Consider the following 105,693-nt stretch of genomic DNA (forward strand, 5'->3'; position numbering starts at 1 on the left):
ACCTTTATGGGTTTTTCTGTCCACTAATATGTTCAACTTAAATTTTACAATCTACCTTTTACAAAACAAAATTTTCAACATCAAAAAATAGCCTTAGACATACATTCTGATGTTTAAGACATAATAAAAAGCAACCAATGGCCGCTTTCGACCATTAATTGCTTTAAAGCTATTCATCATCATTAAATGATGAGCTTATTTCTTTTTCATTGCCGCTAACCGTTGATAGTTTTCAGAACGTTTGCGCATGTCTTCTCTTGTTTTATCTAACATTTCCTCAACTTGTTCATCATTTTGTTTAATGTTATGCAACGCAGAGAAACGTGTCTGTTTTTGTACGAATTCTGGAATCTTATCAAAGTCAGCTTTCTTGTAATCCAAGCGCATTGGATCCTTGCCTTTAGCCGCACGGCGTGGATCGTAACGGTACAATTGCCAGTAACCAGCTTCAACCGCTTCTTTGGATTCTTGTAAGGTTAAGCGCATGCCGCCTCTTAAGCCGTGGTTAATACATGGCGCATATCCAATTACAATTGATGGGCCTGGGTAGCTTTCAGCTTCTACAATTGCTTTTAATGCTTGATTTGGATCAGCTTCAGAAGCAATTTGTGCAACGTAGACGTTACCATAAGTTGCTGCAATCATGCCTAAGTCTTTCTTGGCTGTCTTCTTACCACCAGCAGCAAACTGTGCGATCGCTGAAGTTGGTGTTGCTTTAGACATTTGACCACCAGTATTGGCATAAAGTTCGTTATCCATAACTAGAATGTTAATATCTTCACCGCTAGCTAGAACATGATCAATGCCACCGAAGCCGATATCGTAAGCCCAGCCGTCACCACCGATAATCCATTGACTAATCTTAACAAAATAATTCTTTTGTTTAAGAATGTCTTGTAATAACGGTTCTTTTTCATTTAACAAGACAGAAGTTAATTTATCCGCACGCTTACGGGTATCCTTACCGTCATCCATGTGGTCTAACCAATCTGTCATTGCTGCTTGTGTTTCTTCAGAACCCAATTTTTCTGACAAAGCTTGCCGAACTAATTTAGCGACATGCTGGCGCTTAGTTTGATTAGCAATGTGCATCCCATAACCAAATTCAGCGTTGTCTTCAAACAATGAGTTACTCCAAGCTGGCCCTTGACCCTGACTATTAACAGTGTAAGGCGTTGCTGGTGAAGAAGCACCGTAAATTGAAGAGCACCCAGTGGTGTTAGCTAACATTAACCGATCACCATATAATTGCGTCACTAATTTAATGTATGGTGTTTCACCACAGCCTGCACAAGCACCAGAGAATTCCATTAATGGTTGCTCAAATTGAGAGCCTTTAACCGATTCCTTCTTAACTGGGTTGGCTTTTTGCCGTAATGTCATCGCAAATGCCCAATTGACAGCTTGATCTTTTTGTTCTTCATAAGGCTTCATAACTAAAGCCTTACCTTTAGCTGGACAAGCTTCAACACACAAGCCGCAACCTGTACAATCTTCTAATGAAACTTGAATCCGATACTTCTGGCCATCTGGTCCTTTCATATCACGAGTGATGTAGCCTTCAGGCGCATCTTCCATTTCATCTTCATCTGCTAAGAACGGTCGGATGGCAGCATGTGGACAAACAAATGCACATTGATTACACATAATACAACGATCTGAAATCCACTCTGGTACTTGTAACGCAATCCCACGCTTTTCGTAAGCAGTTGTCCCCATTGGGATGGAACCGCCTAACATGCCATTATCAACTAAGTCTTTAACTGATAGATCGTCGCCTTCTTGCCGGTTCATCGGTTCTAAGATGTTGCTGACAAATGCTGGTACTTTTTTGTTTGTTTTTGGCTTTTCTTCTTCTAAATCAGCCCATTCAGCAGGAACTTCAACTTTATGCAATTCGTCAAAAGTAGCATCGATTGCTTCCCAGTTCTTTTCAACAATTGCATGTGATTTCTTACCGTAAGTCTTGTCAACTTCTTCTTTCAGTAACGGTACGAATTGCTCACGGTCCATAATGTCCGTCACTTCAAAGAAGGCTGTGGACATTGCAGTGTTGATCCGCCGACCTAAACCGCAACGTTGGGCAATTGCAACGGCATTAATTACATAGAAGTTAATGTGGTGTTTGCCTAAATAACGTTTTAATTTAAGTGGTAGAACTTCTTTAACCTTTTCTGGTCCCCAAATCGCATTGAGTAAGAAAGTACCGCCATCCCTTAAACCTTTAACTAAATCATACTTATGCAGATACGCCGCATTATGGCAGCCAACAAAGTCTGGTTGCTCAACATAATACGTTGAATCAATTGGTTCATGGCCAAAACGCAAATGCGAAACGGTTAAACCACCAGATTTTCTCGAATCATATGCGAAGTAGCCTTGTGCATATTGACCAGTGTTATCACCAATGATCTTAATCGCTTGTTTGTTAGCACCAACTGTCCCATCTGAGCCAAAACCCCAGAATTTAGCTTGGAAAGTTGATGCTGGAGTTAAGTCTAAGATTTCACGTTTAGGTAAAGACAAATGTGTAACATCGTCCACAATTCCGATTGTGAAGCGTTGTTTCATTTGATCTACAGGTAATTGCAGTTCATCATAAACAGATACAATCTGGTCTGGTGTAACGTCCTTAGAACCAATACCATAACGACCACCAATAACAATTGGTTGATTTTTATGCCGGTACAAGACACTTTGAACATCTAATAATAATGGTTCACCATCAGAACCTGGTTCTTTAGTCCGGTCCAAAACAGCAACACGTTTAACTGTGTCTGGTAATTTAGCTAAAACATCTTCTGCAGGGAATGGCCGGTACAAATGAATGTTCAAGTGACCCACTTTACGGCCTTGCTTGTTTAAGTAATTAACCGTTTGCCGAATTGTTGGGGAGACTGATCCCATTGAAATGATGACTTCAGTGGCTTCTGGATCACCATAATAATTAGTTAAATCATAATTTGTTCCACGAATCGCATTGATTTGCTTCATGTATTTACGAACGATTTCTGGCATCTTGTCGTAATACTGGTTAACTGTTTCACGAGATTGGAAATAGATGTCTGGGTTTTGAGCCGTCCCAGAAACATATGGATCATTTGGATTCATTGCCCGTTTCCGGAAGTTTGCCAAAGCTTTCCAGTCCATCATCTTTTTCAGATCATCATAGTCAATCATTTCAATCCGTTGTAATTCATGACTAGTCCGGAAGCCATCAAAGAAATTGATAAATGGCAAGCTGCCTTCAATACTTGCTAAATGTGCAACTGCCGATAAATCCATAACTTCTTGGACACCGCTTTCAGCCAACATGCAAAAACCTGTTTGCCGTGCAGCCATAACATCACTATGATCACCGAAAATGCTTAAAGCATTAGTTGCAACTGCCCGTGCTGCAACGTGAAAGACGGTTGGTAATAGTTCACCAGCAATCTTATACATGTTCGGTATCATCAAAAGCAACCCTTGAGATGCTGTATAGGTCGAAGTTAACGCACCTGTTTTTAGCGACCCATGAACTGTACCAGAAGCACCAGCTTCTGATTGCAATTCAATGACGTTAACTTTTTCGCCAAAAATATTCTTCTTACCTTGTTCAGCCCATTGATCAACAACTTCTGCCATCGGTGAACTTGGTGTGATGGGATAAATTGCTGCTATTTCAGTAAATGCATAGGAAATATACGCTGCTGCTGTATTCCCATCCATTGTTTTCATGTGTTTCATGTTTTTCGCATCCTTTTCGGAAAATACAAACTTATATCATGTCAAACCCTAACTGTTTTCGTGTTAACCGCTTAAACGGTTGCCATCGAATGGTGGCTTTTAACGTACTGATCGATTTCTTTAGCCGCTATTTTGCCTGCACCCATTGCTAAAATAACGGTAGCTGCCCCAGTCACAATATCGCCACCGGCAAACACACCGGGAACGGATGTTGCACAAGTTTGCTCATCAGCATCAATATAGCCCCATTTATTTTTATTCAATTCTGGGAAAGTATCTAATAAGACTTTATTAGGTCCTTGACCAATTGCCTCAATGGCCGTATCTGCTTTAATTGTGAATTCACTACCAGGGATTGGTTCAGGACGACGTCTGCCAGAGTCATCTGGTTCCCCTAATTTCATTTTGATGCATTTAACGCCCTTTAAATTGCCATCCTCGTCAGATAAATATTCAACTGGATTAGTCAACCAACTATATTGAATACCCTCTTGAACCGAATGCTGGTACTCCTCAACCCGCGCTGGCAATTCTTCACTTGAACGCCGGTAAATCACCGTTACCGTATCTGCACCTAAACGCCGCGCTGAACGGGCCGAATCCATCGCAACATTGCCACCACCAATTACAACAACGTGTTTAGATTGTTGTACTGGGGTATCATATTTAGGAAATTCATAGCCGTGCATTAAATTAATTCGTGTTAAGTACTCACTCGAAGAATAAACCCCATTTAAATTTGTTCCTGGAATGCCTAAGAAATTAGGTGTTCCGGCACCAACACCAATATAACAAGCATCAAAATCATGCATAATTTCGTCCATGGTGATGGTTTTGCCAACAACGGCATCTGTTTCTATTTTGACGCCTTGCTCAGTAATTTGTTCAATTTCTTTACGAACAATCCGTTTAGGTAATCTAAATTCTGGAATGCCATAAGTTAAAACACCGCCTGGTGCTTGTAATGCTTCATAAATCGTCACATCGTAACCAATTTTAGCAAGATCACCAGCAACCGTTAGTCCTGAAGGTCCAGCACCGATAACAGCAACTTTACCCTTATCTTTAGGAACATCAGTCACATCGGTTGGCTGATCTAATTCCCAATCAGCAACTAATCTCTCCAATTTACCAATTGCAACTGGTTCGAATTTTTTCGAACGGCCTAAACGACACACCATTTCACACTGTTTTTCTTGCGGACAAACCCGACCACAAATCGCAGGCAAATTAGTGTAACGGCTCAATATTTTACTAGCTTCTGCCATATTGCCCAATTTTATTTGTCTGATAAAACCGGGGATATCAATCATGACTGGGCAATGTGTAATGCAAGGTGCGTCTTTACATTGTAAACAACGCGCGGCCTCTAATTGCCCTTCTTCCATGTTGTATCCTAATGCGACTTCTTTAAAATTATGCTGCCGGACTTCTGGTGCTTGCTCACGCATCGGCGTTTTATTAAAACTACGTTTACCCATTTAACTGCACCTGCTTTTCTTGATAAGCTTGATAGGCTTCTTCTTCTTCAGGATGATATTGATGCATTCGCTGAATAAAGCCATCCCAATCAACTTGGTCACCTAAAAATTCCGGTCCATCGACACAAGCAAATTTAATCTGATCATTTACCAAGACTCGACAGCAACCGCACATTCCCGTTCCATCAATCATAATCGGATTTAGTGAAACATAAATCGGCACTTCGGCTTTGGTAGCGACATCTGTACAGTAACGCATCATAATCCCCGGACCAATTGCCCAGGCTTGATTAATCTCTTCACGAGCAAAAACCGCTTTCATCGCATCGGTAACTAAACCTTTCTGACCCAATGACCCATCATCCGTCACTAAAATGAGTTCGTCAGAATACATAGCACATTCTTCACGCAAGATAACTAGGTCCTTTGTCTTAGCACCAAGAATTGTGATGACATGATTTCCAGCTTGTTTAAGACCTCTAATTACTGGATATAATACCGCAATGCCAACGCCACCACCGACAACTAAAACGGTACCATAATTTTTGATCTCAGTTGGCTTACCTAATGGACCCACCACATCTTGCAGTTCATCACCAGCATTTAAATGCTTTAATTCTGCTGTTGATTTTCCGATAACCTGAAAAATGACACGTATTTGACCGCTGGCTTCATCTGTTTCACAAACAGTTAAAGGAATACGTTCACCGAATTGATCTACTTGCAGGATAACAAATTGCCCGGGTTGTGCTTTGGCCGCAACTCTAGGTGCTATAATCCAAAATTCGATTTCCCTTTCCGAAAGCACGGTGCGTTCTGTGATTTTATACATATCGCTACCTCCCTATGCCATTGCAACACAGAATTAAACGCTCATTTCTGAGCGTTTAATTTTGTTTTAGCCCTGTGCTGCTGCGACTAATTCCTTGGCAAACCTCTGCAATTTCTTAGCATCATCATCGTCTGCTTCATTTTCAATTTTAACTGTATCACTGCCTTTTTTAGCACCGGTCTCTTTGAAAGCTGCTTCAAATTTATCCGCAGCAAAGCAGAAATAGTCTGGGTACAATTCACTATCACCAGTCCCCGCAACACCAAAGACTTTGCCAGATAAGTCTTCATCTTCTAAATCATCATGAAAGTCTTCAAAATCAAATGGCAATTCACCATCATCGTAAGTGTAAGTTGCAACAACACAAATATCAGCATCTTCAAAGAAATCACTATCAACGTCGTCCGCTTCTTCGCGATCAACTTCCAAACCTTGATCTTCAAATGCTTTTTCGAGAATTTCAGAAATTCCCTCAGTATTTCCTGTCATTGTTGCATAAACGATTTTTGCTAAAGCCATATAAATCATCCTTTCCAAATTAATCTAAATATTGACATCAAAACCTAATGATTAGAACAAAAAACTAAAAACTCAACCGAATATGAAATTCGGAATATGGACAACGCTTACAATTACAATATAGCACATCCTGACGAAAACACAATGTTTTTTAGAAAGCATTAATTTTTTTGTTGAATAATAAAAGACTGAATCAAATTTGATCCAGCCTCTAGACAGCAACGACAGTGCGGCTAAAATAAATGATATCGGTGCCCTAGCATCAGAGCAGCCTCTAAGACACCTCCGCCAATTGCACGTGCTTTATCTGAAATACAATAACAATTAATGTTCGCACGCGGATCAACGTCAGCTATTTTTAATCCTTTTTTAACCATCGCACCTTCAGCAATTAAGCCACGCAAAGTTCCCGTCAGAGGTGACAAAACTCGTGTTTGATCAATTGTGAATAAAGCTTCCCCTTTAAGAACCTGGTCACCGATTTGATGAATGTATTGGACTTTACCGCTTGCAGGTGCATGAATGACACGTTCAAAACTTTTACCAGCAATAACTCCGGGTATCCCTGTGTTGGCTAATGGTTCGCCGTCAAAGATTAACCGAGCTAAATTGTGGCCCCGCATTGTTTCCACAATAGCATTAACATCTTGCGGTGCACGAAAACCTGGTCCCAAAGCGATCGTAATCGGTGCCATGCTCCGTTTTGTCCCAATATTTTTCTTTGCTAAAATTGCATCGACCAAAATTTGAGGATTAAATTTGCTAATTAATTCACAATCTGGATCAATTATAACAGGAATTTGATTATTTTCCCATACTTTTTCCAAATTTTTTTCAGTTGTTAAAACCGCTGTCATATCCTCAACTGTCGCTTGTCCATCCAATACAGCGCTACCCAATGAAACCGTTCGCCTAATCATTAGCGGTACGCTTGTTTCAATAATCACAACCCTAAATCCGGCGTGCACCAATTTTTGTACTGTACCAGTTGCTAAATCACCACCACCGCGTACTGCAACCACTGTATCTTCAATTGCTCGTTTTGCCATATTTTTTCCACTCCTGCTGTTCCTTAAAATTTCCACCGACAATTAATGACAAATCGGCGCGGCATTGGGCTGGCAAAGCAGCAACAACTTGCTGCGCCCAAGCTTTAGTTTGTGGTGAAGCCACTCGATTTAAAAGTAGTATTTTACGGCCCCGTGCGCCTTTAAATAGCCCTTGTGGGTGACTGATAACTCTAGCTAAAACTGTTGGGTTAATGACTTGGCCCAAATAAAAATCGCCTAGTGCTAGAAAAATGTCTAAACGGTGAACTAAGCTGGCATTAATTTTCTGTCCACAAATATTAAGCGGCAGTATACCAATTGTTATCGTTGTGTCCGAAATAACAACGGGTTCAAAATCCGCCCATGCTTTTAATGGTTTTCTCTTCGCACCATCTGCTTCAATTAAAATCTTATCATAATTAATTAACTGTTTTTTTAATAAAGCAAGGTTAGGTGCAGATAATTTACCATTGACATTTGGAATTCCCCATAACGTCACACCATTAGCGGCCGATGTTGATGCTGTGTTTGTTAAAATTGCTGATTGATACAGATCCTGTGTTGGTGGGAAAATTTTAGTTGTCGTTGTCATTAAAATTTTTTGTTTGTGGTAGATTTGGGCTAGTGCATTGAGTAAAGTTGTTTTACCGCCGCTACCCACGATTGAAACGACTTCATGTTGTTTAAGTGCTAATAAATCTACTAATGCCATGCCCAACCCCCCTCACTTAATTATTTTAAAGCAAATTGACAATAGGCTGCCCAATTATCAATATCTTGTAACTGATTATAATCGACAACTTCAATTGGTCGCCAAGCTTCAGGGTGTCTTTGTTTAACCAGTCGGCCGCCCTGTTTGCCCGTCACTTGCATTAATTCAGAAAAGAATTGACTGCCAAAACATACCGGTGCGCGTGCTTGGCCTTGAAAACTAGGAAAAACGATTCTATCCGGTGCAGCAAGCTGCTGCATTTGCTTTAATAGCTTGACACTAAGTTTAGGTTGATCAATTGGTAAATAAAGACAGCTATCACTAGTTACAGACTGAGTACCTAAACGCACACTGACGCTTTGGCCCAAATAACTGGTTGAGTTTAAAATGACTTCGACAGAAGAAGGCAGATCACAATTTTGGTAATCTTCTGGCTTAATCACCAAAATAATCTGATTAAACGCAGCTTGATGCACTAAATCCAATGTGTGCATTAAAAAGGTGCGCCCATGATATTGCAAAAAAAGTTTATTATGACCCATGCGCCGAGAGTAACCGCTGGCCATAATGACAACACTTGTCTTTGCAAACATAAGCCCACCTCGATATTACCTAATTAAATGCTTATTTTCTTTTCTTTTTTTCATAGGGTGTATTGACTAACGGTAAATCTGGCCGTAATTCGCCATCCCAAGCATAGTACGCACCGGCAATTGCTGGTGCAGGCAAGATGGTAGCTAATTCACCAACCCCCTTAACACCATAGGCAACGTTGTCATGAATATGTTTAGCATGGACAAACGTTTCTTCAATTTCAGGTACTTTAGTGGCATCTAACAGCCCTAAGTTTGGATAGCGTGCCTTAACATAGCCATGATCCATCTTGAATTTCTCAGTTAACGCATAGCCCATTCCCATGACAATGCCGCCTTCAATTTGACCTTCAGCAGCGCGCGGATTAATCACTTGGCCAATATCGTAAGCTGCAACAATTTTGCCTAATTTACCTTTATCATCTAGCGTCGCTACTTCAGCACCGTAACTATAGCCAACGTGACTAACAGGATGTTCCTTATCAGAATTCAACGGATCAGTTACTGGTGCAAATTCCCCATGGAATTCTTCGCCTTCTAAATCAGCTAAAGTTCGACCCATATCAAGTTCAACCCGTAATTTTTGTGCGGCACGTTTAGTGGCTTCACCAGTGATTAATGATTGCCGTGAAGCCGTCGTCGTCCCTGAATCAGGTGTCCGCCGCGTATCCGGTGCTTCAGCAATAACTAGGTCTGGCGAAATATTTAAGGCTTCACAAGTTATTTGTGTTGTAATGGTCGCAATTCCTTGCCCAATACCAGCTGCACTGGTCCGAACATGAACTTTGCCATTTTCAACTGAAATAATGCACCGGCCTGGATCAGGTACACCAACTCCCAAGCCACTGTTCTTAAAGAAGCAAGTAACGCCAGCAGTCTTTGCTTCATCATAAACTGACTTCACCGCTAGCAAACTTTCCTTTAAGGCAGTATTTTGCGTAACCAGTTGTCCATTAGATAAAATGTCACCTGGTGCAACGGCATTTTTATAACGAATTTCCCAAGGGGTGATGCCAACCTTTTTAGCTAGCATATTCAGATTACTTTCAATTGCAAAAGCAGTTTGACTGACACCAAAGCCACGATAAGCCCCACACGGTGGATTATTGGTATAAACAGCAAAACCTTCAATATCAATATTCTGATATTTATAAGGACCAGCAGCATGCGTACAAGCACGTTGCAAGACAGGCCCGCCTAAAGACGCATACGCGCCACTATCTGCATAAACAGTCGCTTTCATGGCTGTCAAATTACCCGCGTCATCACAGCCAGTTGTAAAGTCCATCTGCATACCATGCCGTTTGGGGTGAACTAATAAGCTTTCTTGACGGCTAAACAACACTTTAACAGGTTGTTTGAGGCACCAAGCAGCTAAGGCCGCATGATGCTGAACACTCATATCTTCTTTACCACCAAAGCCGCCACCAACTAATTGTGACTGAACATGAACTTTTTCCTTTGGCAAGCCCAGCATCCGGCTAACTTCACGCTGTTCATCATAAATTCCCTGACCACCTGTATACATTAAGACGCCATCTTCTTCAGGCATTGCAATCGCACATTCTGGTTCCATAAAGGCATGTTCTAAAATCGGAACAGAATAATGCTGCTTAACCACATACTTAGATTGGGCTAATGCTTCATCGGCATGACCACGCACAACATGTTCATGGGACAATAAATTGCCTTTTTCATGAATCTTAGGAGCATCATCAGCCAAAGCCGCTTTGCAGCTGAGTAGCGGCGTTAATTCTTCATACGCAACCTCAACTAAATCCTTTAATTCCTGTAAACGTGTTTTTTTCTTTGAAACTACCAGGGCAACTGCATCACCCACATAACGAGTGATTTCCCCAACTGGAATCATAACATCCCAGTCTGAGATAAACTCTAGATGGCCAATTTTATTATTGCCCGGCACATCTTTAGCAGTCAAGACGGCAACACAATCCGGATCGGCCAGAGCCTTAGTTGCATCAATTTTTAATAAACGTGCACGTGGGTAGGCGCTTCTAATCGCTGAAGCATAAAGCATCCCAGGTACGGTAATATCATCAACATACTTACCCGTACCTAAAGTCTTCTCCTTAGCATCAACGCGCTGTAGATCATGGCCAAGTTTACCATCTGAATGTGCTTCTGGAACTGGCGTTTCTTCGCGTAACATTTTAGCAGCTAATTTAATTGCTTCAATAATTTTAACATAACCTGTACAGCGGCAAATATTGCCCCGAATGCCTTTACGGACATCCTTATCGGTTGGTTCCGGTTTCTTTTTTAACATGCCGACGGCAGACATTAACATCCCAGGAATGCAATAACCACACTGAACTGCCCCAGTTTGAGCAAAAGCATACGCAAAAACATCTTTTTGCCGTTGTGATAGGCCTTCAATGGTCGTTATTTCTTTGCCATCTACTTTTGATAACGTAAATAGACAACTCTTGGAAGCCCTTCCATTTATCAGTACAGTACAAGCACCACAAGCACCAGAATCGCAACCATTCTTTGTTCCTGTCAAGTGTAAATCATCACGTAAGAAATACATCAACTTTTTATTCTCTTCGCTGGAAACAGATTGACCGTTTACGGTAAATGAATACATTAGTGCACCTCTTTCAATTTTGGCATTTATTCCATTAATTATCATATTGTGAATACTTCACGTATATTATAACACTAAAAAATATTATTTTGTGCTAATTTTTTAAATGATGCTCATTATTTTTGTGCCCGCCGTTGAACCAGTTGCCCTGCAATACTAATCGCAATTTCTGCTGGTGTTTCTGCGCCAATTTTCAAACCAATCGGCATGTTCAATCGGTCAATATCACTAGTAGAAAAGCCGGCTACCTTAAGATCACGCCGGTGCACTGCTGTTTTATGATGACTGCCAATAACACCGATATAAAAAGCTGGCGTTTTGAGCAACTGCCGTTCAACATCAAAATCTGATTGGTGCCCACGTGTCATCACGATCGCATAATCTGCTGCTGTCACCGTTATTTTTTGTGCTAATTGTGTTAAATCACCAACAATTAAGTCATCTGCTGTTGGAAAATAATCCGCTGTTAAAAATTTAGCACGATCGTCATAAACAACGGTATAAAAATTTAATGGTTTTAAAACTGGGACCAACGCCTGAGAAACATGACCGCCACCGAAAAGATAAACTTTACTATTTTGACTGACTGGTTCGCTATAAAATAATTGTTGCTCAATTTGCCAAGTTTGGGGTTTAGCCGTTAGCTTCTCTTTAGCAACTTCAAACCCGACAAAACCAGAAGCTTGACTGTAAAAACCAAGTACCATCGTCGCAGCTGTTAATTTAAATAAGAGCCAGCCACTTTGATGAGCCGTCATTGTCTGAAGTAACTGCTGTAAGACAGTTTGATTCATTTTTACTTCAGGAGAAAAATAAGTAAAAATTACTTTAATCCGGCCACCGCAAATCATACCTAGATCCTCAATATCATTGGGGGCTAAATTGAAGTCTTTAATCCCACTAGTGTGCTGTTTCAAATGCGTCTTAGCTAATTTTTCACTTTCATACTCTGCACGACCACCCCCAACGGTTCCACAAATTGTGCCTGTGGTGCCAACTAGCATGTGTGCACCAGCGCCCCGAGGTGCAGAACCTGAACTTGACAATACCGTAACTAAAACAGCAGGCTGCTGCTTTTTTAAGTTTGCTAATAATTTTTCGAAAATCTCTTTCACTTTTTTACACCTCCAGTGATTGCTGTTTCTTTAAAAATCGTTTGGAAATAGTGATCTGCTGCTGCAGTCACCAAATTTTGCAGCTGTAAATACTTGTCCATTAAAATTTGTCCTTCTAACGTCAGATTTGAACCGCCACCACTTGCACCACCACTATTTGAAACAATCAGTGGTTTACTTAATGCAGCTTCGGCTTGGTGAAGTAAACGCCAAGCTTTATTGTAAGAAAATCCCATTTTGCGTGCTGCAATGGTAATCGACCCTTCGGTTTGAACCAACTGCATTAACGCCACAATTTCTGGACTTAAAATAACAGCTTCGCGCGACAGTTTTAAGGACAATTGATAGTTGAGCTTATTTATAGGAATCCCTCCTTTAACCACGTTATATTAAAAATAGATAGCGCAAGGCCAAAAATAGGAAAGCTATAATGGCTCGTTAATAACTTTCCTATTTTTTATTTAATGTTTGACTGTATTATTGGTATTTATGCTCCAACTGTGCTTTTTCAACGGTTGTCTTCACCTTAACCGCCTTTTTGGCTTTAATTTCTTGTGGTTTTTTAACATGATTCAGCAACAAGTTTAAAACAATGGCTAAAATTGTTGTCAAAATCACTTCAGAACTGCCAAAAATGGTGTTCACCCATTCTGGAAAACCCGCCAGACTATTTTGTGAAAGTGCAACACCAATACCAAACGCTAAAGAAATACCAACTACTGCGCTATTTTCCTTAGTCATTTTTACTGAAGTGATAGTTTTAATCCCTGTCATTGCAATGGTAGCAAAAACCGAAATGGTCGCACCACCAATGACTGCATACGGAATGGTTGTCAATATGGAAGCAAATTTAGGAACAAAACCAGCAACCAGTAAAATACCACACGAGAAAGTGAGAATAAATTTGTTAATGGCACGGGTTGCAATCACTAAGCCAACATTCTGGCCAAACGTTCCAACTGGTAAGCCGCCAAACAAACTGCCAATAATGTTGATCAAGCCTTTCCCCATAATCGCTCCTGAAAGTTCATGATCGCTTGGCTGCCGATCCATTGAACCAACTGTTGTGGCGGTGAACTGACCAATTGTCTGAACTGTATCAACCAAAAAGACAATGGTTAAAGTGATAATGGGAACAATCTTAAAACTTAAACCGAAGTGGAATGGTTTGATAACTTGGAAGAAAGCCGCTGAATGAACTGGTGAAAAATCAACCATGCCCAACATTAACGCCACTAAATAACCAATTACCATGCCATTCAGAATAGAAGACAAACTGAGAAATCCTTTAGAAAAATAATTAAAGTAAAAGACAACTGCAAAAGTGATCAATGCCACTGCCCAATTTTTAGCAGAACCAAAATTAGAGTTACCAGCACCACCAGCAATGTAATTGACCGCGGTGGGGAATAACGACAGACCAATACTTAAAATAACCGTGCCTGTCACAATTGGCGGGAATAAGATGCGTATCTTTTTTAAAATCAGTCCTAGAAAAGTAATGATGATACTCCCCACTAATTGGGCACCAAAAATATCTGCTATTCCAAAGTCGCCACCAATCATCAACAGAATCGGGACGCAAGCAAAACTTGCACCCATCATCATTGGCAAGCGAGCACCAAATCTGCGAAAGATTGGAAACAACTGGATTAACGTCGCTAGACCAGCGAAAATCAATGAAGTTTGAATAATAATCGTTGTGTTAGCGGCATTTAAATTGCAGATTTTAGCAACCATGATTCCTGGTGTTACAATTCCAGCAACTGCAGCAACAACATGTTGCAAGCCTAATGGGGCGACTTCATCGACTGAGATGTGGCCATCATAAGCAAATAAGCCACTTAGTTTATTTTCACTCATAACTATGTTCCTTCCCGTCCAAACAGTGGCAATGCATCGAATTTACTTCACTGCAACAGCTTCAATTTCAAAACGTCCCTTTAATGGAAGTTCTGCAACTGCAATGCAAGAACGTGATGGTAAGAAATCTGTGAAATACTGGCCGTAAACTTTGTTAATTGCTGCAAAATCAGCCATATCAGTGATAAAAATGGTTGTTTTAACCACATCGGTATAAGTCATCCCAGCATTTTTCAAAATTGCACCCAAGTTTTTAAGTGCTTGGTCTGCTTGGTCCGTTACACTAGTTTTTAGTTTATTTGTCGTTGGATCTAATCCTAATTGCCCAGACATATATAAGGTATTGCCTGTCAAAACAGAGTGAGAATAAGGGCCTACAGCTTTAGGGGCATTGTCTGCATTAAGTGCTTTATTCATGATAAATTCCTCCTCTTAGTTATCCTTGAATAATGGTTCCCGTTTTTCCGGCTAAACTATCTTTTGCTTTATCTAATAAGGTAATCAACGTTCTTCGGCCTGGTTTTGATGCAGCAAATTGAATTGCTGCTTCTACTTTTGGTAACATTGAGCCCGGTGCAAAGTGACCTGCGTCAGCATATTTTTGCATTTCTGCAACACTAACTTCGCCTAATTCAGTTTGGTTAGGTTTGCCAAAGTTCAATGCAACCTTTTCAACAGCAGTTAAGATGACCAATAAATCCGCGTCAATGTCAGCTGCCAGTAAGGCACTGCAATAATCTTTGTCAATGACTGCCGCTGCACCTTTAAGATGGTGCTGACCTTCTTTAATGACCGGAATGCCACCACCGCCGCAAGCAATAACCGTTTGCTTAGCATCAATTAATTTCTCAATCGATGGTACTTCAATAATTTCTTTAGGTTTAGGCGATGCCACCACTTGGCGATAGCCACGCCCAGCATCTTCTGCTACTTGAACACCTTTATCAGCCGCCATTTGTTCTGCTTCGCTTTGGCTCATAAAACGTCCAATTGGCTTTGTCGGGTGTTGAAAAGCTGGATCATCCGGATCAACAACAACCTGTGTCGCAACGGTTGCAACTGGCTTAATGATATTGCGATTCAATAATTCTTCGCGCAATGCATTTTGCAAATCATAGCCAATGTAACTTTGACTCATCGCAACACAAACTGAAAGTGGTACAACCGGGTAGCTTTTAGGGTCCTTTTGATTCAACTCATCCATAGCCAGCCGAATCATCCCAGCTTGAGGACCATTACCGTGCGTTAAGATGACTTCATAGCCAGTCTCAATTAAATCGGCAATGGCTTTAGCAGTTGATTTAACAGCCACCATTTGTTCTTTTAAATTATTTCCTAAAGCATTGCCACCTAGGGCAACAACAATACGCTTCATTGCACTATTCCTTCCTATTCAATCGACACTATGCTATTCTTCACTTAATTTACGTTCTTGTCCGCGTGCTTCTAATTGCTTCAAAACAGTTGCTGGATTCTTGAACTTGCTCAAGAAAATCATTGCTGCAATGACATAAGGTTTGTAACTTGCTTGTTTGTACAATTCATCCCGGTAACGATCAAAGACAGAAGCATCAACTTCACCCTTTTCAGCAGAAACACCAGTAATATCAGCTGGTAGTGGATGCATGTAAAGCGCCTTACCGTTTTTAGTTAATTTCATCATATCTTCTGTGCAAGACCAGTCTTGGTGTTGTGAATTTTCTTGTAATAATTCTTGCTCAAGTTTGTCAATGCCATCAAAATCGCCTTTACCATAAAGGTCAGTCCGTTTTTGCATTGCTTTAAACGGTGCCCAGCTCTTGCAATAAATAACATCAGCATCATTAAAGGCTTCTTTCATATCATTGGTCTTAGTGAATTTACCACCAGACTTTTCAGCATTTTTCTTGGCAATGTCTTCAATTTCTGGCATCACTTCATAGCCTTCTGGATGTGCCAAAACAACATCCATGCCAAAGCGTGTCATCAAAGCAATAATTGATTGTGCTACTGACAATGGCTTGCCATATGATGGTGAATAAGCCCATGACATAACAATCTTTTTGCCTTTAAGATTTTCAACGCCACCATATTTGTGAATAATGTGATCTAAGTCAGCTAACGCTTGCGTTGGATGATCTTCATCATCTTGTAAGTCAACTAAATTAGGGCGTTGCTCCAAGATACCATCTTCATTGCTGCCTTTCACCGCATCAATAACTTGGTGCATATAATCGGTACCTTTACCAATATACATATCATCACGAATACCAATTGCATCGGCCATAAATGAAATCATTGTGGCAGTTTCCCGAACTGTTTCACCATGAGCAATTTGTGATTTGGATTCATCTAAGTCTTGGATTTCTAAACCTAGCATGTTGCAAGCACTACTGAAGGAAAAACGTGTCCGCGTTGAATTATCACGAAAAATGGAGATTCCTAAACCGGAATCAAAGACTTTAGTTGAAATATTACGTTCTCGTAAGTCACGTAGTGCATCTGCTGTCTTTAAAGTTGCCGAAATTTCAGCATCATTCTTCTTCCAAGTTTGTAAGAAATCATTGTTATACATTTTATTTGTATCTAGATTTTTAATGTTTGCAACTAAGTCGTTAAATTTAGCCATTTAAAAATTCCCCTTTTTTATAATATTGTCGGGCACTATGTGATCATTTGATCAATGATGCCGAGAGCTTAGCTATGTATGCAAACCACTAAGTTACCAGCAGTAACTTAGTCATTTGCTATACGTTTATTTATTTTCAGTATAAATTGTTGGCAATGCCGCGTAGACAGTGGCACAACGAACCAAGTCAGTCTTCCAAGTCTTTTCATTTGGTGCATGTGCTTGGTCTTCAGCGCCAGGACCATAACCAATGCAAGGAACACCGTTACGTCCCATGATCGTCACTCCATTGGTTGAGAAGGTCCACTTGTCTAATAATGGACGCGGTTTACGCATTTTCATTTGATCAGCTGGGCCTTGACGAACATCGCCAAACATCTTAGCATGAACATCTAATAAGGCCTTAGTGACTGGATGATCTTCTGGAATAACCCAAGTTGGGAAGTAGCATTCGATCGGGTATGATAAGCCGGTGTAACTTGGCCGGTCATAATCATACATTGATACTTTGACGTCATCACCATATTTCTTAACCGCTGGTAATTGCCGGATTTCTTCTAAGCAGCTTTCCCAAGTTTCACCTGCTGTCATCCGCCGGTCTAAGGAGACTGCACAACCATCAGCTACGGCACAACGACTTGGTGATGAGAAGAAAATTTGTGAAGCTGTAATACTACCCCTGCCTAAGAAACGGGCTTCTTTCCAATCAGGATTGAATTTCTCATCCAGCATTTTAGCTAAGCCGCGAATCGTGGTACTTTCAGTTGCACCATTATTATTTAACGCGCGAACATCTTGTAAAATATCAGCCATCTTGTAGATTGCATTGTCACCACGTTCTGGTGCTGAACCATGGCAAGAAGTTCCTTTAACGTCGACCCGGATTTCCATCCGACCACGTTGACCACGGTAAATACCGCCGTCAGTTGGTTCAGTTGAGACAACAAAATCTGGGCGAATTTTATCTTCATTAATGATGTATTGCCAATTTAAACCATCACAGTCTTCTTCTTGAATTGTGACAGCAACTAGCACGGTATACTTATCATTTAACAGGTTTAAATCTTTCATGATCTTAGCACCATAAACTGCTGAAACAATGCCACCTTCTTGATCAGAAGTCCCACGGCCACCAATTTCAGTATCTGTCTCATAGCCATCATAAGGATCAAATTGCCAGTTTTTCTTTTCACCGATACCAACAGTATCGATGTGGCCGTCAAAGGCAACCAATGTTTTGCCGTTACCCATGTAACCTAATAAATTCCCCATTTTGTCAATTTCAATCTTATCGAAACCGACTGCTTCCATTTCCTGCTTAGCACGTTCGATTTTTCCTTTTTCTTCAGCACTTTCGCCAGGAATGGCAACCATGTCCCGTAAGAACTTGGTCATATTGGCTTCATATTTTTTACCTTGTTGTTTGATTGCATCTAAATCCATTATTATTCCTCCCACATAATTTTTTTATAGTTTTCAGGATCAGTGTCGCCTTCTGTTGAGAAGATCAGCACTTTCGAGTCGCTATCTAATTTCAATGCTTGCCGCATTTCTGCATAAGCTGGATCATGCATTGCAGTCGCGACAAAGCCCATGCCAACAGCACCAGATTCTCCTGATGTCACTTGTGGATCACCTTTAATTGGTGCACCTAACATCCGCATGCCTTTTGCAGAAACCCAATCTGGGCAAGAAGCAAAGTAAGTGACGTTATTCTTCAAAATATCAAATGAAATTGTGTTAGGTTCCCCACAAGCTAACCCGGCCATCATGGTTTGTAAATCACCTTGAGCAAACCGAATCTTTCCGTCTTTAGCTACTGCTGATTTGTATAAGCAGTCTGCGGCTTCCGCTTCTAATACCGTCATAATCGGTGGGTTTTCTGGGAACAAATTAGCAAAGAAACCGATGACAGCACCGGCCAAGCTACCAACGCCGGCTTGAATAAAGACATGTGTTGGTCGTTCAACACCCGCTTCTTTCATTTGTTTAGCGGCTTCTAATGCCATAGTGCCGTAACCTTGCATAATCCAAGTTGGGATTTCCTCATAACCATCCCAAGCAGTGTCTTGCACCATAACGCCATTTTCTGTCTTTTCAGCTAATGCATTAGCTTTACGGACACATTCATCATAGTTAACATCTTCGATTGTGACGTCTGCGCCTTCTTTTTTAATATTATCGAAGCGCGCTTTAGTCGACCCTTTGGGCATCAAAACAACTGCCTTTTGACCTAATTTATTGGCTGCCCAAGCAACACCACGTCCGTGGTTGCCATCAGTTGCGGTATAGAAAGTCGCTTGGCCCAATTCTTTCTTCAATTGTGGTGAAATCATATAATCATAAGTGATTTCAGAAATGTCTTTACCCAATTTTTTTGCAATGTAATTGCCCATCGCATAAGAGCCGCCTAAAACTTTAAACGCATTTAAGCCAAAACGATAGGATTCATCTTTGACAAAGAAATTCTTCAAACCTAAATAATGTGCCATTTGTTTTAAGTTAGCCAAAGGTGTTTGACTATATTGGGGAAAACTACGGTGAAATGTTTGTGCCTTTTCAACCGCCGCATGATTCATTAATGGCAAATGTTTATCATCTGTTTTAGGCATTGCATTTTTGATCCATTTAATCTTGTCTGTCAATCTAAGTCCCTCTCTTTACTCTAAATTTTAAACTAATTCATAATCACTGCCGTGACGAGCAACGAATTGCCCTTTGCCAGTTGTTACAACTCGCCCATTATCAACGATTTTTTGACCGCGTAGATAAACTGTTCGTGCAGCACCTTTTGTTTTAAAACCTTCAAATGGTGAATAATCCACATGTTGTAACTGTGTTTTAGCGGCAATCACGCCACTTTTTTCTGGATCCCAAATCACTAAGTCAGCATCACTGCCCACTTGAATAACACCTTTTTGCGGATACATTCCAAATTGGCGGGCAATATTTTCTGACAATAAGCCTACAAATTGAGTTAAGCTAAGCTTGCCAGTTGTCACACCAGCTGTGTAAATCAATTGTGGCCGTGTCTCAATTCCTGGCATGCCACCAGGAATTTTTGTGAAATCATCCTTACCAATCCGTTTTTTATCTTTGAAATTAAAGTCACAATGATCCGTTGAAATGGTATTAATTTCGTTACCAGCTAGTGCTTGCCACAAAGCAAGTTCATCTCTTTGACTACGTAAAGGTGGTGAACAAACATACTTAGCACCTGCAAAATTTGGCAGGTCATAACAATGCTCATCCAGCAATAAATACTGCGGACAGGTTTCAACAAAAACTTTTTGCCCTTTTGCTCTTGCAGCCCGGACAACAGCTAATGCTTCGCGCGTACTTAAATGAACGATATTAACAGGTAGATCAACCAAACGCGCAATCGTTAAATAACGATTGACCGCTTCGGCTTCTAATTGATTAGGCCGTGTGAGCGCATGATATTTAGGTGCGGTTAAACCTGCAGCTAAATATTCTGCTTGTAATGCGTTAATCAACGCACCACTTTCACAATGAATTCCCAACATGCCATGTACTGATTTAATCGCTTTCATGGCTGCGTAAATTTCAGCATCGCTGGTACGCAAGTTGTCATATGCCATGTACATCTTAAAGGATGTGATCCCATGTGCTGCCATTTTAGGGATTTCAGCAGCTAACTGCTGATTCCATTCAATCAGTGACATGTGATAACTGTAGTCACAAGAACTATTCCCAGCAGCCGCTTCGTTCCAAGTTTTTAAGCAAGCTTCCAAACTGTGTCCACGGTGGGGCGTTGCCATATCAATGACAGAAGTCGTCCCGTTAGCAATCGCTGCGATACTACCAGTTTTAAAGTTGTCTGCTGTATCAGGTGTTCCTGGTCCGTTATCCAATTTCAAATGCGTATGCGCATCAATAAACCCTGGAAAGAGATAACAACCGGTTGCATCGACGACTTCGTCAGCGCTGGTCGCTACATCAACGCCTAATTCCGCAATTTTTCCATCTGCTATTTTGACATCTAGTTGGCGTTGGCCATGTGTTGAAACCACCGTCGCACCTTTTATTACACTTGACACCTTTACCCCTCCATTAATCGGCTAAGCAGTAACTATAGTCATCAATTACTGTATCCATCATATCTAATAAGCCGTTTGGAATATCCATAGTTGTTTCATCCAAATTAATGGTTTCTACAACATCGCCTACGCGAACTAAGCATTCTTTGTTCGCAGCATCCTTAACGAAGAAGCCAGCGTTTGTACTGTCGTAAAAATCTGCTTCACTATTAAATAGTGTAAATTTATCTTTGTACGGCGCGCTGGAATAAGGACAGAATGTTTCACAGTTGCCACATTCGTTACACATCCGGTCAATGTGCATAATTTGTGGATCACCATTAACATTAACTACGATATTTGCTCTGTTTGGACAAACATCAACACAAGATTCACAAATTGTCGAGCATTCTAAGCACCGTCCAGCTTGTGTCATCGGTGTTTCTGGTGTCACCATAATGCCACGTTTGCTTCTTGGTTCAGCCCGATCAATGTTTAAATTGGTTTGCTCATAATGTTCATTATGAATTGCGCAAATATTTTTTGCTGCACGTGTTGCATCCGCAATTGCTTCCACAATTGTCGCTGGTCCACGATTACCATCACCAATAACATATACATGGTCTAAGTTTGTTTCCAACGTTTGTGGATTGCTAGCTACTAAGCCGCGGTCATCTAACTGAATCCCAACATGTTGGTAATAACGTGTATCGATACTTTCCCCGACAGCTGAAACCACTGTGTCTGCAGGCACTTTGGTATACTTTCCTGTTGACATTGGTTTACGCCGACCAGAAGCATCACGTTCGCCTAATTCCATAATTTCACAAGTTAGTTGACCATTTTCTAAGGAAACTGGCGATAACAATTCTAAGAAATCAACACCGTCATCAAGTGCTGCGTACAATTCATCTTCATCAGCTGGCATATTACGCTTATTACGACGGTAAACTAAGGAAGCTTTTTTAACCCCTGGTAGACGTTTTGCAACTCGAACACAATCCATTGCCGTATTACCACCACCGACAACGACAATATGTTCACCATAAGGGTTATGTTGCATGTCATCATTACGTGTTGCTTTCAAAAATTCTAATGAGTTTATTGCTGTGCCGTGGGTTAATTTCAAATTGCGGTGGTGCCAAGCACCAATTGCATAAATAACGTTAGTATAACCCTGAGCATGTAATTGATTAAGATCAGGTGCACTTTGACCATTTTTGAATTCTGCACCCATAAAACTTGCTAGATCGATATCCTTTTGGACACTTTCCATGGAGATCCGGAATTCAGGAACAACTTGGCTGCAGACACCGCCCATTTTATCGGCTTTTTCAAAGACAGTGACTGGCATACCTTCACGTGCCAAAAGATAAGCAGCAGATAAGCCGGCTGGTCCACCACCGACAACAGCAGTTTTTGGTGCATCCGCTTTGCGTTCCGGTTTTTCCATTGTGGCAATCAGTTCGTCATAAGCATGTTCAGCAGCTTCTAACTTAACGCCACGAATGTCAATGGCACCTTCATAAAATTGCCGTGTACATTTAGTTTGGCAAGGATGGGCACAGATCGTACCGGTAATGAAAGGTAACGGGTTCCGATCGACAATAACCTTTAACGCATCCAAATACTTGCCTTCACTGACATAACGTAGGTAAGCAGGTACATCCTGATCAATTGGACAACCACCAGTCCCACGACAAGGTGCTGTATAGCAATCTAATAATGGTAATTTTTCTTCAATCTTAGGTGTGATCGGTAATTTAATTGGCTTTTGGTAATGTGCTTGTTGACCAGCTTTGGCCACTAACCGACTGAGTTTTTCAAGATCAACTTGTACATGTGTTGGATAAGGTAAACTCGATAATAGATTTGCAATCTGGGTAATACGTTGATAACTACCTGGTTTCAGTAAAACAGTAGCAACCGTGATTGGCCAGATGCCTGCTTCAAACAAATCTTTAATGTTAAAGATATCCGCGCCACCACAATACGAGATTTGCAATTTACCATGGAACGCGTCAGACAATTTCTTTGCCACGGCAATACTTAGTGGGAACAACGAACGGCCCGACATATACATTTCTTCGCCAGGTAATTCGTTTTGTTTAATGCCTAGTGGGAAAGTATTCGTGATTTTAACGCCAAAGTTCAAATGCTGGTGATCAGCTTGACCTTGCAAACGTTTCAACATTGGAACTGCATCTTCGTACTGTAAATCAGCTAAGAAATGTTCTTCATCGAAGTCCATATAATCATAGCCTAAAGCATCCATTGTTTTACGTGCATAATCATAACCTAATAATGTTGGATTACATTTAATGAAGGTGTTCAGATACTTTTCTGTCAATAAGTGCATGGCAATCCGTTCAATTTCTTTTGGTGGGCAACCGTGCATGGTTGATAAAGTAATTGACCGTGAGACATGCGGACTAATTTGTTCTAAATAATCCTCATCAATCCGGGTAAAACGCGGTAACATTTCCCGAGCTGCCGCTAAACATTCTGCCCAAATTGGTGTGTTGGTGGCATCTTGCATCTGATCAATGTAGTTTTGAATTTTAGGTGTCTTAATACCTTCCAGATTATAACCAACACTCATGTTAAAGATGAAACCATCGGGACTGCCTAAATCAAACTCGCGACTTAAAAGTTTTAGAATGAACCAAGCTTTAACATATTCTTCATATGCTTTTGGTACCGTCAATTCTGTGGACCATTCAACGTTATAACCTTCATCGCGTGCGTTGATACAAGGTTTTGAAACATTCAAATTTTCACCATCAATGGTCTGAACCGTTTTCAACTCAAAGAATCGCGCACCAGTTAAATAGGCAGCCACAATGTTTTGTGCTAATTGTGTATGCGGACCTGCTGCTGGTCCAACCGGTACTTCCATCTGTTCACCAAATAGCGACATTGTTTTATTTGGATCAGCTTTAAAGAAACGACGAACGCCAAAAACTGTCCCTTCACGTTTGAATTCTTCTAAAATCCAATTCAATAAAGCTTTAACCGAAATGGGATGCATCACATCACTCATGGGATTTTCCTCCTATCCATTAATCCGTTGCCACAATAATTGTGACTGCTCATGCGCGTCGGCCCAAATTTTAGCTTCATCAACACCGACAACTTCACGGTTACGCATCCGCACTTGTCCATTAATGATGGTATCATTTACCATTCGCCCATTGACACCAAATAAAATGTGACCATTATAGTTATCAGCGGTAACTGGTGTCGGTGATTGATAATCAACAACAATCACATCAGCGGCTGCACCTGGTTCTAACACCCCTAATTTTGTGTTAAATAACCGGTTAGCCATTTGCGGGTTGTTCGCAAAGATCATTTCTGGCACTTCTGCCGCACCAGCATTTGGATCGGCTAATTGATGTTTATGAATTAAGTTAGCAAATTTGAAGGATTCCATCATATCGTTAGTGAAGCCATCAGTACCCAAACCGACTAACAAATGATAATCATTGAGCATCCTCAAAACAGATGGGCAGCCAACTGCATTCCCCATATTGGATTCTGGATTTGTGACTACCATTGTATCGGTATCGCGCAGTAACGCCATTTCATGCGGTCCAATGTGAATACAATGACCAGCCATGGTTTGCTTACCTAAAATCCCCCAGTCGAATAACCGATTAACAATCGGCTTATTATATTTAGCTAAGGAATCATAAACATCGGCCATCCCTTCTGCAACGTGAATGTGAAAGCCAACATCTTCTGGCGTTTGTTCTCTGACATATTCTAAAGTTGGATCAGATAGTGTAAACGCTGCATGTAAGCCCATCATGGCATGTTGCATATCATCATGGCGCTGTTTTGCGGCCTCAATAAATTCAAGGTTTTCTGCAACAGCTTCCTTCATTGCTCCTTCACCATGACGGTCAGAAACTTCATAACAAAGACAGGTTCTAACGCCTAATTCATCCGCTGCTTTTGACAATTCACCTAAACTGCCGCGTGTTTGTCCATAACTTGCATGGTGATCAAACATAGTTGTGACACCATTTTTAATACTATCCAAATACGCCACTTTACCGCTAGCATAAGTTGTCTTGTTATTTAATTCACTATCAAGTCGAAACCATTGTCCTTTTAAAATGTCAAGAAAGTCTTTGGGGTGGTACCCATTAATACTAAGTCCACGTGCAAACGTACTGTAGATATGATTATGCATATTAACAAAACCAGGCATAATCATACCACCCTTGGCGTCAATAAATTCTTCTTCAGGATATTTTGCTTTTAAAGCTGTCGTTGTGCCAACTTCTTTTATTGTTTGTCCGTCAATGACAACACAACCATTTTTAATGAAACCATTTTCGGGTTGGCGTGTAATGACATTTCCATTGCCGATCAATAACATGGCGAACCTCCTAATAATTAGTAAGCGGTTACAATCAGCTTAAACAAAAAGACATTTATGTTTAGTTTGACTGCTACTCACTTGAAATCTAGCTCACTTTCGGTACAATTAGAGTATAGCACGAATGCTAAAAAAATATAGCCTAGCTAAAAAATATTTTATTGATTATTATCGAAAATGAGCTAACTACTGCTATAATAGTGCTTATAATTACAAAAAATTATTTTAAAAAATAAAAATTGTCATTAAATTAAAAATTAAGAAGGTTCGCTTATGTCAACAGATGATAAATTGAAATTTTTAAACCAAGTTGCCAAAGCACTGGCTGGACAATTTGGTGAAAACTGTGAAATTGTCATTCACCGGGTCGACCCTAATGATATGAATCACACCATTGTCTCAATCGAAAATGGCCAAGTTTCTTCACGTCAGTTAGGCGATGGTCCTTCCCAAGTTGTCCTCGAAACTTTAAAAAAGGATCCAGCCGAACTAAAAGACCACATCAATTACATTACGCACACTCATGATGGTCGCGTCCTTAAATCTAGTACGCTCTATTTGAAAGACAAAAAAGGTAACTTAGAAGCCATTTTTGCCATTAATTATGATATTTCTAACCTAATTATGGCAGAAAATGTTTTACATTCATTTACAGACGTTAAAAGTAAAGACAGTAAGGATGAGCCCAACATCATCCCGCAAAATGTTAATGAATTATTAGACGATTTGATTCAAGAATCAGTTAACCGCGTTGGCAAGCCAGTTGCACTGATGTCAAAAGAAGATAAAGTAAATAGCATTCAATTTTTAAACAGTAAAGGTGCTTTTTTAATCACAAAATCAGGCGATAAAGTTTCACAATACTTTAACATTTCAAAATATACTTTATATAGTTACATTGATGCTAAAAAATAATTATCAACGCCAAAACTAGCAGTAAGCTGATTTTTGGTGTGTTGAATGACGCACTAACTTTCATAGCTGGTTTCAGCATCAAACCGTAACTTGTAATCTGGATAGCGGTGCACAATTAAAGTGACGGCACAAAAGGACCGATGTGCCGATAATGTTTGGGTAATTCACTCACGTGGTTACCCAGTTTTTTTGATTAATAGACAGCCGTCAATTATTTAATAATCCCCACCCTACCTGGGAAAACAAATTTTGCTTTTTTTCTAGACCCTGCTAAAATAATTAAAATGGAAACTAATGTGAAAAGGAGCGTCAACATTATGATTAAAAAAATTAGCTGGGTCAGTACCATTATTTCACTGGCCTTTGCTCTAGTGCTCACTTTTCTTTCGGATAAACGCACTTTTAAACTTAACCTTTCAAATAATCTGTTTTTAATTGGGCTTTTCATTTTAGTCATTGCATTAGTATTATACTTATACGACGCGCACATCTTCCGCCATTTAACTTGGCATCGCCCGCAAACGCCTAGTGTATCCCAAAAGGATACCAAGCAACCTGCTTTTTATACCAAATTGCGACGTGTTTTTTTGTGGTTAGGTTTAATTGAAATGGCCGCTAGCATTGTCATTTCTTTTTTGTAACACTATTAGGTTAACTGCACTAAAAAATATCCCAGCAGATTTTGATCTGCTGGGATATTTTATAATTAACGATTCATTTTCAAATTGCGTTTATGCCGTGAATGAAGATAAAAGCTTAACGCATTCATCAATAACAAGGTGGCCCCTGCCATTACAATCGCACTGATAACAAAAACGATTGGTGAATTAAACGTCAAGATACCATATAAACCCGCAAAAATAAGTAGTAACTGCAATATCATAATACTCAAGCGTATTTGGGGCGGCCTGGGCTGATCAGATTTCATCGTCCTTCATCCTTTTCAAATTAATCTTCATTTCGCTTATATTGTACCATATTTTTACCACCCTGCAAATTTTAAGTCACTATAATTAATCAGCAACTTAGTTAAACCATTTTAATGTAATTAGTGAAAGACAGAACGGCTATTTCGGTACAGTACATCTGCTTTACCTTCTAAAGTATTGGCATACCTTGCTGCTGCAAAGAAATAATCTGACAAGCGATTGATAAAAACCAAAACAGCCTGATTAATCGCAGCTTGCCCTTGTAATGTAACGATGGTCCGTTCTGTCCGCCGTGTGATCGTCCGCGCAACATGTAAGGCACTAGCAGTTTGTGAGCCACCTGGTAGAATGAATTTTTTAACTGGTGGTACAACTTCTGTATAATGATCAATTTTCTTTTCAAGCCATTGTGTTGCTTCATTATCAAAAGCAAATGATTTTTCATTTGCTTTTTCTGGCGTTGCTAAGTCAGTTCCAGCATCAAATAACAATTGTTGTATTTCTTCCAATTCAGGTTTTAATACGGCTGTTTTTTGATTGAGTTGACTAGCGGTATAACCTATCCAAGAATTTAATTCATCCACAGAACCATAAGCATTGACGCGCACATCATCTTTTGAAACAACTTTTTGACCAATAATCTGCGTTTTTCCTTTATCTCCAGTTTTTGTATATATCCGCACTGAATTAACCACCTTAATTTATTTAGCGACTTCACTAATTCCTAAATAATCAATCAATTCTTGAATGCCTTCATTTTTCACCGCTGAAATGGTGAAAATTTTCTTGGCACCGGCAATTTTAAGCTGTTGTTTAGTCCAATCAATCTGGTGTTGATCTTCGGCTAAATCCGCTTTAGTGACAACACCAATTTTTGGTTTGGGAAACATGCTACCAAAACTAGGCGAAAAAGTTTGCCGGCGATCACTAACACTTTGCAATAATACAATGATATCAGCTTCAGCTGCCGTCACTGTCAATGCATTATAAAGTTGATGGTGTTCGACAAACTCTCCTGGCGTATCGATCATATTTTGGTAAAATTCAACGGCTTGTGTTTTACGATAGGCCAATGCTGCACCTTGCAGTCGTTGACACAAAGTTGTTTTGCCGCAACTGATTGCCCCCATAAAAATGGGCTTTTTTAGTTCACTCATCGCCGATTTGCACTCCTTCACTACACCAATTCACAAAATAAAATTTTAGTATAGCCTTATAATTTTGCAACACGCATCACGTCACGTGCGATAATAATTTCTTCATCGGTTGGAATGATAAGCACCTTAGCAGTACTATCATCTGTTTCAATAGATAAAGCATTCACTTTGTTTTTTTCATCATCAATTTTAACGCCTAAGTAGCCTAAGTTTTGACATGCTAATTGCCGAACTAAAGCTGAATGTTCACCAACACCAGCTGTAAAGACAATGCTATCCACACCATTTAATTCCGCGGCATAAGCACCAATATAGAATTGAATTTGGTGAGCAAAAACTTTTAGCGCTAAGCTGGCTCGTTGTTGCCGTGAATCTGATTTATCCTGAGCAATTTTTGTTAGATCACGTACATCATTTGAAATACCTGATAAGCCCAATAAGCCAGATTTGTGATTTAGCATATCTTTAACTGCTTGGGCTGACATTCCCTTTTGCTGTTCCAAGTACGGAATGACTTGCGGGTCGATATCACCACTACGAGTACCCATAATTAAACCAGATAAAGGCGTAAAGCCCATTGAATTAGCAATCGATTTACCATCCTTAATTGCAGTGATACTTGCACCATTGCCAATGTGGCAAGAAATAACACGCTGACTAGCTTCAGGATACAATTCAGCTGTTTTTAACGCAATGTACTCATGGCTTGGGCCATGAAAACCATAGCGCCGGATTCCCTCTTGATAATATTGATAAGGAATACCGTAGTATTGATTGACCGTAGGCATCGTATGATGAAAGGCAGTATCAAAGACTGCTACTTCTTTAGCATGTGGTAAATCAGCAATAAACGCCTTAATTCCGATTAAATTAACAGGATTATGCAATGGCGATAAGACACTAAGTTCATCAATCCGCTTTTCAACATCTTCATTAATTAACGTTGCATCACTGTAGTATTGGCCGCCATTTGAAATCCGATGGCCAACACCAGCAATTTCATCATAACTGGCAATAATTTTTTTTGAAATCAACGTATCCAAAACTAATTGCACAGCAGCTTCATGATCAGCGATGGATTGTACAAGTTTTTCCTTTTTTTCCTGATAACGATATTCAAAAACTGCATTATCTTTGCCAATTCGATCAATATTACCTTCCATAATTACAATTTCTTCTGGCATTTCGTAAAGTTTAAATTTCAAGGATGAACTGCCTGAATTAATTGCCATCACTTTTTTTGACATCCAATCACCTCAACTAATTTAAGAAAAAAGGTACAAGGTCACCGCTTAAAAAATTAAGTCAGTTATTTCCCCTGTACCCTTACATTATCATCACTGTAAATTAAATAATAATGCTGCAATAATTCCGCCAACAATTGGCCCACACATTGGTACCCAAGCATATTCCCAGTGCGCAGCCGTTTTATTGGGCACCGGTAATATGGTATATGCTAACCGTGGTCCCCAATCCCGTGCTGGATTTAACGCATAGCCTGTGGTAGATCCAAGACTAATCCCCACAGCAAAAATAACAAATCCAACAATGAATGGTTTCAATCCAGTGGTAAAATCACCCAAATTAAATGTAATATAAGTAAATGTAAAAGTTGCAATGACTTCACTCACAAAATTATAGATAGGATTATTAATGGCAGGTTTAGTGGCAAAAATACCAACCATGTTACCTTCTGCTGCATTTTTAGTCGCTTTAAAATGCGGATAGAAATGAACGACAACAATTGCAGCACCTAAAAATGCCCCTAACATTTGTGCAATGATAAAACCAACGACTTGGTGCCAAGATATTAATCCTGAAATAGCAGCGCCAATGGTGAAAGCAGGATTTAAATGTCCAGGTGCGCCAAAAGCAGCAGCAACATAAACACCAAAGGCAACTGCCATACCCCAAGCAAAACCAATGTACAACCAGCCTTGCCCTTTAGCATAAGCCTTATTTAAATTAATACTCGCACCGGCACCAGCACCAAGAATAATGAGGATCATTGTCCCAACAAATTCGCCTAGATAAGCGTTCATAAACGTCTCCTCCTCAGTAACAAGTGTGCCATAAGGTTTTCCCCGCTTTATTGACCACAACGGTAATTTTCTTATGACACACATACTAACTTCATTTCTCGGAGTGAAAATAATTAACTTTTACTTAACCGATAACCGCTTGATAAACCTTTGTCAATTGTTCGTCTGTTGGGACAATTGGATTACCCGGGAATGTACCGTCAGCACGAGCAGCTTTAACGACTACTTCTGTTTTTGCTTTTGCTTCGGCCGGGTCAACACCAAAAGCACGCAAATTATGCGGACATTTCATCTGGTCCATCATTTTATAAATTGTATTTTGCAATCGCTTGATTTCCAAACGCGGGCTTAAATTTCGATTGCCAATTCCAGCTTTAACAGCCGCTTTAACATACTTATCCCGCACTTTATGATCTTGAGCATTAAATTCAATCACAATTGGTAGCATCATCGCACAAGCTAACCCATGTGGTAAATGGAATTGTGCCCCTAATTGGTGAGCAATTGAATGCGCAATTCCCAAACCAGCCGTATTGAATGCCATGCCAGCTGCATTTGATGCCTCATGCACAATTTTACGTGCTTCATAGTTATCAGGTTGCTTATAACAAGTCACTAAATGATTGACGATAATATCTATTGCTTCTTCTGATAACGCTGTCGAAATCACATTAGCACCTGGATCCACAGAAACTAGAGATTCCAAAGCGTGGGTTAAAACATCTAAACCAGAAAAAGCAGTGACACTAGCAGGCGCACTCATCACCAATTTTGGATCTAATAAGGCGATATCTGGTGTTAAATGGTCCTTAATGATTGGCGTTTTACTAGCATTTTTTTCATCCGAAACAACTGCCGTATTCGTTACTTCTGAACCTGTCCCACTAGTCGTTGGGATCGCAATAAAACATTTGATTTCAGTTTGGTTAAGTCGTTCACCAAAGAAACGAATTGCTTTAGCTGTATCAATCGCCGATCCGCCGCCAACAGCAATGACATACTGCGGTTTAATTTGGTTAAAAATTTTAACGCCTGCCATAATGTTAGTTAATGGTGGATTGGGCTTAACATCTGAAAATACCGTCGTCTGATTGGTGTTATCAATTTGTGTTTGAATGGACTTCAACCCAGGTGTCCCAGGTAAAAATGGATCACAAACTAATAAAACTGTCGCTTGTTTGATTATTTTTAAAACACTTAAACTATCATCGCCAGAATAAATGGTAGTTGGAATTGCTATTTTTTCCATTTTACTGCCTCCAGCTTCTCAATGAAAATCCTTCTGGTGAATTTAGGCGCCGCCGCCGTGTAAATGTTTTAGCAGTAGCCGTTCCTTCACCAGTTGGTGTTGCAATGGTTAACGCCGATGCGCCAGTGTGTCCAACACCTGTTCCGGCATAAGTTGGTCCATTAACAACAAAAATTGAGGTGTTCATCCGGTGTGCTGCTTGGTTAATGTGTGGCAAATTCTCAGAGTGAATAGAAGCAGTATGATGATTGCCGCCTTCAACAAGAACTGAAGTCTTCAATAAACTGTCAAAATCTGGGCAAGCAACTACTGGTAGAATTGGCATTAACATTTCAGTTGTAACCAGTGGATGGTCGGCAGCTGCTTCCAAAATGATTTCTCTAGGTTGACCAGTATAATGAATCCCTGCTGCATCCATAATGTAAGTCGCGTCTTTACCAACAAATTTCCGGCTTGGTGCACCATTATCCATAATGGTCATATCAACTAATTTTTGAATATCACTTGGGTTAGTGATCAAAAATGCACCTTCATCTTGCATTTTGCGGATCAATTCATCTTTAACAGATGCTTCAACTACGACTTCTTTTTCAGCAGTGCAGAGAATATCGTTATCAAAAGCTGCAGAATCAATAATGTTATGTGCTGCTAAATCAATATTAGCTGTTGAATCTACCATTGCAGGAGGATTACCAGCGCCCGCACCTACAGTCTTTTTGCCACTGGTCATAGCCTGGTGAACGACACCTGGACCACCTGTCACTGACAGCATGGCAATGTCAGGATGTTTCATCATTTTTTGTACCGATTCGATGGATGGTTTATCCAAAGTAACCACTAAATTGGTTAAACCAGTTTTTTCTTCAACAAATTGATTTAATTTTTCAATAGTCCAGCGGGTAATATTTTTTGCACCTGGGTGAGCACCAAAGAACAATGTATTGCCACCAGCTAGCATCATAATGGCATTAGCAATGACAGTTTCAGAAGGGTTGGTTGATGGTCCAACGGCACCAATCACACCAAATGGTGCGTATTCATACATAATGAGGCCACCATCACCTGTTTCAGCTTCAGGCTGTAAAATTTCAGGACCAGGTGTGTTATATAACGCATTATTTAGCTTTGCAACTTTAGCATCCACTGTCCCCATACCTGTTTCGGCAACAATGTCTTCTGCCATTTTCTTAATGTAAGGCCGAAAGCCTTCTTTAATTGCATCAATAACGTTATTCCGGGTCTCAATTGAGCAGTCCACATAGCGTTCCTCCGCTGCCTTGGCTGCTGCAATGGCATCATCAATACTTGTGAAAACACCATTTTTGCCTTTAGTTGCTCCGCCAACTTGAGAAGGCGTTGTTGCTGATTCATTTTGTAATTCTTCTGCTAAAATCCTTCTAATTTGTTCTTCTAAACTAGCCATTATCTTTGTCTCCTTTAAAAAATGCGTTGACGGCAGTCTCACAGATCAGCTGATCCTGTTCAATTAGGCCACCGCTAATGCCCATTGCTCCGACGATTTTGCCATTCCAAACTAAAGGAATGCCACCAGGAAACGAGACTAGGCGCCCCGCCAAATTACCACTCATTTCGTAAAGTGGTGCTCCTGGTTGAATGTCTGCACTGATATCTTTAGTTGGTTCTTTCATAGCAATTGCCGACCAAGCTTTTTTAGGGGCTAAAGTACGTGATACCATGTTGGCATTTGGCATGTGATAAAGCATCCGGACATTGCCTGCTTCATCAGCGACACACATGGTGACACCTACTTTTAATTCGTTTGCTTTGGCCTCTGCCACATCGAATACCCGTTGCATGTTTTTTCTAGTGAAAAAACGTTCACTGTTTGTTTCTGCTAAAATTGCCCGTACAACGCGACGAATTTCATTGGTATTCATTAATGAATCACTTCATTTCTAATTTGATTCGATTGCTTTCATATAGCGTTTAACCACTTCATCAACAATTTTTTCTTGTTGTGCTTCATGATCTTCAGCACGTGCCAAAATATACATTAAATCTGACAAGCGATTAACGTATTGCTCAATCTCAGGGCGAAATGTAATCGTGTCACCTAATTGAATCAACCGCCGCTCAGCTCGTCGACATAATGTACGGCAAACATGTAATTGCGCGCCTGCAAGACTTTGACCTGGTAAAATAAAACTAGTTACTTTAGGCAGTTTCGTCGTATAGTCGTCAATCACGTGTTCCAACAACTGAATGTCCTCTGCCTCAATCCGTTGACTTTTACCATAAAACTTATCTGTATCTTGCGTCGCAATTTCACCTTGCAAGAAAAACATTTTATATTCAATTTGCTTTAATAACTTTTTATTTTGAGAAAGTTGGCAATATTTTTCAGCAACACTAATCTGTGCATTGCATTCATCAAAAGTGCCATAAGTTTCGACACGTAAATCATCTTTTCTGACACGCGCACCGTCGAAAAGGCTGGTTTTTCCTTTATCACCTGTTTTAGTATAAATTGCCATCATTTACATCCCTATCATTTATCAAAACGATCAATAATGCCGACAATTGCTGCATCCATGACTTCTTGTTGAGAGGTGTTTTCATTAAAACTGTGGCGAGCACCAGCGCCCCGCACAATCAAGACGTATTCGCCGATGCCTGCACCGACAGTATCTGCCGCAACTTCTTCACGGCTCATCGGCTCGCCATTACTATCAACTTGGCGCACAATCATTAATTTACGCCCAACAAGGGAAGTATCTTTTTGTGTCGAAACCACGCTTCCCACTACTTTTCCCATATACATGTACGATTCGACCTTTCTTGGAGAATGAGCCGGCGTCTAACGATCTCATCACGCCCCAACATTGTAATTTTCTGTGCATGTGTTTTTAAGATAATGCTTTCAGGTGGTAAGAGTACTAAGTCCTGACGCGTTATCTGCAATTTTTCAAAAGCAATGATTGACCGTTGCTGCCGGTCTTTAAAAGTAATCGGCCAAGTCGTCAAAAGCGGTAGCGGCACAAAATCAAGCTGTTTAAAACTAAGCACTAAAGTCAAATTCACCTGATAGTCTAAACCAGTTAGCAACCACTTCACCCAAGCATTTCTGGTATCCAAACGGTAAAGATCACGAATCAACGCAATCGTAACGTTTTGTACCGTTACATTTGCATAATGATAATAGACTAGCGCTTTAGGTGCTGCTTGATCTGAGCGGTAGAAAAAATCAATTTTTTGCTGCCGACGCTTTTTCAAGCGCGTTAAAACTTGGCGCACAATTTCGTCATCCATGAGCAACACCTCTACTTGTCATACATTGCAATACCTAATGGTGTAACAAACTGAGGAAAAATAGGCCGTTGTACTTCGCACCCTAAGGTATGGCTAAACGCTGAGACAAATTCTTTAAAATTAGATGCACCGCCAACAATGACAACAGGTTTTGCTGATTGAGTAGTCATTACGTTTTTAGTGATCGTGGCCATTTTTTCAATAACCGGTCGAATAATCGGGAAATTAGCGCTATCCTGCTTTGGATCACGCTTTAGTGCTTCAGCTTTATCCACAGTTGTGTGGTGATAACCTGCTAGCACTAACGTCATGTGCGATCCACCTGTAGGTTCGTCAACAACTTTGACTAAGCGGTGCTGCCGGAAAATGCTAATGCCAGTGGTCCCGCCACCAACATCAACAACCGTACCCGTTTGCAAATGCAAGAATTTTGCTGCTGCAGTCGGTTCATCGACAATTTTCTCAACTTCCATTTCAGCAGCTTCAATCACATTTGCCACCACTTTAGCGCTATTTTCCCCAGTACCCGGGGGAATGGCCCCGCAAGCACTGGTCAACGTACGGTTTAAAACAGTTTCAGCCTGCATTTTTAACCGTTTTAAAACCTGAACTGCTCCCATGTAATCTTCAACCATGCCATCACGAACAACTTTGGCGTATTCAAATGCACCATATAACGGGTGATCCTGTTCATCTAAAATTGTTAAGACAATCGAAGAAGTCCCCAAATCAACACCGACTTTTAGTTTTTCATTTGGTTTAAGTTTACGTGCTGGTTTCTGGCCGTTAACCAGTGGGGCAAACTGTTGCAAAATTTGATCCGTCTTAGCTAATGTCCACGATCGCGCTGTTTGTTTCATTCGAATACACCTCTTCACTTAATTCTTAAACCCGTTTGTCTTTGGGGACAATGTGACCAATGGTATCTGGACCAACGCACGCTGCATTTGCTTCGTCAACATCAATATGCATCTCTAAAACAAAATTTGGGTTAGGGCGTGCAATTACATCATCGTAAATTGTCCGCCGGCCGTCAGTTTCAATGGCTACTTCTACCGTTTCACCATATTTAACGCCAAAACGTTCAGCGTCCTTATCACTCATATGAATGTGCCGTTTAGCAGCAATCACACCTTGAACTGTGATTTCGCCATCATCCGTTTTAACCTTAATTGACGGTGTTCCTTCCAGTTCACCGGATAACCGAGTTGGCACCGTAATTCCGAGCTGACGTGCATCTGAACGTGCAATTTCAACTTGAGAATGTTTACGGCAAGGTCCCATTACCCGAACATGCGGAATTTCATTTCCAGTTGGTCCCACAATGGTAACAACCTGTTTTGCTGCGTATTCTTTAGGTTGTGTCAACCATTTCCGTGGCGCAATTTCTTCATGCGGAAAAAGTGTTTTATAATCAGCTTCAGTTAAATGCACATGGTGGTTAGAAACTGCTACCGGAATACCAGGTTCCATTTCTTCTTTAACGATTCTACGAATAATTTTTCGTAATTCTTCTTCGTTCATCATTCAATCCGCCGTTTCTATCTAAATTATTTTTGTGTGCTTGTTGGCAAAATCTTTTCAACATCACTGTGTGGACGAGGAATGACATAAGAGGCATAAACGTCACCGACTTGTTCCGCTGAAGAAGTTCCTGCGTCAACTGATGCTTTAACCGCACCAACATCCCCACGTACCATAACAGTGACTAAGCCAGAACCAATCCGTTCATAGCCAGTTAAAGTAACATTAGCTGCTTTAACCATTGCATCTGCTGCTTCAATTGCTGCGACTAAACCTTTTGTTTCAACCATACCTAATGCGTTATTCATTATGATAACCTCCTAATAATTTAAAACCTTTAATTTTGCCACAAGGGCAAGTTGTTCCCTATTTTTGTGTTGATTCGTCTGAATTTCCAGCATCCAATTCCTTAAAGTGAATGCACGAAGCACGCGGTTCACCTTTCTTACGTGGACAAGCTGGATCATGACACAAATTACAAGTGTAAGTCGGTTTTTTCGGCTTCTCTACTGTTACTTGTTTGTCGTCAGTTTGTTCAGGTGTCGGCTCTTCTATTGTCTTATCAGCTTTAGTCGGCACTGTTGACTTCTTTTTGTCTAATGGTTTTGAGGCGTGTGGTAAAAATACCGGCGCTACGTCGGTTGCTAAACGTGGAATCACTTTAGATGTAACGAATAAATGATCCTGCTGTGCTTGTGCTTTACCTGCTGTCACACTGGCTTGAACGGCACCAACATCCCCAGTTACTTTAATGGTTAACCAACCAGAACCACGGGCACGTTGTACGCCTTTAATGATGACGTCTGCCGTTTTTGTCATAATGTCAGCCACGTTAACTGCACAGGCATATCCGACTACTTCTACCATGCCAAGTGCTTTACTCATTTCTGGTTTCCTCCTTTATGACCTTAAACGGCACACCTTTAACTAAACGTGCAGCATTAGCACCTAAAGCGCGTAATTTCCGCACATCACCCCAAGTTTCCGAAAACAATGGCTGATCCTCAGGTAAATTTTTGTAATGAACGTCAATGTGTTGTTGATCATAAGCGATCCCTACAGATAGCGGTGACGCAATTGCTGCTTCATGCGCAATGTGCGCCAAAGTCCCTGTGCGATCAATTGTCCGCACTGCATAAGGAATCTGCTCTTCTTCAATACCATAAAGCAACGGCTGCAAACGTTGATCGGAAAAACCACTAGCAATTAAAATGACGGGTTTTACTGTCATCCGCTTACCCCCTTACTTCATTGGCGTACCGTAAAATTAAACCAGTAGCCACTGCATTACGTGGTCCTTCAATCGATCGTACATTGCCCCGGCCAGCAACAAGATTATAATGCGATAGGGCATCAGTCACTAGCTGTGGAATTTCAAAATCAAGTGCAGAACCGCCAACAATCACGACAAACGGAATATCACGAATGTTGCCTGTTGGACTAACGTGTTTTAATGCCCGAATTGCATTGGTTACAAAAACACGTTTCTTCGCTGTTTGCCGAACTAGGCGGATTTTTTCAATTGACAAATCACCTGGCACCGGCTCATACCCCGTTGGTTTAACCACTACTGTTTTAGCAAAAATATCTGCTGGCAGTGCTTTTTCAAAGAATTGAACCGAACCATCCTCATGCCGTAATTGAAACAGATTCTCAACCTTAGCTAATGGGTAGCGTTTAATATCTTCTGCTAAATACAAATCATCTAAGCCTAATTCAGAGTTAATGATCATAGTGACCATGTCACCAGCACCAGCTAAATGAATTGCCATAATTTTATCTTGCTGATTGATAATCGACGCATCCGTTGAACCAGCACCCAAGTCCAATAATGCAACTGGCTTGCTAGTTCCTGGGGTAGTTAAAGCCCCCATAATCGCTGCTTCAGCTTCAGCACCACCGATATCTACTTTAACTTTCATTTCTTCTTCAATGGCTTTAGCAATGCGAGACATTTGCAAGCGGTCTGACTTAACCATAGAAGCAATGCCAACCGCTTGCTCCATCGAAAACTCGCCTGCCAAACCACCACGAACGTTGATTGGAACAGATGTATTGATCGCAAGCAAATCTTGAATAGCGATATCCGTTAACTTTTTATCCGTTAATTCCGCCATAGTTTGCCGCACCCGCTCTAACATCCCACCGATATTTGTACCTGCTTCACCAGTTACATCATCAATGGTGTCAAAACTCGAAATCACTTGCATAATCTTTTCAGCACCATCAGAAATTCCGATTTTTTCTGTCCGGCCGTGATCACCGTGAATTTCTAAAGTTCCAGCTGGGATAACCCGGGCCTTAACGTCACCTTTAGGCGTTTTGATAACAACTGCAGAACGATTGCCAATTAAAGCCCGTGCCACAGGAACAATATTCTTAGTCTCTTTGGAATTTAGGCCAAAGACAGTGGCAATGCCATATGGATTAGACAATTGCGAAATTACACGGCCCTGATCAGCCACCTCAACTGCGGCCAACATGTCGACTGGTACTTTATCTAAAAAGGCAACTTCATCAACAATTGGCATTTTATGTGTTAAGCGGTTATTGACCAAGACACCATCATCGCCTTGCATAATAGCGGCAGTCACTTTATAACCACAACCGATATACATATTGATCAATTTAGCTGCATCAGCAAAATCAACACTACGTGGAATTAGCACAATGTAGCTGCGCTGTTTGTCTGTTTGTTTAATCAGATCAACGATACTGATCGTATAACCAATACCTAGACCTAAGCCACCTGGTGTTCTTGGATTGTGTCCGATCATCGTTGATTCAGTAATAATTGTTTCCGTGATGGTCTCCATTGCTACGTCACCAATAACTGGTGTAGCTTCATTAATCCGAATTAAATCAATATCATCAGTGGTTAAACTTGTTTTTTGCAAGATGCTGTTCAATGCTGTACGAATGCCAATTAAGTTGCGTAACGTGCCTTTAATCCCGGTAGTTTCTGCAATATCTGACGCGATAAAATGACTGTTACCGTCCGTGCCAACATCTGCTAAAGCAACTTCGGTTGATGAGTTCCCGACATCGACACCAATTATTTTTTTCATGAGAACTCCTCCTACTAACATCAATACCGTTAATTGCTAAAAAGTGAGTAATAATGGGCGGATTAGCTGTTAAACTAACCTGCTGACATTAAAAATTAATTATCACCCTTTAGCTTTTTACGGCTTTCGTAGTATTTGGCTGCTTCACGGAACCATGAAGCACAAATTGGTGCATTATATTCATCTTCTAATTCTTGAGCAATATCTTCTAAATCTTGCTTTGATGACCGGTATGGCCGTAATGCACCATACATTGCCAAAATTTTATCATCCGGAATGGCCGTCAATTCTGCTGCCCGGGCAAAATTCTTTTGAATAGCAGGCCGCCCAGCTGCTTTGGCAATCTCACCTTGTCGCTGCAACGTTTCCCGCGTAATCCGCAGATCATCTGCCTTAACGTTACCCTTCATGACATTATCTAAATTGATTTCATCTAAGCCCTTACCGCTAGGAGATTTAATCATTTCTGGATGTTTGGAAAATAACGGATAATCTGAAGTGTTTAACGTTTTTTGTTGACTTGCAGTTGGTGTTGCTGTTCGTTGCTTGTCTGTTTGGCCACTAGTTTGTTCTTGCTGCATTTGTGCCATAATCTTTTTTACTAAGTCATCCATTTCTGCCATATTTACACCTCCTAGTCAAAAGAAACTTCAATTTCATCAGCCGGCTTGCCGATAACGACAAATTTAGTTTCACGAATATGCATTAAAGCTGACAATGCTTGGTACTGTACTCGTGCCATTTGGTCATTAACTGTCGGTACTGGTACTGGCGATTCACCTTTTGCATATTTTGCTGCATTTTTCCCAATTGCCCGGTAAGTATCCAACGTAATCACCGGTGCTTGTGGGAACAATTCTAAATTAGACAACGGTTCTTGGTCCGCCTGGTGAATAATTGCTGTTCCTTTAGACTGGATCGAAATGCCGATACCAGAACCAGATAACTTATCTGCCTCCACACCGCCAAAAGAAACATCTGAAGTCCGGTAAATTTTAACTACCCGGGCGTGAAGACCTTCTTCTTCAATACCCGCAATAACTTGCCGCAAAACTTCTTTATGATCTAATCCAGTGAGTGTATGGGTTAAATGTTCAGCAAAACCAGGCTCTACGCCAATGACAACTTCATCTTTAGAAGTTCCTGGCTTAGCGACACCAACGTGTTTAAACCAAGATAATTGTTTAGGTGCCTCAGTGTTTTCTGGTTTAGCGGCAACTTGGGTCGCTGTTGCCGTTTGTCCGCCATCTTTATTGCTAAAATCGATCTTAGTCTCATCTGTATTGACTTCGCGCAAAACATCTTTAATGATGGCACGCAATAGCGATTCATCAATTTCTGCCATGTTATTTCCTCCTTCATTAATCAGGTTCGATTCTTTGATTTATTGGCTCAATTAATTTTTAAACAGTCCGTTTATAATTTGGCATTTTTACCATCAACAGCAAACGGTAGATCTTTAATCCGTTCCCATTCATCGGTATCTTCCCAAAGACGGTAACCTGTACCTGGGCCTTTATAATCATTTGAATCATTAATTGCGGAAATAACATTCCAGTTTTCATCAAAGATCGCAGATGTCTGTAAGAAATCACCAGCCAAGCGTTGTTGTAATAAATTCAAGTAAGACTTAGCGACGTCAGTGAAACCGTGATTATAAAGCGCTTTGACAACATCTACACCAGTTACACCGCGGTCCAAAAGGTCCTGTGCCCCTTTCATATCCGCGACCATATCCCGGTCTGGCATATCTTTTGATGTATCCGCGTAAGTAGCTGCCTCAACTTCTTCATCTGTAATCTTAGGTAATCCAAGATCTTCAAACACAGCTTGGATGGCTTTAGCCGCATAGTTACGTGCTTTAATAATGTCTTCTTCTTCAACTGGGTGTAATCCACCATTAACCGCCAGATCACGTTCCCAAACGTAATAATCATCGTAATCATGTGCATCAGCGTTGGAACCAGCGAAAGTATTATCGTAGTTTGGCGTTGTGGAATAACCAGAAGAAATGTAATCAGTACCGGCAATGAACTGGCCAATCATCCGTTCAGTCCGCCGCATATCAGAGTGACTGAAAGCTTGGTCATTTGCAGAAGCACATTCAAGGTCAACCATCATGCAAACTAAGTTTTCGCCTAGTACCGAGCGAATACCAGATGGAACAGAGCCTGGAATTCCGATGCAACTAACACCACCATTTTGCAGTCCTTGAACACCTGAAGCTTTGGTTAACAAAATGCAACGGCATTCTAGGTAAAGCATGGATTTTCCTTCGGCATGGCCCATCATAACTTCGGAACCTGAACCCGAAGTGAACCGCATCTTTAAGCCCCGAGAAGCATAGCATGAAGCTAAAAAGCCTTTGGACCATGGTGTATCGTCACCATCAGTAAAGACTGAATCAGTCCCATAAACTGAAATTGTTTCAGCATAAGCAGTGAAACCACGCATACCCAAACTCAATTCAGCTGCTTCTTCAACAGAGCATTGTGTCAATACACCTGGCCGTGCAGATTGTGCACCGGTTGTAATCGCAATCGCATTCAAAGGTGCATAACGTGCAATCGCGGTAGTTGTTTCTTGCTCTGGGAAACCACGTAAAGCCGCATCAGCTGCATCAGCTGCAATTTGAACTGGATTGTCACGAATGTTAGTGACATGTCCTTGTGTTGCTGGCGTTCGCCGCGGCCGCATTTTTTGTGCTGCCATGATCATTTCTGCAAAATTTAATTTGCTAACAATTTCTTCCAATTTTGCTGGTGTACAAGCCGAGGTAATTTTAACAATTTCTTGCCGGCCAACATTTGGATCACAAAGCATGTTTGCAATTTTGACGGAATCCATTTTAACGACTTCTTCAGCATGCTCTAAATCAATCCCATATTTAGCAATGTAGAGATCGATCAAATCAAAATCATCACGTTTTTTACCATCTAATTCGGTGACGACACCGTTTTCAATTTTAATAGACGGTTTGGGATCATTAGGGCCCATCATTGCGATAAAACCTTCTTCAGGCCATTCTTTAACAAAGCCATCTAGATGAACGGGCCGTTTTTCCAATTCCGCAAATCGTTGTTGCCGTTTCAAATATAGTTCCTCCTTTTAATCAAAGTAAGGATTTGACTAACCAATAAAATTATGTTGAATCACACGTTCATATTTGAAATTAAATGTATGACGGAAATTCATTAGTCGGTTCTTCGTTACTTAAATTTTTCAATAAAATTTTGCCAATTTCGCGTGCTGCAATGACAGACTGCCGCACTGCGCCTGAATCACCTGAGATGTGAGTGATCACTTCATTGGAGAAGCTAGTCCCATGGTTAGGCGAGGCAACGGATAATACATTAACATTTGCTGCCTTAACTGCCGTATCCGCCATGATGACGCCGATCGCTGCTGGTGAACCAGAAATCAACCCATAGGCTTTACCTTCCGGTGCACCAAAAGCTTTGTGACAAGCTTGACTAGCTCTAGCAGTGTACTGTAATTCTAAATGACCCGCCGTCGTATTATAAACATCTCCGAAAGTTTGCTTAGTCGTATCCAAAGCCACTTGAACTGCTTGGCGAACATCAGAGACATCATCGCCACCAAAAATGATTAAAGAGCCGTGACCACCCCCGCCTTTAGTGTCACGCGGCATCTCAATATCGATTACTTCTGTATTGGTCGCTTTAACGGCAGTATCAGCTGCTAAAATATGTGGTCCTGCACCTGTCCGTGCACCTAAAATACCAAGCGAATGATATTTTTTATCTAAATGCAATTGGGACAGAATCTGCTCGTCGACATTGGCGATGACCAAGCCGATAGTGTCACCGGTCGCACCAGTACCGACATATTCAGACACTTTGTTTTTAACAATCGCGTCCACTGATTTTTCCAAATTGTCACCTCCAATTATTTATCTAAGCGCTTAACTTTTAGCTAATTAAATGTAGGATGGGTAGTCATTTTTAGGCTCACTACCTAAGGTACTCAACAATTTGATCCCGACATCACGCGCAGTCACTACTGCTTGACGAACTGCACCTGAATCACCACTAATGTGGATCATAGCTTCATTAGTCAAACTAGTCCCCTTGCCTGGGGAAGCATAAGCAATAATATCAACGTTAGCTGCTTTAGCCGCAATATCCGCCATGATAACGCCAATACCAGCTGGTGCACCACAAACAAGCCCATAAGCACGGCCAATCGGTGCACCAAACGCTTTTTGACAAGCAAAACTCGCTCGTGCGGTATATTGCATTTCAATATCGCCGGCATCATTGGTATAAATATCGCCAAACATTTTTGGCGTCTGCGCTAAAGCTACCTCGACTGCACGGCGGACATCGGAAACATCTTCACCACCAATGGTGATTAAAGAACCGTGGCCAGCACCAGTTTTAGTATCACGTGGCATTTCTACAGAGATAATAGCCGTATTTGTCGCTTTGACTGCAACATCTGTTGCCATCACTTGTGGACTTGCGCCAGTACGTGCGGAGATAACGCCAATGGACCGGTATTTTTTATCTAAATTCATTTTTTCTGCCAAATTAGCATCCACATTAGCAATCACTAAACCGATCGTGTCGCCAATCGGTGCTGTCCCAACAAATTCCGTCAGCGCCTGGCCCTTTGCTTTCAAAGCATTGGACCCGCTTTCAGCTTCAGTTGGCTTGTTGGCCAAGATCCGTGACATCACACGGTCAACAATTTCATTTTCGTTTTTCATAGCTATCACTAATCATTTTCAATATTGATGTCGCCATTACCAATTGCCCCTGCAGCCGGTAAAATCTTTTCAACATCGGTATGAGGACGTGGAATAACGTAGTTGGAAATAACTTCGCCAACATTTTCACCAGCAGTTACACCCGCATCTACGGCTGCTTTTACTGCGCCAACGTCGCCGCGTACCATAACCGTCACAAGGCCTTGCCCAATTTTTTCTTGTCCAGTTAATTCAACATTTGCTGCTTTAACCATTGCATCTGCTGCTTCAATCGACGCGACTAATCCGCGTGTTTCAATTAAACCTAAAGCTTCTTGTTGCATCATAATTCCTCCTAAAATTGGATTATGTAACTGTTTACATTATTTAGTATAAAACAAATTATTATCACATTTTTGTCGTATTTATTGCTAACGGCCTAATTTTAATTTGTACTATTTTAAGTTACAGTTTTTAATTTTTTTGGTTTCAAGACTAATGTAAAGGGTTTACTAACAGGTAAATTCGATCTATACTGGTTTACAAGTTTATAAATATCTTGTTAAATGTAAGCAAAAACATTACAAAATGCGCTGGAGGTAATTCACGATGCTTGAACCAGAAAGTTATTTCATTAGTAATCAGAAAATTTTAGACAAAATTCTACGTGAATTTGCTGAAGCAACCGGATTACCCACAATTTTAGTCGATACACAAGGTGATGAGCTCACCTACGGCTATGGTTTCACACCTTTTTGCCAATTAATGCGTAATAATGAAAAAACCCGCGCCCGCTGTCAAAAATGCGACATGTTTGGCGGACGTCAGGCTGTTCGTGACAACCAATCATTACCATACATTTGTCATGCTGGTTTAATTGATTTTTCTTATCCAATTAAATTAGACGAACAAGTAGTTGGTTATATTCTTTGTGGGCAAGCTAAAGTATCTAATCAGAAAGAATTTCAACCAATTTTAAAACAAAAAACAGATTGGTCTAAAGATCCGATTCTAAGCGAAGCCTATGCTAACTTGCCTACAGTAGACCCCAGTAAAATTAAATCTGGTGCCGAATTATTAAAAATTATTATTAATAATTACCTCTCCAACATCGTCAATGGTACATTTGAAGTAGGTGCACCCGGGCCCTTACCTAAATCAATTAAAAACAAAGTGGCCGCCCCTACTGATGATAGGCAACAACGTGATCAAATTAATTTCACCGTCATAAAGCCACAAAAACCAGAAATTAAAGAAGCCCTTAATTACATTAATAAACACCTTAATGAGCCCATCACTTTAGATGAAGTTGCTAAACATATTTACTTATCTAGTTATTATTTAAGCAAATGCTTTAAAAAAGAAATGCACATTAATTTTATTACTTACGTGAATAACAAAAAAATTGAACGTGCAAAAATTTTATTACAAGATTCTACTTGGTCAATTGATAGCATTGCACGCAGCCTTGGATTTTCCCAAACTAGCTACTTTAGTAAAACTTTTAGGAAGACAACTCAAATTTCCCCTAGTCAATACCGGAAACATGTTCAAGCTCAATCAGTTTAATCTCAAATTAAGTGCGTGTGATTGGCGGAATTGAAAAGCCTAGAATACTTTGTAATTTTTTAATAACTTGTTTTAACGCTGATTCAACATCAGAGACATCGCCACAAATCACAACCGAGCCGCTAAAGCGATCAATAAATCCTAACTTGACAGCGCCGGATTTAGTTGCAATGTCACTAGCAATAATTGAAGCTTCACTAGGGGTGATGGTTAAAATGCCTAATGCATTGTGTCCACTATCCAAACCTAGTTTGGTATAAATGTCTTGATTGGGACTTGCAATAATGTGCGCCAAAGTAACTTGTTTTCCCGGAACATATTCTTGAATCATCCGTTCAGGCTGCTTATCAGCAAAGTAATTGGTCATAATTAATCTCCCTTTCTTAATCACGAAAGTAAAGTAAACGCAATGTCCGCTCAATCATTTTGCGAAAATGTGCCCACTCATTTAAATCATTGGTACTGCAAGGAAAGCCGACTAAATTAACTTCATTATTTTTAAGTTCAGTTAGTTCACTTTCACTTAATACAATAACACGTTTATGCAACCGGTTTAAAAAATGACGGTAATTCCGATTAGCTGCATGTACAAAATAATAAGGAATTTTTTGAATTGCTTTCGTTTGTTTAGTTTGTTGTAAAAAAGCTGCGGTTTGTTCAGTGAAATTAACTTGCTTAAAGAAGGTTCGAAAACAATAGCCTAAGCCAGTACCGACTGCAGCAAAATGATCATCACAACACTTTGGAAAACCCAATTGCTGTAGTAAGTGGTCAAATTGTTTAACCTGTCCTTCTAAAAAATGACTGATTTCTGGCCCGGCACCGATATCATCTTGATAACGAAAAACAACCCCAGATTGTCCAAATAATGGACCTAAATCAGATGAATCAAAGTACAGATGAAAATTTAATGACTGCCAAGAAGCTAAATCATGATCACTTACGTGGTTTGTTTTTGCTAATTTGCCACCACCGTGTACTGGTTTTTTAGCTGAATCAGTCAGTTGTGCCCCTAACGCCTGCAGGGCACCCACCCCGAGGTCAGCAGTTACATTTACCAAATTAACGAAGATATAATCCGTTGTTTTACTGTTCCGAGTTTTACACATTAATTCACCCAATCCAGAGCTAGATGCAATTAAGGGACTACGCGCAATCTTAGGAATTAGCTGCGGACCTAAAATGCTGTGAACATCAACTATAATTATTTTTCCTTTTTCTAATTGACCATAGCGCGCATTAACCGGTGTTCGTAATGGGCCGGTAACCGGTAATGTTTTAATTGGAAAATGTAAATAATGTGCTAACGCACCCAAGTAATCATGCTCAAAGTTAGGCAATTGGCGTAAATCAGCATCAGTGGTCTCCCGTTTTAATGCTGCCGTAATTAAATTAGCTAGTGTTGCATTACCTTCCCGCTCCGCTGTAACCGGTACTAAAGCATAATGGTCAATTTCAGTCATTTCCAAATCTCCTAATTTCAAACCTATCAATGTTAGTTTACCAAATTAGGAAAGCGTTTTTTTAACTGATTTTATGACTATTTAGTTCTTTTCCTCTTATTCGTTTCAAAGCAGCCTGTAACGATTGCTGGACTTGCGCATCATTTTCCACCTGCTGACACTGTTTTAAAAATGCCACAATTGCTGTTTTATTATCCTTAGCCAATTTAGCCAATGCCCAAATTGCGGTTGCCCGTATAATCGGCCGGACATCTTGTTCACTTAATTTTAATAATAGTGGTATTGCACTGCGATCACCTAAATTAGCCAACACAATAATGGCATTACGTTGCAGCGGCTTTTTCCCGCGCCAAGCACCAGCAAGTTGGCCAAATTGTTCTCTAAATTCTTGATTCGAAATGGTTAATAGTTGTTTTAACTTTGGTGCTGCTTCGTCAAGTTGTGGTTGCATTTGTACATGCCCATCAACGGCTTTCCCCCGATTAAAAGGACAAACCAATTGGCAAACATCACAACCATAAATTACATTTCGAATCTTGGGGCGAAATTCTGCTGCCATTATTCCTTTAGTTTGGGTTTGATAGGATAAACAACGCTGTGCATTTAAGTGACCATTTCCTAATAACGCTTGTGACGGACACCGATCAATACAACGTGTACAAGTTCCACATTGGTTAGCCATTGGTTGATCTGGTGTAAACGGGATGTCAGTGATAATTTCACCTAGATAAACAAAAGAACCAAATTCCTGTGTAATTAATAAACCGTTGCGACCAATAAACCCTAATCCAGCACGTTGTGCCACGGCAACATCAATTAATTCACCAGTATCTACCATTGCTTTAAAATGCGCTTCTACGTCTATATTTGCTTTAATAAAATTGATTAATTGCTGCATTTTATCACGTAAAATTTGGTGATAATCCAATCCCCATGATGCGCGCGCAAAACGACCCCGTGGTTGTTGACGGTCATGTGGGACTTTAAATGGTAATTTACTGGGATAAGCCAATGCTATTGCAATAATTGACTGTGGGTGGTCAAAAATCCGTTGTGGGTATAAACGCTGCGCTAATACTTGATGTTCAAAACCACTAGTATATTCCTTTGCTTTTTGCATCTTCAAGCCTGCGGCTAAATGACGAAATGGCGCAGCTGTTGTAAAACCAATTTTATCAATGCCCAAGCTAGTTTTGGCTGCAATAATTTTCTGCTTCAATGCATCAATTTGCATAATCTAACCTCATTTATCATCATTTACTGTGACTATTTTTAAGGTACCGAAATCACAACAAAAAAGTTACAATTATCATAACACGTTAATTAAAAAATGATTGCAACTCATACATGGAGGAAATTGTAATGTCTAAATTTCGGCTTGAACATGACGCTTTAGGAACAGTAAAAGTTCCCCAACACGCTGCCTGGGGAGCACAAACCGAACGTAGTCGACAAAATTTTAAAATTGGGCCACACATGCCTTACACGGTGGTTACAGCGTTACTGCACATCAAAAAAGCTGCGGCTAGAACTAATGCTGAACTAGGCAACTTAAGCCAGCATAAAGCAGCGTTGATCGTACAAACTATTGATCAACTATTAGCTGATGATCACCAAGCCGATTTTCCTTTGGTGATTTATCAAACCGGTAGCGGCACACAAACTAACATGAATGTTAATGAAGTCATTTGCCACTATGCAGCAAAACTTAACCCGCATTTACCTTTATCGCCAAATGATGATGTTAATTGCAGCCAAAGTTCTAATGATACTTTTCCAGCAGCAATGATGATCAGCGCCTACCAGGCTTGTCAATCACTATTGCCTGTGATTAAAGCACTAATCACCACTTTAGTCAAAAAACAACAAGCCTTCCAACAAATCGTAAAAATTGGCCGCACCCATTTACAAGACGCCACACCATTGACAGTTGGTCAAGAAATTAGTGGTTGGATCAGTGCTTTGCAACATGACGTTCAATTCCTAGAACAAAACCTTTCTACCCTACTAGAATTGCCATTAGGTGGCACTGCGGTAGGAACTGGTTTGAATACAATCACTGGCTTTGATCAACAAATTGTCGCCCAGCTTGCTCAGGATTATCAATTACCATTCCGAGTAGCACCCAATAAATTTCAGGGGTTAGCACACCATAGCGGCCTTAATTTTATCCATGGTAGTTTGAAAACCTTAGCCAGCGATTTATTAAAAATTGGGAATGATATTCGCTTCTTGGCTAGTGGTCCCAGAGCAGGTTATGCGGAACTCACCATTCCTGCAAACGAACCTGGTTCATCAATTATGCCTGGCAAAGTCAATCCAACTCAAGTTGAAGCATTGACCATGGTAATTGCGCGAGTGATGGGTAATGACGTCACCATTAATTTTGCAGCTAGTCAAGGCAATTTTGAAATGAACGTTTACAAGCCAATCATCATTGCCGCTTTTTTAGAAACAACACAATTATTGACGCAAAGCATCACATCTTTTAATCAGAAATTAGTACAAGGATTGCAAGTCAATCAGGCTCGGATCCAAACACTTCTCAATCATTCATTAATGCTAGTCACGGCACTGACACCCCATATCGGTTATGAAAAAAGTGCTCAGATTGCACAAGCAGCTGAGCGAGACCACACCACATTGCGTGAAGCAGCTTTGAAATCAGGTGTCATTACGGCAGCAGAATTTGATCGCTGGGTTGATCCTAAGGTCATGACGCATCCAGAAAAAAGAAATTAGTATTTTAATTGACGTAATTCAATCTCCCCCCGTATACTAAATGAACCATTTCAATTGTCATTTGCTCATGAAAGGAAGGGCGCCTATGAAACAAACTGATCTCCAAAAACATTTGCAAGCCATTCAAGATCGTACTTTTAATCCAATCGTACTCAAGCACAACACTTTCCGCGCCTGCTTACACCGCAGTGCACAAAACCTTGGGTTAATTCAAAACGATCGACTCACTAATAAAGGTCACCAGCATTTAAAATTAAAATTTCAACAATTTAATCATACATTCGTTTAGACACAAAATGTGTGCTGGCAATTTTGATAGCCGGCGCACATTTTTTATTTATTACAATCAAACATCACCTTTATTCTGACAATTTAACCATTCAAGCGTAATTAAAAATAATCAATTCCTGCTAAACTAACATTTTCAGCAGTTTATTTTCATGCTAAACTAGACTTAAGTTTATTTTGGGAGGAACTGACATGCGTAAATTCACGCTTATCATCTTTTTAATTGGCGCAACATTAGGTTTAACAGCTTGTCAATCGCACAACCCTACTAATAACCAAGCTGCCCAAACTTCAAGTATCAACCACACCATGTCAACTTATGATCTGCAACATCAATACGTTGCCATTACCGATGCCGTCATGAAGCCTGTTTCTTTAGTGAACCAACATCAACAAAATGATGATAAACAGCTAAAGGATGATTTAGATAGTGCGACCCAAAAGATTGATCAAGCAAAATCAGAACTCAAACAAAATAAAACACACCAACAATTAACCCAAGCACTGTTAGTTTATCGCAAAACTGCAGCTAACTTATTAACAGCAATTAAAGATTCTGACAACAATGCTTACAGTCGACAATTTATTAGTCTAGATAGACAAGCCGCAAAGTTAGCCAAAAAATATTTTAACAACCACCGACCTGATTCACTGGAAAAAGTTTTAAAGTATCAAGCAGAAAATAATACTTATGCATCTGGCAATGTTTTAAATACAAAAAAATTTCAAATTAAATTTAATAAAGTACAGATTGTTGGAACTGACGATAATCAGCGTGTCATCTTGTTAACCTATACTTTCCATAACAAAAGTGACACACCTTTAACGCCAGCAACTATCTTGAATGATTATGGTGAATTCAAACAAGACACCACTACCCTTCAAGAAGGTGAACCAGCAACAAGCTATCAGCAAAGTAACCCAGATTATACGACAGCCCAGCAACAGGCCCAACAAGCTGTTGCACCAGGTGAAACTGCCACTGCTATTATTGGCTTAACATTAAAAGATAAGACCACGACCGTTGACTACAATGGGATTACTCCTAAAAACCAGCAACCAATTGGAACTATTAGCATTAAACTAACCACATCATAATAATTTAATATGAAAGCCACAAACACGGGATTAATTCACTAATTTGAATTAACCCCGTGTTTGCTAGTATGTTCTAAATTTATAAAAATCGCTTTTTATTATGGTTAAAAAATTAACGGCGCTGTTAAATCTTTTGTTACTTTTGTACCAATATGTATCACCTTACGCTGATAATGATTACCTAAATTATAAAAACGTAAACTATCAACTTTTGGATTTATTAATAGAGTTAGTTCATGTTGCATTTTTTTAAAATTCAAATCATCCACCACACACTCGAAAACCGAATTTTGTACTCGCTGACCATAACGCGAACATAACTTAGCTACTTTTGCTAATCTTTTAGTCCCTCCCGGTGATGTAATGGCAATATCATACGCTGCAACAATTAGCATTTACTCACCTACTTCCAGAAAAACGGCGGATAGTCATCCAAATCACCACGTAAATAACGAGCTAACAACAATGCCTGACAATAAGGAACTAACCCCCAAGCAATCTTTTCACCTAAAAACGGATGGACAATTTCTTCTTGCTTACGTTGCTGCCACTCGTTTAAAAAGTTTTTACGTGCTTGTTCATTCATTAAAACAGCACCATTTTCTTTCTTTTCAAAATCCTTTGCTGTCACAATTTTTTTATTAATTAGCCGCAAAACAAAACGATCAGCATAAATACCACGTAATTCCTCCATTAAATCTAATGCCAAAGAAAGACGCCCAGGGCGATCGCGATGCATAAATCCAACATAAGCATCTAAGCCAACTGTCTCTAACACAGCGGCAACATCGTGTCCTAGTAAAGTATAGGCAAATGAAAGTAAAGCGTTGGTATTATCTAAAGGAGGACGGCGATTTCTACCATGAAATTTAAACGCAGATTTTTGTTGTAAAATCAACTGGTCAAACAAGCTATAATATTGGCTGGCCGCATTCCCCTCAATGCCACGCAAAGTTTCTAAATCGTCACAAGTCATAAGTTGTTTTAATACTAATTTAAACTGTGACGACACTGCTTTAAATTTTTCAACGTCAATAACAAGTTGATGATCTCGAGTTGCTCGCTCCAATAACCAACGCTGATTATAAATTTTGCCAATAATAAAATTACGTGCAATTAAGGCACTCTGTAAAATGCTCTCCGAAATCCGATATTGTGTCTTACGTAATGTCACATTCCCATTAGTAGGCCCAATAACACGTCCTAATAAACGTCCAGTAGGTGCTAAAAATGAAAGTGCAATTTCATCTTGCAAGCATTCATGCATTAAAGCAGGGCTTGCTCCGGAGCGCCCAAAGGTTACAATTGCTTCTAAGTTCAACAACGGCACTTTGCCTAATACCTGTTGATCAACACGAATGCCTACATTACCACCATCTAAAAAAAGATAAGCATCCGGTGTAGTAACAAATAGCGTATTTAATAATTTTTTCATTCATCGAGCCTCCGTTGTAAATATTGCTTAACGGATTGTTTAGATAATAATTCCGGCAAACAAAAATCTTTTAACGAGCAGCTGCGACACCACGCCCCAGTCTTCACTTTAGGTGTAAAACGCTTCGTCCAATACTGATGCATCTTCATGACTGTTTTTTTCAACTGATGACGTAAATCAGCAGTAAAAGAAACTATCTCTCGATGGCGAGTTTGCTGATAAAAAATAGCACCACTTTCAATGTGGCAACCAAGCATTTCTTCCAAACAGACCGCTTCAGCTAAAAGTTGCAATGAATCCGATAAATCATATTTTTTATGACCGTGTTTGTATTCAATTGGGCGTGGTTGATAATATTTTGAACTACCAAATAATTTAATACCAGAAGGTGTTTCAATAAATTCCACAACATCACAAATGCCTGTCAAACCTAATTCTCGCGAATGTATTGGTAAGGCTCGTACCAATAATTTGTCTTTTCTTTTTTCACGAATCTCTGGTTGATCTGCTTTAGTATGTAAAAGTTGGCCATCAAATGTTAACAGGTTATCTTGCCAGGCCTGTTCAACATGTATTAATGACCATTGTCGTTGACAAAAGCGAAAATGCTGTATTCCTGATATCAGTAAAAAATCTGCTTCAGAATACGCCATAATTTACTTTTCATTTCTTTTATTTAGTATATTCATTTTTATCTTAGCAGCACTAATCACTTATGTAAACGCTTCAATGCAAAAAACATGTTAAATTGCAATATTTAGCACTTCAACATGTTCCTAGTATCAGTATGCCAATTTTAATTCACGCAACTCCATACAGAGTGCGACGGGTGACACTGATAAAACGTTACTTGCGGTACGGCATTTCAATTCACGCACTCCATACAGAGTGCGACGATGATTATGCTCAAAAACAGGAAAAGACCTATGAATTTCAATTCACGCACTCCATACAGAGTGCGACAAAATAATACTGACTAGATCACTAATTAAGCTTTCTATTTCAATTCACGCACTCCATACAGAGTGCGACCGCAAAATATAGTACAGTGATGCCTTGAGCATACTATATTTTGACGGTAGTACTTAATTTATTTATCTTACCATTATAAATAAAATCAAAAATAATATTTTCAGACGTAAAACTGGTGCGAAACGACCGGAAAATTCATGTGCACTTCCGGTTCGCACTAATGTCCTAATTTAATACGCTAATAAATCTAATTTCCCCTTTCCCAAACCATAATCCTCACTATAAGCGCCTGCTTCAGCAACATAAATATCCTGCTCTGGATAATATTTAATACTCCCTGAAGCATACAATTGTCCTAATTGACTATTGGCATTTTTAAGATCGCCGTAAACAGAAACGCAATATTGCTGTGCTTGTTTTAAAAGTTGTGAAATATCTGAAAATTTGCTTTTTTCTGACAATAATTCACTAACAAGTTTTTCACTATCTTTATCATATTGTACAATGACATCCGTGGTTTCTGAATCAATCACTTGAAAATATTTCGCCACTGTATTCGGTGCTGTTGTTAATCGATTTGGGAAAAATTTGCGCCATTTTTGAATATAACCCGTTAGCCACTTTGAGCTGGGCTGATATTCTTCACCATTTTCTTTAGTGAATGCAATTAAAGGATAAAGTAACAAAGATTCATTATCATTTAACGTTGTTATCGGATAAGGAAGCTGAGTATTTCTAGCCATATATAAGCGCGTGAAATATTGTTTAATCACTTGATTTGACAATAAGCTATGGTGTAAATTTTCGTGCACTAAAACTTTGGTAATGTGGGCAGCTTGCTGAATAAATTTTAATGGTCCACCAATTCTTTCAACATCGCGATCCATTTGAATGAGATAAGTATGCCCCATTGTCTTTTCATTATTCCGATTGCAACGCCCGGCTGCCTGGATAACACTATCGATTCCTGCACAGGAACGGATCACACAGGAAAAGCTCAAATCAACACCAGCTTCGATTAAATTAGTTGCAAAAACTACAATTTTCTGATTGTTATTTTCTAATTGAGTTTTGATGCTAAAAAATTTGTCCTGGCGGTTTTTGGGACACATCGCTGTTGAAAGGTGGTACTTCAACAAATTCTCCTGTTCAGGTAATGCTTGATAAGCAGCTAAGACTGCTGCTTTAGTGTTTAAAATTACTAAAAGGCTATTGTTATCAGCGAGTTTGGTTTCAATAAATGCAATTAAATCTGGGATTGTAAATACTTTTAATTGCTCATCTTGATTTAATACTGGTGTAATTTCAACTCGTTTAAAGGCTTCTTGAGCCTGCTCAAGATCTGGTACGATTTCTTTCTTCACCGTTAAGCCATTTTGAACTTGGTCTAACGCTGGCTGCGTTGCAGTACACAACAAACTAGTGGTTCCTTGTTGGGTAAACCATTTTAATGCATCATTATTCAATTGAATGCACTTTACTGGCAATGTTTGAACTTCATCAAAAATAATCACCGAATGGACTAAACGATGCATGTGCCGAATATTTTTGCTCCCACTACCAAAAAGTGCATTTAGATAGGCAACTTGTGAGGTTAAAATAATCGGTGCATTCCAGCTATCACGCGCATAATAATAATTGGGGTCATAAAAATCACTTTTATCATTAGGTTCGTTACTAATATTGGAATGGTATTCTAAGATATTGTGGCTATCTTCTTTGTTGCCGTTCAAGCGTTTACGAATGACATCCGCATTTTGTTCGATAATTGTAGTGTAGGGAACCACATAGACGATTCGTTGGACATTTTGCGTTTTGGCTTTACGCAAAGCAAATCTCAGGCTAGACAACGTTTTCCCACCACCTGTTGGAACAGACAGTGAATAAATTCCTGCTGTGTCGTTTGCAGCACGATAACAAGCATCTGACATTTCTTGCCGTAGTTGGTTGAGTCGTTTAGTCTTTGGATTGCGCTGCTGTTGATTTTCGACAATTTGCTGTTTAACAGCTGCCTCATCAACCGCATCATAATTCGCTAAAATTGCAGCGGTATCTTCTTGATGATCGCCCGCATAGCCTTCTTCAAAATCAGCGGTATCTGTATGATCCGCGTCAATCAGCACACTTAAAACAAAACGTAAGTAAAATGTTTGGTCCTTAATTAGTTTAGCAGTTGTTAACGACTGGATTTCGGAAATTGCTTGCTGATAATAAGTCGTAAAGTCACTTTGCTTAAAATCTGCAAAAAAAGGCGTCCAATCCTGCTCATACTGTTGTTTATACCTAGGATCATCCTGCAGCTTTGCTAAACGTTTGCTAAAAGGTGCTGCCCCATTAGGACCGACAAAATCCAGAATGCCTTTTGGATTATGGTGCGCCATGATGGCATTGCCCACTAGCTCAGTTAACAGTTGCGCTGCATCATGGTCGACTTGCCCGTCATATTCAGCTAAATAAATTGCCCCAGCAGTCGAATGATCGATTGAGCCACGTTTGGCATTTGAAATGCCTTTGATATAACGCTGAAAATCCTGGTTATATTTGCCAACGTCGTGAAGCCAGCCGGCTAACCCACAAACGTGAGTTAGCTGGCAATCAGCACCCCATTTTTCACACAGTTGGCGAACGTTTAATAAATGACTGTTAAGTGATTGTTCCCGGCCATCATCTTGACTAATATGTGCTAAATAAGTCATTTTACGCCTCAATTAATAACCCGTGATAACATCACAATGAATGCCAGTTGTATCTTCAGGTTGTTTAACGTTAACTTTTATTTGATCAAATTTAGTGGCATCAGCGGGCATGTCGACCGTAGTCAGATCATGAACTAAATAAGGCGCCAATTTTCCCATTTTCGATTCGTGCTCCCACCAAACTAATTTCAAAACTGCCATAGAACCTTCTGGGCGTGCTGAAGAACTATCGTTAACAAATAAAGTCCGTAGTGCTTCTTTTAATGCAGCTGCGTCAGCTACTGTAAACCCAGTTTTTTGAGCTTGTTCAACATTGATACTGCCATTAAATTTATAAGCCATAAATGGTACTGCAGCCTTAGTTCCCATAGTGTCACTGGCCTTGCCGTCTTTTTTTTCTAGATTAATTGATTTCGTAATCTGTTCTTCTTTAATGGTGACTGGTTTAACACTATAAGCAGATTGAATGGAAACCGGACCACGAATACCAATAGATACCCCATCTAAGCCATCTTTTAATTTAGACGAACTAAACGGCATAACTTGGCCAAAAGCACGGACATCTAACCAGCTTTGGCATGCAGCATTATAAAATGCGTCACGCCAGTTTGCCGTTTTATCTTTTTGCAATGCAATAGCTTCATTAACCGCATCACTTTGCTTAACGCGATCACGAATATTCATTAAGCCATCTGTGACTCGCTCTTGCATTAAAACTAAAACTGACTTGCCCATATCTTGCCAACGGTTGCGAATTTTACGCTTAAGCGCAACGTCCGTAATTTCACCATACCCATCCGCATTGACTCGCGGCCGGTTACCATCTAACGGATCACCATTAGGATTGGCATTTTTAACACCAACTACTACTGAAAAATCAATTTTATGATCTAGAACTTTTTCATCCATGTTATTTCCTCCTAATTATTTTCATCGTTTTCTCTTGGTTGATGATTATCAATGTGCTGCGCCGCAAACCCGGTTAAGAATCCTGGTGCTAACGGCTCATCAGTCATTTCTTCGTCTCCTAGTTGATCCAAAATAGTCATAATTCTTTCTTGATAATAATGACGACTACCAGGTTTTAATTTATTCATGTATGACCGCATAACACTTAAATAAATCCGTTGCCAGGTGGTTGCTGGTTGTTCTGAAAAGTTTGTCATAAACCGCTGTGCAGTAGTTAAGCGACCACTGACAGCATCGTTAGCTAGGCGACGTTGATACAACGCAAAGTTTTCAGCATCGTCTGCAAGTGCCAGTAAACGGCCAAATAAATAAGAACGATCATGATTTTCTAAATTCAATGCCATATTTGTTCTACCTCCCCTATGTTGGTAATTTTCTGCTGCGACAAAATTAAGTAAATCTTGCCGCCAAAAACCTAATTCTGAATAACCTTGTGGCTTTAATAACCGGTGGTAAAGTGCTTTTAACAAATCATTGGGTAATTTTGCAGCATTAATAATTGCAATCATCATCCGACTCAAAGAACGCTTCTTCATTGCCTCAAACCGTTTGCCGCCAGACCCTACTAAATAGGCACTTCTAATCAATTGATTAACTGTAGGCGTATGAATCTGCTGTCCTTTTTGTGTATTCACTAAAAAGCCGCAATTCTTAACCCAAGTTTCGATATTTTTCCGAAACTGCTCTGTCGCCATCACATTATAATAAACAGTTGCCATCCGACCAGTGGTTGCCGCATCTAAAAAAATAATGTGGACCAATTGGCCATATTCAATATTTTCATTTAAGCCCAATAGACGCTGATTGTAAGAAGCCGCAATGTCTTGCCCAGTGTCACCAGCACTTTCAGCTTTCAATGCCTTTACCTGTTCGCGCTGCTGTCCAGAGACCGCTTCACGCGCTAATTGACTGATTAAATCATTGCTAGCACCATCGCTCCAAAACAAGTAAACTCGACTATCACTTTTTAAGCCTTGCCGTTGAATTAACCATTTTAAAGCATGAGCCATTTTTTGCGACTCTAAGTAGCCAACACTATAAAAATCATCACCTAAAAACATACCTCGATAGGTAAAGTTACTTTTATCATTAGCAGAAATCAACTTGGCCCCACTGGTTGCTGGATTAATGTTTTTTTTACTTAATTTTGTGGTGGGAACAGATTTACCGGTTAAATAATCGATATTAACTGGCTGAGTTTTACTCAAATAGTGATTATAATAATCAGTCCACGAAGCATACATCTGTTTGTCCTGCCAAACACTGACTGGATTATCATCGCTAACCGTAAAACGTACATAAAGGTTACCCGTTTTTTTGTTAATTTGTCCTTGATCATCTAATTTAATCACTGAAGCATTAACTAAATCTTGAATCAAGCGTCCCTGCTGCTGGTAGTGATAAATAGTTTTCAATCGCGGTGTGGCATAACTAGAAGTTACCCACTGCTTTAAAAGTTCAATGTACGGCGGATGATATTTATTCTTTTTCTTATCATCTACAACATAGTTTGCATAGTCTCCTGCCACGTATTTAATTTTATCTTGCAATGGATGTGGTGTTGGCTTACTTGAACGATTAGCCGATTGAATGGTTGCTGGAATCACCGTATTTTCACCGCGCTTGCTTAAAAATTCAGCACTGGAAAAATTGCCCTTGTTGTCAATGGTCACCTGAATTTGAATGCTAACAGAGACATGTGAGGCAGGTAATAGTGTATAATCATTACCAAAACGATCTTGTTCAAATTTACCGATGCAAGCTTGATTATCATCGTAAACTTTAATCAAATCTTGAAAAATCGTCACCCTTATTCACCTCTTTCCAACTGATCATACAACTCATCAACCGATTCAAATAAATTCTTATCATGGCCGCCAACGGCTTTGATTTTACGAATTGGCTGAACAATTTTGCACTGTTCTGGGCGTTCGAAATGAATTACACCATCTTCCATGGTTGGCGCCGTCATTCTAACAGACAACATCGGATCGCCAGTATCGCTAGGATAATTATAACCATGGACCATTAGGCCAAAATACTGTGAAGCGACTTCATCGTAATAACCTTCACCAGTACCAAACGGTTGCGGTTTAACGTAACCTTGACATTCTCGCGTACCCAAAAAAATATCGCGCCGGCCGCCTGCTTTTAATGCACGTTTAAATATTGCAGCATGCTTATGAATGTTGCGGTCAGCAGCTAAATCTTCCCGCTGCTGGTTCCATTCAATATGACAACGCACTTGATAACGAACATCCTTCAAATAAGTATAATAAGCGAGCGTATTGTGGTTAATCGCCAAACGCTTATCAAACGGCCGGACTGCTTTAGATTCCACCTGAATCGGATTCAGCACACGTAAATCATCAATTACATAAGTAAATGTGGGCTTCCAATAAATACTTTCTGTTATCCCAATGAGGGATTGAAAAGTTGGAATCGGAAAGCTGAGTTTTTCGCCCCCGCGACTTAAAGGATCGGTAAATAAGGCATTTACGCCCCAAACTTCATATTCAAAATAATGTTCTGCCATTTAATCACCACCTCTAATTAATTATAATAAGCACCTATTTTTGTTAATAGTAATTTGTAAAATAGCCAGTAACTGCAAAAAGCGCTATTTTTTAATAGCGTTTTCAATTTGCTTACAACATTTAGTATACTATACTTATAAAGTAAACTAAATTAACCATGTGGTAAAGCGTGAATTAATGGAGGCAACATTACATTTTTTTAAGCTGCTCTTTCATCCAACGCTGTGAATAACCATAATATTGTGATAATTCTTTTAAGTTTGTCCCATCATAATTTTTACGAATTAACTGACTCACTGCATTGTGATCATAGAGCCGCATTGGATACTGCACTTGTGTGCCGCGATATTCTGCATAAACTTTTTGCATTCCTGCAACCCCTACTAATTCACTTAATCGTTTATAAGATTCGTGTAATGCGGCGACATTAATGTCATTAATCACGATATTATCCTCCTTTCATTAATCATCTGTATTCATTATATCATAAATATAAAGAAACGAAAGAAGTATTTTTATCTGTTTAAAAAGGGAGAAAAACTCCCCTTTCAAACAGATAACTATAAAGAAACCTTTCAATTCGCATGGCAACCGCCATGATAAAAATATGATACCACACTTATTTAGTAATCAAACGGTCATCTTACTTTAGCGTAAATAACTCGCTAATAATTCTAATCCTGCTTGGCAACTTTGTGCCATAATTTCCTGCGGTTCTCCAGAAAAATGATAAGTCTTTGCCGTATCAATCGCCTGTCCAGCTAAACCAATACAAACGGTACCCACTGGTGTACCATCTAAATCGTTTGGACCCGCTGCACCAGTGAAAGCTAGTGCAAAATCAGTTGCTACAATTTTACGAGCACGTACAGCCATCTTAAGCGCAACCTGCGGACTAACGACGCCATGTTGCGCAATTAAGTGCTCCGGTACGCCTAAAATTTTAGTTTTCGCTGTGGTTGCATAAGTGATAAAACCGCCGGGATAAACTGCACTTGCCTGTGGTGTCGCTGCCAACTGGCTTTGAAAAGTACCACTGGTTAAACTTTCTGCACTGGTTAAAGTGAGCTGTCGCTTCGCTAAAAGCTGGGCTAACTGGCTAAAATCCATTTTATCCACTCCCATATTTTTCACCAGCATAGCAAACTTAGTCATCCGAGCAAACTAATATGCAAACAACTAAAAAAGCAGTGTCAATCAGTTAATTGCTGATTCACGCTGCTTATTTCATTACATTAAGCCTAGTAAATGGAACCAAGCGGTCATTACCAACGCAACAATAAACATCACACCAGTTAACGGAATCCCTAAGCGCATGACTTCTTTTTGACTATAACCACCAGTATCTGGCTCATTACCAACTAAAATTGCCAAGTTGTGAAACGGTAAAATATAATGAAGGTTTACAACTGAAAAAATAATTAGCGACACAGCTAATGGACTAACACCTAATTGTGCTGTTGCTGCAACCAATGCAGGAATCGTTACTCCCATTACTGCAATAACAGAGCCCATAAACATATGAATAAAAATTGCAAATACAGTAATTAGTAAAGCTAATAAATAAATATTGTGTGGCATTGATGCAGGTAAAATCACCTTAGCAATCCAACGGTTCATTCCAGTACTAGCACCAACATCACCAATAGCAATTGCAGATGTCAAAAATACTAAGACATTAACTGGAACGCCACGCCATGATTTAGCAGTTAACACCTCGCCAATAACTGGTAAACTCATTAATAAGGCGACTAACAATGTGATCCAGCCAACATCAATTCCTGTTAGCCCGCTAGTTAGCCACAAAATAATGGCAATGACCAACCAAATGATGGTTCGGATTTCCTTTTCTGATAGTTTGCCTAAAGCCTGTTGCTTTTCTTTTAATACAGCAAAATCAATTGAAACCGGCTTTGTCGGTTTAAATAATAGCATAAATAACAACATGGTGATAATTGCAGCAATGATCATCGGCACACCCATATAGATGAAATACTGAATAAAGGTTGTCTTCACTCCTGAATCAGCAACTGCCAATGGATTCAAAGTGGAGTCACCAGTTAAAAAGACGCCGGATAAAGGACATGCAGCCGCAAAAACGGCTAAACCAATTTTAGACCGGTCAACTTGTGGCATGTGTGCACTTTTAGCAACAACTCCCATTACTGACATAATCAGAAAAGCTCGCGGCCATGGATGAGGAATCAACAAAGCCAAAATTAACGTCAAAATAAAAATCGAAATAATGATCCCATTCCACGAACGGACAAATTTTATAATGAAGGCATACGCAATCCGCTCGCCAAAACCAGAATCACGAACCGCACCCGCAATCAAATAAGCCCCGATGACTAACCACATAATTGAGCCTGTCCAAGATGATGAAAATACCTGCACTGGTGTTGCAACATTTAGTACGATGAGCAACATGAGATAAACACCACCAACATAAGCGGGTTGTGCGATCTGAAAGGCCCACCAGACAACCGTCATCAAAGTTAAAGCAAGATCAAGCTTCCCAGCATGCGATAAACCAGTTAAAGGCAGTAAATCCACAATCGCAAAAACGATCAGCCCGCTGATAAAGCCAATGACTTTTTTGTTCACACTAAATTACCTCCAAACATACTGTTTTTTAAATTTATCTTCACTGTTTGAATTGAATTTTTTATTAAAATAAGGCAATAAAAAACCGCAAGCCCGTATAAACGGTCTACGAACTTCCGGCACTAAAACTTTATTTCAGATACTTTTGCCAATCTTTAACTGCCATAAAATGTGCCCGTTTAAATTGATCTTTCATATCAAACGGCACTGTACCATCAATGACCAGTTTAGATGACATCCCACGAAAACGAATTGATTTAGGATCATATTGCGGCCGTTCAGATGGGTCTAAGGGATGATTTCGCATTCCAGGCAAGACCATTAAGTCTTGATCAGCTTGGAAGCGTGTATTCATTGTCCAGATAACGTCATTCATGTCGAAAATATCCACATCTTCATCCACTAAGATAACTGTTTTCAGCTCTTTAAATGCGGAAAAGGCTAGTAAAGCGGCCTGTCTTTGAATCCCTTCATCAGCTTCGTTTTCTTTATGAATTTGCATAATGGTCATTAATTTACCGCCACCAGCTGGGGGATTATAAACATTCAACACCTTACCTGGAATGGCCCGGTTAACTAACTGTAAAATGCTGGCTTCAGTCGGAATACCGGCCATGCTGACGTGTTCTTCACTAGGGCCAATGACAGATTGCATAATTGGATTGTCCTTGCGATGAGTGACAGCAGTGACTTTAATCACTTGTAAAGCTGGGTTAGCATCACCATCATAACCAGGAAATTCTGGCATTGCTTTACCTGTATGCGTATTAATATCTTCCTGAATTCGCTGGTTTGGCATAATGTAGCCTTCTAATGTGTACTCAGAACGTGCAATTGCTTTTTCATCAACTGTTACACCTTTTACTAAATCAACAGGTTGTTGTCGAATCGCACCAGCCACGCCCAATTCGTTATAGCCAATTGGTGTTGTTGGCGGTTCAAAAGTTGCGCCAATGGTAATTGCTGGGTCTAAACCAATACTGACAGTAATCGGCATTGGTTTATTCGCCTTTTCATATTCAGCAGCAAATGCACCGATATGCCGGCCACCAGGCATAATGTAAATGCCAATTTTATCCTTACTTTCTAAAACCATCCGGTGAATGGTCACATCACTTTTAGTCTTTGCCATGTTAGAACCTAAAACGACGCCAACTGTAACGTAAGGGCCAGCATCTTCTGGTGTATTCGTCGGTGCCGCCACTAATTTACGAATATCAAAATCACTGTCTGTCGCATGGTGAACAACTTCATGGGCCGGTGCTTCAGCCTCACTAACCGTCTGGGGCCAAATTGGATTAGAAACTGAATCGTTTAAAAACTTGCCTAAAGTTTGATAATCATGGTGAAACATTGCGCCAACTCGCTTGCGACTAGCCATTAGACCCATCAACACACGAGTTTGCGAGAAACCTTTGACGTGATTAAACATCATTGCCGGGCCTTCTTGCGTTGGCCGTTCAACCGTCCCACCAGCACCAATGTAGCGATAAACGCCAGATAGTTCCGCATTCGGATCAATTTCAACATCTGTCTCATGATATTGGCCAGGGAGTTGCTTTAGCTCTGCTAATACTTTTCTTAAATCATATTTATCAGTCATAACCGTATTTCCTTTCCAACTGATTAACTATGATTTCAGTATAGAAAGCTATAAACAAAGCTTCAAATCGCATTTAGCTCGTTGTTATGCCTAAATGGAATGAAGTAAATTGTGTTTTATACAATGACATACTTTTTTAATATCAGATTATCAATTGCCTCAATAACATAAATTAAGCTTAGTAATAACCGTTTAATTTAAAGTAATGTGAAATGATTTTTATAATAACTAATCTGATCTGCCTGTTGCATCTCGCCTAATGTCGTTGATAACGCGGAGCGCTCAACACCTAGAAAATCTGCCATTTCCTGTCGATTATAAGGAATCAATAAGGATTTACTTTTTTGCTTTTGTTGTTCCAATTGCAAATAAGTAAGTACTTTATCCGCAATTCGTCGTTGTGATAAAATTTCAACTTTTTGATTAAGTAACAAATTTTTTTGTGCAAAAATTTGTAATAAATTAACTATCAGTTGCTGTTGGGCCGTTAACGGTGTTAGTTTAAACAAATTTTCAGGACGGAAAAATAAAATCTTAGTAGTAGTAATTGTATCAACTGCAACCGATAGTGAATGATGCTTTGTACAAGCATAAGCTTCACCAAAAATATCGGATACACCAACTTTTGCTAGAATTGTCCGGTTTCCTTTTGCATTCTCCTTAACAATTTGAACTTGCCCAGCGCAAACCAGGCCAAAACTAGGTACTGTTGCCCCAACTTGCCAAACCCGTGTGTTAGCAGTAAATGTTTTTAAAGTTGGTTTTATGGCAGCTAATAATGCTGGTAGTTGGTGGCGTTTAATCTGGTTAAATAATTTTGCTTGTAAAATCACTGAATAAAATTGTTGCATCTTTTCTCCTTTTCGTTGGAATTCCAACAGCTTTGCAGTTATAAAAACGCTATCATTTTAATATAAACATAAAATATGGAAGGTGAACACAGTGGCAGTTAAAGAAAAAATGTTCTGTTTCCAATGTGAACAAACCATGCGTGGCATTGCGTGTGAACAAATGGGAGTTTGTGGTAAAACTGCTGATACAGCTAACCTACAAGACGATCTAGTGGGTGCTTTAATTGGCTTAGCAAAAGTCCTACCACCTGGTAATATTAGCAGCCCATTGGCACGGCTAGTTCTTGATGGCTTATTTGTCACTTTGACCAACGTCAATTTTGATGATCCTGCCATTCAAATGGTTGTTGAACAAGTAAGGGCCGCGGCAACCGATGTCGAAATCTATGATATGCAAAAAATTTGGCACGCAGAAAATGAAGATATCCGTTCCTTGAAAACTTTAATTCTCTTAGGACTTAAAGGAATGGCAGCATATGCGCATCAGGCAGCTGTCTTAGGTTATGTTGACACCGCTGTTAATAATTTTTTCTTAGAAGCTTTACAGGCCGTTGGCAACGATCAAGCTGAGCAATCGGATTTACTAGCCCTAACTATGAAAACTGGGCACGTTAACTTTACAGCTATGCAGCTATTAGATCAAGCCAATACAGAGGTCTATGGGAAACCGGAGCCAACTGAAGTTTCTTTAACGATTGAAACAGGACCTTTTATTGTTATTTCAGGACACGATCTTTATGACTTAAAACAATTACTGGAACAAACAGCAGGTAAAGGCATCAATGTTTATACCCACGGCGAAATGTTGCCAGCGCACGGTTATCCAGAATTAAAGGCCTATTCACAACTAAAAGGCAACTTTGGTACCGCATGGCAAAACCAACAAAAAGAATTTAAAAACATGCCGGCACCGGTTCTTTTCACTACTAACTGTATCATGCCAGTACGTAAAAGCTATCGTGACCGAGTTTATACAACCTCAGTTGTTGGTTATCCCGAAATGATTCACATTGGCGCTGATAAAGACTTTACACCATTAATTAATCAAGCCTTAGCACTCGGGGGCTATAGTGAGCCTCAGCCATTAACGGGTATTAATGGTGGCCATACTGTTACGACTGGCTTTGGCCATGACTTCGTATTATCCCAAGCTGACACAGTGATTAAAGCAGTTAAAAACGGTGATTTACAGCATATCATTTTAGTTGGTGGCTGTGATGGCGCTCGCGTTGGCAGAAATTATTATACAGAGTTTGTAGAAGCGGCACCAGAAAATACATTAATATTAACTTGTGCCTGTGGCAAATTCCGCTTTAACGACTTAAATCTTGGCACCGTTGCCGGGTTACCGCGAATGATGGATATGGGTCAATGCAATGACTCTTATTCAGCTATCAAAGTAGCCTTGGCATTGGCAGACGCGTTGAATTGTGAGGTTAATGATTTACCGCTCACTTTAGTCCTATCTTGGTACGAACAAAAAGCGGTTAGCATTCTACTAACCTTATTAGCTTTAGGCATTAAAAACATTCGCCTAGGACCAAGTCTGCCAGCTTTCATTTCACCAAATATCCTTGATTACTTACAGGAAAACTTCGCACTGGCACCGATCACTACTGCTAAAGCTGATTTAGCACGAATATTAACACCACAAGTATAAACCGATAAGGCTAAAGGGACTAAGACCTAATCCAGATACTAATAGAAAACAGGAAGAAGATTCTCAAAAATAAAAAATCTTCTTCCTGTTTTTTATGAAATCTATTCTTAATAACTGAATTTTAAGAACCTGTGTCTAAAACACATATTAACACTCGCTATAAGAACTTGACAGGGTATCATTAAACATCGAATTTATAGTTATAATCTAACGCCAGTATAAATTTGGCGTAGCAATCATAACCTCTGCAGATCCCATAAACTGAACTGTTTCATGCGGTAACAGCATAACACTTTGCCCTTGATTAATATTCATATTGTTGTAACTTAATTGTCCAGACAATACTGTAATTGCACAAGCAATAGTTGCATTATTAAAGTATTTAGCATTGTTAAAATACTGATGATTCAAACTATATGCTCGTTCAGTTAAGCTTTGAGAATTCTTTAAGCACCTCTTTTTAGGTGAATTTTCTATTATTAAATTAGTGCAAGCATCTTTAAGATTCAATTGCCTTTTTTCTCCATTTAGATCGTTACGATTATAATCAAAAAAACGATAGGTAATATTAGTTGCTTGTTGCACTTCATACACTAATGCCCCTTTTTTAATTGCATGGATAGTTCCTGCAGGGACATAAAAATAATCTCCAATTTTTACTTTAATTCTATCAATAAATTTTAAAGTATTCCGACTAATTCTTTCCTTATCTAGAGTATTTTGAAATTCTTTTTTTATACCAGCAAGAAAGTATCCGCACGTAGACGAATTTATAATATACCACGATTCATCTTTGCCATATAGATATCCCTTTTTCCTAGCAAACTTGGTTGTTGGATGTACTTGTACACTTAAGTCTTCATCCGCCCCTAAAATATCAATGATAAGGGGATATTCTTCACCTGGTTGCAGCCCTAAATAACTTGGCTTTATTAATGTTAGATCCTGTAAAGTACTTTTTACGCCGCTATCCGTATCAAAAGTTAAACAATTAATTCCTGAAAGACCAGATACTGTATAAACCGATCCACTGCAATTAGAGGTACTGCCATATGTCTTTAAGCGTGGTGTTCCCCAAATACGATTTTTAAATATGGGTTGTAAAAATAACATTTTCTTCTCCTAAAAAAGACCAATTAAGCAACCAATCGTAACAATAACCGTCAATATTAAAATGACTTTAGTTGCAGAATATTGTTTAGATGATACTAGCCACCAGCCAAATAAAACAATAATTAGTGGTAGCAACCCTGGGAATATACCATTCAATACGGATTCTAAAGGTTTTGTTTTACCACCTAACGGCACTTTAGCAATAGTTTTTAGTACAATTGTATTCGCAGCGAGCGCACCAACCACCATAACACCTAAAATATTAAATGCATCTGTAATTCTTTTAGAATTTTCACCAACTATAATATCAATTGCATTAACACCCAAACGATAACCACTGTGAAATGCAATATATGAAATCATTGGACCTAAAATACCATAAGTAACAATATAAAATATTGGCCCTAATGGACTTCCACCAGATGCTAAACTCATAGCAATCGATAAAAGAATAGGAACAACAATACCTTGAATAATTGAGTCTCCAATACCAGCTAATGGTCCCATAAGCGTTGCTTTAATATTAACTGGCATTTCTTCTGAGACATTATTTCCCAATGCTATTTGCTCCTCAAGCGATGCAACAATGCCATTAATTAATTGGCCAGTTTGTGGTTCTGTATTATAGAACATTGAATGTCGCTTTAATAGTCTACGCTTTTTTTCAGGTTCATCATGATAATATTTTCTTGCAAAAGGGATGTAAGAATAAGCCCAGGCATGTGCTTGAATTTTTTCATAACTCATAGAACTTAAGTGAGTAAATCCCCATCGATACCAAATTTGGTTTAATTCGTGCTTAGTCAGTGGCTTCTTCGGGCTTGATGTATCTCTATTCATCATTACTTTACCTCCAATCAAAATAAATCGTCATCCTCATATTCATCTTTTGTATCAGTACTACCTGTTCCTCCTTGAGATGATTCATTCTTTTGATAGTCAGTTCCATTTGAATGAGCTGAAGCATAATAATATAGATAAGCTACTAATGCGGCAAGAAAAACGATTGCAATCATGCTCAATTTAGCAAATGATAGTAACACAAAACCTGCCATAAAGAAAATCAAGTGTGCTTTATTCTTAATTACAATACTCATTAGTAAAGCGATACCTAATGCAGGTAAAACACCACCTAACACTTGAATAATATGAGTGACTTCTTGTGGGATACTGTGAATTAACCAATTTACCAATCCTTTTCCAAAATAAATAGCGAGGAATACTGGCACCGCCCGTAAAATAAAAGTTGTAATTTGTGGATAAATTAAATGGTTTAAAACAATTCCATGATCATTATTTTCATTAGCTGCCTTATCTGCTCTGTTATTCCAAAAAGAATAAAGTGCCATTCTACCATTATAAAAGATAAGTCCAAAGGTTTGCCCAATTAAAATAGCCAAAGTTAATGCTATTGCTGGATTTTTAGTTGTAGCCATAGCTAAACCAATACCACCATAAGCTGCATAAGTAATTTCACTATTAGTTGCACCGCCCGTTGACAAATTTGCAATAAACACGGCTTGAACAGCAAGTCCACAAAGAATACCTGCTTTAATATCGCCAAAAAATATACCAATTAGAAATCCGGCAATCAGTGGACGACCAACGATGTAAAAACCACCAGACATACCAAACAACCATGGCGTCTCAATGGCACCTAAATAGCAAAAAATTCCAGTCAATAATGCGGGAAATAGCAAGTCTGTATTCAAATCATCTACCCCCATTTCAGCTAAGCTAATGCATCGTATTTAGATTTCATACTAGGCCAATGACGAATTTCATCATCTGGTAACAATTGAAACTGTATATCAATACCGTGATTGTTAATATTCTCAAATGCATCATAATCATTTTGATCGATTGCAACAGTCCTACCCAGTATCTTTGCCCCCTCTCTTGTATTCATTGGACCAACATTCAAAACAGATCCAAAATTGACTCCCGAACTAATCAGTTTCGAAAACGTCTGCGGAGAATCACTTATTAAAAAGAATTTCTTTTTAGAATCTATACCCTTTTGAATTTTATTTGGAGCTTCATCAAGTGTATAAATACCAATCTTTAAGTTATTTGCAGCTGCTTTCAAAACTTTTCTTCTTAAACTGTCATGTGCAATATTATCACCAACAACTAAAATGCCGTCCACTGGATAAGCCTTAGTCCAACGTGTCATTGTTTGTCCGTGAATCACTCTATCATCTACGCGTACAACTGAAATACTCATTGGTTTAACCTCCATTTTTAAAATTCAATATCATTTTTAAAATTAGATTCATCAATTGCTACTTCAACACCGTTTTTACCACTTGTTTTTGCCAATTCGCACGCATCTTGAAGATGTTCTAATTGATCGAGTTTAGTACCTACCTCTAGTAACATCGGTAAGTTAAGGCCACTTACCAATCTAATGTATCCAGGTGACTGCAGATAATATTGCAATACTTCATTATATGGTGTGCCACCTTTTACATCAGCTAAAGCCAAAACAGAATCATTATTCCGAAAATATTTTTTCAATTTTTCTCTAAAGGAGCCAACACCATCAGACAATAATTCGATGCATGTCATTGACTGATTATCGCCAGCAATCATTCGATAACTAGTGATTAGTCCACTTGCTAGGTGTCCATGTGAAATTAAAAGTAGTTTCATACATATCCTCCCAATCAAAATGAATCATTCTTCATTGTGGTTACTAGGTTTATATTACATTACATATACTAATTTATTTAATAGAATATGTCAATACTTATATATAATTATTCCGCTTTTTTAATTGTTATAACCGATAAATAGGCAATTTGACAAAAATAATTTTTACGTTTATATTTAATATGTAATTACTTATTAAGGAGATGCCTGCTATGCAAAATTATACGCTAGATGATTTTTGTCGTATGATCGACCACACTAATTTAAAAGCTTCTGCTTCTAAATCTGACATTGAAAAGCTTTGTCAAGAAGCAAAAACTTATCACTTTAAAATGGTTGCAATTAATCAAATACAGTCTAAGCTTTGTGCACGTGAGCTCGCTGGTACCGATATTGACGTTGGCGCAGCGATTAGTTTTCCACTAGGACAAACAACAATTGAATCCAAAATTTTTGATACAGAAGATGCCATTAAAAACGGTGCGAATGAAATTGACTACGTAGTTAACCTCACCGAATTAAAAAACGGTAATACAGCTTACATTAAAGATGAGATGACACAAATGGTCGCTACTTGTCATCAACATCACGTACCATGCAAAGTTATTTTTGAAAATTGTTATTTAACAAAACAAGAAATCAAAACCTTAGCTATAATTGCTCGTGAAGTAAAACCCGACTTCATTAAAACATCTACTGGTTTTGGCAGTAGTGGTGCTACTGTTGAAGATGTTCGTTTGATGAAAGAAACGGTAGGTGATACGGTTAAAGTCAAAGCTGCTGGTGGCATTCGTAATAGTGACACTTTTTTGGCTATGATAGAAGCCGGCGCTGATAGGATCGGATGTAGTGCGGGTATTACCATCATTCAAGCCATCAAAAAAAGGATGATAACCGATCAAGTTGAGCAAATTAAAATTAACCGTCCCTATGCCAAAGTAAAACAATAATAGTTCAAATAACTGTTCATAATTGTAAATAAAGGCAATTTTTGACTGTACGCAGCTAACAATCTGAAATTAAATAACCCGTTATTCTTTATTTTTAGTACAAATTCACTTTATAATAACTAACTATATTTTAACCAGTCATTTTTGTTGCATCTGCTTTAATTTGTTATAATATGTTAAAACATATGAAGAGGTGCCATTGATGCCTACTAAAATACCAAAACACGAGCAAATATCCAAAGACCTTTTTAAAAAAATAAAGGATGGAACCTATCCACCAAAATCCTTAATCCCAAGAGAAATTGACTTAATGAATTATTATCAAGTCAGTCGTCCAACAATTAGACAAGCCATTCAAACCCTTGTCGATCGTGGATTATTAGAAAAAAGAAAGCGCCGTGGGACAATTGTCAAGCAAGCAAAAATAGCCCAACAATTTACACAAATCATTGAAGGCTATGACAAAGAAATGAGCGGAAAGGGACTTATTCCTACAACTAAAGTTCTTTTCTTCCAAAGAGAACCTGCTAATGATGAAGTTGCTACTGGCTTACATTTATCAATCGACGATCCAGTTTTTAAGTTAATACGTTTACGCTATGCTGATTTTCAACCAGTAGTACTAATTACAAGTTATATTCCTAAAAAAATTGTACCTAATTTAATACAGGAAGACTTTTCAAAAGTTTCTTTATACAGTACCTTAGAAAAAAATCATGCAAGTGTGCAACATGTGAAAAGACGTTTAGAAGTGCTCAAAGCCAATGAGACAACAGCTGATTTATTAAACATTGCACAAGGTGAACCGATTTTTTATTTCCATACGCAAGGATTAACACGGGACAATATTCCTGTTGAATATTCAGTTGCAAAATATCGTGGCGATCTAAATTATTTTGAAATGGATTTACAGCGTTAACCAATACAATAAAAGAAATATTAAAAAGCAGTGGTAAAGATATCTTTACCACTGCTTTTACATCATTAATCAGTCAAATTATTCCAATAGCTAAGTTCTCATATCAACAAGCTTAACGTTATTAACTCAATCATATGTTTTTCTCTATTTTAATTATCAAAGTAACAGCATAAGTAAAATACGTTATGGCTTAACTGACTGCAACCCACTACTTTTCTGCTTTCTTTTTTAATTGCTCTTTCATCCAACGTTGCGAATACCCATAAAATCGGGATAGTTCTTTCAAATTATTGCCAGTATATTCTTCACGAATTAGCTTACTAACCGCTTGACGGTCATATAATCGCATTGGATATTGTACTTGAGTTCCACGAAACTCGTCATAAACTTTTTGCATCGCTTCCACACCAATTAACTCGCTTAAACGTTTATACGACTGGTGTAATGCTGCTATTTTAACCTTACTATCAGACAAAGTCCCACCTCCCAAATAATAGCCTAGCAAAAAGGGAGTGCTTGGAAAAACACGTCGGACATCATCAGAATCACCAATCGATTCATGGTTTAATGAAATTATAATTTCAAGTAACGATGAATGGTTCGTTGCGTTAGGCTATACATCTGCGATAAATCATGGATGGTAATTCCAGCTGCATGATCGGCTTTAATTGCGCGAATTGTTCCAGAACGCGACAGTAAATGCATGGGGAACGTAATGGTTGTCCCCCGGTACTGTTCAAAAAACTGCTGTGCTACTTGTCTGCCAAATAACTCACTGATTTCTTGGTAAATTGGCTGCCAATTATTTAAATTATCCATAAATCATCATCCTCCCACAAATTACCAACTTGATGACTAATCCGTTGTCCAAAATGATTAATCATCGTTGCATACACCCTAGATTATACTGGTAAACACCCTATACTGCTGAATAGACTGCCTTTAAACGGCACAACAAATAACCTGCAGCTGAATGAGGCTTATCAACTGCAGGTTATTGCCTTTATTTAAAACAGCCCCGCCAAAATCACTTATGGCGTGCTGATCGCATTTAATTTTAGCTAACTTCTGTAAAATTATATTGTGCTTCATCATCTTTTAAGTCGATCCGCAAATTATAATCATTTAAAATCCAATCATCATTATAAGGAATATAAAAAGTAATGCCTGCAACTTTAGCTTTAAAATGCGCATCGTCACTAGCACCAATTGAAATACCCAAATAATAACCTGGAAAAACTGTTGGGATACCACTATAAATTTTAGTAAAAATCCGTAAATGATCCCCGGACTTTAGCCCTAACTCATCAATGTACCAATTTGCGGCTGCGTGACTCACTGAAAACTTCATCAACCGTCCCTCCTTAAGGCAACGCAATCATTAGCTCCCGGCTTTGTCAATAAGCGACCTGTTTATTTAAACACGATCCAAATTAGAAGCCGTGGTGCATATAATCAATATACCAGAAATCGGTTACATTTTACCATTAAAAAACTTGTAAATCATATTTTTTGCATGACTACTTGTCTCACACAAAATCATTTTAAAATCAGTGGGGCTAATCATGTTGGTCAAGCCATGTTTTAAGCTGTTTCAAATATTGTGCTCGTTCATCAACAAATGGCATGTGGCGACTATGTGCAAATAAGGTCCACTTAGCTTGAGGCAATTGATCATGCATAGTTTTTGCAACTAGTGGTGTACATAAATCATCAGTGCCACTAGTAATCCAAGTCGGCTGCATAATATTTTTTAATTTCATCGTATAATTATAATCACGCAACGTTCCAGTGGGCGAATATTCATTGGGCCCCCAAGCAGTTAAATAACTTTGCGTTCCCGTTTGCTTGGGCCGCCGTAATGGCTCTGGTGAATCAGGTGTTGGAACTGAGGCCGCATGTTGCGTCATATAACGCTGATTAGCTGCTTGATAAGCTTCCGCCGTATAATCATTATTTTTTTCTGCCATAGCAATCGCTGCTTGATCTTTTGGTGCCATTAATTTGATCATCCGATGTTGTTCCTGTGCCCATAGCTTGGCATCAGGTAATGTACTTGAAAGTACCAAGCTTTTAATGCCAGACGGTTGGTAGTCACATAGATAAATTAGCGCTAACATGCCACCCCAAGATTGCCCCATTAAGTGAATCTGTTTCAAATTAAGGTAGTTACGCAGCGCAATCAATTCTTTAACCCAAGTTTCTTGACGCCACAAGGCTGGCTGATTTGGCATTGAAGAATGCCCACAGCCTAATTGGTCATACATAATCAATTGCCGACCATCAGTCGCTAAATCATCTAACAATTCAAAATAATTATGTGTTGATCCCGGACCACCATGAAGTAAAACTAATGGCGCCTTAGTTCCATCAGCTTGCCCGACAATGCGGTAATAAGTGCGGTACTCCCCAAAAGGCATGTAACCTTCTTTAACTGCCATGTTATCTCCTCCTTTAAATTATCTTATACCGTTAATGCTATCATTTTCACAAGTAAAAGAAAAAGATGATCCAGTTTAATATCAAAATAGCGGATAAGCCCGTGACGGCGTTATCCGCTATTTCTTCAAGGCTGCTATTTCAGACTTTTTTTACTGCAACAGTTTGTGTCTGTGTTTGAAAAGGATTGGGAATTAAATTAACGATGATTAACGAAACTAAATACATTACCCCTAAGGCAAAAAGCGCACTGGAGAAACCTTTCAAATCAATTAAATAACCGATTAGTATCGGTGATAAACCGCCAATTGCCCGCCCGGTATTAAAAATAACATTATTGGCAAAGCTACGAATTTCTGTCGGATAAAAACTACTGATCAATGCCCCATAACCTGCATGCATGCCATTAGTGAAAAAGCCAACCACTGCACCAACCACTAACATGGAAAGCGCATTGGACACAAAAGTATATAACAAGACAGCGATTATTGAAAAGATTAAAAAGCAAGAAAAAGTCACTTTGGGCCCTAAATAATCCAATAACTTACCGAAACAAAACATACCTAAAGACATCCCCACAATGATAGAGATCATCCACACGGAAGACTGCGAAACTGATAAATTTAAACGCCGCTCAAATACGGTAGGCAGCCAATTCATTAAGCCAAAATAGCCAGCGACTTGAATCGCCGCCATCATGGTTAAACCAAGCGTAAGCCCAAATTTTTTAGGCGTATTGATCAGTGCAGTAATCGGTGTAACAGATTTTTGCTGGATTTTGGATCGTTGGTGTACTTTTTGCCATGCTTGTGTTTCAGGTAAATGTCTGCGGACAAAATAAGCGAGAATCACCGGAATAAATCCAAAAATAAAAATCGCCCGCCAGCCAGCTCTGGGTAAAATCAACGCTGCAATAATTGCAGCCAACAATGTTCCTAATTGTCCACCAATCGTCACCCAAGCTGACATACGACCACGCTTATAAAGCGGAAAAGATTCTGCAACTAATGCCATGCCAATACCATATTCACCACCAGCACCTAAACCAACGGCAAAACGCAACCAATAAATTGTCATCATATTCTGAGCAAACACCGTGAATAAAGTTGCCAGCGCAAAAATAATAATCGTATAGGTGAAAGTTTTAATTCGCCCATATCGATCAGCTAAGTAGCCAAATATGACGCCGCCAGCTAACATACCTAAATTTGTAATTGCTGGCAACATTCCACCTACAGCTGCAGAAAGGTGAAATTCACTAATAATCGAACTTAAAGCAAACGACAATAACATGACATCCATGCTTTCTAGCGCTAAACCTAACATTGAAGATGCCAAAATCTTTTTTTGATAAGCATGCATTGTCATTCAATTTCCCCCCAATCGTTTAACCAAACTGCCAATGCTCTGGATCAGCACACCACTGCTGTAATTGTTGCTTTTGTGTTTGATCAATATCGCCTAACTGGGTTGCTGTATCAATTAAGCTAGTGTAATCAGTCAAAGCATGAAAAGGAATTTGAGCGGCATTAAACTGGCTTAAGCTAACAGCTAATTCATAGGTGAAAATGCTCACTACACCTAGCACTTCAGCTTGTTTTTGCTGAACAGTCCGAACTGTCTTTAAGACGCTGGCACCGGTTGATACTAAATCGTCTAACACCACAACTCGAGTATCAGCTGCTAAACAACCTTCAATTTGTTCTTTTTTACCATGATCTTTAGCTTGGGAACGCACATAAATCATTGGTAAATCTAGTGTTGCCGCTACCCAGGCCGCATGTGGAATGCCAGCTGTTGCAGTCCCCGCAATCACTTGGACTGTCGGAAAATGTTTTAAAATGTGTGCTGCTAATGCTTTAGTAACCTGCTTACGGGCAGCGGGATAACTCATAATCAGGCGATTGTCCGTATAAATCGGACTTTTAATTCCGCTGGCCCAAGTAAAGGGCTTAGTAGGTTGAAGTGTAATAGCACCAATCTCTAGCAATAGTTTTGCAATTGCAGTTTTATCTTGTAACATTGTTAGCCTCCCATAAATATTTAATCTGTTGATAGGCACGGTATGGATCTGCTGCTTGCGTAATTGGACGCCCCACTACTATCCGGTCACTACCTAGCTCAGCGGCTTGTTGCGGTGTCACAACCCGCTGTTGATCATCTGATGTCGTTTGCGCCAGCCGAATACCAGGCGTCACACAAATAAAATCAGAATTAGTGACCTGTTTAATTGTCTTAACTTCCAAAGCGGAGCAGACAACACCGTCCAAGCCAGCTTGCTGCGCTAAACTGGCTAAATGGCTGACGCTTTGCATCATACTGGCGGTGACAAGCTGTTCAGACTTTAATTGCATTTCGCTGGTTGAAGTCAACTGTGTAACTGCGATTAACTTAGGTAAAGCTGTCGCCGATCCATTAGCCATTAAGCCAGCTTTAGCCGCTTGCATCATTTTCACACCGCCCAATGCATGGACATTGAGTAAACGAATTCCTAACCCAGAAAGCAGTCGCACGCTACGTGCCACTGTATGCGGAATGTCATGTAATTTGAGATCTAAAAACACATCATGACCGGCATCAATTAAAGTTTGTACGCCGTTGATCCCAATTTGATAAAATAATTCCATTCCCACTTTTAAATATAATTTTTCATGCGTGGGAAATAATCTCAAAAAGTGTGTCATCGCTTCCTGATCAGAAAAATCTAACGCGATAATTGGCCGTGTCATCGGCTACTCACCACCATGTCGTTTATTAATGATTGAATGCTTTGTACTTGATATTTTTCCATAATTACCGGTAATTTTTGAATAATATCTACACAAGCATAGGGATTATTAAAATTAGCAGTCCCAACTGCAACAGCACTTGCACCTGCCATCATCAATTCCAAGGCATCTGCTGCTGTACTAACGCCGCCCATACCAATAAGGGGCAATTTGGAAATTTGATGAACCCGGTGAACCATTCTAATTGCAATAGGTTTAATTGCCGGGCCTGACAAACCACCAGTGCCATTACCTAATATCGGTTTGCGCGTAGCTAAATCGATTCGCATACCCACTAAAGTATTAATCAATGAGAAACCAGCAGCACCTCCTGCCTCAGCGGCTTGCACAATTGGTAATATATCTGTTACATTAGGCGTCAATTTAACGTAAATTGGCACTTGGCTCACTGCAGTACAAGCTTTCGTCAAAGCATAGACAGTTTGCGCATCCGTGCCAAAAGCCATTCCCCCTGCCGCAACATTTGGGCAGGAAACATTGAGTTCAATTGCTTTTACATTTGGTGCACCACTAATTTTTTGGCAAACTGTGACATAATCACTAGTTTGAGCGCCAGCTACATTTGCAATGATGGGCAGTTCTGGATACTGCTGTTGTAACCAAGGCAATTTTTCTTCTAGAACAGTTTCTAATCCAGGATTTTGTAGCCCAATGGCATTTAACATGCCACTAGCCGTCTCTGCAATTCGAGGTGTAGCGTTACCTAATTTAGGTTTTAGCGTTGTTGCTTTAATAGTCAATGCCCCTAATTGATTCAAATCATATAGTTGTGCATAACGTTGGCCAAAACCAAAGCAGCCACTGGCTGGCATAATTGGATTCTTTAATTTTAATCCGGGAAGCTTAACGGCTAACTTTGTCATTAAAATACCACCTGTTCCTTTGAAAATACCGGTCCATCTTCGCAGGCTTTATAGTAACCATTCTGTTGGCGCGCAGGTACCACACAGGCATAGCATTCCCCGATGCCACAAGCCAATGGTCGTTCAACCGCACAATAAACATGGGGGTGATTTTGATAACGCCGAGCAATCATCTGCAATAAGCCAGCCGGTCCACATCCATAGATAGCTTGGTAATGAGCTTGTGTTAATTTTGCTTCAATTAGTGAATTAACATTCCCATGAAAACCAAAAGTACCATCCTCTGTCGTATAGTAAACTTTGGCTAAACTTTCTAATTCCAGTTGGTAAAATAAAGCTGCCTTGGTTTTAACACCAAATATGATCGTCACCACAATGCCGTGAGCAACCAATCTTTTTAATAAGCCTAAAAGTGGTGCCATACCAATACCACCAGCAATCAGTAATACTTCTTGTTTAGGCTTTAAAAATGCGGTTGGGAACCCATTACCTAGGGGACCAAAAACAGATAGCAACTGTCCGCTTCGACACTGGCTCAATAATTTTGTTCCCACACCAACAGTACGGTAAATTAAATGTAGCCGGTCCGCTTCAATCGTTACAATGCCAAAAGGGCGTCGTAGTAAGTGCGCTGTATCGGGAATTTGAAGCATCACAAACTGTCCGGGCTGATAAGCTAACGCTGCCACGTCACCTGATAAAATTAGTTCAAACGTGTTTGGGGCAATTTGTTGTTGCGCTTTAAGTTTTAAAACTCTTTGTTGCATTCTCTAACCTCTCATTCATCCGTTATGGCTGCTTTTAATTCATCAGCCAGATAGACAATTTTTCCTGCTACTATCGTGCATAGCGTTTTGCCGTACACTTTCTCACCTAAAAATGGCGTATTAGCACTTTTAGAACAAAAATCTGCTGCATTTATCTTAAAGGGATGCGTCAGGTCAAAAATAGCTAAATCCGCTGGTGCTCCCACAGCTAGTTCGGTAGGGAGCCCTAAAGAAAAAATTTTTATAGGTTGTTGATTTAACCATTCAATCAATTGCGCTAAAGTACAAAAATTTGTTTTCACCAAGTGTGTATATAAAAGGCTAAATGCAGTTTCACTTCCCACAATGCCAAATGCAGCCTTTTTTAATCCTAACTGCTTTTCTTCAATGGTATGTGGCGCATGATCAGTTGCAATGCAATCAATTGTGCCGTCCAGTAGCCCTTGTAACAAAGCTTGGCGATCATGTTCTGTTCTTAATGGAGGATTCATTTTAAAATTACCATCATCGTTACAAATTGCCTGTTCAGACAGTAATAAATGGTGCGGGGTCACTTCACAAGTCACATTTACCCCTACCTGCTTAGCGCAACGAATCATTTGGACTGCTGCTGCCGTTGAAACATGACACATGTGGTAATGCACCCCAGTGGCTTGGGCCAACACTAAATCACGGGCTAATTGAGCTGTCTCTGCTGTTTCTGGAATACCCGGTAAATTTAAAGTTTTTGCTGTTACACCAGCATTAATCACACCACCTTGAACCAGCTCTTCAGCCTCCACATGTGCGGCAATCGGTAAGTTAACTGTCTGAGCTGCTTGCATGGCTTGCAACATGGTGCGAGCACTTTGTACACCGCTGCCATCATTTGAAAAAGCCAGTGCACCGGCTTGTTTTAACTGTGCAAAATCGACTAAGTATTGTGAAGTTCGTTTCTGCGTAATGGTGGCATATTGCCCGATGTGAACCACACCTTCTGCCTGTTGCCTTTGAATTAACTGACTTAGCTTTTCAGCATTGTCAGGTACGGGCAAAACATTGGGCATGGCACCGACAAAAGTAAATCCGCCATGCGCTGCTGCTAAACTTCCTGTTGCAATAGTTTCTTCGGCAGTCATTCCTGGATCACGCAGGTGAACATGCAGGTCCACCAAACCAGGTGTGATAAATGCGTGTTGTAAATCTACCGTTTTAACGCCACTAGCGACTAGATTTTTACCGATTGCGGCAATTCTGCCAGCTACGATGAGCAAGTCGCGTATGCGCAATTCACCTGAAAGCAAGATTTGTCCGTTTTTCAATAAGTAGTTCATACTAAGCACCCCAAATCTTGCGCGCGCAAAACACTTTCGATCATGGCCATTCGCATAAACACTCCATTTTGCATTTGACTGACAAAACGCGACCGTTTACTCTCAACCAGTTCACTAGCTAATTCAACGTCGCGGTTAATCGGCCCTGGATGCATGATAATCGCATCTGGGTGCATTCGTGCGGCTCGCTCAACGGTTAAACCGTATTGGCGATGATAAGCAGCAGCATCAAAATCCGCAGCACTTTGATGCCGTTCGTGCTGTACGCGTAGCATCATCATGACATCAACTTGTTCAACTAACTCATCGATGGGAAGATAAGTACCATAAGGCGCAAATTCTGGAGTATACCAATAAGCTGGACCAGAAAAGAAGATTTGTGCGCCCAGTTTATGCAAAATTTCCATATTTGACCGTGCTACCCGGGAATGATTTAAATCACCGACAATCGCTACCTTCAGACCGCTAAAGTCGCCAAAATTTTCACTAATGGTCATCATATCCAGCAAACTTTGCGATGGGTGCTCACCACTACCATCACCGGCATTAATCAGTGCTACCGGTAACGATGGTTGATTGATCAACATTTTGTAGTAAGCATCTTGCCAATGCCGAATCACCAGTAAATTCACACCGACTGCGGCAAGTGTCAGACAAGTATCATACAATGATTCACCTTTTTTAACTGAACTAGTTTGCGGATCAAACTGGACGACTGATAAGCCTAAGCGCCGCTCTGCAACTTCAAAACTAGTATGCGTCCGCGTGCTATTTTCAAAAAACAAATTAGCCGCGTAAAGTGGTGTCGTCAGCTCCAAATGCAAGCCTTGCTTGAAAGCTTCAGCACGCTGAATTAGCAGCTTAACGGTTGTAACGTCTAAATCTTTCATTGAAACTAAAACAGGTTTTTGGAAAATTGCTTGATCAATCATGGTATTTCCCCCTCAATGTGTTGTAAAAACTGATGAAACGGCAAAATAAACAGTGCATCTTACTGCCTACTAGCTAGCAAAATGCACTTTCTGATTATGTTATGTACCGCAATCATCATTTTGCTCTCTCTGGAGACAATTAAATCATTTGCAACGGATAGACTATTTTATTTTTTTAATCAACAATTCCTTTTAAGCCATCACATTCCCCCTTCAGCTAAAAAAAATCCTTCTGCCCGCGTGGCAGAAGGATTCACTAATATTAGGCTAGACGGTGCCTAAATTAATCGTACCTTATTAGCCTCACGGGACTAAATTAAAGGAGTTCGTTTTTTGTTAGTCTTAGAATAACCGGCTTATCAGCAATTGTCAACAAGTTTTTTAATTAAACACTACCAAGCAAAGATTAAAAAAGAGCCTGTGCCTGATAGGTACAGCCTCTTTTAGAACTTAAACTTATTTCAATTTCTTTTTGCTGACAATGTTTAACTTGTCATCTAAATCATAAACAACTGGTTCACCCGTTGCCATTTCCAAATTCATGATGTCAGCGTCAGAAATATTTTCTAAATATTTAGTCAACGCACGTAATGAGTTACCATGTGCTGCAATAATCACATTTTTACCATCCAATAATGTTGGCGCAATGTGATCTTCCCAGAAAGGAATAACCCGTTCCAACGTGACTTTTAAGTTTTCGCCACCAGGAATAATCCGTGGGTCTAAGTTAGCGTAACGCCGGTCTTGTGCTGCTGAGCTTTCATCGTCTGCTTTTAACAATGGCGGTAAAGTATCATAAGAACGCCGCCAAATGTGGACTTGTTCGTCCCCATATTTTTCAGCCGTTTCTTTTTTATTCAAACCTTGCAATGCACCATAATGCCGTTCGTTTAAACGCCATGTTTTCATTTCTGGAATCCAAAGCTGACCAATGCCTTCCAATGCATAATGCAATGTTTTAATCGCACGTGTTAACACTGATGTGTAAGCTTGATCGAATTCGATGCCTTCTTTTTTCAGCAATTCGCCGGCATGTTTAGCTTGGCGAACCCCTTCTTCACTTAAATCAACATCAATCCAGCCAGTGAATTGATTAGATAGGTTCCATTCACTTTGACCGTGACGGATAAAAACTAATTTAGCCATATTGTGACTACCTCACTTTTTAGTTATTTCCTTTTCATTGTACACTGCTTATACGAAAAATCCTAGTCTGATAGCGCTTTTTTCATCACCTTTTTCATTTTATCCACTTAATGAGCCAATTCATCAGCGCTACTAAACAACATCATTACAACACCTTTTAATGTTTCTCAGTTTGTTTTACTTTTCGATTGCCGATTGATTTGACACCTAAAATGTCTAAAAAGAAAGTAAATACTGGAATCCCGACAATTAAGCCCCAAGTACCAAACAATCGCTCACCAACTAGTAAAACCACAAATGTGTAAAAGATGGGCAGTTTGGTGCGGCTTGCCATGAATTGCGGGTTCAATACATAAGCTTCTAAAGCATGTATGATCACAATCAAGATTAAAATGTAGGCAACGTACTGAATTCCCCCTACGGAGTAGCCTATCAATGCTAACGGAACACAAGAAATAATCACACCTGCCACGGGAATCATACTTAATAAGAAAACCATAATTGCTAAAGTTGGTAGTTGCGGCATTTTCATGATTCCGAGAAAAATCGTAGTCAACACGGTATTCGTGATCGCGATGAAGACTTGAGCTTCGATGACAACGCCGAAAGTATTAACAAATTTTTTAGCAAAGAAATAAATGTCTTGGAAAAGCCACGCGTAACGACTAGTCAAAAATAACCGGCTGAATTGGAACATATGGTGACTTTCCACTGTGAAGAAAAAGCTAAGAATCAATGAAAAGAAGAAAGTGACACCCATCATTCCGATGCTGCCTAAATAATTAAGCGCCACCGCAACTCCACCTTTAAATTGATTCATGATGTCCGATGTTTTAATGTAACTGTTTAGCCATTTAAACACCTCATTGGTTTCATAATCTGGATTTTGGTAAAACTGATAAACAGACTCAACCATTTTGACGGTTTGATCTGCAATCACTGGTAAATATTTTGTCACCGCTGAATAAAGTAAGTAAATAGTTAATGCGTAGACAACCATAACGATTAACGGAGCTGGTAGTTTCACCCAGCGCCGAACAAAACTGACCAATTGTAAAACTAAAAAAGTAAAGATAAAGGTTAATAAAATAATGCTCATCATGTGGCGGGCTAAAAATAAAACTAAGATAATCCCGATCAATACCACAAAACGGCGTAATTCAACGTTGGCTAAAAATTTTTTCCAAAGCGACACTAACATCACATCCTCGAGCTAATTGTACAAGAAAACAAGGCAAGATGCGACTAACATCACTTTAAAAAAGCAATTGTGATTGCTGACTTATCACAACTGTCGTTTTCTTAATACTACCTTGTGCATTTTTTGAAACAAGACGGTTTAAACTGCAAGTAAATCGCCACTAGCTAATAGATAAAGGTATTTATGCGTCACCGGCCGACCTAAAATTTGACTTAAGGCCGCAGCGTAAATATTAACTTGTCCAGCATAACGCTGTCGTAATTTTTCACGTTTGGCTTCTGGATGCTGTTGCGGTACATAATCAGTTTTATAATCAAACAAAATCACTTGATCTGACGTGACTAAATAACCATCCATAATCCCGTGAATTAAAATTTGTGCTGGATCATCTGCTGCAAAACCAGCAAATAACTGCTTAGCTGGTAATAATAATGAAAAAGGCGCTTCTCTGACCACTTGATCGGGCTGCATTAAAAGTTGTTGCCCCAATTGGCTATCAAAAAACTTTAAAATGTGCGCTTGATTAATGTGCTCAGCTACAGCTGCAGTTAAAATGTTTTGTGTAACTAATTTTTGAATGAGCTGATCAATACTAGCAACCGTTGGCGGAGTGTGCAAGTCAAGCTTTTGTAAAACGAGATGCGTTGCTGTACCCACCGCTGTTGGTGAAACTTGCTGGGTCGCTTGCATGAATTTTGGCACGATGAAATCCTGTGCAACGTAGCGATGTGTGCCAGGTTTTTTCTTAGCCGCATCAAGTGGCATTGGATTCAACTGGTTACTATCCGGCTCATCAAATAACCGTTTAACTTCCGAGACCGCTTGGTAAGCGGTGGTCTGGGTTGCTGCTTGGTAACGATACTGAAGCTTTAAAACTTGGTTGATTTGGTCAACATTGAGACTAGAAAAATCAGTTGTTTGTGCTGCTTTTTTAAACTTTTCTGGCCAATTAACTTTATCTGGTTTAGTCATTTCCGCTGGCAAAATTTGATCAGCCTGATAAAACTTAATTTCAAATTGACTAGGATCATTTTGCAACAAATTAGTAGTCGAACGTGATTGCGTTAATAAACGCTGTTCAAACTTAGGATGCCGGACTAAACACATCCCTAACCAGTCCATAAAATTAGTGGTACCGCTGCGTAAACTTGGATTCAGCACCAAGTTTTGACTTTGAAAAGCACGCTGCCAGTTAGCCAGTGCTTGGGTTTGATTGGCATAACTACCAACAATAAAAAGTTGCTGTTCAACACGCGTTAACGCAACGTATAATAACCGCATTTGTTCAGCTGCCTGTCGCCGCTGAACTAGGGTTTGTGCCAGTTTTTTTTGCGGTAAACTAATTTCAATGCGTTTTTGCGGTTCTAAATAAGTGATGCCAATGCCAAAACGATCATCTAAAATGGTTTGACTCCGCAAACTTTCTTGATTGAACTGGTGGGTCGCATCAAATAAAAAGACAATCGGGAATTCTAATCCTTTACTACCATGAATGGTCATAATTGAGACGGCGTCTTCGACTGCTTGTGCTGGTGCTTCCCCTAAATCTTTGTCCTTGGCCTGCATTTGTTTAATAAAACGGACAAATTGGAATAAGCCTTTAAAACTACTAGCTTCATAAACATGCGCCCGTTCATACAATGCGTGCAAATTAGCCTGCCGCTGCGCACCTGCTGGCATTCCACCAACATAGTCTAAAAAGCCAGTTTCATTATAAATTGTCCAAATCAAGGTCACCAATTGATTATCCCGCGCCAATTTACGAAATTGGTTTAATTGCGTCAAAAAACGACTGACCTTTTTATTTAGTTGTTGCTGAAAATCAGTTACATCCGACTGTTGTTTAAATCTGTCAGTAAAGGCCAACAATGCTTGGAAATAATCGCCCGTTCGTTGATTAATCCGTAAAAAGGCAAGTTCATTTTCATCCAAACCAACAATTGGCGAACGTAAGACACTAACCAAGGGAATATCTTGGTAAGGATTATCAATAATGCTGAGCAATGCCATCATAATTTGAATTTCTGTAGTTTGAAAGTAGCTCTGTCCACCATTAACTACTACAGGAATCTCAAGCCGTTTAAACCAATCCAACAACACTAAATTATTTTTACGAGTTGGCGTTAAGATGGCAATATCCTGGTAAGTTACCGGACGTAGTGCACCCTGTTTGCGGTCATAAATTTGACCATGCGCAATTAACTGTTTGATCCGTTGGCCCACAATGGCTGCTTGTCCTTGAATCTTATCATCTAACATAAACTGTTCTGGAATTTCTTTAGTTGTTTCTTTATTTCCCACCGACTTTTCCGGATCTGCTTTAGCAGAATCGGTTTCATAAACTAACAAAGCCGCAGTTTTAGGTACGGTTTCCGGATACTGGGCACCTGCAACCAATTTAGCCGCGCTATCATAAGTCATTTCACCAACTGTTTTATCCATTAACTGACTAAAAATTAAATTGGTAAAGTGATCAATGTTCGCTACTGAACGAAAGTTTTCAGCTAAGTTAATCCGTTGCCCACTTGTCTGTGACTGCGCAAATTGATGGTATTTGTTTAAAAATAAGCTAGGATCAGCCAAACGAAAAGCATAGATAGACTGCTTAATATCCCCCACCATAAACATGTTACCAGGGTCTTTTTGACTGACCGTCGTTAAAATTTCTTCCTGTAGCCGGTTGATGTCCTGATATTCATCCACTAACACTTCATTAAAATGTTGCCGTAATGCAAGTCGAACTTGTTTGCCACGTTCATTATCTGCAGTTAGGATAGCTAATGCAAAATGTTCTAAATCACTGAAATCTAAAACGTGCCGATGCTGTTTTTCCTGACGGAATGCTTTAGCAAATAAGTTAACAACCAACACTAAATGGCTGACTAATTGCCTAGCGCTTTTCATCACCTCCACCAAATGGTCAGCATCCAAAGCAAAGTAATCATCAGCTAAAGCGGCAATGCGCATTTTGGCTTGTTGGCGGAAAGTCATTGCTGTTGTCTTGGCTACCTTATCTTCATCACTCAGTTTTCTTACACTAGGAGCCCGCTGAAATTTAAAAGCTAAGAATTCTTGCCGCAGTTGATCCCAAGACGCTGTCGATAACTGAGCTGTTAGCTGAGCGACTTGTTCGCGGTCAGCTGTTAAACAGTCGCCTAACTTAGCGAGTTCTGTATGCTGAATCGTTTCTTGAGCACTTTTTAAATCCTGATCAGCTTGAAATAACTCATTGGTTAATAATGGTTGCAACTGCCGTTGGAAAAAGTGACTTGCAGTGGGCTGATCCGTCGCTAATTCATAGGCTTGTGGCAATTGCGCTAACCAAGCTGCAGGATCTGGATTAGCATTAGCAAAATCAAATAACCGCATCACTAAATCAGTTAAGCCATCATCACTGCGATCATTGGAAAAATTAGCCGTTAACTGGTCAAATTGATTGTCCGTCTCATAAAGTTCTTCACGCAAATCTGACCAAACATCTTCGCGTAATAAAGTGGCTTCAGTGTCATCGGTTAATAATCTGAAAACCGGATCTAAGTCAATTACATAGTAATAACGTTGTATCAACTGAAGGCAAAAGGCATGTAGCGTGCTGATATTTGCTGTACCCAAGCGATTAAGCTGTTGATTTAAGTGCTGCCGTTGTGCTGGCTCATGACTCTCCGCTATGGCTTGTTGTAAGGCTTGTTGGATACGGTCACGCATCTCACTAGCAGCAGCTTCTGTAAACGTCACAACCAACAATTGATCTACATTAACGCCGTGCAAAATTTTTTGAATCACGCGCTCTACTAAGACAGTCGTTTTACCAGAACCTGCTGAGGCTGAAACTAAAATATTATGGCCAGCATCTTCAATTGCTTGTTGCTGACTAGTTGTAAAATTAGTTTTCTTTTTGCCCATCATTTTCCTCCTTTTCTTTTCTTAACAATTCTATGACCTGTGCCCGGTCAATCGGGGCAATGTGATGATAATCATTTTCGGGCAGCATTGCATCGAATTGCATGATTACTTTGAATGGCGAATACTGTAGCGCAGTTTGATTGTTAGGCCACTTTACTGGTTTTAATGCAACATTACCGGCAAAAATAGCGGCAGCAGCAGCTTTAATCAATGCTTCATCGTGTTTTAATAACAAGTTTAGCTCTTCGTTTGTCACTAATTGACTACGATGCAACGAGTAGCCTGATTTTATTTTAGTCAACGGGTAAATTTTTGAACTTCCAGTACGTTCTGCTAAATCAGAATCTAAATTTTCTAATAACGGCGCATCATTTAGCAAAAAGCCTTGGTATTTATTTTTTGCAAGTAAAGCATCTTCAAAGCCTTTACGTAACACGTCTTTTAACTTTAGCTTTGGGTTTTGTAAATGTAAATATAAAGCACCAGCTGGTTTTGGCTTGACTTGCTTATTTTGAATTAAGCTAGCGGTGTTTTGCAAAACAGCATCCAAATAAGTCAGCATCTGCAATGCCAAGCCGTAATAAGCATCACGAAAGTCAAATTTACGAACGCCAGATTTATAGTCTACAATGCCCAAGTATGCCGTATCATTTAGCACCATTTGATCAATTCGGTCAATTTTACCGCGAACCAATACTTGACGTCCTTTTGGCAATGAAAAGCGTAATGGTTTTAGACCATCTTCAGCGCCAACATGGCCAAACAAAACTTCCGTCCGAAATGGTGCCATTTGGGTCCGCTGACTTTGTCGCTGTAAAGCATGGGCAACTTGTTTAATCGTCGCTGCTAGCTGGCGCGCCAAATAAGCCATTCGGTTTGAGCTGGTTAAAACTTGAAATTGCGGCAATTCGATCATTTGACTCAAAATCTGATCTACTAAACGATCAATCTCAGCCACGCTTAAATCAGACAGCTTTTTCCCCACTTGTCTAATTTGCCGTAATAATTGATCCAATGCCATATGATAATATTCACCTGCGCTTGCCGGTGATAATTCAAAAACATCACGTTCGCGCAACTTTAACCCGTACTTTAAAAAGTAGGCATATGGATTCTGATAAAATTCTTCTAATTTTGAAATTGACGTATTAATCGTTTTACCATATAAGGCCTGCACAATTTCAGGTTGTAATTTTTGCGGCACATTGCGATAGTTCAAACTTGCCAATAAATTTTCTGTTAAAGCTTGGTAATTATCATCCTGTTGTAACAAGCGGTAAATATAAAGCCAAGGTACTGACAATTGAACCTTTTGCGCCATGGCATCCCGGGCAATTTGCACTAAATGCGTTAATGTACTGCGCTTTGAGCCCACAAAAGGCGCAATTTTACGATCTGTTAGAGCTGGCCGTGTTTGCACAACTTGTAATGGTAACTGAAAATGCTGTTGAATCCGGTCGACATAAGGCGATAATTTTAATGTCACCCCGTCATCATTGAGCGGATACGTAAAAATTAACTGTTGCTGCGGCGTTAGAAAGGCTTTGTAATTTAAAAACGGCTCACAACTAAGTTGAGTTAGCGCATCATCAGCTAAATAAGTCCCTTCAGCCAAATATGGGGCCAACGATGCTTGATCATCGTCTGAAAGTAATTGTTCATTCATGAGCCGATCTGGCATGACTTGGTCAGTACTGCCAATCATAAATACCACTTTGCGCATTGCAGTCTGCGTAATTCCCGTTTCTGAAACTAACACTTGATCTAGGGTTGAAGGAATTTGCGAATAACTAGCACCACTAAAACCAACTTGTAGCAAAGCTAGCAAATCATCGGCATGAAACGGTACTTGACCTAAAATTGTCACGTATTCGTCCAACATTTTACAAAAGACTTGCCAAGTTTGTTCTGGTTCAGCTGCTTTAACTAAATCACCCGCTTCTAAAGCTTGGTCACGCCAGTCTTGTAATTGAGCGACAACGCCGCGTTTAACTAAAAAATTATAAATGATTTGGGCCGCATCTTGACCCGTTTTTGCTTGATCTAACTTTTTAAAAAATGGGGGCAACGTTTTTTTGACAAAACGGCGAATCAAATTAACTTGCTCAGAACGTGCTTGATCTTTAGTGGTTTCTGTGCCGAAATCTTGGTCTTCAAATCGGTAAAATTGCCAGTCTTCCTTACGTAACCATTGTTTACCCGTGAAACCATACTTTAACACCACATTTTCTGTTAAATCGACTGCTTGTCGGTAAGCATTATTAGGCATTGGTTTACCAGCAACTTCTGGTAAAAGCAGCTCTGTTTTTAGCAATCGCATCATATCTTGATAGCGATAATAATGTTGTTTAACCGCAAATAATGCATTAATCAACTCAACTAATGGATGGTCCGTCATGTGCCGCTGTAAGTCATCAAATATTGGGATGTTAAATGTCTTAAAAATTGGTGCAATGATCGTTTCATAATCAGCTAAGTGCCGGGTCAACACTAAAAAGTCTTGGTAACGGTATCCCTTTAAAGCGACCATTTGCCGAATCTGCGTCGCTACTTGCCGAATCTCTGTCTGTCGTGTGTCCGCCTGAATGACTTGTATACTTTTTGAATCAGCTAATTGTTCATGGCTTAAATGACGACTACCATTGGTCGACAACCGCCAAAAATTTTCTAACCGCTGTAAATCTGGACTCACACGAGCTTGCTGCACCATTTCATCCTTTAAAATCGTAACATGAAGGCTACGTGCTGCTTGGTACAAGCGATGATAAAGTTGTCCGGATTTAAAGAACAAATTTTGTTTTTGTGGTACTTGCTGGTGGTAAGGTTGATCCAACATTAAACCAACTGTTAAACCGGCTGCTTTTTGCATCACAGTTAAAAGCAATTGATTTTCTTGTGCTGTCAATTGACTAAAACCCTCAACATAAAAATAAGTGTGGCTTAAATCTTGTTGAGTTAAATAATCACTTAAAGTCCCTAATAAATCCGTATTTTCAATGAAACGTCCTTGCATAGCTTGGCTAAATTGGGTATAGATCAGCGCTAAATCATGCACCTTAGCACCAATATCAGATTGCTGGTCTAATTCAGCAGCGATCTGTGTTAAATTTTCAGCAGTGATGCAACCAGTTTTTAAAGCCAACAATTGCCGTACAACCTGAGCAATAAAACCTGGCTGCGCTAATTCACCACGATAAATGGTTAATTTATCCGCCAGATCTGCCATAATTTGGTATACCAGCATGTTTAACCCAGCTGCACCAATTCGTGGAATTTGGTAATAAGGCGTATTCTTCATAAAAAACCACGCTAACCGGGTAAACGAAAAAGCTTGTAACCGACTAGCTGCAAAAAAATCATCCTGATTGCCTTGATGCCGCTTAAGGTCCGTTAAAATATCAACTTCAGAACTGAATTTAATGTGGTTGGGCACAATATAAAAAAACTGTCCTTTAGGATCAGCCTGCAACTGTTTTTGTAGCTGCCCAAGTACTGCTGCTCGCCGATCTGTACTGGCTGGACCCAATATAAATTTCAAGCTCAAATAATTCACTCCCGCCCTGATAAAATTCTTGGTTTTAGTTTAACATATTTACTGATCAAAGAACATTTGTTCGCTACTCTTTTACTAAAAATCAAGATAAAAAAACAAGGAACAATTCTTAAATGAATTGTTCCCTGTTCAAACATAAATTGACGAATTAAATTAAAGTACCCGAACGCCAAAAGAAGGCATAAAGTAGTTGCTGACACTTTGTACTTCAACACTTTGGCCTGGCTGTGGTGCAGCAATGTATTGATTATTACCAATATACAAAGCAACATGGTAAGTTGCACCAGCATTACCCCAGAATACTAAGTCACCAGCTTTAAGTTGGTTAACTGCAACATGTTGGCCAGCACTTTCTTGTGCAACAGTATTATGACCAACATTAACGCCAGCTTGCGCCAAAGCATATTGAGTTAACCCAGAACAGTCTAAACCAACACCTGGCGTAGCGCCACCCCAAGCATAAGGCACCCCAATTTGTGATTGCGCTGCTTTAATAGCAGTTTGAACTGCAGCACTAGAGGAAGTGTTAGCAGCAGCTGCAGGCGCTTGTTGCGTTTGCGTAGCAGCTTGCTGTTGTGCTTGAGCTTGTGAAGCTTGTGCCTGTGCTTTGTCTTGTTCTTCTTTAACGTCTAAATACTTACCTGGTACCCATTCATTGTTACCAATGTTATACCAAGTTTCACCATCATGTTGTTTTTGACCCTCGATATTAACCGTTTGGTCTTTAACTAAATAGCGTACTGGTGATGGATTGTCTGAATTATCCCAAACAGTAGTAGCCCCTGGTTCATATGTAACGGTTCCGGTAGTTGCCGCTTCAACATCGGAAGTCGTTGCCATACTAAGGAGCGTCGCACCTGCAATGCCAATTACACCGGCAGTAACACCCTTCACTAAATTTCCTTTATTCATAGTTGTCATGTGTGTAAACCCCTCAATAATATTATCATTTTCACTAGATTTATCATAAAGCATTGAAATTACAGCGCAATTACTCGCATATAACAACTTTGTTACATTTGTCATAAAGTGTAATTGTAGCCGTCAACAACGTCTTTATAAATAATTAATCAATTAAAATTTTATTTAAAAATGGCTTTAAAATGAGAATTAATTAATAAAAAGGGAAACTGAATTACTTTTATTTGTTAATCCCCCCAGAAGCAACCCGAATCTAACAAATTATCAATGGCATACAAAAAAGCAGCGGCAATTGCCGTTGCTTTTTTCTGGGTCGCCCTTAGTTATCACTTTAGATGTTTACGGAGATAAACTAATAGCTGCGCCTCATTTGCGAAAACCCGAGGCCGTTTCTGCCCATGTAAACGCAAATCAATCTGATTTACTTTCATTCGTCCGGTCCATGTATAGCTATATTGAACGATATAACGGTTATTCAAATGATTCTTGCCGAACTTCAAAACGTAATAGTTTTCCGGCGCGACTAAGGGTGAAAGATATTTTTTCTTATAGTGAAACCCATTTGCTTTAAGAAAATTTTTGGTTTTTCTAAGCATTTCATCGCCACCTTATGTCTATTATCATACAAGAAAGCACCAGCAAAAGCTAGCCAAAACCATTAACTAAACAATTTATCTAAATGCTTTGCATCTTGTTTCCGATTACTACCAACTTCATCTTTACTGCCAGTTAAGTTAGTCAAAAAATTCCAAAATGGAAGTTGAATTCCCAAATCTGGTGCGTCCGCTGCACTAATTTGGTAACGAATTTGATCTTCAGCACCGGCCATCACTTTTTGGACCCAATGCGGTTCAGCCAAGCTTTCTTGACCTAATGCAGCTAACGGAATACCAGTAGCCATCACCTTTTCTACTTCAGCTGGTGTCCGTAAATTACCTACTGAAATCAGCGGTAAATCAACACCGGCAGCAGCTTGAATCTTCTTAATCAAAGGTTCAGAATCACTTTTATCGTTTAAAGACGTCCGCCATGCATTTCCCATGGAAACATGCAGGTAATCTAATTGTTGTTGTCGTAAAACTTTTACAAAAGCTAATGTATCTTCGATTCGAATTCCTGGCTCTTCAATCTCTTCTGGTGATAAACGATAGCCTAATAAAAATGGTTTGACCGCATATTTTTGAATCACTTGTTTTGCCAGTTGAATAACCGCCAATGGAAAGGCCATCCGCTTCTCAAGACTGCCACCCCAGCGATCATCACGCCGGTTAGAATGTGGTGAAAAGAATTGCTGTAACAGGTATGTGTTAGCACCATGTAATTCTACACCATCAAAGCCTGCTTGAATAGCCCGTTGAACTGCACTACCAAAATCAGCAATGGTTTGCTCTACTTCTTCATCAGTTAGCGCACGAGGTGTTTCAGCACCAGGCCGTACAGCAGGAATCGCACTAGCACTAACTGGTTGGTAACCTCGCAACACTTGGCTATTACTCATTCGACCTGCTGAAAAGATCTGAAGTACCGCCTTGGTACCATTTTGATGAATAGCATGTGCAACACGAGACAAGCTAGGAATAAACTGGTCAGCAGCAGCGCTAAGTTCACCCTCAAATCCCTTACCTAGTGCGTTAACGTTAGCAACTGGCGTAATAAAAAGACCAGCCCCACCGGTGTGAATCCTAAAATAATCAATTTCATCCTGTGTGACGTTACCGTCATGGAAGCTCATTGTTTCAGTCATCGGCGGAATAACAATCCGATTTTTCAAGGTTACGCCAGAGCGAAATTTATAAGTATTTAAGAATTGATAGTTTGCCATCATTAAAACTTCTTTCCGTATTAAAGTAACTGTAACTTTGCTTATTACATTAAAATGATAACGCAAACATGCTCAACCTGTAAAGCAATTTGCTCAGTTAAAAACTTGTCGGCAACATACTAAGTTTTAAATCATGTCCCAAGTGATTTGTTCATCTGGCGCAACAGTATTTGCTGGCGATACTGAACACCCATTTGCTTTACTAGTATCAATGATACTGCCCGCTATTTGAATCAGTTGTTTTTCCTTAAAAGCTGCAATCGCTGCTTTTTGTGCTAGTTCAGTCGAATCAAATTGTTTATGGTAGCTAGCACGAACGCCGCCATTGAAATAAAAACTAATCTGGTAAAATTTATTCACTATAATTGCTCCTTACTGCATTATTATTTATGCCTTAACGATCAATCCCGTTAACTACATGAATTAAATCATCTTGCCCATTATAAAATGAACCAATTGCGCCATAGGCACACAGCAAAACTAACCAACTACGAACTTCAATAATAACTAAGTAGCGTGGCACAATGACTGTCAAAAAGAACGCCAGCATCACACCGATTGTCAAATTCAGCCAACCGGGAACACCTAAAAAGCCTTTCAATGTGCCATGCCAATGATCTGGTGTCACATCAGATTGTTCAAGCGTAACCTTTTTAACTAAACATTGCCACAAATAATTAAAGATAACTGCTACAATCAAAGCTGTCAACAATAGCGCAAAACTGTTTAGTGGCAGCTGTAACAAATTGTTCCGGTATCCCAAACGAATCGTTTTTTGCAACATTACAATCCAGAAAAAATCAAATAAAATTAGTGGCAATAAATACATAAAAAAGTAAGCCACCAATTTATTAAACCTCGTTTTCACACTGCTATCCTCACTTCATTATTCAGCCTAATGCCGGTACTTTAACTGCTTTGTCTGTTCTTTTACCAAAGCTTTCTTTTCATGAAGCGTTGCATACTTAAACATTCCATGAATAAATAAAGCAATTGGAATAACATGAATAACTGCTAATGGTAATAAAATCCGAGGATGAGTTAATAAGAAATGATGTCCTGCCATTGGTTGACACTTAGCTGCTTTTGCTTTTTCTTTAAACATTTGTGCCCGCTTCCTTTCCAGACAAAACTCACTCAGTTACAGCTTCATTGTACCATCTTAAACGATTAGCCGATAGCCCGATCCACTGGATAAGTAAGCTGCTTTTGTCGATAAAACTGTTTTATCAAATCAGTTTGTTGCGTTAAAGTCCATTCTAATAGCCTTACCATTTCTGTATCACTAAATAGTTGCCGCGGTAACACAACAGCATGACAACGCTGGGTAAAAGCGCTTGTAATATCAGTAGTGGATAAATGATAAGTTGTCATGAGTTCTTGTAACATCACATAATAAAAAGGCTCGATTTTATAAGACGTTGTCGGCCATTTTAAACTAGTGCCAGTAATGGGCTGCCCCTGTGCTAATCCAGCCAATTTTAAACGAATACAATCTAAAAGCGCATTTAGCGCGGTACCAAACAAATGGTTTTGCCAAGCCGTCTGAAACCGTAAATGATTCAAAAAATATTGCTGTGGCCAATTATTTCGCAGATTAGCCTGCGCGGCAACTAAAAGCCAAGTCAAGGTGTCATACTCATTCAAATCAAGTGGTAAATGTGCTTGCTGAGCTGCTGCAAAATCGATGATACCAGAAACATAATGTTGGTGCACCCACCAAACAAATTGATTTTGCTGCACTAAATGTTTACCGGAATTTGTCAACAAATAAAACGTTTGTGGAAATTGATGTTCTAACGTTGTCTGCGGAATGGTTTGTTGCAGCCGCGCGATTAATTGTGCTTTGCGTCCACTAATTTTAAGTTGGTAGCGTCGTAATAATTGTCTTAAAGAAACCACCGTTAAATTTTGCAAACTAATCTCTGGAGCGACAGCAGTAAACAAAACACCTTGCTGTTGAAATTCTCTTAACCAAGTACTAGGATCAACGCGATACCGCTGCCGCCAAAAGGTCTGTGATAGCTGAAATGAGGTAGGTTGCCGATCTACTAACATTAACGCTAAAATTTTCACTGCCAACAATTGCGATCACCTTTACAAATTGATTATGTTTTAAATTATAGTGTCTATTGGACTATAATCAAGCAATTTGTAGTCATCTTTCTCAGACAGTTTGCGTGGTATAAGCAGGTTGTTCCTCAACCTTGCCCGTTGGTTTACGCTTGGTTGCTTTAACTTGCGTTTTCTTTTGTTTAGCTTGTAAATTCAATGATAAAATGCCAAAAACCGCAAACGGCAGCGTTAAAAACGCTTCCAATCCATAGATTGCTAAAGCAACCATTTTTACTGTGGGTTCAAATTGGGATAAACGACTAACATGATGCCGCGCATGCCGTTTAACGTGCTTAACCGCATGCCCAGTTCGCGATGGTTTACGTCGTTTATATTGCAACCCACTGCCCATTTTACCTTTTTTTCCAGTTTCTCCATCATCTAACTCACTGACAACAGTAATTTGCTCATTATAAATTGGCGTATTCGGAAAAAAAGTCACGATTGCAACAAATTGCAACGCTAAAAAAACCAAGTAAAGAAATAGCGCATTATGTCGATCGATCATGTTGCTCCCTCCAAAATTCTTGTAAAGGCTATCATAACAGATAAACATAACAGTCACATAAATAACTCATGAGAGCTTGCTCATTTTATAAAAGCGATCCCAAAACCTAGCGCTGCGGCAAACAGACTACCCAAATAACTGAACACACCATAACTTAATGCTAGCTTGTAACGTTGTTGTTGCCAAAGATGAAGCAACTCCGCATTAAACGTCGAAAAAGTCGTATACCCACCGAGAATGCCGGTTCCTAAAAATAAAACTACCGGTGCACTTAACTGCTGCCCAAAAAGAAAGGCTAATAAAAAACTACCCGTCACATTTAAAAACAACGTGACAATCGGAAATGCATGCTGCCAATAACGTTTGCCCACTTCACCCAGGTGATAACGGCAGCAAGCACCTAATGCCGCACCACTTCCTACTAATAAACAATTAATCATGTGCATTCACCTGCTGTTGTTGTGCAACTAATAATCCAGCACCACCAAAAATCAACCCACCGAGTAAACTACAACTAACATATAAAAGTGCCAAGCCATATTGTTGCGCGTTAATAAATTGTATTGTTTCAACACTAAAAGTAGAAAATGTTGTAAAAGCACCCATAAAACCAGTCCCAGCCCCTAACACAAATCGCTTCGGTAATGGTAAAATGCGTGCTAAATAGTCTGTCAACCAGATAAGTAAAAAGCACCCGATTAAATTAGCCATTAAAGTTCCCCAAGGAAAAGCCGTTGTTAGACCACTTAATAAATAACGACAACTGCCACCTAAAAAAGCTGCAATCGCGACAACCAAGTAATTCATTTTATTCCTCCTAAAACACATCGTCCTTACTTTTTATTATCTACCCTAAAAAATATTTTGGCAACTTATTTTCTTGTAAAATGGTTAAACATTCGTGAACTTACAGACAGCCGCTTGGTTTTCTGCTACACTCATAACAGATTTGACCATGATTTTGGAGGAACATTAATGAGCACATTGATTGATTTTATTCTAAACATCGACAGTCATTTAGTGACCATTGTCAATACTTTTGGTAATTCAACTTACTTTATCCTGTTTGCCATTATCTTTATTGAAACAGGTGCCGTCATTCTACCTTTCTTACCCGGCGATTCCCTGTTATTTGCTGCCAGTGCACTAGCAGCTAATCCAGATTATCAACTCAGCAATGGGTTATTTGTTGTGCTTTTTCTAATTGCTTGTATTGCTGGTGACTCTGCCAACTTTTGGATTGGCCGTAACGCGGAGCGGATTTTATCTCGTTATCGTTGGTTTAGGCGTTTTATCAACGAAGATAGTTTGGCAAAAGGACAAGCTTTTTTTAACAAACATGGGGCAATTTCAATTATTTTAGCCCGTTTTATGCCCATTATTCGGACTTTTGTACCATTTGTTGCTGCCGGTTCCGGCTTTTCTTACCGGCGTTTCATCCGGTATAATCTAACCGCTTGTGTGTCGTGGGTAGCTTTATGTTGCGGTGCTGGCTACTTCTTTGGCAACATTCCCGTGGTTAAAGCACACTTCTCTGCAATTATTTTAGGTATCATTGCAGTTTCCCTATTACCAGCAATTATTGGTTTCCTAAAAACTCGTTTCAGCGCTAAAGAAGTCGATTAACTTAATATTATCTAAAAATAAAGCATAAAAAAATGAGGTCAATGACCTCATTTTTTATTAATTTCATTACAGTTAAGTTCGAGCAGCAGTTGCAAGAACACGTGTTAGTGCAAGTTGCATGTGATAATACTGATGATCACCAATCATAGTGGTGCCAATTGTCTTAAATCCATGCCGCTGGTACAAGCGTTTTGCACCGGGATTAGCAAAATCGACATTGAGTCCAATTTTAGTCAGCCCACTAGTTTTCATATAATGTGGCAATGCTTTTAAGAGTTGACTACCCACACCTTGACCTTGATACGCTGGATCAACGGCGATCGAGTCTAAATACCACTCTTGGTTAAAAGCTTCCTGGTCTAGTTCTAATGGCTTACCGGCAAAACTTGGTACTTGTTGCGAAACGGTGCTTAGTACGGTATCAATCTTAGCCTCATTCTTGTCTGGATAACCAAAAGCAACGCCGGCAATTTGTTGGTTGATGACGGCCACCACGGTAGTTGCCGCGCCGCTTAAATAAGTGCGGGTGCGGTAAGCTGCCCTGATGACCTTGAGTAAGTCACCTTCAGGAACGTCCTCCAGCTCATCTAGTTCCATTTCATCATAGATCAAATTGATTAGCGGTGCTATCTGACCAGCATCATCTGCTGTTGCTTCACGTATAATCACAAAAATTCTCCTTATTAATATTTTAAAACGAATTGATTAACTCTATTTTTAATATACCTAAACTTTTTTTATCTGTCAAAGAATAGACAAGTTATTAAACTAAATTTTATAGTTGTCACTTTAGTCGTTTATAAACGTAACGCGCCAGACAATACAAAAAATCCCTGCCGTTACTCCTCCAGCAAGTAATCAACAGGCACAACTAAGTCTATAATTTATTTTCTAACTGAAATAGCGCTATAACGCTACTTTTTGCCGTAAATAGCCTAGTAAGCGATCTTTAGGCTGGAAGCCTGTCACCCAAGAAACTGGCTCACCATGTTTAAATAAAATTAAAGTCGGCAACCCTTGCACACCTAATTTTTGAGTTAAATGTGGATATTGATCTACATTTAATCGTCCCACTTTTAATTGCGGTAATTCACGCTCACAAGCTAATAAAATCGGTGTCATTTTTTGGCACGGCACACACCAAGCAGCCCAAAAATCGACCAAAACAAAATCAGACTGCGTTAATTTTAAAAACTGTTGCGGATTTAATTCAACTGCCATCACAACCACCTTCAGAAATTGATTTGACATTTTTTACCAGTCAAAGCTAGAACTACGTTATAATGAGTGTAAACATTCTAAAATAAGGAGTCAACTTATGACGATTTTTTGGTGGCTTTTAGACATTATGATACTGGTTAGCATTGCCGTGTCTGTTTATTGGCAGTCGCAAATTACCATTCGCGCAAGATATAACTACTGGTCATTTGGCTATGGCTTGATCTTCTTTATCCTTTTAATCGGGGGGACAGCCAATGATTGGGCCTTTATCGTTTTTATTGCTGCTTTTGTTTTGATGAATTTTGTTTCAGGCATCGGCGGCTTAACGCCAGAGCGTGTCATTACTAATGGTATTTTTTACGCAACTGCCATTCGCTTTAGCGATTTACAAATGATTACATTAACGCAACAAGCACTCCCTGGAAAGCGTAGCCGGGTAGTGGCCATCTTCACCACTAAACGTAACCGTAACATTAGTTTAGTGTTCACCCAAACTTTAGATACCTTAACGCAACAACTACAAAAAATGTTGCCCTCTGGCGTTACTTTAGAAGTTCGTTAAACTTTAATGGGTGTTAAACGTACCGGATTGCTCAGTTAAGCAACTGGTCGTTTAACACCCTTATTTTTAATCCGCAAGCCTGACGCCACAAAAAAACACCAAAAAAGTAACAAAAAATTCATTTAATATTATCATAAAATTCTTATATAAAATGTTATTATGGATGTGTAATATACATTTTAGGAGGATCATTATATCGTGAAACGGCGAAAGATTGGCATAATTAGCGGCTTTGCGCTTTTTTTAGTTTTAATTGTCATCGGTGTGAGTTGGTATGGCTACCATCACTTTGGGACGCTTTCCACTAAACAAATCAGCGCAAACATCAATAGCGAACTCATTCATACACGACAAAAGCAGCAGGCTCCCCTAACTAAGGCTTACCGGCAAAAATTAAATTCTGGTCATTACACACCAGATAACATGTACGTTAAATTAAATCCGTACAAAACATCACCTTTAAGTGCATTGGTGGCCTTTAAAACTAAACAGGCCAGCCAAGTAAGCATCGCAGTCCAAGGTAAATCAGACCGGACGACCATCAAAACAACTTATTCAGGCTATAAAACCAAACACAAATTGTCTATTTTAGGGTTGTACCCAGACTACAATAATACGGTCACCCTCACCATTAAAGCAAAAAATGGGCAGGTTACGCATAAAACGCTACATATCAAAACTGCAAAACTACCACGTGCGTTAGCTAAGGTTAAGATTAACGTCAAAACAGCAAACAAAAAGAAAATGGCGATCGGTAACGATAAATTAACGTTCTTTGTTCGTACCACCAAGCAGCCTTTTGGCGTTGATGCTGACGGGAATATCCGCTGGTATTCTACCAACTACTCCCAGCACGTCTTTAAAGAATTGAAAAATGGTCACTTACTTTATTTAGCTAAGAAAAATAATCAAGCAGAAATCTACAATGAACTTTTGGAAACTGATTTTACCGGCCGCATTTATAAAGAATATCATTTTTCAAACAAAACAAAGAGTTCCAATGACACTAGCGGCAAAGGCGAGACAACCATTGTCCACCACGATACAATTGAACTGCCTAACCGTGATCTGTTGTTAACAGTTTCTGATGGTGGCGGAAAATACATTGAAGACACCATGGTACAAATTAGCCATAAAACAGGTAAAGTCAATAAAGTTATTGACCTGAAGAAAATTTTACCGGTTAAAATGTGGCGGCAATACGATTCCACTAAGCGAAGCGATGGTAAAATTGATTGGTTCCATCAAAATTCAATTTACTATGATAAAAGTGATGACAGTTTAGTTATTTCTGGACGCCACCAAGATTTAGTGATGAAGTTAGATTATCAAACCAATCAGATCAAATGGCTTTTCTCCGGTAAGAAGAAAGCAGATTGGCCACGAAAATATCGCAGTAAGATTTTAAAAACTAAAGGTGACACCACTTATCCTGGTGGCCAACACGCCGCTATTTTATTACCAACGGCTAGTGCCAACCATAAAAATTTAATTCTATTTAACAATAATATTGCCATTACTAATGGTCCTGAAGCCACTTCCAAACAATATTCCGAAGGTGTACAGTACCAACTTAATGAAAAAGACAAAACGATTAAGCAAACTTGGGCTTATGGTAAAACATTAGGTAAACAAAACTTTAGCCCAATTATCGGTTCAGCCCGGTATCTAAACACTAATAACCGCTTATTATGTTTTGGTTTTCTCAAAAGCGGTAATAAAAGCCGCATTATTGAAGTTGACAAAACTACTAACCAACCTGTATTTGATGTTGAGTTGACCAATTTGCCAAATAAGGGCTACGTTTACCGCTCTGAGCGTTTCTCACTTTATCCGCAAAACCATAATAATCAAACTTATGAATAACTAAAGTAAAATTAAAAACGTGTATCTTTAGACAATAGCTTTTTAAATCCTCAAAGCTAATCTGTCTTGGATACACGTTTTTTAATCGGCTAGATTACCCATCATGGCGGAATGTCAGCACCACTTGCTGTTTTTCAGGTATAACATTTACTTCCACTACAATTTGGCGAAAATCATGCTGTAATGATTGATTTGTTAAAGCTGCTAAATGTTTCTCAGCTTTAATATCTGCCAATTCTAGTTTATTCAATTCAAAATTTTGCGTCACATAACGTGTGGTATAAAAATAAGCATAATAAATATTCGCTAATGTTTTAATCGGTAGTTGCAATGGTGATAACCCCTGGACCACCATTTGGTAATCACTTTTCATTACCGGTTGCCCAGAAAACTGCGCGGTTTGAAAAAAATCTGCTAAGTTCAAAACTATCCCTCGATTCCATTTAGTTACTTCTTCATTGTACTGGTTTTAAGCGTCCAGACCAACCACTATTTAAACAAAACCACCAGCACAGAAAAGTCAGGCTAAAAGCTACCACGTTCATCGCTTGCAACTTGTATTGGTATACACCACTAAACGTGACAGTTAAAATAATCAGGCTAAAATTATCAAAATTGGTATTTTTGTTTGAAAGCGGTATAATCAAATCACAGATAATTTATGGAGGTATTTTTTAATGGATGTCACCGAACTTGCATTATTAAAAGGAAAATATCAAACTAGGTCAGCCATCGCAACTGAATTAATTAATCTAGAGGCAATTTTAAGCTTACCAAAAAGTACTGAGGCTTTTATCAGCGACGTTCACGGCGAATACGATGCCTTTCAGCACGTTTTACGCAATGGTGCCGGCAACGTCAAACAAAAAATTGCTGACCTTTTTGCGGGTAAAATGACAGCTAAAACCATCGGCAACTTTGCTTTTCTAGTTTATTACCCTAAGGAACGGTTAGCTGCTGTTAAGCAACGGTATGCACACCGTACCGATGATTTACACCAATGGTACTTCGATACATTTGAGCGTTTAATTCAACTATTACATTTTTCGTCAACAAAATACACACGTTCTAAAGTCAGAAAGGCCTTGGCACCTGAATTCGTCTACATTACAGAAGAATTACTTTATGGTGATTTCGACAGTGCAGATAAATCTGGCTATTATCAGCAAATCACCGAAAATATCATTGCGTTACAGCAAGCTGACGAATTTATCATTGCAACTTGTCACACCATTCAGCGTTTAGTAGTTGATCATCTTCACGTTGTTGGTGATATTTATGATCGTGGCCCGCATCCAGATAAAATCGTTAGCCGACTAATGCAACACCATTCCTTAGATATTCAATGGGGAAATCATGATATTTTATGGCTCGGTGCGGTTTCAGGTTCAAAATTATGCTTAGCTAACCTCTTGCGAATTTGTGCACGCTATAATAACCTAAGCATCATTGAAGACGGTTATGGAATCAATCTGCGGCACTTATCCCTTTTTGCTGAAGAACACTATCAAGACAATCCAGCGTTTCACCCACGGCAATTGCATAGCGAGCGCCCGCTTTCAGCCGCTGAGAAACTACAGATTACTCAAATTCATCAGGCCATTGCCATTATTCAATTTAAACTAGAAGGTCCAGTCATCGCCCGCAGACCAGAATTTAATATGACACACCGGCGGCTGTTGGATAAAATTGATTACCAAAAAAAGACCATTACACTACAAGGAAAAACTTATCCATTAGAAAACACTTGTTTCCAAACAATCGACCCTAAAGCACCTTATAAATTATTGCCAGAAGAAAAGCGCGTTATTGAACAACTGCTAGACGCTTTCCAACATTCAGACAAATTGCAACGACACATGGACTTTTTAATGCGTAAAGGACACATTTATTTAACTTATAACGATAATTTAATTTTCCACGGTTGCATGCCAGTTGATGATAAAGGGAAGTTTCAAGCTTTTAAAATTGCGGGGAAAAATTATGCGGGAAAAGCGTTATTTGATATTTTTGAACGTAATTTACGCTTTAGTTATACGCACCCGCAACAACAAGATGACTGTGCAACTGATTTACTTTGGTATTTATGGACCGGCCCGCTATCACCACTATTCGGTAAACATGATATGACAACCTTTGAGCGTTATTTTATTAAAGATAAAGCCACGCATGAAGAGCAAACTAACGCTTATTATCAATTACGCCGTAACACTTGGTTTGTTGACCAATTGTTACGTGAATTCGGTCTGTCACCTGCAACCGGCCACATTATTAACGGTCACACACCAGTTAAAAAGGGACAAAATCCCATTATGGCAAATCGCAAAATGCTGGTAATCGATGGCGGTTTCTCCAAACCTTATCACAAAACAACTGGCATTGGGGGATACACCCTGTTGTACAATTCCTACGGTATGCAACTCGTAACACACCAGCCGTTTACTTCTAAAGCCAATGCAATTGCTAATTTAACGGACATTATTTCTACTAAACGGATTGTCGATCATGCTGCGCAACGTAAAACGGTCGCACAAACTGACATTGGCGCTGAATTGAAACAACAGGTTGCAGTTTTACGCCAATTATTAGCAGAAAAAAATCAAGCCGTTAATGGCTAACGTCATTGATAGTGAATGGCGGTTTGATTAGTGCAGATAGTTAAAGCTCAAAAAGGATGAAAAACCATGGCATCACAGCAACTAGCACGCATTACATTGACAGAATATGAGCTCCGTTTTTTAAATACCGTTCCAGCACGCCAAGTTTACCAATTGCGACATAACCGAGCTGTCGCCGCATTAACCGGTAGACAAATAGACCATGACCTAGCTGATACTGCACGCTTTATTTACCAAGCATTTGCTGCTGCGCAACATGGCGATTATTTCACTTGGGGTATTATGGACCGTAAAACTGATACCTTCTATGGTTTAGTTCAGCTTTGGCACTTCCGTCACCAAGCTGCTGACGTAGGCTATGAAATTTTACCACAGTGGCAACACCAGGGTATCATGCGCACCATCCTACCACAGGTTGCTAATTTGGCTTTCACACAATTAGCAGTTAAATGCCTTTACGCCGTCACAGGGGCAATCAACTACCCTTCACGGCAGTTACTTGAAACAAGTGGCTTTCAATTAGATCAGAACTATCATGAAACATTTGTCACCAAACAACAGCCGGCTTTACTAATGGTGCGGTACTGGTTAACCTCAGCTTAGCGGACATTATCTAAAAATACCGCATAGGTTTTTGTCACAACTTTGCGCTGACCCGTCGTAACAGCTCGTAGCTTAATTTCAACTTGAGCCAAGTCGCGATCTGGTTGAATTTGATAAGTATAAGTGGCATTTGGCAACGTAGTTTGCAACTTTTGATAATCCCGTTCAATTAACTGCAACACACGTTGATAATCTTCTTTAAATGGTATTAGCACTAGTGTATCTTTAAAAAAGAACAATCGCCCAGCTTTTAATCTAGTAAAAAAATCTTGGTTCAAAATTGGCAAACGCATAATTGCACCCCTTTACCCACTGTTTAATAATTAACTATTGTTTAGTATAAGGCAGATTGCAAGAAATAACTTGAACAAATTTAGTAACGCAGATTACGCAA

The 105,693-nt window shown here is 39.5% G+C and carries 105 protein-coding genes; 14 read left to right on the forward strand and 91 right to left on the reverse strand.

Annotation, left to right across the window (positions count from 1 at the left end):
- Positions 1-195: 195 nt before the first annotated feature.
- From nifJ to ssnA, 19 genes are all read right to left on the reverse strand, one after another.
- Positions 196-3,729, reverse strand: coding sequence for a pyruvate:ferredoxin (flavodoxin) oxidoreductase (gene nifJ, locus FC24_RS05915; RefSeq protein ID WP_057873968.1), 3,534 nt, complete (start codon positions 3,727-3,729; stop codon positions 196-198).
- Between the two features lie 71 nt (positions 3,730-3,800).
- Positions 3,801-5,210: an NADPH-dependent glutamate synthase gene (gene gltA / locus FC24_RS05920; RefSeq protein ID WP_057873969.1), complete on the reverse strand. Its 1,410-nt coding sequence runs from the start codon at positions 5,208-5,210 to the stop codon at positions 3,801-3,803.
- Entirely contained in the window at positions 5,203-6,042 is an 840-nt protein-coding gene (locus FC24_RS05925; RefSeq protein WP_057873970.1) for a sulfide/dihydroorotate dehydrogenase-like FAD/NAD-binding protein, read from the reverse strand. Before FC24_RS05925 ends, gltA begins: the two co-directional genes overlap by 8 nt.
- Positions 6,043-6,108: 66 nt before the next feature.
- Positions 6,109-6,561: a flavodoxin gene (locus FC24_RS05930; protein WP_057873971.1), complete on the reverse strand. Its 453-nt coding sequence runs from the start codon at positions 6,559-6,561 to the stop codon at positions 6,109-6,111.
- A 233-nt stretch (positions 6,562-6,794) separates the two neighbouring features.
- Entirely contained in the window at positions 6,795-7,610 is an 816-nt protein-coding gene (yqeB, locus tag FC24_RS05935; RefSeq protein WP_057873972.1) for a selenium-dependent molybdenum cofactor biosynthesis protein YqeB, read from the reverse strand.
- The gene (gene yqeC / locus FC24_RS05940; RefSeq protein ID WP_057873973.1) at positions 7,591-8,322 is read right to left on the reverse strand and encodes a selenium cofactor biosynthesis protein YqeC; all 732 of its coding nucleotides are present in this window, start codon (positions 8,320-8,322) and stop codon (positions 7,591-7,593) included. The genes yqeB and yqeC overlap by 20 nt, the downstream gene beginning before the upstream one ends.
- 20 nt (positions 8,323-8,342) lie before the next feature.
- Complete coding sequence (locus FC24_RS05945) at positions 8,343-8,915, reverse strand: NTP transferase domain-containing protein (protein WP_057873974.1); 573 nt, start codon at positions 8,913-8,915, stop codon at positions 8,343-8,345.
- Positions 8,916-8,946: 31 nt separating this feature from the next.
- Entirely contained in the window at positions 8,947-11,523 is a 2,577-nt protein-coding gene (gene xdh / locus FC24_RS05950) for a selenium-dependent xanthine dehydrogenase (RefSeq protein WP_057873975.1), read from the reverse strand.
- A gap of 116 nt (positions 11,524-11,639) precedes the next feature.
- A complete protein-coding gene (locus FC24_RS05955; protein ID WP_057873976.1) occupies positions 11,640-12,638 on the reverse strand; it encodes an XdhC family protein in 999 nt (332 codons plus the stop codon).
- Complete coding sequence (locus FC24_RS05960) at positions 12,635-12,979, reverse strand: winged helix-turn-helix domain-containing protein (protein ID WP_235807330.1); 345 nt, start codon at positions 12,977-12,979, stop codon at positions 12,635-12,637. Before FC24_RS05960 ends, FC24_RS05955 begins: the two co-directional genes overlap by 4 nt.
- A 136-nt stretch (positions 12,980-13,115) precedes the next feature.
- On the reverse strand, positions 13,116-14,501 hold the full coding sequence (locus FC24_RS05965) for a nucleobase:cation symporter-2 family protein (RefSeq protein ID WP_057873977.1): 1,386 nt from the start codon (positions 14,499-14,501) through the stop codon (positions 13,116-13,118).
- A gap of 42 nt (positions 14,502-14,543) precedes the next feature.
- Entirely contained in the window at positions 14,544-14,921 is a 378-nt protein-coding gene (locus FC24_RS05970; protein WP_191980375.1) for a Rid family detoxifying hydrolase, read from the reverse strand.
- A 16-nt stretch (positions 14,922-14,937) separates the two neighbouring features.
- Entirely contained in the window at positions 14,938-15,876 is a 939-nt protein-coding gene (arcC, locus tag FC24_RS05975; protein WP_057873979.1) for a carbamate kinase, read from the reverse strand.
- A gap of 33 nt (positions 15,877-15,909) precedes the next feature.
- Complete coding sequence (gene ygeW / locus FC24_RS05980; RefSeq protein WP_057873980.1) at positions 15,910-17,109, reverse strand: knotted carbamoyltransferase YgeW; 1,200 nt, start codon at positions 17,107-17,109, stop codon at positions 15,910-15,912.
- 126 nt (positions 17,110-17,235) lie between these two features.
- Entirely contained in the window at positions 17,236-18,552 is a 1,317-nt protein-coding gene (locus FC24_RS05985) for a YgeY family selenium metabolism-linked hydrolase (protein ID WP_057873981.1), read from the reverse strand.
- Positions 18,553-18,554: 2 nt separating this feature from the next.
- Positions 18,555-19,721, reverse strand: coding sequence for a diaminopropionate ammonia-lyase (gene dpaL, locus FC24_RS05990; protein WP_057874067.1), 1,167 nt, complete (start codon positions 19,719-19,721; stop codon positions 18,555-18,557).
- A gap of 60 nt (positions 19,722-19,781) precedes the next feature.
- Positions 19,782-21,170 carry a dihydropyrimidinase gene (hydA, locus tag FC24_RS05995; RefSeq protein ID WP_057873982.1) on the reverse strand — a complete coding sequence of 463 codons (1,389 nt, stop codon included), beginning with the start codon at positions 21,168-21,170 and terminating at the stop codon, positions 19,782-19,784.
- A gap of 13 nt (positions 21,171-21,183) precedes the next feature.
- A complete protein-coding gene (ygfK, locus tag FC24_RS06000) occupies positions 21,184-24,192 on the reverse strand; it encodes a putative selenate reductase subunit YgfK (RefSeq protein ID WP_057873983.1) in 3,009 nt (1,002 codons plus the stop codon).
- A 12-nt stretch (positions 24,193-24,204) separates the two neighbouring features.
- Positions 24,205-25,539, reverse strand: coding sequence for a putative aminohydrolase SsnA (gene ssnA / locus FC24_RS06005; RefSeq protein ID WP_057873984.1), 1,335 nt, complete (start codon positions 25,537-25,539; stop codon positions 24,205-24,207).
- A 273-nt stretch (positions 25,540-25,812) separates the two neighbouring features.
- Here ssnA and FC24_RS06010 point away from each other — a divergent pair, with 273 nt between their 5' ends.
- Positions 25,813-26,454, forward strand: a complete 642-nt coding sequence (locus tag FC24_RS06010) for a helix-turn-helix transcriptional regulator (protein WP_057873985.1) — start codon at positions 25,813-25,815, stop codon at positions 26,452-26,454.
- A gap of 317 nt (positions 26,455-26,771) precedes the next feature.
- A complete protein-coding gene (locus FC24_RS06015) occupies positions 26,772-27,095 on the forward strand; it encodes a DUF3899 domain-containing protein (protein ID WP_057873986.1) in 324 nt (107 codons plus the stop codon).
- Positions 27,096-27,160: 65 nt separating this feature from the next.
- On the opposite strand, the gene FC24_RS06020 is transcribed toward FC24_RS06015, so the two are convergent.
- The 23 genes from FC24_RS06020 to FC24_RS06130 form a co-directional block, all read right to left on the reverse strand.
- Positions 27,161-27,382, reverse strand: a complete 222-nt coding sequence (locus tag FC24_RS06020; RefSeq protein ID WP_057873987.1) for a hypothetical protein — start codon at positions 27,380-27,382, stop codon at positions 27,161-27,163.
- A 120-nt stretch (positions 27,383-27,502) separates the two neighbouring features.
- Positions 27,503-28,066 (reverse strand): cob(I)yrinic acid a,c-diamide adenosyltransferase, encoded by a 564-nt coding sequence (locus FC24_RS06025; protein WP_057873988.1) that lies wholly within the window; start codon positions 28,064-28,066, stop codon positions 27,503-27,505.
- Between the two features lie 18 nt (positions 28,067-28,084).
- On the reverse strand, positions 28,085-28,540 hold the full coding sequence (locus tag FC24_RS06030) for a EutP/PduV family microcompartment system protein (protein WP_057873989.1): 456 nt from the start codon (positions 28,538-28,540) through the stop codon (positions 28,085-28,087).
- 56 nt (positions 28,541-28,596) lie between these two features.
- Positions 28,597-29,787: an acetate/propionate family kinase gene (locus FC24_RS06035; protein WP_057873990.1), complete on the reverse strand. Its 1,191-nt coding sequence runs from the start codon at positions 29,785-29,787 to the stop codon at positions 28,597-28,599.
- A gap of 90 nt (positions 29,788-29,877) precedes the next feature.
- Complete coding sequence (locus FC24_RS06040) at positions 29,878-30,582, reverse strand: MIP/aquaporin family protein (RefSeq protein WP_057873991.1); 705 nt, start codon at positions 30,580-30,582, stop codon at positions 29,878-29,880.
- A 124-nt stretch (positions 30,583-30,706) separates the two neighbouring features.
- Positions 30,707-31,831, reverse strand: coding sequence for a 1-propanol dehydrogenase PduQ (locus tag FC24_RS06045; protein ID WP_057873992.1), 1,125 nt, complete (start codon positions 31,829-31,831; stop codon positions 30,707-30,709).
- 1 nt (position 31,832) lies between these two features.
- Positions 31,833-33,254, reverse strand: coding sequence for an aldehyde dehydrogenase family protein (locus FC24_RS06050; protein ID WP_057873993.1), 1,422 nt, complete (start codon positions 33,252-33,254; stop codon positions 31,833-31,835).
- Positions 33,247-33,729: a GlcG/HbpS family heme-binding protein gene (locus FC24_RS06055; protein WP_057873994.1), complete on the reverse strand. Its 483-nt coding sequence runs from the start codon at positions 33,727-33,729 to the stop codon at positions 33,247-33,249. Before FC24_RS06055 ends, FC24_RS06050 begins: the two co-directional genes overlap by 8 nt.
- Positions 33,730-33,747: 18 nt before the next feature.
- Positions 33,748-34,326: a cob(I)yrinic acid a,c-diamide adenosyltransferase gene (locus FC24_RS06060; protein ID WP_057873995.1), complete on the reverse strand. Its 579-nt coding sequence runs from the start codon at positions 34,324-34,326 to the stop codon at positions 33,748-33,750.
- A gap of 14 nt (positions 34,327-34,340) precedes the next feature.
- Positions 34,341-34,613: a EutN/CcmL family microcompartment protein gene (locus FC24_RS06065; RefSeq protein ID WP_057873996.1), complete on the reverse strand. Its 273-nt coding sequence runs from the start codon at positions 34,611-34,613 to the stop codon at positions 34,341-34,343.
- On the reverse strand, positions 34,595-35,101 hold the full coding sequence (pduM, locus tag FC24_RS06070) for a PduM family microcompartment protein (RefSeq protein WP_057873997.1): 507 nt from the start codon (positions 35,099-35,101) through the stop codon (positions 34,595-34,597). Before pduM ends, FC24_RS06065 begins: the two co-directional genes overlap by 19 nt.
- Before the next feature lie 11 nt (positions 35,102-35,112).
- On the reverse strand, positions 35,113-35,961 hold the full coding sequence (eutJ, locus tag FC24_RS06075; RefSeq protein WP_057873998.1) for an ethanolamine utilization protein EutJ: 849 nt from the start codon (positions 35,959-35,961) through the stop codon (positions 35,113-35,115).
- Positions 35,962-35,986: 25 nt separating this feature from the next.
- The gene (gene pduL, locus FC24_RS06080; RefSeq protein WP_057873999.1) at positions 35,987-36,625 is read right to left on the reverse strand and encodes a phosphate propanoyltransferase; all 639 of its coding nucleotides are present in this window, start codon (positions 36,623-36,625) and stop codon (positions 35,987-35,989) included.
- A gap of 26 nt (positions 36,626-36,651) precedes the next feature.
- Positions 36,652-36,936, reverse strand: a complete 285-nt coding sequence (locus tag FC24_RS06085; protein ID WP_275453138.1) for a BMC domain-containing protein — start codon at positions 36,934-36,936, stop codon at positions 36,652-36,654.
- 55 nt (positions 36,937-36,991) lie between these two features.
- Positions 36,992-37,510, reverse strand: a complete 519-nt coding sequence (locus FC24_RS06090) for a BMC domain-containing protein (RefSeq protein WP_057874001.1) — start codon at positions 37,508-37,510, stop codon at positions 36,992-36,994.
- A complete protein-coding gene (locus FC24_RS06095; protein WP_057874002.1) occupies positions 37,503-37,856 on the reverse strand; it encodes a glycerol dehydratase reactivase beta/small subunit family protein in 354 nt (117 codons plus the stop codon). Before FC24_RS06095 ends, FC24_RS06090 begins: the two co-directional genes overlap by 8 nt.
- A gap of 4 nt (positions 37,857-37,860) precedes the next feature.
- The gene (locus tag FC24_RS06100; RefSeq protein WP_057874003.1) at positions 37,861-39,693 is read right to left on the reverse strand and encodes a diol dehydratase reactivase subunit alpha; all 1,833 of its coding nucleotides are present in this window, start codon (positions 39,691-39,693) and stop codon (positions 37,861-37,863) included.
- A gap of 95 nt (positions 39,694-39,788) precedes the next feature.
- A complete protein-coding gene (locus tag FC24_RS06105) occupies positions 39,789-40,316 on the reverse strand; it encodes a diol dehydratase small subunit (RefSeq protein ID WP_057874004.1) in 528 nt (175 codons plus the stop codon).
- An 11-nt stretch (positions 40,317-40,327) separates the two neighbouring features.
- Entirely contained in the window at positions 40,328-41,038 is a 711-nt protein-coding gene (locus FC24_RS06110; RefSeq protein WP_057874005.1) for a propanediol/glycerol family dehydratase medium subunit, read from the reverse strand.
- A gap of 71 nt (positions 41,039-41,109) precedes the next feature.
- A complete protein-coding gene (locus FC24_RS06115; RefSeq protein WP_057874006.1) occupies positions 41,110-42,786 on the reverse strand; it encodes a propanediol/glycerol family dehydratase large subunit in 1,677 nt (558 codons plus the stop codon).
- Between the two features lie 79 nt (positions 42,787-42,865).
- Positions 42,866-43,588, reverse strand: a complete 723-nt coding sequence (gene pduB, locus FC24_RS06120; RefSeq protein ID WP_057874007.1) for a propanediol utilization microcompartment protein PduB — start codon at positions 43,586-43,588, stop codon at positions 42,866-42,868.
- 45 nt (positions 43,589-43,633) lie between these two features.
- Positions 43,634-44,425, reverse strand: a complete 792-nt coding sequence (gene pduB, locus FC24_RS06125; RefSeq protein ID WP_057874008.1) for a propanediol utilization microcompartment protein PduB — start codon at positions 44,423-44,425, stop codon at positions 43,634-43,636.
- An 8-nt stretch (positions 44,426-44,433) separates the two neighbouring features.
- Entirely contained in the window at positions 44,434-44,748 is a 315-nt protein-coding gene (locus tag FC24_RS06130; protein WP_057874009.1) for a BMC domain-containing protein, read from the reverse strand.
- 265 nt (positions 44,749-45,013) lie between these two features.
- Between FC24_RS06130 and FC24_RS06135 the strand changes: the two genes are divergently transcribed.
- Complete coding sequence (locus tag FC24_RS06135; protein WP_057874010.1) at positions 45,014-45,973, forward strand: PocR ligand-binding domain-containing protein; 960 nt, start codon at positions 45,014-45,016, stop codon at positions 45,971-45,973.
- Positions 45,974-45,980: 7 nt separating this feature from the next.
- Here the strand turns inward: FC24_RS06135 and FC24_RS06140 are convergent, their stop codons facing one another.
- The 3 genes from FC24_RS06140 to queG all read right to left on the reverse strand — a co-directional run bounded on the left by FC24_RS06140 (position 45,981) and on the right by queG (position 48,670).
- Positions 45,981-46,304 carry a BMC domain-containing protein gene (locus FC24_RS06140; RefSeq protein ID WP_202813608.1) on the reverse strand — a complete coding sequence of 108 codons (324 nt, stop codon included), beginning with the start codon at positions 46,302-46,304 and terminating at the stop codon, positions 45,981-45,983.
- A 52-nt stretch (positions 46,305-46,356) separates the two neighbouring features.
- Positions 46,357-47,436 (reverse strand): glycerate kinase, encoded by a 1,080-nt coding sequence (locus FC24_RS06145; protein ID WP_057874012.1) that lies wholly within the window; start codon positions 47,434-47,436, stop codon positions 46,357-46,359.
- 61 nt (positions 47,437-47,497) lie between these two features.
- The gene (queG, locus tag FC24_RS06150; RefSeq protein ID WP_057874013.1) at positions 47,498-48,670 is read right to left on the reverse strand and encodes a tRNA epoxyqueuosine(34) reductase QueG; all 1,173 of its coding nucleotides are present in this window, start codon (positions 48,668-48,670) and stop codon (positions 47,498-47,500) included.
- Between the two features lie 128 nt (positions 48,671-48,798).
- Between queG and FC24_RS06155 the strand changes: the two genes are divergently transcribed.
- The 3 genes from FC24_RS06155 (at position 48,799) to FC24_RS06165 (ending at position 51,564) form a co-directional block, all read left to right on the forward strand.
- On the forward strand, positions 48,799-50,178 hold the full coding sequence (locus tag FC24_RS06155) for a class II fumarate hydratase (RefSeq protein WP_057874014.1): 1,380 nt from the start codon (positions 48,799-48,801) through the stop codon (positions 50,176-50,178).
- An 85-nt stretch (positions 50,179-50,263) separates the two neighbouring features.
- Complete coding sequence (locus tag FC24_RS06160; RefSeq protein ID WP_057874015.1) at positions 50,264-50,467, forward strand: hypothetical protein; 204 nt, start codon at positions 50,264-50,266, stop codon at positions 50,465-50,467.
- 191 nt (positions 50,468-50,658) lie between these two features.
- Entirely contained in the window at positions 50,659-51,564 is a 906-nt protein-coding gene (locus FC24_RS06165) for a DUF5067 domain-containing protein (RefSeq protein WP_057874016.1), read from the forward strand.
- Positions 51,565-51,668: 104 nt separating this feature from the next.
- Here the strand turns inward: FC24_RS06165 and cas2 are convergent, their stop codons facing one another.
- The 12 genes from cas2 to FC24_RS06225 all read right to left on the reverse strand — a co-directional run bounded on the left by cas2 (position 51,669) and on the right by FC24_RS06225 (position 65,234).
- On the reverse strand, positions 51,669-51,959 hold the full coding sequence (gene cas2, locus FC24_RS06170; RefSeq protein ID WP_057874017.1) for a CRISPR-associated endonuclease Cas2: 291 nt from the start codon (positions 51,957-51,959) through the stop codon (positions 51,669-51,671).
- An 8-nt stretch (positions 51,960-51,967) separates the two neighbouring features.
- The gene (cas1c, locus tag FC24_RS06175) at positions 51,968-52,999 is read right to left on the reverse strand and encodes a type I-C CRISPR-associated endonuclease Cas1c (protein WP_057874018.1); all 1,032 of its coding nucleotides are present in this window, start codon (positions 52,997-52,999) and stop codon (positions 51,968-51,970) included.
- Positions 52,996-53,652: a CRISPR-associated protein Cas4 gene (gene cas4 / locus FC24_RS06180; protein WP_057874019.1), complete on the reverse strand. Its 657-nt coding sequence runs from the start codon at positions 53,650-53,652 to the stop codon at positions 52,996-52,998. The genes cas1c and cas4 overlap by 4 nt, the downstream gene beginning before the upstream one ends.
- Before the next feature lie 549 nt (positions 53,653-54,201).
- On the reverse strand, positions 54,202-56,667 hold the full coding sequence (locus tag FC24_RS06185) for a CRISPR-associated helicase/endonuclease Cas3 (protein ID WP_057874020.1): 2,466 nt from the start codon (positions 56,665-56,667) through the stop codon (positions 54,202-54,204).
- Positions 56,668-56,679: 12 nt separating this feature from the next.
- Positions 56,680-57,576: a type I-C CRISPR-associated protein Cas7/Csd2 gene (gene cas7c, locus FC24_RS06190; protein ID WP_057874021.1), complete on the reverse strand. Its 897-nt coding sequence runs from the start codon at positions 57,574-57,576 to the stop codon at positions 56,680-56,682.
- Between the two features lie 11 nt (positions 57,577-57,587).
- On the reverse strand, positions 57,588-59,444 hold the full coding sequence (cas8c, locus tag FC24_RS06195) for a type I-C CRISPR-associated protein Cas8c/Csd1 (protein ID WP_057874022.1): 1,857 nt from the start codon (positions 59,442-59,444) through the stop codon (positions 57,588-57,590).
- Between the two features lie 2 nt (positions 59,445-59,446).
- A complete protein-coding gene (gene cas5c / locus FC24_RS06200) occupies positions 59,447-60,172 on the reverse strand; it encodes a type I-C CRISPR-associated protein Cas5c (protein WP_057874023.1) in 726 nt (241 codons plus the stop codon).
- A gap of 190 nt (positions 60,173-60,362) precedes the next feature.
- Positions 60,363-60,617, reverse strand: a complete 255-nt coding sequence (locus FC24_RS06205) for a hypothetical protein (RefSeq protein WP_057874024.1) — start codon at positions 60,615-60,617, stop codon at positions 60,363-60,365.
- Between the two features lie 204 nt (positions 60,618-60,821).
- Positions 60,822-61,283, reverse strand: a complete 462-nt coding sequence (locus tag FC24_RS06210; protein ID WP_057874025.1) for a CinA family protein — start codon at positions 61,281-61,283, stop codon at positions 60,822-60,824.
- A 120-nt stretch (positions 61,284-61,403) separates the two neighbouring features.
- A complete protein-coding gene (locus FC24_RS06215) occupies positions 61,404-62,780 on the reverse strand; it encodes an SLC13 family permease (protein ID WP_057874026.1) in 1,377 nt (458 codons plus the stop codon).
- A gap of 130 nt (positions 62,781-62,910) precedes the next feature.
- A complete protein-coding gene (locus FC24_RS06220; protein WP_057874027.1) occupies positions 62,911-64,383 on the reverse strand; it encodes a UbiD family decarboxylase in 1,473 nt (490 codons plus the stop codon).
- A 197-nt stretch (positions 64,384-64,580) separates the two neighbouring features.
- Positions 64,581-65,234, reverse strand: coding sequence for a Crp/Fnr family transcriptional regulator (locus FC24_RS06225; RefSeq protein ID WP_057874028.1), 654 nt, complete (start codon positions 65,232-65,234; stop codon positions 64,581-64,583).
- Positions 65,235-65,325: 91 nt separating this feature from the next.
- Here FC24_RS06225 and hcp point away from each other — a divergent pair, with 91 nt between their 5' ends.
- The gene (gene hcp, locus FC24_RS06230) at positions 65,326-66,894 is read left to right on the forward strand and encodes a hydroxylamine reductase (RefSeq protein WP_235807331.1); all 1,569 of its coding nucleotides are present in this window, start codon (positions 65,326-65,328) and stop codon (positions 66,892-66,894) included.
- A gap of 207 nt (positions 66,895-67,101) precedes the next feature.
- Here the strand turns inward: hcp and FC24_RS06235 are convergent, their stop codons facing one another.
- From FC24_RS06235 to FC24_RS06255, 5 genes are read right to left on the reverse strand one after another with little or no spacing between them, the layout of a single operon-like run.
- Positions 67,102-68,007 (reverse strand): class I mannose-6-phosphate isomerase, encoded by a 906-nt coding sequence (locus FC24_RS06235; protein ID WP_057874029.1) that lies wholly within the window; start codon positions 68,005-68,007, stop codon positions 67,102-67,104.
- A 9-nt stretch (positions 68,008-68,016) separates the two neighbouring features.
- The gene (locus FC24_RS06240; RefSeq protein WP_057874069.1) at positions 68,017-68,847 is read right to left on the reverse strand and encodes a PTS system mannose/fructose/sorbose family transporter subunit IID; all 831 of its coding nucleotides are present in this window, start codon (positions 68,845-68,847) and stop codon (positions 68,017-68,019) included.
- A gap of 17 nt (positions 68,848-68,864) precedes the next feature.
- Positions 68,865-69,719: a PTS mannose/fructose/sorbose/N-acetylgalactosamine transporter subunit IIC gene (locus FC24_RS06245; RefSeq protein WP_057874030.1), complete on the reverse strand. Its 855-nt coding sequence runs from the start codon at positions 69,717-69,719 to the stop codon at positions 68,865-68,867.
- 20 nt (positions 69,720-69,739) lie between these two features.
- On the reverse strand, positions 69,740-70,234 hold the full coding sequence (locus FC24_RS06250; RefSeq protein ID WP_057874031.1) for a PTS sugar transporter subunit IIB: 495 nt from the start codon (positions 70,232-70,234) through the stop codon (positions 69,740-69,742).
- Between the two features lie 17 nt (positions 70,235-70,251).
- Positions 70,252-70,662 (reverse strand): PTS sugar transporter subunit IIA, encoded by a 411-nt coding sequence (locus FC24_RS06255; protein ID WP_057874032.1) that lies wholly within the window; start codon positions 70,660-70,662, stop codon positions 70,252-70,254.
- Positions 70,663-70,874: 212 nt separating this feature from the next.
- Between FC24_RS06255 and deoC the strand changes: the two genes are divergently transcribed.
- A complete protein-coding gene (gene deoC, locus FC24_RS06260; protein ID WP_057874033.1) occupies positions 70,875-71,612 on the forward strand; it encodes a deoxyribose-phosphate aldolase in 738 nt (245 codons plus the stop codon).
- 202 nt (positions 71,613-71,814) lie between these two features.
- On the forward strand, positions 71,815-72,531 hold the full coding sequence (locus FC24_RS06265) for a GntR family transcriptional regulator (protein WP_057874034.1): 717 nt from the start codon (positions 71,815-71,817) through the stop codon (positions 72,529-72,531).
- A 208-nt stretch (positions 72,532-72,739) separates the two neighbouring features.
- Here the strand turns inward: FC24_RS06265 and FC24_RS06270 are convergent, their stop codons facing one another.
- From FC24_RS06270 to FC24_RS06390, 25 genes are all read right to left on the reverse strand, one after another.
- Positions 72,740-73,006: a Mor transcription activator family protein gene (locus FC24_RS06270; RefSeq protein WP_057874035.1), complete on the reverse strand. Its 267-nt coding sequence runs from the start codon at positions 73,004-73,006 to the stop codon at positions 72,740-72,742.
- Between the two features lie 98 nt (positions 73,007-73,104).
- Positions 73,105-73,350, reverse strand: coding sequence for a hypothetical protein (locus FC24_RS06275; protein ID WP_057874036.1), 246 nt, complete (start codon positions 73,348-73,350; stop codon positions 73,105-73,107).
- Between the two features lie 238 nt (positions 73,351-73,588).
- Positions 73,589-73,882: a HesB/YadR/YfhF family protein gene (locus FC24_RS06280; protein ID WP_057874037.1), complete on the reverse strand. Its 294-nt coding sequence runs from the start codon at positions 73,880-73,882 to the stop codon at positions 73,589-73,591.
- A gap of 208 nt (positions 73,883-74,090) precedes the next feature.
- Positions 74,091-74,972, reverse strand: coding sequence for a proline iminopeptidase (gene pepI / locus FC24_RS06285; protein WP_057874038.1), 882 nt, complete (start codon positions 74,970-74,972; stop codon positions 74,091-74,093).
- A gap of 139 nt (positions 74,973-75,111) precedes the next feature.
- Positions 75,112-76,338: an MFS transporter gene (locus tag FC24_RS06290; RefSeq protein WP_157059091.1), complete on the reverse strand. Its 1,227-nt coding sequence runs from the start codon at positions 76,336-76,338 to the stop codon at positions 75,112-75,114.
- A gap of 19 nt (positions 76,339-76,357) precedes the next feature.
- Positions 76,358-76,993, reverse strand: coding sequence for an orotate phosphoribosyltransferase (pyrE, locus tag FC24_RS06295; protein ID WP_057874039.1), 636 nt, complete (start codon positions 76,991-76,993; stop codon positions 76,358-76,360).
- Positions 76,980-77,699, reverse strand: a complete 720-nt coding sequence (gene pyrF / locus FC24_RS06300; protein WP_057874040.1) for an orotidine-5'-phosphate decarboxylase — start codon at positions 77,697-77,699, stop codon at positions 76,980-76,982. Before pyrF ends, pyrE begins: the two co-directional genes overlap by 14 nt.
- Complete coding sequence (locus tag FC24_RS06305) at positions 77,696-78,622, reverse strand: dihydroorotate dehydrogenase (protein WP_057874041.1); 927 nt, start codon at positions 78,620-78,622, stop codon at positions 77,696-77,698. Before FC24_RS06305 ends, pyrF begins: the two co-directional genes overlap by 4 nt.
- Positions 78,622-79,389 carry a dihydroorotate dehydrogenase electron transfer subunit gene (locus tag FC24_RS06310; RefSeq protein WP_057874042.1) on the reverse strand — a complete coding sequence of 256 codons (768 nt, stop codon included), beginning with the start codon at positions 79,387-79,389 and terminating at the stop codon, positions 78,622-78,624. The genes FC24_RS06305 and FC24_RS06310 overlap by 1 nt, the downstream gene beginning before the upstream one ends.
- 11 nt (positions 79,390-79,400) lie before the next feature.
- The gene (locus FC24_RS06315) at positions 79,401-80,702 is read right to left on the reverse strand and encodes a dihydroorotase (protein ID WP_057874043.1); all 1,302 of its coding nucleotides are present in this window, start codon (positions 80,700-80,702) and stop codon (positions 79,401-79,403) included.
- A complete protein-coding gene (locus FC24_RS06320; protein WP_057874044.1) occupies positions 80,699-81,634 on the reverse strand; it encodes an aspartate carbamoyltransferase catalytic subunit in 936 nt (311 codons plus the stop codon). Before FC24_RS06320 ends, FC24_RS06315 begins: the two co-directional genes overlap by 4 nt.
- 456 nt (positions 81,635-82,090) lie before the next feature.
- Positions 82,091-82,780 carry a 2,3-diphosphoglycerate-dependent phosphoglycerate mutase gene (locus FC24_RS06325; RefSeq protein WP_057874045.1) on the reverse strand — a complete coding sequence of 230 codons (690 nt, stop codon included), beginning with the start codon at positions 82,778-82,780 and terminating at the stop codon, positions 82,091-82,093.
- 157 nt (positions 82,781-82,937) lie between these two features.
- Positions 82,938-83,975: an AI-2E family transporter gene (locus FC24_RS06330; RefSeq protein ID WP_057874046.1), complete on the reverse strand. Its 1,038-nt coding sequence runs from the start codon at positions 83,973-83,975 to the stop codon at positions 82,938-82,940.
- Between the two features lie 144 nt (positions 83,976-84,119).
- The gene (gene addA, locus FC24_RS06335) at positions 84,120-87,884 is read right to left on the reverse strand and encodes a helicase-exonuclease AddAB subunit AddA (RefSeq protein WP_057874047.1); all 3,765 of its coding nucleotides are present in this window, start codon (positions 87,882-87,884) and stop codon (positions 84,120-84,122) included.
- Positions 87,865-91,428, reverse strand: a complete 3,564-nt coding sequence (locus FC24_RS06340; RefSeq protein WP_057874048.1) for a PD-(D/E)XK nuclease family protein — start codon at positions 91,426-91,428, stop codon at positions 87,865-87,867. The genes addA and FC24_RS06340 overlap by 20 nt, the downstream gene beginning before the upstream one ends.
- A 162-nt stretch (positions 91,429-91,590) precedes the next feature.
- Positions 91,591-92,358: a C40 family peptidase gene (locus FC24_RS06345; RefSeq protein WP_057874049.1), complete on the reverse strand. Its 768-nt coding sequence runs from the start codon at positions 92,356-92,358 to the stop codon at positions 91,591-91,593.
- Positions 92,359-92,684: 326 nt separating this feature from the next.
- Positions 92,685-92,954 (reverse strand): hypothetical protein, encoded by a 270-nt coding sequence (locus FC24_RS11755; protein WP_057874050.1) that lies wholly within the window; start codon positions 92,952-92,954, stop codon positions 92,685-92,687.
- A gap of 62 nt (positions 92,955-93,016) precedes the next feature.
- Positions 93,017-94,180 (reverse strand): NADH-dependent flavin oxidoreductase, encoded by a 1,164-nt coding sequence (locus FC24_RS06355; RefSeq protein WP_057874051.1) that lies wholly within the window; start codon positions 94,178-94,180, stop codon positions 93,017-93,019.
- 126 nt (positions 94,181-94,306) lie between these two features.
- Positions 94,307-94,540, reverse strand: coding sequence for a hypothetical protein (locus FC24_RS06360; RefSeq protein ID WP_057874052.1), 234 nt, complete (start codon positions 94,538-94,540; stop codon positions 94,307-94,309).
- A gap of 34 nt (positions 94,541-94,574) precedes the next feature.
- On the reverse strand, positions 94,575-95,048 hold the full coding sequence (locus FC24_RS06365) for a hypothetical protein (RefSeq protein ID WP_057874053.1): 474 nt from the start codon (positions 95,046-95,048) through the stop codon (positions 94,575-94,577).
- A gap of 27 nt (positions 95,049-95,075) precedes the next feature.
- Complete coding sequence (locus tag FC24_RS06370) at positions 95,076-95,285, reverse strand: hypothetical protein (protein ID WP_057874054.1); 210 nt, start codon at positions 95,283-95,285, stop codon at positions 95,076-95,078.
- A 65-nt stretch (positions 95,286-95,350) separates the two neighbouring features.
- Positions 95,351-96,256 carry an SAP domain-containing protein gene (locus tag FC24_RS06375; RefSeq protein WP_235807334.1) on the reverse strand — a complete coding sequence of 302 codons (906 nt, stop codon included), beginning with the start codon at positions 96,254-96,256 and terminating at the stop codon, positions 95,351-95,353.
- Positions 96,257-96,347: 91 nt separating this feature from the next.
- Complete coding sequence (locus FC24_RS06380; protein WP_057874055.1) at positions 96,348-96,803, reverse strand: hypothetical protein; 456 nt, start codon at positions 96,801-96,803, stop codon at positions 96,348-96,350.
- 80 nt (positions 96,804-96,883) lie between these two features.
- A complete protein-coding gene (gene crcB, locus FC24_RS06385; RefSeq protein WP_057874056.1) occupies positions 96,884-97,243 on the reverse strand; it encodes a fluoride efflux transporter CrcB in 360 nt (119 codons plus the stop codon).
- A complete protein-coding gene (locus tag FC24_RS06390; protein WP_057874057.1) occupies positions 97,236-97,610 on the reverse strand; it encodes a CrcB family protein in 375 nt (124 codons plus the stop codon). The genes crcB and FC24_RS06390 overlap by 8 nt, the downstream gene beginning before the upstream one ends.
- Before the next feature lie 168 nt (positions 97,611-97,778).
- On the opposite strand from FC24_RS06390, the gene FC24_RS06395 reads away from it, so the two are divergent.
- Positions 97,779-98,429, forward strand: a complete 651-nt coding sequence (locus FC24_RS06395) for a VTT domain-containing protein (protein ID WP_057874058.1) — start codon at positions 97,779-97,781, stop codon at positions 98,427-98,429.
- Positions 98,430-98,501: 72 nt separating this feature from the next.
- Here FC24_RS06395 and FC24_RS06400 read toward each other — a convergent pair whose 3' ends face one another.
- On the reverse strand, positions 98,502-99,098 hold the full coding sequence (locus FC24_RS06400) for a GNAT family N-acetyltransferase (RefSeq protein WP_057874059.1): 597 nt from the start codon (positions 99,096-99,098) through the stop codon (positions 98,502-98,504).
- Between the two features lie 237 nt (positions 99,099-99,335).
- A complete protein-coding gene (locus FC24_RS06405) occupies positions 99,336-99,650 on the reverse strand; it encodes a thioredoxin family protein (protein WP_235807332.1) in 315 nt (104 codons plus the stop codon).
- A 97-nt stretch (positions 99,651-99,747) separates the two neighbouring features.
- On the opposite strand from FC24_RS06405, the gene FC24_RS06410 reads away from it, so the two are divergent.
- Positions 99,748-100,212, forward strand: a complete 465-nt coding sequence (locus FC24_RS06410; protein WP_057874060.1) for a hypothetical protein — start codon at positions 99,748-99,750, stop codon at positions 100,210-100,212.
- A 198-nt stretch (positions 100,213-100,410) separates the two neighbouring features.
- A complete protein-coding gene (locus FC24_RS06415) occupies positions 100,411-102,078 on the forward strand; it encodes an aryl-sulfate sulfotransferase (RefSeq protein WP_057874061.1) in 1,668 nt (555 codons plus the stop codon).
- Positions 102,079-102,172: 94 nt separating this feature from the next.
- Here FC24_RS06415 and FC24_RS06420 read toward each other — a convergent pair whose 3' ends face one another.
- Positions 102,173-102,502 carry a hypothetical protein gene (locus FC24_RS06420; RefSeq protein ID WP_057874062.1) on the reverse strand — a complete coding sequence of 110 codons (330 nt, stop codon included), beginning with the start codon at positions 102,500-102,502 and terminating at the stop codon, positions 102,173-102,175.
- Positions 102,503-102,755: 253 nt separating this feature from the next.
- On the opposite strand from FC24_RS06420, the gene FC24_RS06425 reads away from it, so the two are divergent.
- Both FC24_RS06425 and FC24_RS06430 read left to right on the forward strand, forming a co-directional pair.
- Entirely contained in the window at positions 102,756-104,696 is a 1,941-nt protein-coding gene (locus FC24_RS06425) for a fructose-bisphosphatase class III (RefSeq protein ID WP_057874063.1), read from the forward strand.
- A gap of 66 nt (positions 104,697-104,762) precedes the next feature.
- Positions 104,763-105,299 (forward strand): GNAT family N-acetyltransferase, encoded by a 537-nt coding sequence (locus FC24_RS06430; protein WP_057874064.1) that lies wholly within the window; start codon positions 104,763-104,765, stop codon positions 105,297-105,299.
- Here FC24_RS06430 and FC24_RS06435 read toward each other — a convergent pair.
- Positions 105,296-105,592: a hypothetical protein gene (locus tag FC24_RS06435; protein ID WP_057874065.1), complete on the reverse strand. Its 297-nt coding sequence runs from the start codon at positions 105,590-105,592 to the stop codon at positions 105,296-105,298. The genes FC24_RS06430 and FC24_RS06435 overlap by 4 nt on opposite strands.
- Positions 105,593-105,693: the final 101 nt, after the last annotated feature.

The organism is Loigolactobacillus rennini DSM 20253 (assembly GCF_001436505.1).
GTDB lineage: Bacteria > Bacillota > Bacilli > Lactobacillales > Lactobacillaceae > Loigolactobacillus > Loigolactobacillus rennini.

Excerpts from the sequence above, each read along its gene's own strand:
- FC24_RS06210 (WP_057874025.1), bottom strand. The coding sequence starts at position 61,283 with ATGGATTTTAGCCAGTTAGCCCAGCTTTTAGCGAAGCGACAGCTCACT.
- FC24_RS06390 (WP_057874057.1), bottom strand. The coding sequence starts at position 97,610 with ATGAATTACTTGGTTGTCGCGATTGCAGCTTTTTTAGGTGGCAGTTGT.
- FC24_RS06305 (WP_057874041.1), bottom strand. The coding sequence starts at position 78,622 with ATGACAAAGTTAGCCGTTAAGCTTCCCGGATTAAAATTAAAGAATCCA.
- FC24_RS06010 (WP_057873985.1), top strand. The coding sequence starts at position 25,813 with ATGTCAACAGATGATAAATTGAAATTTTTAAACCAAGTTGCCAAAGCA.
- FC24_RS06065 (WP_057873996.1), bottom strand. The coding sequence starts at position 34,613 with ATGTATATGGGAAAAGTAGTGGGAAGCGTGGTTTCGACACAAAAAGAT.
- FC24_RS06225 (WP_057874028.1), bottom strand. The coding sequence starts at position 65,234 with ATGCAACAATTTTATTCAGTGATTTTACAAGCAAAATTATTTAACCAG.
- FC24_RS06250 (WP_057874031.1), bottom strand. The coding sequence starts at position 70,234 with ATGAGTATTTCAGTTGTACGCGTAGATGATAGAGTGATTCACGGACAA.
- pduL (WP_057873999.1), bottom strand. The coding sequence starts at position 36,625 with ATGAACGAAGAAGAATTACGAAAAATTATTCGTAGAATCGTTAAAGAA.
- dpaL (WP_057874067.1), bottom strand. The coding sequence starts at position 19,721 with ATGCCTAAAACAGATGATAAACATTTGCCATTAATGAATCATGCGGCG.
- FC24_RS11755 (WP_057874050.1), bottom strand. The coding sequence starts at position 92,954 with ATGCTTAGAAAAACCAAAAATTTTCTTAAAGCAAATGGGTTTCACTAT.
- FC24_RS06435 (WP_057874065.1), bottom strand. The coding sequence starts at position 105,592 with ATGCGTTTGCCAATTTTGAACCAAGATTTTTTTACTAGATTAAAAGCT.
- FC24_RS06185 (WP_057874020.1), bottom strand. The coding sequence starts at position 56,667 with ATGACTTATTTAGCACATATTAGTCAAGATGATGGCCGGGAACAATCA.
- pepI (WP_057874038.1), bottom strand. The coding sequence starts at position 74,972 with ATGGCAGTTAAAGAAGGTTACATGCCTTTTGGGGAGTACCGCACTTAT.
- FC24_RS06425 (WP_057874063.1), top strand. The coding sequence starts at position 102,756 with ATGGATGTCACCGAACTTGCATTATTAAAAGGAAAATATCAAACTAGG.
- FC24_RS06280 (WP_057874037.1), bottom strand. The coding sequence starts at position 73,882 with ATGAAGTTTTCAGTGAGTCACGCAGCCGCAAATTGGTACATTGATGAG.
- FC24_RS06055 (WP_057873994.1), bottom strand. The coding sequence starts at position 33,729 with ATGAATACCAATGAAATTCGTCGCGTTGTACGGGCAATTTTAGCAGAA.
- pduM (WP_057873997.1), bottom strand. The coding sequence starts at position 35,101 with ATGGATGACGAAATTGTGCGCCAAGTTTTAACGCGCTTGAAAAAGCGT.
- FC24_RS06060 (WP_057873995.1), bottom strand. The coding sequence starts at position 34,326 with ATGGCAATTTATACTAAAACAGGTGATAAAGGAAAAACCAGCCTTTTC.
- FC24_RS06325 (WP_057874045.1), bottom strand. The coding sequence starts at position 82,780 with ATGGCTAAATTAGTTTTTATCCGTCACGGTCAAAGTGAATGGAACCTA.
- FC24_RS06155 (WP_057874014.1), top strand. The coding sequence starts at position 48,799 with ATGTCTAAATTTCGGCTTGAACATGACGCTTTAGGAACAGTAAAAGTT.
- FC24_RS06220 (WP_057874027.1), bottom strand. The coding sequence starts at position 64,383 with ATGACTGATAAATATGATTTAAGAAAAGTATTAGCAGAGCTAAAGCAA.
- FC24_RS05925 (WP_057873970.1), bottom strand. The coding sequence starts at position 6,042 with ATGTATAAAATCACAGAACGCACCGTGCTTTCGGAAAGGGAAATCGAA.
- FC24_RS06030 (WP_057873989.1), bottom strand. The coding sequence starts at position 28,540 with ATGAGTGAACTAAAAAAGCCCATTTTTATGGGGGCAATCAGTTGCGGC.
- ygfK (WP_057873983.1), bottom strand. The coding sequence starts at position 24,192 with ATGAGTGATGTGATGCATCCCATTTCGGTTAAAGCTTTATTGAATTGG.
- FC24_RS06020 (WP_057873987.1), bottom strand. The coding sequence starts at position 27,382 with ATGAAATCTGATCAGCCCAGGCCGCCCCAAATACGCTTGAGTATTATG.
- FC24_RS06095 (WP_057874002.1), bottom strand. The coding sequence starts at position 37,856 with ATGACAGTAAAACCCGTCATTTTAATTGCTAGTGGTTTTTCCGATCAA.
- arcC (WP_057873979.1), bottom strand. The coding sequence starts at position 15,876 with ATGAAGCGTATTGTTGTTGCCCTAGGTGGCAATGCTTTAGGAAATAAT.
- FC24_RS06395 (WP_057874058.1), top strand. The coding sequence starts at position 97,779 with ATGAGCACATTGATTGATTTTATTCTAAACATCGACAGTCATTTAGTG.
- FC24_RS06265 (WP_057874034.1), top strand. The coding sequence starts at position 71,815 with ATGCCTACTAAAATACCAAAACACGAGCAAATATCCAAAGACCTTTTT.
- FC24_RS06100 (WP_057874003.1), bottom strand. The coding sequence starts at position 39,693 with ATGAAAAAAATAATTGGTGTCGATGTCGGGAACTCATCAACCGAAGTT.
- gltA (WP_057873969.1), bottom strand. The coding sequence starts at position 5,210 with ATGGGTAAACGTAGTTTTAATAAAACGCCGATGCGTGAGCAAGCACCA.
- FC24_RS06140 (WP_202813608.1), bottom strand. The coding sequence starts at position 46,304 with ATGATTCAAGAATATGTTCCGGGAAAACAAGTTACTTTGGCGCACATT.
- FC24_RS06255 (WP_057874032.1), bottom strand. The coding sequence starts at position 70,662 with ATGAAACTACTTTTAATTTCACATGGACACCTAGCAAGTGGACTAATC.
- FC24_RS06135 (WP_057874010.1), top strand. The coding sequence starts at position 45,014 with ATGCTTGAACCAGAAAGTTATTTCATTAGTAATCAGAAAATTTTAGAC.
- queG (WP_057874013.1), bottom strand. The coding sequence starts at position 48,670 with ATGCAAATTGATGCATTGAAGCAGAAAATTATTGCAGCCAAAACTAGC.
- FC24_RS06160 (WP_057874015.1), top strand. The coding sequence starts at position 50,264 with ATGAAACAAACTGATCTCCAAAAACATTTGCAAGCCATTCAAGATCGT.
- yqeB (WP_057873972.1), bottom strand. The coding sequence starts at position 7,610 with ATGGCAAAACGAGCAATTGAAGATACAGTGGTTGCAGTACGCGGTGGT.
- FC24_RS06240 (WP_057874069.1), bottom strand. The coding sequence starts at position 68,847 with ATGAATAGAGATACATCAAGCCCGAAGAAGCCACTGACTAAGCACGAA.
- FC24_RS06050 (WP_057873993.1), bottom strand. The coding sequence starts at position 33,254 with ATGGCTAGTTTAGAAGAACAAATTAGAAGGATTTTAGCAGAAGAATTA.
- FC24_RS06105 (WP_057874004.1), bottom strand. The coding sequence starts at position 40,316 with ATGGCAGAAATGGATGACTTAGTAAAAAAGATTATGGCACAAATGCAG.
- FC24_RS05985 (WP_057873981.1), bottom strand. The coding sequence starts at position 18,552 with ATGGATTTAGATGCAATCAAACAACAAGGTAAAAAATATGAAGCCAAT.
- FC24_RS06320 (WP_057874044.1), bottom strand. The coding sequence starts at position 81,634 with ATGATTGATCAAGCAATTTTCCAAAAACCTGTTTTAGTTTCAATGAAA.
- FC24_RS06110 (WP_057874005.1), bottom strand. The coding sequence starts at position 41,038 with ATGGCAGAAATTGATGAATCGCTATTGCGTGCCATCATTAAAGATGTT.
- eutJ (WP_057873998.1), bottom strand. The coding sequence starts at position 35,961 with ATGAAACAAACAGCGCGATCGTGGACATTAGCTAAGACGGATCAAATT.
- pyrE (WP_057874039.1), bottom strand. The coding sequence starts at position 76,993 with ATGTTACAAGATAAAACTGCAATTGCAAAACTATTGCTAGAGATTGGT.
- crcB (WP_057874056.1), bottom strand. The coding sequence starts at position 97,243 with ATGATTAATTGTTTATTAGTAGGAAGTGGTGCGGCATTAGGTGCTTGC.
- cas1c (WP_057874018.1), bottom strand. The coding sequence starts at position 52,999 with ATGAAAAAATTATTAAATACGCTATTTGTTACTACACCGGATGCTTAT.
- pyrF (WP_057874040.1), bottom strand. The coding sequence starts at position 77,699 with ATGACACGGCCAATTATCGCGTTAGATTTTTCTGATCAGGAAGCGATG.
- FC24_RS05945 (WP_057873974.1), bottom strand. The coding sequence starts at position 8,915 with ATGTTTGCAAAGACAAGTGTTGTCATTATGGCCAGCGGTTACTCTCGG.
- pduB (WP_057874008.1), bottom strand. The coding sequence starts at position 44,425 with ATGAAAAACGAAAATGAAATTGTTGACCGTGTGATGTCACGGATCTTG.
- FC24_RS06145 (WP_057874012.1), bottom strand. The coding sequence starts at position 47,436 with ATGACTGAAATTGACCATTATGCTTTAGTACCGGTTACAGCGGAGCGG.
- ygeW (WP_057873980.1), bottom strand. The coding sequence starts at position 17,109 with ATGGCTAAATTTAACGACTTAGTTGCAAACATTAAAAATCTAGATACA.
- FC24_RS05930 (WP_057873971.1), bottom strand. The coding sequence starts at position 6,561 with ATGGCTTTAGCAAAAATCGTTTATGCAACAATGACAGGAAATACTGAG.
- deoC (WP_057874033.1), top strand. The coding sequence starts at position 70,875 with ATGCAAAATTATACGCTAGATGATTTTTGTCGTATGATCGACCACACT.
- FC24_RS06235 (WP_057874029.1), bottom strand. The coding sequence starts at position 68,007 with ATGTTATTTTTACAACCCATATTTAAAAATCGTATTTGGGGAACACCA.
- FC24_RS06015 (WP_057873986.1), top strand. The coding sequence starts at position 26,772 with ATGATTAAAAAAATTAGCTGGGTCAGTACCATTATTTCACTGGCCTTT.
- FC24_RS06165 (WP_057874016.1), top strand. The coding sequence starts at position 50,659 with ATGCGTAAATTCACGCTTATCATCTTTTTAATTGGCGCAACATTAGGT.
- FC24_RS06045 (WP_057873992.1), bottom strand. The coding sequence starts at position 31,831 with ATGGAAAAAATAGCAATTCCAACTACCATTTATTCTGGCGATGATAGT.
- cas2 (WP_057874017.1), bottom strand. The coding sequence starts at position 51,959 with ATGCTAATTGTTGCAGCGTATGATATTGCCATTACATCACCGGGAGGG.
- FC24_RS06355 (WP_057874051.1), bottom strand. The coding sequence starts at position 94,180 with ATGGCAAACTATCAATTCTTAAATACTTATAAATTTCGCTCTGGCGTA.
- FC24_RS06310 (WP_057874042.1), bottom strand. The coding sequence starts at position 79,389 with ATGCAACAAAGAGTTTTAAAACTTAAAGCGCAACAACAAATTGCCCCA.
- yqeC (WP_057873973.1), bottom strand. The coding sequence starts at position 8,322 with ATGGCATTAGTAGATTTATTAGCACTTAAACAACATGAAGTCGTTTCA.
- FC24_RS05965 (WP_057873977.1), bottom strand. The coding sequence starts at position 14,501 with ATGAGTGAAAATAAACTAAGTGGCTTATTTGCTTATGATGGCCACATC.
- FC24_RS06035 (WP_057873990.1), bottom strand. The coding sequence starts at position 29,787 with ATGTCAAAAAAAGTGATGGCAATTAATTCAGGCAGTTCATCCTTGAAA.
- FC24_RS06090 (WP_057874001.1), bottom strand. The coding sequence starts at position 37,510 with ATGAGTAAAGCACTTGGCATGGTAGAAGTAGTCGGATATGCCTGTGCA.
- nifJ (WP_057873968.1), bottom strand. The coding sequence starts at position 3,729 with ATGAAACACATGAAAACAATGGATGGGAATACAGCAGCAGCGTATATT.
- FC24_RS06405 (WP_235807332.1), bottom strand. The coding sequence starts at position 99,650 with ATGGCAGTTGAATTAAATCCGCAACAGTTTTTAAAATTAACGCAGTCT.
- FC24_RS06370 (WP_057874054.1), bottom strand. The coding sequence starts at position 95,285 with ATGTTTAAAGAAAAAGCAAAAGCAGCTAAGTGTCAACCAATGGCAGGA.
- FC24_RS06430 (WP_057874064.1), top strand. The coding sequence starts at position 104,763 with ATGGCATCACAGCAACTAGCACGCATTACATTGACAGAATATGAGCTC.
- FC24_RS06290 (WP_157059091.1), bottom strand. The coding sequence starts at position 76,338 with ATGACAATGCATGCTTATCAAAAAAAGATTTTGGCATCTTCAATGTTA.
- xdh (WP_057873975.1), bottom strand. The coding sequence starts at position 11,523 with ATGTATTCATTTACCGTAAACGGTCAATCTGTTTCCAGCGAAGAGAAT.
- FC24_RS06410 (WP_057874060.1), top strand. The coding sequence starts at position 99,748 with ATGACGATTTTTTGGTGGCTTTTAGACATTATGATACTGGTTAGCATT.
- FC24_RS06345 (WP_057874049.1), bottom strand. The coding sequence starts at position 92,358 with ATGACAACTATGAATAAAGGAAATTTAGTGAAGGGTGTTACTGCCGGT.
- FC24_RS06315 (WP_057874043.1), bottom strand. The coding sequence starts at position 80,702 with ATGAACTACTTATTGAAAAACGGACAAATCTTGCTTTCAGGTGAATTG.
- addA (WP_057874047.1), bottom strand. The coding sequence starts at position 87,884 with ATGGGCAAAAAGAAAACTAATTTTACAACTAGTCAGCAACAAGCAATT.
- FC24_RS06040 (WP_057873991.1), bottom strand. The coding sequence starts at position 30,582 with ATGAACGCTTATCTAGGCGAATTTGTTGGGACAATGATCCTCATTATT.
- cas5c (WP_057874023.1), bottom strand. The coding sequence starts at position 60,172 with ATGGCAGAACATTATTTTGAATATGAAGTTTGGGGCGTAAATGCCTTA.
- cas7c (WP_057874021.1), bottom strand. The coding sequence starts at position 57,576 with ATGGATGAAAAAGTTCTAGATCATAAAATTGATTTTTCAGTAGTAGTT.
- ssnA (WP_057873984.1), bottom strand. The coding sequence starts at position 25,539 with ATGTTATTGATCGGCAATGGAAATGTCATTACACGCCAACCCGAAAAT.
- FC24_RS06275 (WP_057874036.1), bottom strand. The coding sequence starts at position 73,350 with ATGGATAATTTAAATAATTGGCAGCCAATTTACCAAGAAATCAGTGAG.
- FC24_RS06130 (WP_057874009.1), bottom strand. The coding sequence starts at position 44,748 with ATGCAACAAGAAGCTTTAGGTTTAATTGAAACACGCGGATTAGTCGCG.
- FC24_RS06380 (WP_057874055.1), bottom strand. The coding sequence starts at position 96,803 with ATGATCGATCGACATAATGCGCTATTTCTTTACTTGGTTTTTTTAGCG.
- cas4 (WP_057874019.1), bottom strand. The coding sequence starts at position 53,652 with ATGGCGTATTCTGAAGCAGATTTTTTACTGATATCAGGAATACAGCAT.